This window comes from Nereida sp. MMG025, from assembly GCF_021654165.1.
Lineage (GTDB): Bacteria > Pseudomonadota > Alphaproteobacteria > Rhodobacterales > Rhodobacteraceae > Nereida.
Genome location: NZ_JAKFZN010000001.1, coordinates 855384 through 967609, shown reverse-complemented (window position 1 = coordinate 967609; position 112226 = coordinate 855384). Strand labels below are relative to the sequence as shown.

Annotated in this window: 119 protein-coding genes, 3 tRNA genes and 1 other RNA gene (2 of these 123 cut by a window edge); 64 read left to right on the top strand and 59 right to left on the bottom strand. The window is 57.3% G+C overall.

Features of this window, described 5'->3' with window-relative positions; translation table 11 throughout:
* The 3 genes in view from L1065_RS04780 to L1065_RS04770 are tightly spaced (at most 30 nt apart) and all read right to left on the bottom strand, a layout consistent with a single transcriptional unit that may run on beyond the window.
* Positions 1 to 174, bottom strand: the beginning of a protein-coding gene (locus L1065_RS04780; protein ID WP_237094289.1) for a class II histone deacetylase. The gene continues 915 nt to the left of window position 1, outside the view; only the first 174 of its 1089 coding nucleotides appear in the window; it begins with the start codon at positions 172 to 174; the stop codon falls past the left edge of the window.
* Positions 171 to 404: a hypothetical protein gene (locus L1065_RS04775; RefSeq protein ID WP_237094288.1), complete on the bottom strand. Its 234-nt coding sequence runs from the start codon at positions 402 to 404 to the stop codon at positions 171 to 173. Before L1065_RS04775 ends, L1065_RS04780 begins: the two co-directional genes overlap by 4 nt.
* A 30-nt stretch (positions 405 to 434) precedes the next feature.
* Positions 435 to 821, bottom strand: coding sequence for a thiol-disulfide oxidoreductase DCC family protein (locus tag L1065_RS04770; protein WP_237094287.1), 387 nt, complete (start codon positions 819 to 821; stop codon positions 435 to 437).
* Between the two features lie 127 nt (positions 822 to 948).
* Here L1065_RS04770 and L1065_RS04765 point away from each other — a divergent pair, with 127 nt between their 5' ends.
* Positions 949 to 1653, top strand: a complete 705-nt coding sequence (locus L1065_RS04765) for a M48 family metalloprotease (protein WP_237094286.1) — start codon at positions 949 to 951, stop codon at positions 1651 to 1653.
* 93 nt (positions 1654 to 1746) lie between these two features.
* Entirely contained in the window at positions 1747 to 2028 is a 282-nt protein-coding gene (locus tag L1065_RS04760) for a DUF6455 family protein (RefSeq protein ID WP_237094285.1), read from the top strand.
* On the opposite strand, the gene L1065_RS04755 is transcribed toward L1065_RS04760, so the two are convergent.
* A complete protein-coding gene (locus tag L1065_RS04755; RefSeq protein WP_237094284.1) occupies positions 2023 to 2682 on the bottom strand; it encodes a hemolysin III family protein in 660 nt (219 codons plus the stop codon). The genes L1065_RS04760 and L1065_RS04755 overlap by 6 nt on opposite strands.
* 83 nt (positions 2683 to 2765) lie before the next feature.
* Here L1065_RS04755 and L1065_RS04750 point away from each other — a divergent pair, with 83 nt between their 5' ends.
* A complete protein-coding gene (locus tag L1065_RS04750) occupies positions 2766 to 3116 on the top strand; it encodes a YigZ family protein (protein WP_237094283.1) in 351 nt (116 codons plus the stop codon).
* Here L1065_RS04750 and rimO read toward each other — a convergent pair.
* Together rimO and L1065_RS04740 are read right to left on the bottom strand one after the other, a co-directional pair.
* A complete protein-coding gene (gene rimO / locus L1065_RS04745) occupies positions 3102 to 4481 on the bottom strand; it encodes a 30S ribosomal protein S12 methylthiotransferase RimO (protein ID WP_237094282.1) in 1380 nt (459 codons plus the stop codon). The genes L1065_RS04750 and rimO overlap by 15 nt on opposite strands.
* Before the next feature lie 131 nt (positions 4482 to 4612).
* Complete coding sequence (locus L1065_RS04740; RefSeq protein WP_237094281.1) at positions 4613 to 5170, bottom strand: GcrA family cell cycle regulator; 558 nt, start codon at positions 5168 to 5170, stop codon at positions 4613 to 4615.
* Positions 5171 to 5313: 143 nt separating this feature from the next.
* On the opposite strand from L1065_RS04740, the gene L1065_RS04735 reads away from it, so the two are divergent.
* A complete protein-coding gene (locus tag L1065_RS04735; protein WP_237094545.1) occupies positions 5314 to 6099 on the top strand; it encodes an ABC transporter permease in 786 nt (261 codons plus the stop codon).
* On the opposite strand, the gene L1065_RS04730 is transcribed toward L1065_RS04735, so the two are convergent.
* Complete coding sequence (locus L1065_RS04730) at positions 6096 to 7010, bottom strand: DMT family transporter (RefSeq protein ID WP_237094280.1); 915 nt, start codon at positions 7008 to 7010, stop codon at positions 6096 to 6098. The genes L1065_RS04735 and L1065_RS04730 overlap by 4 nt on opposite strands.
* Positions 7011 to 7472: 462 nt before the next feature.
* Here L1065_RS04730 and L1065_RS04725 point away from each other — a divergent pair, with 462 nt between their 5' ends.
* Genes L1065_RS04725 through L1065_RS04715 form a run of 3 tightly spaced genes read left to right on the top strand, consistent with a single transcriptional unit; the run spans position 7473 to position 10885 of the window.
* Positions 7473 to 8645 (top strand): aspartate aminotransferase family protein, encoded by a 1173-nt coding sequence (locus L1065_RS04725; RefSeq protein WP_237094279.1) that lies wholly within the window; start codon positions 7473 to 7475, stop codon positions 8643 to 8645.
* Between the two features lie 27 nt (positions 8646 to 8672).
* Positions 8673 to 9599, top strand: coding sequence for an ornithine carbamoyltransferase (argF, locus tag L1065_RS04720; RefSeq protein WP_237094278.1), 927 nt, complete (start codon positions 8673 to 8675; stop codon positions 9597 to 9599).
* Positions 9581 to 10885 carry a cytochrome-c peroxidase gene (locus tag L1065_RS04715; protein ID WP_237094277.1) on the top strand — a complete coding sequence of 435 codons (1305 nt, stop codon included), beginning with the start codon at positions 9581 to 9583 and terminating at the stop codon, positions 10883 to 10885. The genes argF and L1065_RS04715 overlap by 19 nt, the downstream gene beginning before the upstream one ends.
* Here L1065_RS04715 and L1065_RS04710 read toward each other — a convergent pair.
* Both L1065_RS04710 and L1065_RS04705 read right to left on the bottom strand, forming a co-directional pair.
* The gene (locus L1065_RS04710; protein WP_237094276.1) at positions 10868 to 12358 is read right to left on the bottom strand and encodes a CRTAC1 family protein; all 1491 of its coding nucleotides are present in this window, start codon (positions 12356 to 12358) and stop codon (positions 10868 to 10870) included. The genes L1065_RS04715 and L1065_RS04710 overlap by 18 nt on opposite strands.
* Positions 12358 to 13623, bottom strand: coding sequence for an ROK family transcriptional regulator (locus L1065_RS04705; protein WP_237094275.1), 1266 nt, complete (start codon positions 13621 to 13623; stop codon positions 12358 to 12360). The genes L1065_RS04710 and L1065_RS04705 overlap by 1 nt, the downstream gene beginning before the upstream one ends.
* 248 nt (positions 13624 to 13871) lie before the next feature.
* Here L1065_RS04705 and xylF point away from each other — a divergent pair, with 248 nt between their 5' ends.
* The 5 genes from xylF to xylA all read left to right on the top strand — a co-directional run bounded on the left by xylF (position 13872) and on the right by xylA (position 19759).
* Positions 13872 to 14903, top strand: coding sequence for a D-xylose ABC transporter substrate-binding protein (xylF, locus tag L1065_RS04700; RefSeq protein ID WP_237094274.1), 1032 nt, complete (start codon positions 13872 to 13874; stop codon positions 14901 to 14903).
* Positions 14904 to 14988: 85 nt separating this feature from the next.
* Positions 14989 to 16281 (top strand): sugar ABC transporter permease, encoded by a 1293-nt coding sequence (locus L1065_RS04695; RefSeq protein ID WP_237094273.1) that lies wholly within the window; start codon positions 14989 to 14991, stop codon positions 16279 to 16281.
* Positions 16281 to 17027: an ATP-binding cassette domain-containing protein gene (locus L1065_RS04690; protein ID WP_237094272.1), complete on the top strand. Its 747-nt coding sequence runs from the start codon at positions 16281 to 16283 to the stop codon at positions 17025 to 17027. Before L1065_RS04695 ends, L1065_RS04690 begins: the two co-directional genes overlap by 1 nt.
* A gap of 3 nt (positions 17028 to 17030) precedes the next feature.
* Positions 17031 to 18470: a xylulokinase gene (gene xylB / locus L1065_RS04685; RefSeq protein WP_237094271.1), complete on the top strand. Its 1440-nt coding sequence runs from the start codon at positions 17031 to 17033 to the stop codon at positions 18468 to 18470.
* Positions 18467 to 19759, top strand: a complete 1293-nt coding sequence (gene xylA, locus L1065_RS04680; RefSeq protein WP_237094270.1) for a xylose isomerase — start codon at positions 18467 to 18469, stop codon at positions 19757 to 19759. The genes xylB and xylA overlap by 4 nt, the downstream gene beginning before the upstream one ends.
* Here xylA and hrpB read toward each other — a convergent pair.
* Complete coding sequence (gene hrpB / locus L1065_RS04675; RefSeq protein WP_237094269.1) at positions 19756 to 22170, bottom strand: ATP-dependent helicase HrpB; 2415 nt, start codon at positions 22168 to 22170, stop codon at positions 19756 to 19758. The genes xylA and hrpB overlap by 4 nt on opposite strands.
* 104 nt (positions 22171 to 22274) lie before the next feature.
* On the opposite strand from hrpB, the gene meaB reads away from it, so the two are divergent.
* The 4 genes from meaB to L1065_RS04655 all read left to right on the top strand — a co-directional run bounded on the left by meaB (position 22275) and on the right by L1065_RS04655 (position 24637).
* Positions 22275 to 23246 (top strand): methylmalonyl Co-A mutase-associated GTPase MeaB, encoded by a 972-nt coding sequence (meaB, locus tag L1065_RS04670; RefSeq protein WP_237094268.1) that lies wholly within the window; start codon positions 22275 to 22277, stop codon positions 23244 to 23246.
* A 132-nt stretch (positions 23247 to 23378) separates the two neighbouring features.
* Positions 23379 to 23663 carry a 50S ribosomal protein L28 gene (gene rpmB / locus L1065_RS04665; RefSeq protein WP_237094267.1) on the top strand — a complete coding sequence of 95 codons (285 nt, stop codon included), beginning with the start codon at positions 23379 to 23381 and terminating at the stop codon, positions 23661 to 23663.
* A gap of 104 nt (positions 23664 to 23767) precedes the next feature.
* The gene (locus L1065_RS04660; protein ID WP_237094266.1) at positions 23768 to 24115 is read left to right on the top strand and encodes a hypothetical protein; all 348 of its coding nucleotides are present in this window, start codon (positions 23768 to 23770) and stop codon (positions 24113 to 24115) included.
* Positions 24116 to 24154: 39 nt separating this feature from the next.
* Positions 24155 to 24637, top strand: coding sequence for a copper chaperone PCu(A)C (locus tag L1065_RS04655; protein WP_237094265.1), 483 nt, complete (start codon positions 24155 to 24157; stop codon positions 24635 to 24637).
* Between the two features lie 49 nt (positions 24638 to 24686).
* Here L1065_RS04655 and L1065_RS04650 read toward each other — a convergent pair whose 3' ends face one another.
* Positions 24687 to 24998, bottom strand: a complete 312-nt coding sequence (locus tag L1065_RS04650) for a hypothetical protein (RefSeq protein WP_237094264.1) — start codon at positions 24996 to 24998, stop codon at positions 24687 to 24689.
* Positions 24999 to 25200: 202 nt separating this feature from the next.
* Here L1065_RS04650 and lepA point away from each other — a divergent pair, with 202 nt between their 5' ends.
* A complete protein-coding gene (gene lepA / locus L1065_RS04645) occupies positions 25201 to 27000 on the top strand; it encodes a translation elongation factor 4 (RefSeq protein WP_237094263.1) in 1800 nt (599 codons plus the stop codon).
* Positions 27001 to 27099: 99 nt separating this feature from the next.
* Here lepA and L1065_RS04640 read toward each other — a convergent pair whose 3' ends face one another.
* Positions 27100 to 27582, bottom strand: coding sequence for a hypothetical protein (locus L1065_RS04640; RefSeq protein ID WP_237094262.1), 483 nt, complete (start codon positions 27580 to 27582; stop codon positions 27100 to 27102).
* Between the two features lie 326 nt (positions 27583 to 27908).
* On the opposite strand from L1065_RS04640, the gene L1065_RS04635 reads away from it, so the two are divergent.
* The gene (locus tag L1065_RS04635) at positions 27909 to 28163 is read left to right on the top strand and encodes a hypothetical protein (RefSeq protein WP_237094261.1); all 255 of its coding nucleotides are present in this window, start codon (positions 27909 to 27911) and stop codon (positions 28161 to 28163) included.
* 68 nt (positions 28164 to 28231) lie between these two features.
* The gene (locus L1065_RS04630; protein WP_237094260.1) at positions 28232 to 28414 is read left to right on the top strand and encodes a hypothetical protein; all 183 of its coding nucleotides are present in this window, start codon (positions 28232 to 28234) and stop codon (positions 28412 to 28414) included.
* Here the strand turns inward: L1065_RS04630 and L1065_RS04625 are convergent.
* Positions 28411 to 29151 (bottom strand): alpha/beta fold hydrolase, encoded by a 741-nt coding sequence (locus L1065_RS04625; RefSeq protein WP_237094259.1) that lies wholly within the window; start codon positions 29149 to 29151, stop codon positions 28411 to 28413. The two genes, L1065_RS04630 and L1065_RS04625, sit on opposite strands and share 4 nt — an antisense overlap.
* Before the next feature lie 17 nt (positions 29152 to 29168).
* On the opposite strand from L1065_RS04625, the gene L1065_RS04620 reads away from it, so the two are divergent.
* Positions 29169 to 29540 (top strand): hypothetical protein, encoded by a 372-nt coding sequence (locus L1065_RS04620; RefSeq protein WP_237094258.1) that lies wholly within the window; start codon positions 29169 to 29171, stop codon positions 29538 to 29540.
* Between the two features lie 30 nt (positions 29541 to 29570).
* Here L1065_RS04620 and glyA read toward each other — a convergent pair whose 3' ends face one another.
* Positions 29571 to 30866: a serine hydroxymethyltransferase gene (glyA, locus tag L1065_RS04615; protein ID WP_255766052.1), complete on the bottom strand. Its 1296-nt coding sequence runs from the start codon at positions 30864 to 30866 to the stop codon at positions 29571 to 29573.
* A gap of 177 nt (positions 30867 to 31043) precedes the next feature.
* Between glyA and L1065_RS04610 the strand changes: the two genes are divergently transcribed.
* Both L1065_RS04610 and L1065_RS04605 read left to right on the top strand, forming a co-directional pair.
* Entirely contained in the window at positions 31044 to 31811 is a 768-nt protein-coding gene (locus L1065_RS04610) for an NAD kinase (RefSeq protein ID WP_237094257.1), read from the top strand.
* Entirely contained in the window at positions 31808 to 32344 is a 537-nt protein-coding gene (locus L1065_RS04605; RefSeq protein ID WP_237094256.1) for a hypothetical protein, read from the top strand. The genes L1065_RS04610 and L1065_RS04605 overlap by 4 nt, the downstream gene beginning before the upstream one ends.
* On the opposite strand, the gene L1065_RS04600 is transcribed toward L1065_RS04605, so the two are convergent.
* The 3 genes from L1065_RS04600 to L1065_RS04590 form a co-directional block, all read right to left on the bottom strand.
* Entirely contained in the window at positions 32341 to 32865 is a 525-nt protein-coding gene (locus L1065_RS04600) for a CIA30 family protein (protein ID WP_237094255.1), read from the bottom strand. The genes L1065_RS04605 and L1065_RS04600 overlap by 4 nt on opposite strands.
* Before the next feature lie 37 nt (positions 32866 to 32902).
* Positions 32903 to 34792, bottom strand: a complete 1890-nt coding sequence (locus tag L1065_RS04595; RefSeq protein WP_237094254.1) for a propionyl-CoA synthetase — start codon at positions 34790 to 34792, stop codon at positions 32903 to 32905.
* A gap of 317 nt (positions 34793 to 35109) precedes the next feature.
* On the bottom strand, positions 35110 to 37395 hold the full coding sequence (locus tag L1065_RS04590) for an NADP-dependent malic enzyme (protein WP_237094253.1): 2286 nt from the start codon (positions 37393 to 37395) through the stop codon (positions 35110 to 35112).
* Between the two features lie 204 nt (positions 37396 to 37599).
* Between L1065_RS04590 and L1065_RS04585 the strand changes: the two genes are divergently transcribed.
* The 6 genes from L1065_RS04585 to L1065_RS04560 all read left to right on the top strand — a co-directional run bounded on the left by L1065_RS04585 (position 37600) and on the right by L1065_RS04560 (position 43589).
* Positions 37600 to 37986 (top strand): cytidine deaminase, encoded by a 387-nt coding sequence (locus tag L1065_RS04585; protein WP_237094252.1) that lies wholly within the window; start codon positions 37600 to 37602, stop codon positions 37984 to 37986.
* A gap of 6 nt (positions 37987 to 37992) precedes the next feature.
* Positions 37993 to 39303 (top strand): thymidine phosphorylase, encoded by a 1311-nt coding sequence (locus L1065_RS04580; protein WP_237094251.1) that lies wholly within the window; start codon positions 37993 to 37995, stop codon positions 39301 to 39303.
* Positions 39303 to 40490, top strand: coding sequence for a phosphopentomutase (locus L1065_RS04575; RefSeq protein WP_237094250.1), 1188 nt, complete (start codon positions 39303 to 39305; stop codon positions 40488 to 40490). The genes L1065_RS04580 and L1065_RS04575 overlap by 1 nt, the downstream gene beginning before the upstream one ends.
* The gene (locus L1065_RS04570) at positions 40487 to 41464 is read left to right on the top strand and encodes an adenosine deaminase (protein WP_237094249.1); all 978 of its coding nucleotides are present in this window, start codon (positions 40487 to 40489) and stop codon (positions 41462 to 41464) included. Before L1065_RS04575 ends, L1065_RS04570 begins: the two co-directional genes overlap by 4 nt.
* A 3-nt stretch (positions 41465 to 41467) precedes the next feature.
* Positions 41468 to 42091: a uracil phosphoribosyltransferase gene (gene upp / locus L1065_RS04565; protein ID WP_237094248.1), complete on the top strand. Its 624-nt coding sequence runs from the start codon at positions 41468 to 41470 to the stop codon at positions 42089 to 42091.
* Positions 42092 to 42158: 67 nt separating this feature from the next.
* Positions 42159 to 43589: an SPOR domain-containing protein gene (locus tag L1065_RS04560; RefSeq protein WP_237094247.1), complete on the top strand. Its 1431-nt coding sequence runs from the start codon at positions 42159 to 42161 to the stop codon at positions 43587 to 43589.
* A 65-nt stretch (positions 43590 to 43654) separates the two neighbouring features.
* Here the strand turns inward: L1065_RS04560 and L1065_RS04555 are convergent, their stop codons facing one another.
* Entirely contained in the window at positions 43655 to 44656 is a 1002-nt protein-coding gene (locus L1065_RS04555; protein ID WP_237094246.1) for a hypothetical protein, read from the bottom strand.
* Between the two features lie 78 nt (positions 44657 to 44734).
* Positions 44735 to 46360, bottom strand: coding sequence for an AMP-binding protein (locus L1065_RS04550; protein ID WP_237094245.1), 1626 nt, complete (start codon positions 46358 to 46360; stop codon positions 44735 to 44737).
* A gap of 79 nt (positions 46361 to 46439) precedes the next feature.
* On the opposite strand from L1065_RS04550, the gene L1065_RS04545 reads away from it, so the two are divergent.
* From L1065_RS04545 to L1065_RS04535, 3 genes are all read left to right on the top strand, one after another.
* On the top strand, positions 46440 to 47333 hold the full coding sequence (locus L1065_RS04545) for a DMT family transporter (protein ID WP_237094244.1): 894 nt from the start codon (positions 46440 to 46442) through the stop codon (positions 47331 to 47333).
* The gene (locus tag L1065_RS04540; protein ID WP_237094243.1) at positions 47330 to 47974 is read left to right on the top strand and encodes a sulfotransferase domain-containing protein; all 645 of its coding nucleotides are present in this window, start codon (positions 47330 to 47332) and stop codon (positions 47972 to 47974) included. The genes L1065_RS04545 and L1065_RS04540 overlap by 4 nt, the downstream gene beginning before the upstream one ends.
* Positions 47975 to 48163: 189 nt before the next feature.
* A complete protein-coding gene (locus L1065_RS04535; protein ID WP_237094242.1) occupies positions 48164 to 48838 on the top strand; it encodes a Hint domain-containing protein in 675 nt (224 codons plus the stop codon).
* A 397-nt stretch (positions 48839 to 49235) separates the two neighbouring features.
* Here the strand turns inward: L1065_RS04535 and L1065_RS04530 are convergent, their stop codons facing one another.
* The 7 genes from L1065_RS04530 to L1065_RS04500 all read right to left on the bottom strand — a co-directional run bounded on the left by L1065_RS04530 (position 49236) and on the right by L1065_RS04500 (position 56330).
* Positions 49236 to 51437, bottom strand: coding sequence for a 3-hydroxyacyl-CoA dehydrogenase NAD-binding domain-containing protein (locus L1065_RS04530; protein WP_237094241.1), 2202 nt, complete (start codon positions 51435 to 51437; stop codon positions 49236 to 49238).
* A gap of 12 nt (positions 51438 to 51449) precedes the next feature.
* Positions 51450 to 52661, bottom strand: a complete 1212-nt coding sequence (locus L1065_RS04525; protein WP_237094240.1) for an acetyl-CoA C-acetyltransferase — start codon at positions 52659 to 52661, stop codon at positions 51450 to 51452.
* Positions 52662 to 52671: 10 nt separating this feature from the next.
* Positions 52672 to 53301 (bottom strand): glutathione binding-like protein, encoded by a 630-nt coding sequence (locus tag L1065_RS04520; protein WP_237094239.1) that lies wholly within the window; start codon positions 53299 to 53301, stop codon positions 52672 to 52674.
* A gap of 22 nt (positions 53302 to 53323) precedes the next feature.
* Positions 53324 to 53536 (bottom strand): hypothetical protein, encoded by a 213-nt coding sequence (locus L1065_RS04515; RefSeq protein WP_237094238.1) that lies wholly within the window; start codon positions 53534 to 53536, stop codon positions 53324 to 53326.
* Entirely contained in the window at positions 53536 to 55314 is a 1779-nt protein-coding gene (locus L1065_RS04510; RefSeq protein WP_237094237.1) for an acyl-CoA dehydrogenase C-terminal domain-containing protein, read from the bottom strand. The genes L1065_RS04515 and L1065_RS04510 overlap by 1 nt, the downstream gene beginning before the upstream one ends.
* Positions 55315 to 55347: 33 nt before the next feature.
* Positions 55348 to 55749, bottom strand: a complete 402-nt coding sequence (locus L1065_RS04505) for a MerR family DNA-binding transcriptional regulator (protein ID WP_237094236.1) — start codon at positions 55747 to 55749, stop codon at positions 55348 to 55350.
* Between the two features lie 209 nt (positions 55750 to 55958).
* On the bottom strand, positions 55959 to 56330 hold the full coding sequence (locus tag L1065_RS04500; protein WP_237094235.1) for a MerR family DNA-binding transcriptional regulator: 372 nt from the start codon (positions 56328 to 56330) through the stop codon (positions 55959 to 55961).
* A 119-nt stretch (positions 56331 to 56449) separates the two neighbouring features.
* On the opposite strand from L1065_RS04500, the gene L1065_RS04495 reads away from it, so the two are divergent.
* The 3 genes from L1065_RS04495 to L1065_RS04485 are packed head-to-tail and all read left to right on the top strand — an operon-like array spanning position 56450 to position 58711.
* Complete coding sequence (locus L1065_RS04495; protein WP_237094234.1) at positions 56450 to 56884, top strand: PaaI family thioesterase; 435 nt, start codon at positions 56450 to 56452, stop codon at positions 56882 to 56884.
* A complete protein-coding gene (locus L1065_RS04490) occupies positions 56881 to 57399 on the top strand; it encodes a PaaI family thioesterase (RefSeq protein ID WP_237094233.1) in 519 nt (172 codons plus the stop codon). Before L1065_RS04495 ends, L1065_RS04490 begins: the two co-directional genes overlap by 4 nt.
* Positions 57392 to 58711, top strand: coding sequence for an MATE family efflux transporter (locus tag L1065_RS04485; RefSeq protein WP_237094232.1), 1320 nt, complete (start codon positions 57392 to 57394; stop codon positions 58709 to 58711). The genes L1065_RS04490 and L1065_RS04485 overlap by 8 nt, the downstream gene beginning before the upstream one ends.
* Here the strand turns inward: L1065_RS04485 and L1065_RS04480 are convergent.
* Both L1065_RS04480 and L1065_RS04475 read right to left on the bottom strand, forming a co-directional pair.
* Positions 58708 to 59763, bottom strand: a complete 1056-nt coding sequence (locus L1065_RS04480; protein WP_237094231.1) for a quinone-dependent dihydroorotate dehydrogenase — start codon at positions 59761 to 59763, stop codon at positions 58708 to 58710. The two genes, L1065_RS04485 and L1065_RS04480, sit on opposite strands and share 4 nt — an antisense overlap.
* Positions 59760 to 60098: a DUF952 domain-containing protein gene (locus tag L1065_RS04475; protein WP_237094230.1), complete on the bottom strand. Its 339-nt coding sequence runs from the start codon at positions 60096 to 60098 to the stop codon at positions 59760 to 59762. Before L1065_RS04475 ends, L1065_RS04480 begins: the two co-directional genes overlap by 4 nt.
* Before the next feature lie 121 nt (positions 60099 to 60219).
* On the opposite strand from L1065_RS04475, the gene L1065_RS04470 reads away from it, so the two are divergent.
* The 3 genes from L1065_RS04470 to L1065_RS04460 all read left to right on the top strand — a co-directional run bounded on the left by L1065_RS04470 (position 60220) and on the right by L1065_RS04460 (position 63694).
* Entirely contained in the window at positions 60220 to 61809 is a 1590-nt protein-coding gene (locus L1065_RS04470) for a bifunctional UDP-sugar hydrolase/5'-nucleotidase (protein ID WP_237094229.1), read from the top strand.
* Positions 61810 to 61877: 68 nt separating this feature from the next.
* Positions 61878 to 63032 carry an MFS transporter gene (locus L1065_RS04465; protein WP_237094228.1) on the top strand — a complete coding sequence of 385 codons (1155 nt, stop codon included), beginning with the start codon at positions 61878 to 61880 and terminating at the stop codon, positions 63030 to 63032.
* Complete coding sequence (locus tag L1065_RS04460) at positions 63032 to 63694, top strand: SOS response-associated peptidase (protein WP_237094227.1); 663 nt, start codon at positions 63032 to 63034, stop codon at positions 63692 to 63694. The genes L1065_RS04465 and L1065_RS04460 overlap by 1 nt, the downstream gene beginning before the upstream one ends.
* On the opposite strand, the gene L1065_RS04455 is transcribed toward L1065_RS04460, so the two are convergent.
* The 4 genes from L1065_RS04455 to L1065_RS04440 are packed head-to-tail and all read right to left on the bottom strand — an operon-like array spanning position 63691 to position 67153.
* Positions 63691 to 64521: a metal ABC transporter permease gene (locus L1065_RS04455; protein ID WP_237094226.1), complete on the bottom strand. Its 831-nt coding sequence runs from the start codon at positions 64519 to 64521 to the stop codon at positions 63691 to 63693. The two genes, L1065_RS04460 and L1065_RS04455, sit on opposite strands and share 4 nt — an antisense overlap.
* Positions 64518 to 65378, bottom strand: a complete 861-nt coding sequence (locus L1065_RS04450; RefSeq protein WP_237094543.1) for a metal ABC transporter permease — start codon at positions 65376 to 65378, stop codon at positions 64518 to 64520. The genes L1065_RS04455 and L1065_RS04450 overlap by 4 nt, the downstream gene beginning before the upstream one ends.
* Positions 65378 to 66241 (bottom strand): manganese/iron ABC transporter ATP-binding protein, encoded by an 864-nt coding sequence (locus L1065_RS04445; protein ID WP_237094225.1) that lies wholly within the window; start codon positions 66239 to 66241, stop codon positions 65378 to 65380. The genes L1065_RS04450 and L1065_RS04445 overlap by 1 nt, the downstream gene beginning before the upstream one ends.
* A 9-nt stretch (positions 66242 to 66250) precedes the next feature.
* The gene (locus L1065_RS04440) at positions 66251 to 67153 is read right to left on the bottom strand and encodes a metal ABC transporter substrate-binding protein (RefSeq protein ID WP_237094224.1); all 903 of its coding nucleotides are present in this window, start codon (positions 67151 to 67153) and stop codon (positions 66251 to 66253) included.
* Between the two features lie 130 nt (positions 67154 to 67283).
* On the opposite strand from L1065_RS04440, the gene L1065_RS04435 reads away from it, so the two are divergent.
* The 4 genes from L1065_RS04435 (at position 67284) to L1065_RS04420 (ending at position 72956) form a co-directional block, all read left to right on the top strand.
* Positions 67284 to 67357: transfer RNA gene (locus tag L1065_RS04435), tRNA-Gly, on the top strand.
* Between the two features lie 94 nt (positions 67358 to 67451).
* Positions 67452 to 69245, top strand: a complete 1794-nt coding sequence (locus L1065_RS04430) for an ABC transporter transmembrane domain-containing protein (protein WP_237094223.1) — start codon at positions 67452 to 67454, stop codon at positions 69243 to 69245.
* 135 nt (positions 69246 to 69380) lie between these two features.
* Complete coding sequence (locus tag L1065_RS04425) at positions 69381 to 71264, top strand: acyl-CoA synthetase (RefSeq protein WP_237094222.1); 1884 nt, start codon at positions 69381 to 69383, stop codon at positions 71262 to 71264.
* A 78-nt stretch (positions 71265 to 71342) separates the two neighbouring features.
* Positions 71343 to 72956, top strand: a complete 1614-nt coding sequence (locus L1065_RS04420) for a sulfatase-like hydrolase/transferase (protein WP_237094221.1) — start codon at positions 71343 to 71345, stop codon at positions 72954 to 72956.
* A 59-nt stretch (positions 72957 to 73015) separates the two neighbouring features.
* Here the strand turns inward: L1065_RS04420 and L1065_RS04415 are convergent.
* From L1065_RS04415 to L1065_RS04360, 12 genes are all read right to left on the bottom strand, one after another.
* Positions 73016 to 73090 (bottom strand) — tRNA-Phe (locus L1065_RS04415).
* Positions 73091 to 73185: 95 nt separating this feature from the next.
* Positions 73186 to 73392, bottom strand: coding sequence for a DNA gyrase inhibitor YacG (locus L1065_RS04410; RefSeq protein ID WP_237094220.1), 207 nt, complete (start codon positions 73390 to 73392; stop codon positions 73186 to 73188).
* A 2-nt stretch (positions 73393 to 73394) separates the two neighbouring features.
* Positions 73395 to 74411 (bottom strand): ribonuclease E/G, encoded by a 1017-nt coding sequence (locus L1065_RS04405; protein ID WP_237094219.1) that lies wholly within the window; start codon positions 74409 to 74411, stop codon positions 73395 to 73397.
* Entirely contained in the window at positions 74408 to 74986 is a 579-nt protein-coding gene (locus L1065_RS04400) for a nucleoside triphosphate pyrophosphatase (RefSeq protein ID WP_237094218.1), read from the bottom strand. The genes L1065_RS04405 and L1065_RS04400 overlap by 4 nt, the downstream gene beginning before the upstream one ends.
* The gene (infA, locus tag L1065_RS04395) at positions 74986 to 75204 is read right to left on the bottom strand and encodes a translation initiation factor IF-1 (protein WP_007205486.1); all 219 of its coding nucleotides are present in this window, start codon (positions 75202 to 75204) and stop codon (positions 74986 to 74988) included. The genes L1065_RS04400 and infA overlap by 1 nt, the downstream gene beginning before the upstream one ends.
* 125 nt (positions 75205 to 75329) lie before the next feature.
* Positions 75330 to 75782 (bottom strand): low molecular weight phosphatase family protein, encoded by a 453-nt coding sequence (locus L1065_RS04390; protein WP_237094217.1) that lies wholly within the window; start codon positions 75780 to 75782, stop codon positions 75330 to 75332.
* Positions 75783 to 75785: 3 nt separating this feature from the next.
* Positions 75786 to 76265 carry a UPF0262 family protein gene (locus tag L1065_RS04385; RefSeq protein ID WP_237094216.1) on the bottom strand — a complete coding sequence of 160 codons (480 nt, stop codon included), beginning with the start codon at positions 76263 to 76265 and terminating at the stop codon, positions 75786 to 75788.
* Positions 76266 to 76355: 90 nt separating this feature from the next.
* Entirely contained in the window at positions 76356 to 77261 is a 906-nt protein-coding gene (locus L1065_RS04380) for a GIY-YIG nuclease family protein (protein WP_237094215.1), read from the bottom strand.
* A gap of 3 nt (positions 77262 to 77264) precedes the next feature.
* Positions 77265 to 78569 carry a histidinol dehydrogenase gene (gene hisD / locus L1065_RS04375; protein WP_237094214.1) on the bottom strand — a complete coding sequence of 435 codons (1305 nt, stop codon included), beginning with the start codon at positions 78567 to 78569 and terminating at the stop codon, positions 77265 to 77267.
* Positions 78570 to 78572: 3 nt separating this feature from the next.
* The gene (locus L1065_RS04370) at positions 78573 to 79061 is read right to left on the bottom strand and encodes a DUF2948 family protein (RefSeq protein ID WP_237094213.1); all 489 of its coding nucleotides are present in this window, start codon (positions 79059 to 79061) and stop codon (positions 78573 to 78575) included.
* Positions 79058 to 80329: a UDP-N-acetylglucosamine 1-carboxyvinyltransferase gene (gene murA, locus L1065_RS04365; RefSeq protein WP_237094212.1), complete on the bottom strand. Its 1272-nt coding sequence runs from the start codon at positions 80327 to 80329 to the stop codon at positions 79058 to 79060. The genes L1065_RS04370 and murA overlap by 4 nt, the downstream gene beginning before the upstream one ends.
* 12 nt (positions 80330 to 80341) lie before the next feature.
* Positions 80342 to 80479 (bottom strand): hypothetical protein, encoded by a 138-nt coding sequence (locus tag L1065_RS04360; protein WP_237094211.1) that lies wholly within the window; start codon positions 80477 to 80479, stop codon positions 80342 to 80344.
* Between the two features lie 90 nt (positions 80480 to 80569).
* Here L1065_RS04360 and L1065_RS04355 point away from each other — a divergent pair.
* Positions 80570 to 80644, top strand: a tRNA-Thr gene (locus L1065_RS04355).
* 61 nt (positions 80645 to 80705) lie between these two features.
* Positions 80706 to 83900: a reductive dehalogenase gene (locus L1065_RS04350; protein ID WP_237094210.1), complete on the top strand. Its 3195-nt coding sequence runs from the start codon at positions 80706 to 80708 to the stop codon at positions 83898 to 83900.
* Here L1065_RS04350 and L1065_RS04345 read toward each other — a convergent pair.
* The 11 genes from L1065_RS04345 to L1065_RS04295 form a co-directional block, all read right to left on the bottom strand.
* Positions 83897 to 84301, bottom strand: coding sequence for a thiol-disulfide oxidoreductase DCC family protein (locus L1065_RS04345; protein ID WP_237094209.1), 405 nt, complete (start codon positions 84299 to 84301; stop codon positions 83897 to 83899). The genes L1065_RS04350 and L1065_RS04345 overlap by 4 nt on opposite strands.
* A gap of 27 nt (positions 84302 to 84328) precedes the next feature.
* The gene (gene dtd / locus L1065_RS04340) at positions 84329 to 84775 is read right to left on the bottom strand and encodes a D-aminoacyl-tRNA deacylase (protein ID WP_237094208.1); all 447 of its coding nucleotides are present in this window, start codon (positions 84773 to 84775) and stop codon (positions 84329 to 84331) included.
* On the bottom strand, positions 84772 to 85878 hold the full coding sequence (locus L1065_RS04335; RefSeq protein ID WP_237094207.1) for a TFIIB-type zinc finger domain-containing protein: 1107 nt from the start codon (positions 85876 to 85878) through the stop codon (positions 84772 to 84774). The genes dtd and L1065_RS04335 overlap by 4 nt, the downstream gene beginning before the upstream one ends.
* A 6-nt stretch (positions 85879 to 85884) precedes the next feature.
* A complete protein-coding gene (locus tag L1065_RS04330) occupies positions 85885 to 86304 on the bottom strand; it encodes a hypothetical protein (protein ID WP_237094206.1) in 420 nt (139 codons plus the stop codon).
* 4 nt (positions 86305 to 86308) lie between these two features.
* Positions 86309 to 87412 carry an SPFH domain-containing protein gene (locus L1065_RS04325; protein ID WP_237094205.1) on the bottom strand — a complete coding sequence of 368 codons (1104 nt, stop codon included), beginning with the start codon at positions 87410 to 87412 and terminating at the stop codon, positions 86309 to 86311.
* A gap of 4 nt (positions 87413 to 87416) precedes the next feature.
* Positions 87417 to 88712 carry an NADH:flavin oxidoreductase/NADH oxidase family protein gene (locus tag L1065_RS04320; RefSeq protein WP_237094204.1) on the bottom strand — a complete coding sequence of 432 codons (1296 nt, stop codon included), beginning with the start codon at positions 88710 to 88712 and terminating at the stop codon, positions 87417 to 87419.
* Positions 88713 to 88721: 9 nt separating this feature from the next.
* On the bottom strand, positions 88722 to 89687 hold the full coding sequence (locus L1065_RS04315) for a DUF2927 domain-containing protein (protein ID WP_237094203.1): 966 nt from the start codon (positions 89685 to 89687) through the stop codon (positions 88722 to 88724).
* A 1-nt stretch (position 89688) separates the two neighbouring features.
* The gene (locus L1065_RS04310) at positions 89689 to 90876 is read right to left on the bottom strand and encodes a toxic anion resistance protein (RefSeq protein ID WP_237094202.1); all 1188 of its coding nucleotides are present in this window, start codon (positions 90874 to 90876) and stop codon (positions 89689 to 89691) included.
* A 12-nt stretch (positions 90877 to 90888) separates the two neighbouring features.
* The gene (locus L1065_RS04305) at positions 90889 to 91779 is read right to left on the bottom strand and encodes a 5-bromo-4-chloroindolyl phosphate hydrolysis family protein (RefSeq protein ID WP_237094201.1); all 891 of its coding nucleotides are present in this window, start codon (positions 91777 to 91779) and stop codon (positions 90889 to 90891) included.
* Positions 91780 to 91923: 144 nt separating this feature from the next.
* A complete protein-coding gene (locus L1065_RS04300) occupies positions 91924 to 92751 on the bottom strand; it encodes a TerC family protein (RefSeq protein ID WP_237094200.1) in 828 nt (275 codons plus the stop codon).
* Positions 92752 to 92859: 108 nt separating this feature from the next.
* Positions 92860 to 93636, bottom strand: a complete 777-nt coding sequence (locus L1065_RS04295) for a pseudouridine synthase (RefSeq protein WP_237094199.1) — start codon at positions 93634 to 93636, stop codon at positions 92860 to 92862.
* Between the two features lie 22 nt (positions 93637 to 93658).
* Here L1065_RS04295 and L1065_RS04290 point away from each other — a divergent pair, with 22 nt between their 5' ends.
* The 10 genes from L1065_RS04290 (at position 93659) to L1065_RS04245 (ending at position 99863) form a co-directional block, all read left to right on the top strand.
* The gene (locus tag L1065_RS04290; protein WP_237094198.1) at positions 93659 to 94105 is read left to right on the top strand and encodes a nucleoside deaminase; all 447 of its coding nucleotides are present in this window, start codon (positions 93659 to 93661) and stop codon (positions 94103 to 94105) included.
* A 153-nt stretch (positions 94106 to 94258) separates the two neighbouring features.
* Positions 94259 to 94921 carry a ceramidase domain-containing protein gene (locus L1065_RS04285; protein WP_237094197.1) on the top strand — a complete coding sequence of 221 codons (663 nt, stop codon included), beginning with the start codon at positions 94259 to 94261 and terminating at the stop codon, positions 94919 to 94921.
* A gap of 29 nt (positions 94922 to 94950) precedes the next feature.
* The gene (gene gatC, locus L1065_RS04280; RefSeq protein ID WP_237094196.1) at positions 94951 to 95238 is read left to right on the top strand and encodes an Asp-tRNA(Asn)/Glu-tRNA(Gln) amidotransferase subunit GatC; all 288 of its coding nucleotides are present in this window, start codon (positions 94951 to 94953) and stop codon (positions 95236 to 95238) included.
* The gene (gatA, locus tag L1065_RS04275) at positions 95238 to 96710 is read left to right on the top strand and encodes an Asp-tRNA(Asn)/Glu-tRNA(Gln) amidotransferase subunit GatA (RefSeq protein ID WP_237094195.1); all 1473 of its coding nucleotides are present in this window, start codon (positions 95238 to 95240) and stop codon (positions 96708 to 96710) included. The genes gatC and gatA overlap by 1 nt, the downstream gene beginning before the upstream one ends.
* Before the next feature lie 31 nt (positions 96711 to 96741).
* Complete coding sequence (locus tag L1065_RS04270) at positions 96742 to 97533, top strand: hypothetical protein (RefSeq protein WP_237094194.1); 792 nt, start codon at positions 96742 to 96744, stop codon at positions 97531 to 97533.
* A gap of 5 nt (positions 97534 to 97538) precedes the next feature.
* Positions 97539 to 98207, top strand: coding sequence for an N-acetylmuramoyl-L-alanine amidase (locus L1065_RS04265; protein ID WP_237094193.1), 669 nt, complete (start codon positions 97539 to 97541; stop codon positions 98205 to 98207).
* Positions 98208 to 98219: 12 nt separating this feature from the next.
* Positions 98220 to 98615: RNase P RNA component class A (gene rnpB / locus L1065_RS04260), an RNA gene on the top strand.
* Between the two features lie 174 nt (positions 98616 to 98789).
* The gene (gene rpmG, locus L1065_RS04255; protein ID WP_007814563.1) at positions 98790 to 98957 is read left to right on the top strand and encodes a 50S ribosomal protein L33; all 168 of its coding nucleotides are present in this window, start codon (positions 98790 to 98792) and stop codon (positions 98955 to 98957) included.
* 42 nt (positions 98958 to 98999) lie between these two features.
* On the top strand, positions 99000 to 99527 hold the full coding sequence (locus L1065_RS04250; RefSeq protein ID WP_237094192.1) for a GNAT family N-acetyltransferase: 528 nt from the start codon (positions 99000 to 99002) through the stop codon (positions 99525 to 99527).
* 57 nt (positions 99528 to 99584) lie between these two features.
* Positions 99585 to 99863 (top strand): hypothetical protein, encoded by a 279-nt coding sequence (locus L1065_RS04245; protein WP_237094191.1) that lies wholly within the window; start codon positions 99585 to 99587, stop codon positions 99861 to 99863.
* 71 nt (positions 99864 to 99934) lie between these two features.
* On the opposite strand, the gene L1065_RS04240 is transcribed toward L1065_RS04245, so the two are convergent.
* Complete coding sequence (locus L1065_RS04240; protein WP_237094190.1) at positions 99935 to 100672, bottom strand: Bax inhibitor-1/YccA family protein; 738 nt, start codon at positions 100670 to 100672, stop codon at positions 99935 to 99937.
* Positions 100673 to 100823: 151 nt separating this feature from the next.
* Entirely contained in the window at positions 100824 to 101033 is a 210-nt protein-coding gene (locus L1065_RS04235) for a DUF1127 domain-containing protein (RefSeq protein ID WP_237094189.1), read from the bottom strand.
* Between the two features lie 125 nt (positions 101034 to 101158).
* On the opposite strand from L1065_RS04235, the gene L1065_RS04230 reads away from it, so the two are divergent.
* Complete coding sequence (locus L1065_RS04230; RefSeq protein ID WP_237094188.1) at positions 101159 to 102031, top strand: LysR family transcriptional regulator; 873 nt, start codon at positions 101159 to 101161, stop codon at positions 102029 to 102031.
* Here the strand turns inward: L1065_RS04230 and L1065_RS04225 are convergent.
* On the bottom strand, positions 102028 to 102987 hold the full coding sequence (locus L1065_RS04225) for an NADPH:quinone oxidoreductase family protein (RefSeq protein WP_237094542.1): 960 nt from the start codon (positions 102985 to 102987) through the stop codon (positions 102028 to 102030). The genes L1065_RS04230 and L1065_RS04225 overlap by 4 nt on opposite strands.
* Before the next feature lie 352 nt (positions 102988 to 103339).
* Here L1065_RS04225 and L1065_RS04220 point away from each other — a divergent pair, with 352 nt between their 5' ends.
* The 5 genes from L1065_RS04220 (at position 103340) to L1065_RS04200 (ending at position 107098) form a co-directional block, all read left to right on the top strand.
* Positions 103340 to 103699 (top strand): helix-turn-helix domain-containing protein, encoded by a 360-nt coding sequence (locus L1065_RS04220; RefSeq protein ID WP_237094187.1) that lies wholly within the window; start codon positions 103340 to 103342, stop codon positions 103697 to 103699.
* Positions 103700 to 103801: 102 nt separating this feature from the next.
* Positions 103802 to 104602: a histidinol-phosphatase gene (hisN, locus tag L1065_RS04215; RefSeq protein WP_237094186.1), complete on the top strand. Its 801-nt coding sequence runs from the start codon at positions 103802 to 103804 to the stop codon at positions 104600 to 104602.
* Positions 104599 to 105942, top strand: a complete 1344-nt coding sequence (locus tag L1065_RS04210) for an 8-oxoguanine deaminase (RefSeq protein ID WP_237094185.1) — start codon at positions 104599 to 104601, stop codon at positions 105940 to 105942. The genes hisN and L1065_RS04210 overlap by 4 nt, the downstream gene beginning before the upstream one ends.
* Before the next feature lie 79 nt (positions 105943 to 106021).
* Positions 106022 to 106510, top strand: a complete 489-nt coding sequence (locus tag L1065_RS04205; RefSeq protein WP_237094184.1) for a CAP domain-containing protein — start codon at positions 106022 to 106024, stop codon at positions 106508 to 106510.
* 72 nt (positions 106511 to 106582) lie between these two features.
* Complete coding sequence (locus L1065_RS04200; protein WP_237094183.1) at positions 106583 to 107098, top strand: CAP domain-containing protein; 516 nt, start codon at positions 106583 to 106585, stop codon at positions 107096 to 107098.
* Positions 107099 to 107104: 6 nt separating this feature from the next.
* Here the strand turns inward: L1065_RS04200 and guaD are convergent, their stop codons facing one another.
* Positions 107105 to 108394, bottom strand: coding sequence for a guanine deaminase (gene guaD / locus L1065_RS04195; protein WP_237094182.1), 1290 nt, complete (start codon positions 108392 to 108394; stop codon positions 107105 to 107107).
* A gap of 97 nt (positions 108395 to 108491) precedes the next feature.
* On the opposite strand from guaD, the gene mgtE reads away from it, so the two are divergent.
* The 5 genes from mgtE to L1065_RS04170 all read left to right on the top strand — a co-directional run.
* On the top strand, positions 108492 to 109874 hold the full coding sequence (gene mgtE, locus L1065_RS04190) for a magnesium transporter (protein WP_370641135.1): 1383 nt from the start codon (positions 108492 to 108494) through the stop codon (positions 109872 to 109874).
* Complete coding sequence (locus L1065_RS04185; protein WP_237094181.1) at positions 109871 to 110431, top strand: 5-formyltetrahydrofolate cyclo-ligase; 561 nt, start codon at positions 109871 to 109873, stop codon at positions 110429 to 110431. Before mgtE ends, L1065_RS04185 begins: the two co-directional genes overlap by 4 nt.
* Positions 110428 to 111243: a TIGR00282 family metallophosphoesterase gene (locus L1065_RS04180; RefSeq protein ID WP_237094180.1), complete on the top strand. Its 816-nt coding sequence runs from the start codon at positions 110428 to 110430 to the stop codon at positions 111241 to 111243. The genes L1065_RS04185 and L1065_RS04180 overlap by 4 nt, the downstream gene beginning before the upstream one ends.
* A 67-nt stretch (positions 111244 to 111310) precedes the next feature.
* Positions 111311 to 112201, top strand: a complete 891-nt coding sequence (locus L1065_RS04175; RefSeq protein WP_237094179.1) for a DMT family transporter — start codon at positions 111311 to 111313, stop codon at positions 112199 to 112201.
* On the top strand, positions 112198 to 112226 hold the 5' portion of the coding sequence (locus tag L1065_RS04170; RefSeq protein ID WP_237094178.1) for an SLC13 family permease. 1753 nt of this gene lie beyond the right edge of the window; 29 of the gene's 1782 nt are visible here — the first part of the coding sequence; the start codon lies at positions 112198 to 112200; its stop codon lies off the right edge, out of view. Before L1065_RS04175 ends, L1065_RS04170 begins: the two co-directional genes overlap by 4 nt.

The following is a 112226-nucleotide window of genomic DNA, read 5'->3' as shown; positions in this document are numbered from 1 at the left end:
CGACAGACCCGTTGCATCCATAAGATTTTTAAGCCTGCGCTTCGTTTCAGGGCTTTCGGGCAGTCCACCAGCCGCAAGCGGTTGCACCAGATCACCGACAGGCAAAGTAAAAGCGTAGTTCCCGCCTGAATGCCAAAAGCACCGTTCGTCCCAGAAAAAAGCGGTCTGGGTCATGTTCGTTTGATCGCATACATGCCTTCGGGCAGATCCAGCGCCGCGCCCATGTCGCGCACCTGCGTCATAGACAGGCGGATGGTGACAACCTGATCGGTGCGCGGATCATATTGCTCTAGTGTGACGCAATCTTCGAATGCGTTGACGGTGACGTCCTCGCTCAGGGGGGCTTCGCCATCGTCAATCAAGGTGACAACGGTCGCGTCAAACTCGTGCTCAATCGTAAACATGAGACCAGCTTAGACGGGCAAGGCAGGGGTTCAAGCGTTTTTACGCCGCTCACGGCGTTTGTGCATGGCAAACAGGGCAGGCGCCAAAACACGGTCATAGACCACACGCGCAATGGGTTTGATCACGGGCAGGCTTACAAACCGCGCAAGAAAGCGAAACCGCGGCATGCGGGACCACAACAGAATGAACGCATCAACCCCACCGACAATTTTGTGCCCGTCATCAACGTGAAACTGCTTGGCGGCTGTGTCGCGGTCCAGTCCATAGGCGTTTAGGTCAACATCGTTCAAATCTTCGAATTTCAAATCCAGATCATTGTTTGCGGCATATTTTGCATAGCCGTTCACCTCGCGCGAACAAATCGGGCAAGATCCGTTATAGATGACTTTCAGCGGTTGGTCGGTTTGCTCATTCATAGACGAGTAACTAGGCGAAACCCCGCAATTTCCAAGGCCGCACCGTGCACAGCTTTGTGAGCAGGGCTGGCCCTTCGCCGCCGACCTGCTATCTTCCAAGAAATAACGCTGGTTTATGAGGGTGCAGATGCGCTGGATTGCTGTTTTGTCTTTGCTGGTCGCTGTGGCCTGTCAACCTGTTCCGCAGGGCCAGACGCCACCACCTACACAAAAAACCGCGCCGGCCCCGCAACGTCTGTCGGAGAGCCAGCAAATTCGCAACTTTCAGGAAATCATCCGGCGGGTTGAGCCTGTGGCAGAGGATGTGTGCCGCCGTGAAACACGCGGTTTGGATTGTGATTTCAAGATCGTTTTGGATGACAATCGCCGCGCCCCGCCAAACGCGTTCCAGACGCTTGATAAGAATAACCGCCCCATCATTGTGTTCACGCTGGCGTTGGTGAAAGCGGCGCGAAACCAAGATGAACTTGCCTTTGTTCTGGGCCATGAAACGGCGCATCACATCGAAAACCACCTTGGTCGCCAACGTCAAAGCGCCATCGCAGGTGCGTTGATTTTCGGCAACCTTGCGTCCATCACAGGCGCGAATGCGGGCACGGTGCAATCAGCCCAAGAGCTTGGGGCGCTTGTCGGCTCGCGCACGTATTCCAAGGAATTTGAGCTGGAAGCAGACCGCCTTGGTACCGTGATTACAGCGCGTGCGGGCTACGATCCTGTGCGCGGTGCAGAGTTCTTTAACCGTATTCCTGATCCCGGCGACCGCTTTTTGGGCACCCATCCGCCCAACGCACAACGCATTGAAGCTGTTCGGCAGACGGTCAGAGGCCTGTAGCCAATTCAGCGCGTGGTTTTGACGTAGATCAACGCACCAAACGCAAAACTGTGCGAAACAGGGTTGGCTTTCTCTGTTCAGGGGCCCTGAAAAATGACCGATGCACGATCTTCACAAATCCGAAAACTGGGTGATCCACGCAAACATTTCTGGTTGGCGCAGCGCATGGCAAAAGCCATAGGCGTCGATCTTGCTGGCAAATCACGTGGCGGTGAAATTGATCAGGCAGAATGGGCGGGCATGATCACCAAATGCCGCGGTTGCCAATGGGCCGAAGGCTGTAGCACATGGCTTCAAGACCAAGACGGTTCGGCCACTGCCCCCAATACTTGCGAAAATGCCGAACGCTTCAATGGCCTCAAAGTGCAATCATAACGGGGCTGCAACGCCCGCTTTTGCGCCGTAGATCCCAAAAAAGAAACACCCCGAAGCAACCAGAACAAATGCGTGCCAAATGGCGTTTGAAAAGCGCAACGACTCCCATTTGTAGAAAATGACGCCAAGGGAATACAAAAGCCCCCCTGCCGCCACCCAGATCACAGTTGTTATCGGGACCGTGTCGATCAGGGGTTTGGCAAGTGCCAGGCTGAGCCAGCCCATGCCCAAATAGAGCCAAACGGATGACGCTTTTGGCGTCCGCCAGAAAAAGAGTTTCCGTACGACACCGTATCCCGCAATCCCCCAGACAAGGGCCAGAATGGCATAGGCAAATGGCGTGTTGATCAAAACCACCAGCGGCGTATAGGTCCCTGCGATTTTAAGAAAGATCAGCGCATGGTCGAGGCGTCTTAGGGTGGCGCGCCACGTCTCTACAGGTGTCATGTGGTATGCAGCCGATGCGCCAAGTGCCAGTGTCGCACACAGGCCATAAACCCATGCAGCGCCAATGCCCAAAGGCGTTTTTGTGATCCACAAAAGGGCAATCGTCCCGACAATGCCTGCGATGATACCCACGATATGCACAGTGCCATCAGCAAGTTTTTCGGGAAAACTATATGCGGGATAATCTGATGATGCGTGTTGGGCCATGCCCCAGATTTGACCGCCTCTCGCAAAAGGACGCAAGCCCTTCCTCTTGCACAGGGGCGGTGACGTAGGGTCTAAGGGAAAACATGCGCCAGATTGAAAATGTGATCAGCGACCGCGGCTCAAAATACGCGGTATCGGGTGGCCCTGTCACATCCAAGGCCGAAGCTGATCTGTTTCTGAAAAACCTCAAACGGGCCAAGAAATACGCCAAAGCGACCCATAATACATGGGCTGTCATCTTGCCTGATGGCACGCCTTTAAAGACCGATGATGGCGAAGCAGGCGCAGGCATGGTGATTTTGCGGATGCTTGAGCGCGCCCAATGCAAGGCGCAGATCGTTGTTGTCACCCGTTGGTATGGCGGCAAGCATCTGGGCGGTGACAGGTTTCGGCACGTGCAGGAATGTGTGCGCGTGTGGTTAGCGGCGGGTTAGAACACCCCAAAGATCATATTCGCTGGCTTCATCTACATCCACGCGGACAATGTCGCCGACATGCAGGGCATCTGTGCCTTCATCGATAAACAGATTGCCATCAATTTCTGGGGCGTCCGATTTGGTGCGGCAGGTTGCAATGCCGTCTTCATCAATATCGTCGATGATAACATCCATCTGGGTGCCGACCTTTGCGGCAAGCTTTGCAGCTGAAATGGCCTGTGCCTTTTGCATGAAGCGTTCCCAACGGTCCTGTTTAACCTCTGACGGCACATGATCTGCAAGCGCATTGCTGCGCGCGCCAGCGACATTTTCATACTGAAAGCAGCCGACACGATCCAATTGGGCTTCATCCAGCCAATCCAACAGGGTCTGAAATTCTGCTTCTGTCTCGCCCGGGTATCCCACAATGAAGGTCGAACGCAGTGTGATATCAGGGCAATCACCGCGCCAAGCCGCGATTTCGTCGAGCGTTTTGGCCGCAGCTGCAGGACGGGCCATGCGCCGCAAGACATCGGGATGGGCGTGTTGAAATGGAATGTCCAGATAGGGCAGGATCAAACCCTCAGCCATCAGCGGGATCAGCTGGCGCACATGCGGGTAGGGATACACGTAGTGCAGCCTGACCCAAGCCCCCAAAGCTCCCAAGTCACGGGCCAGATCGGTGATATGGGCGCGATGGCCGCGGTCTTCGTGGTGTTTTATATCCAACCCGTAGGCGCTGGTGTCTTGGCTGATCACAAGCAATTCATTCACACCTGCGTCCACCAGTTTTTCGGCCTCGCGGATCACGGCATGGGCTGGACGGCTTGCCAGCTTGCCGCGCATGTCGGGAATGATGCAGAACTTGCATTTATGGTTACAGCCCTCGGAAATCTTGAGATAGCTGTAATGGCGCGGGGTCAGACGCACCCCCGTTGCGGGCAGCAGATCGACGAATGGATCAGGGGATGGCGGCACGACCGCATGGACAGCGTCAAGCACCTGCTCATATTGATGCGGCCCGGTGACCGCCAAAATATTAGGATGATGCTCGCGAATGTAGTCAGGCTCGGCACCCAGACACCCTGTGACAATCACTTTGCCGTTTTCGACCAAAGCCTCTCCGATGGCATCCAGGCTTTCGGCCTTCGCACTGTCCAAAAACCCGCAGGTATTGACGATCACCGCATCCGCGCCCGCATACTCCGCGCTGATCGCATAGCCCTCGGCGCGCAACCGCGTCAGGATCCGCTCACTGTCCACCAAAGCCTTCGGGCACCCAAGCGACACCATCCCAAGCGTGGGTTGGCCCGCGCGACGTGTTTCATTGACTGTGATGCGCGGCGCAAGGTCGGGGCGCAGATCTGGCGGGTTTTGCGACATCTAGAAAACCTCAGTAAAACCGCGGCGCATTAACCTTAACGCGCCACTCCAAAACTTCTTTTGTTCGAAAATATCCAATCCGACATTTGCAAAACGCGGGTGCAACGGGCCAGATGCACAACAGCTGGCAATTAACGGCGTCGGTCCCGGCGCGATGACATTGGCTGGAACGCCACACCCACATGCGCCTCGCAGTAGGGTTTGCCCGCTTTGACAGGCAGGCCGCAGAACCAGAAATCTTCTGTCGCGGGGTCGCCCACAGGCCATTTGCAGGTCCGCTCTGTCAACTCCATCAGGCTGATCTTCTTGGATTTCTTTTCGACCTCATTCACCTTAGCCAAAGCTTCCGGGCTAATCTCATTTGCCGATGGCTGTGGCGGCAGGGGCTGGCCAGCTGGAATAATTGCGCGGCGGCCGCCCACAGGTTTTGGTTGCGGGGGTGGTGCCGCACTTTCGGTCTTGGGCTGCGGTCTGGCGGGGGCTGCCTTTTTGGCCTCAGCCTTTGGCGCTTTGTCCTTGGCCGCGGCTTTGGTGCCACCGCCCGCGCGGTTGGACAGGCCCAGACGGTGGACCTTGCCGATCACCGCATTGCGGGTCACGCCGCCCAATTCCTTTGCGATCTGGCTGGCGGATTGTCCTTCGCCCCACATCTTTTTCAAAATTTCGACGCGTTCATCGGTCCAGGACATACATGCTTCCTACGAATGTGCCCGCGCATCTGGCGCGCAGGGCTTGAGTTCTCTGCCAGCCTCCTATTCTAAGCAGGGCCAAGGGCAGTTACAAGCAACTGCTGGTATTTTTGGAGGCAGCGATCGTGGCAGATTTAGGCGAGATGGGCAGGCGCAGGTTTGGGCGCATCAACTGGATCGGGACTTTGACCCTCGCGGAACGTGAAATCAGGCGTTTTGTGAACGTTTGGTCACAAACCCTCATGGCGCCCCTGATCACGGCTGGCTTGTTTCTTTTGGTGTTTGATCTGGCGATCGGTCCGCGCCGTGGCGATGTTATGGGCGTGCCGTTTATCACCTTCATCGCGCCTGGCATTTTGATGATGACAGTCATTCAAAACAGCTTTGCCAATACGTCCAGTTCGATCCTTGTCAGCAAAGTTCAGGGCAATATCGTCGATACGCTCATGCCGCCGCTCTCTGCTCTTGAGATGGTGGTTGGTTACATAGCGGGTGGCATCGCGCGTGGGCTGTTGGTGGCGATTTGCATCGGTCTTGGCGCATTGGTGTTTTTGGGCATTGGCGTCGCCCACCCCCTTTGGGCGCTGGTGTTTGTTGTCTTGGGCGCCGCTTTGATGGGTGGTTTGGGGATTATAGCGGCCACATTTGCCAATAAATTTGATCAGATGGCTGCGATCACAAACTTCATCGTGACGCCTTTGGCCTTTTTGTCGGGGACATTTTATTCGGTCGCAAGCCTGCCACCTTTCATGCAGACGCTAAGCCATTTGAACCCGATCTTTTACCTCATTGATGGTGCGCGATATGGGATTTTGGGGGTGTCTGATAGCGATCCGTGGCTTGGGCTATTGATTTGTTCTGTCACGACCGCCGCCGTTTTGACTTTGTGCTGGTCTTGGTTTCGTTCAGGATACCGCCTGAAACCTTAGGACTGGCGCGCGCGCGCAGCGGCTTCGCGCCATGCCAGCAATACCGCGCCAGCCAAAATGATGCACGAGCCCAATATGCTGATGGCATCGGGGCGTTGATTGAAAAACGCGAAGTCATAGAGCGTCGCGAAAATCAGTGTGGCGTAGCTGAACACCACAACATAGCTGGCATCGGCCCGTCGCATGGCGCTGACAAAACAAAATTGTGCGCAGGCCATCAAGGCACCAAGCGTGGCCAAAGCCATCCATTGTGACATTGTGGGCGTTACGAACACAAAAAGCACAGCGCAGGTTGCAATGATGCACCCCAAAGCATTGTTGACCAAAAGGATTTGAAGCGGGTTTTCCCGCGCTGACAATTTCTTGATGAAGATAAGTTCCAACCCCAAAAACAACGCCGCCCCCAACGCAAAAAGCGCAGCGGGCTGAAAGCTGTCAGGTGTCGGGCGCAATAAAATAGCGGCGCCACCCATTGCAACGATAGCCGCGATCCACCGCCATGGCCCGACGTTTTCCCGAAGGAACACGAATGCAAATATCATACCGAAAACCGGGTTAAGAAAACTGATCGCCGTTGCATCCGCCAGGGGGATAAATGCGGCCGCGGCGAACATCAGCGTGACCCCCGCCCATCCCAATACGGTCCTTCCGATATGAAGCCCTATGGCGGGCCGCCGATCGATTTGGGCGCGGCCAAAGCAGCCCACATAGGTGCCCAATACAATCAGGGCAAAGACAAAACGACCATGGCTGATCTGAAGTGGGTGCAAAGGGGGGCCCAAAGTGTCGGTCCCGAGCGTTTTGGCCATCAGAGTCGTGCCTGCGATAAAAGCTGTTGCCAGAACCATCAACACAACTGCGCGTAAATCGCTTGGCGTACTATCGACTGAGAGAGGGCGGATCTGGGTCATCCCAAGGGGCGTGCCGTATTTGCCTAGGAATGTGCAAGCGATATTTGCTTGGTGCCGTGCCGCGGCCCTTCGATGTCCGGTGTCCACCAACAGGCTTCAGCCCGTATCGTGCCCCTTCTACGGGTCTGGTTTCATAAGTGATGTCCAGTAGCCGGGCGCGAAGGCGCATACGCCTGCGCACCCATACGCAAAAAAGAATACCGATCAGAATCGCAGTTGTCGTTGTCATGCCCACAGATTGCCAAAAAAGGTTTAATGGAAAATGAACTGGACAGACGCGACTTCTCATTTTATGCGCAGGCTATGAACACCGCGCTCCGTCTCCGACGCCGATAAGGCCTTTGATACGCTTCTGGCTGATATGGATCCATATCAGCAGCGGTTCTTTTCCCACATTTACTTGACAGCTTGGTGGCACGACGACACCACTGTTGGCTCAAGACCCATAAGGACACCTCTGACATGATCCCGAGCATTTTGCCCACCTACAACCGTGCGCCTTTGACATTTGTCAAAGGGGAAGGCAGCTGGCTGACAGAGGCAGATGGGCGACGTTTTTTGGACATGGGGGCTGGCATCGCGGTAAATTCCCTAGGTCATGCACATCCTGATCTGACCAAGGCGCTTGTCGATCAGGCGCACAGTCTTTGGCACACGTCCAACCTCTACAATATCCCCAAACAGACAGAGCTGGCGGATGCGCTGGTGTCACAGACCTTCGCGGATACGGTTTTCATGTGCAACTCTGGCACCGAAGCCTGCGAGTTGGCGGTCAAGATGGCGCGCAAGCATTTCTATGACGCAGGACAGCCTGAACGGACCGAGATCATCGCGTTTGAGGGGTCGTTTCACGGGCGGTCCGCCGCTGGCATCGCTGCCGCAGGATCGGAAAAAATGACCAAGGGTTTTGGCCCGCTTTTGCCGGGTTTCACCCATTTGCCGTTTGGCGATCATGAGGCGCTGAACGCGGCAATCACGGACAAAACCTGCGCTGTTATTCTAGAGCCCGTGCTTGGTGAGGGCGGCATTATCCCGGTTCCCGATCAATGCCTGAAGGGGCTGCGCGATCTCTGTGATGCCACTGGCACGCTGCTGATCTTGGACGAGGTCCAATGTGGGGTCGGGCGCACGGGCAAGCTTTTTGCACATGAATGGTCGGGTATTGCGCCCGATATCATGATGGTCGCCAAAGGCATCGGCGGGGGGTTCCCGATCGGCTGTGTGCTTGCCACGGAACATGCCGCAAGCGGGATGACCGCAGGCACGCATGGAAGCACCTATGGCGGCAATCCTTTGGGGTGCGCTGTGGGCGTTGCGGTTCTGCAGCACATAGCAGACACTGATTTTCTGGAAGACGTAAGCCGCAAGGCAGGGATGCTGCGTCAAAAGCTTGAGGGGGTGATTGCTTCATATCCCGATGTGTTTGAGTGTGTCCGCGGTGTTGGCCTGATGCTTGGCATTAAATGTAAGATGCCAAACACGGATGTGATCGCCGCCTGCTATGACGCGGAAATCCTGACGGTGCCCGCTGCGGACAACGTGGTGCGCCTGTTGCCAGCCTTAAACATTCCTGACAGCGATATCGCCGAGGCTGTCGCACGGCTTGACCGCGCGGCCCAAAGCCTTGTTGCATAACGCAAAATTCATACGAGACATACTGACATGACCCATTTTCTTGACCTTCACAAAACGGATGCCGCCGACCTGCGCGCCATTCTGAATCAAGCCCAAGCGATGAAAGATGCGCGCGGGGATCGCCCCAAAGGAACACCCGATGACAGCCTGCCGCTTGCAGGTCATGTGGTTGCTCTGATCTTTGAGAAACCATCGACCCGTACCCGCATCAGCTTTGATGTCGGTGTGCGGCAAATGGGGGGCACGTCGATGGTGTTGTCGGGCGCAGATATGCAGCTTGGCCACGGTGAAACCATTGCGGATACGGCACGTGTCCTGTCGCGGTATGTTGATCTGATTATGATCCGCACCTTTGGCGAAGATATTTTGCTGGAAATGGCAGAACATGCGACCGTTCCTGTGATCAACGGGCTGACCGACACATCGCATCCTTGCCAACTGATGGCCGATGTCATGACATTCGAAGAACATCGTGGTCCGATCAAAGGCAAGCGCGTTGTCTGGATGGGCGACGGGAACAATGTTGCGCAAAGTTTCTTGCATGCTGCGGCCAGCTTTGGCTTTGATTTTACTTTTGCGGGTCCACAGCAGCTTGATCCAAGTTCCGGTTTGCTGGACCTCGCGCGCAGCGCCGGCTGCGACGTGCGCATAGAGCGTGATCCGTCCAAAGCCGTTGCCGATGCAGATCTGGTGGTGACCGACACATGGGTCTCGATGGGGGACGCCGAAAGTTCGCGCCAGCGGCGCCACAATTTGTTGCGGCCCTATCAGGTGAATGAGGCGTTGATGAAATCCGCCCCCAAAGATGCTTTGGTGATGCATTGCTTGCCCGCGCACCGCGGCGAGGAAATTACGGACGCTGTGCTGGATGGCCCGCAGTCGGTGGTATTCGATGAAGCCGAAAACCGACTGCATGCGCAAAAGGCCATCATGCGATGGTGTCTGGGAAAGTGATCCGCAAGGCGGCCATCATCGCGGCATTCGTTGCAGGGCCAGCCTGGGCTGACGGTGCGCTGACAGACGCTGATTTTGCGCCTGTTAACATGGATGCAGCGCGCTTGGGCCAATTGTTATTTTATGACCCGATCCTGTCTGGCAACCGCAACATCAGTTGTGCGACCTGCCACCACCCCAAACACGCGACCAGCGATGGGCTGTCATTGGGGATTGGTGAAGGGGGGATCGGGCTTGGACCAGATCGCATCATTGATCCGACAAATCCGCCAGAGCAACGTATTCCGCGCCATTCACCCGCTCTTTTCAACCTTGGTGCACGTGAGTTCACGGTCATGTTCCATGACGGGCGCATCGAAGCGGATCCGACGCGAGACAGCGGACTGCGCACCCCCATGGGGGCCGAGATGGAGGCAGGGTTTGACAGCTTGCTGTCTGCGCAAACCATGTTTCCCGTTTTATCAGCCGATGAAATGGCAGGGCACTACAGCGAGAATGATGTGTCCAAAGCCGTGCGCACAGGGCGGATTACAGGCGACGGCGGCGCGTGGGATATTTTGTCAGACCGTGTCGCGGCGATCCCGCGTTATCGGCAGATGTTTGCGGTCGCATATCCTGACCGCGCCGATATTCATTTCACCGACATCTCCAATGCTATTGCTGAATTCATCGCGTTCGAATGGCGGTCTGATAGCAGTCTTTATGATGCGTATTTGCGGTCAGAAACCAAGTTGCCCGACCGCGCACAGCAGGGTCTTGAGGTATTTGACGCAAAATGTGCCAGTTGCCACGCAGGGCCGTTTCAAACGGATCACGGATTTCACGCTGTTGGCCAACCCCAATTTGGTCCGGGCAAGGCAGCGCGTTTTGAACGCCATGCCCGCGATGACGGGCGGATGCGCGTAACAGGAAAATTGCGCGATGCCTATGCGTTTCGCACGCCATCGTTGCGCAATGTGATGGCCACGGCACCCTATGGGCATACAGGCGCTTATCCAGATATTATTTCGTTCCTCAAAGCGCACCAAGGCGCGCGCCCTGCGATCAGCGCCTATGACCGATCACTCGCAACACTGCCAGCGATGGATGCGCAGGATTGGCGTGTTCTGGATGATCCTGATCAGATTGCAGGTATCGCCGCTTCGGCAGTGACCTTGCCTGAACTAGATGCGAAAGAGATTGAACGTCTGGTCGCTTTTTTACAAACGCTGACAGACCAAACCGCATTGGACGGGCGGCTTGGTATTCCTGCATCGGTGCCCAGTGGACTACCGATTGACCGTTAGGGTTTGATTGCTGTCCACGATCCCCAGATCCGTTACAAACCCGTCTGGCCAGACGACCTGCACTTTGACCCGCGCTTGTTGCCCCAACCCAAAATGAAGCGGCACCATCTGACCACCCGCATGGCCGCCACCGATGGTGCGCTGTTGCGCTTGCCGTCCCACTTTTACCTGAGCGCCAATGCCAAAGCGGTTGCCTTGCGGTTGCCGCAAATCGATCTTGAGCCAATTGCCCGACGGCGCGGTTGCATTGCGGTAAAGTTCGAGCGGGGCACGCCTGTTGACGACCACCAGATCAAGGCGCCCATCATTATCCAAATCCGCAAGGGCGGCACCGCGCGAGCGGTCTGTGGTTGCAACACCGACCATCGCGCTGATCTCTTCAAACGAGCCATCGCTTGTCTGTCTAAGTAGGTTATTGGGGTCTTGCATCGCCATGCCAGGCATCTGGTCCACATTGCCTTTTGCGATGAACAGGTCGTTCAATCCATCATTATCAATATCACCAAACTGGGCATGCCATCCCGTGGACGGGCGTCCATCATCGCCAACGTGAGGGCGCTGCGCATAGGTGCCAATCTCGTAGGGGGCCGCGGTAAAGCTACCGTCAGCTGCGCCCAACTGCAAAAGCTGATCACCCATCGACGTCAACATGACGTCCGCATGGCCATCCCCCGTCACATCGCGTTGCGCGATGCCCATACCCCACAGCGACACCTTGGGAAATCCATCCTCCGCTCCTAAAAAGCGGCGGGCGCTGAGGTCATAAAGCTGCTCATAGCCGTCGCGCACGTAATAGTGCCGATCATTCGAAAGGCGCAGCAATGGCGTGCCATCAGCGTTGAAATAGGCAAGGGCAGAAAGCGGACAGAAACCCGGGGTTAATGCGTTGGCCTGCCATGCACCGTCATCAGAGGGCCGTAAAATCACGTTGTCGTCGCAGGCTTCAAACGGACCATCGGGGTTGCTGCGGTCGACATAATTCCCGACAATCAATGTAGGGTGGTCGTCGCCCGGCATCCAAATTGCGCTGAATGCGGTGCTCCATCCATCGGGCCAGTCTATGCCCATATCCAATGTGGTGAAGCCGCACGCGCCATCGCCTTTTAACGCTATATTCTGGCCGACACGTAAAACAAACAGGTCGAGTATCGCATCGCCATCCATGTCGATCGGATAAAGCCCGGTTGCGCCTGTGATGGGTGGCAACGGCGCAGGCTGAAACGCCATCTCGCCGCGGTTTTGGAATAGCTGCACCTTATCTGTGCCGCCCGCGATGGCGATCTCGGGCAAGTCATCACTGTTACAATCAAAAACAGCCACGCCGCCGCCGACAAAATGCTCCCACCCGCCGACATAGCTGTGATGTGGCAAGGTGTTTGAAAGGTGATCAAATGCCACGCCAGTTCGCAGCGGCTCGCCTGCATGTAAGGCTGAGGCGGCCAAAACCAGCAATGCGCCAAGGCGAAAGACCATCACGCGTCTGCCTTGGCAAAAAGTGTTTGCGTGACGTGATCGAGCGCTAACGCCATCGCACCTTGTGCCCAGACCAGATCGCCCCAGGCATGGGCCTCGATCGGGGTGGGGGGGCGGTTGTTGTTAAGGGTGAGCTTTTGCATTTCGCTCATAATAGCTTCGGGAAAGAAGTAATCATACAGCACGCGGTCGCCGCTTAGGATAATCCGTTGGGGGTCAAAAAGCTGAACGATATTGGCCAGACCAAGCGCCAAGAACCGTCCCGCCCTAAGGAAAATCATATGGGCGGCTTCGTTCCCGCCCTTGGCTTGGGCATAAAGTTGTTCGAGCATGTCTCGTTCAGATTGAAGCGCACAATGGGATTGTTGCAACGCTGTGGCCGCTTCTCTGGCCAGCGCGTAGTCGGCCAAATAGGCTTCCAGACAGCCACGTTGGCCACACCGGCACAAGGCACCATCCAACTGCACTTTGGTATGTCCAAGCTCCAGCCCCAGACCCATCGCGCCGCGAAACAGCGAGTTGTGCAAAACAACCCCCATGCCAACCCCGTTTTCGATGGAGACCACTGCAAAATCCGACATGGTGCGCCCCGCACCGAACCAAAGTTCGGCAAGAGTAAGAACATTGGCATCATTGTCGACAATCGTTGGAAGGCCCAAGGCATCTGTGGCTTGCGTGCGCAGATCAACATTTGTGTCTTCGACGATCGGGGACCATGCCATCACACCCATTTCGAAATCAACCACACCAGGAATGCCCACACCGACGGCACGGCAATCCGCGTGGGTGACGCCCGCATCGGTAAGGACCATGTCCAACACTTGTCGTGCTTGGCCCAAAAGCGTTGTGAGGTTCTGTTTCTTGTTCGGGCTGGCAAGGGTCGCGGTGCCATATCGCCGACCGGCAAGGTCCGTTAGCACCGCTGTGTGTGCATTGTCACCGAGCTTGATCCCAACGACAAATCTGTTGCCGCGGGCAACATGCAGGTCCACTTTGGGGCGACCACGTCCCGATTGGTTCTGCGTATGTCTTGCGCCTGTGCTTTCGGCAAGCAGTCCTTTCGCGATTAGATCCGAGGTGAGCGTTGTGACAGAGGCAGGGCTGACAGATAGCAGATCGGCCAGATCCTTGCGCGAGATATGTCCCGCACTGCGCACAGCCTCGAAGGCTTGTTGCAAAAGGGGCTTTGGCGTCGCGCCCACGTTTTGAGAGATCGGACCGCATCCCGATTCTGCTTCTGGGTTCTCATTATCGACATCGTACATTGCGGGACCTAGGCGAACCTTCGTGTTTTTATTTTTGCGATTGTAGTAATATCTTTCATCAGCACTGATTTTTCAGGAACAATCCAGAGAAAAACGTCAAAACACTGATATTTTGCACTGCAGAACGAATTTCCGCCGCAGCGCGGCGTCTTTTTATTTTGACAAATAAAATAAATTCGACTTCCCTGATCGCAGGACACACGTCCGCGCCGTGGGCAAACCACGGACGCACAATGGGAGGAAACCTTATGCGTAAAGTATTCGCAGTGGCCGCAGTTGCAACGGCCGCATTAACAACCACAGCATTGGCTGATGGTCACAGTGTCACCGTTGGTGTGAGCTGGTCAAATTTTCAGGAAGAACGCTGGAAAACCGATGAAGCGGCTATCAAGGGCGCGTTGGAAGCGGCAGGTGCCACATATGTTTCGGCAGACGCTCAATCATCTTCTGCAAAGCAGCTTTCCGATGTTGAAAGCCTGATCGCGCAGGGCGTTGATGCCCTGATTATTCTGGCCCAAGACGCCGCGGCCATCGGGCCAGCGGTCCAAGCGGCTGCTGACGAAGGCATCCCTGTTGTGGGCTATGACCGCCTGATCGAGGACCCACGCGCATTTTACCTGACATTCGACAACGTCGAGGTTGGGCGGATGCAGGCGCGCGCCGTTCTCGAAGCGCAGCCAACAGGCAATTACGTGATGATCAAAGGCTCGCCCACTGATCCAAACGCAGATTTCCTGCGCGGCGGCCAGCAGGAGGTTCTGCAAGCGGCGATTGATGCAGGCGATATTACGATTGTTGCCGAGGCCTATACCGATGGTTGGCTGCCAGCGAACGCACAGCGCAATATGGAACAAATCCTTACCGCACAGGACAACCAGGTTGATGCTGTTGTGGCGTCAAATGACGGCACCGCCGGTGGCGCTGTTGCCGCGCTCACCGCGCAAGGCATGGAAGGTATTCCAGTGTCTGGCCAAGACGGTGACCACGCTGCGTTGAATCGCGTCGCAAAAGGCACACAGACTGTTTCTGTTTGGAAAGACGCCCGCGAGTTGGGCAAATCCGCAGGCGAGATTGCTGTGGCGCTGGCCAAAGATGGCATGATGAAAAATGTCGACGGCGCAATCGAGTGGACCAGCCCGGGTGGCACAACCATGACGGCCAAGTTTTTGGCGCCTGTTCCTGTGACGGCTGCAAATCTGACGGCTGTTGTAGATGCTGGCTGGATTGACCAAGACAAGCTTTGCCAAGGTGTGACCAACGGACCTGCGCCTTGTAACTAACGCTCCCTGTTCCGCCCTGACCGCATGTTTGGTTGGGGCGGATCCCTTCTTCTTTTCTCATTTTTTATCTGTGGGACGACCGTCTATGTCTGACGTGACCAATACAGCTACACCCAAGCGCAAGTCGTTTATCCAAACACTCGAGCTGGACACACGTTTGCTTGGAATGATCGGCGCTTTTGTCCTGATCTGTCTGGTGTTCAACCTGCTTACCGATGGGCGGTTTCTGACCCCGCGCAACATTTTCAACCTGACCATCCAGACCGTGAGTGTGGCAATCATGGCCACTGGCATGGTGTTCATCATCGTCACGCGCCACATTGATCTTGCCTGCGGTGCGTTGCTTGCGACCTGTTCGGCGGCGATGGCCATGACACAAACCGCATGGCTGCCCGAAATTCTTGGTATCGGTCTGGGCCATCCCTTGACCCCGTGGATTGCCATTGCCGTTGGGGTGGTGATCGGCACGGTGATTGGCGCCTTTCAGGGCTGGCTTGTGGGCTATATGGCGATCCCTGCCTTCATCGTAACGCTTGGCGGGTTGCTGGTATGGCGCAATGTCGGCTGGTATCAGACCAGCGGCCAGACGATTGGTCCACTTGATCCGACCTTTATGAAGTTCGGCGGTATTAACGGGACCTTGGGCGAAACGTGGTCTTGGATTTTTGGCGCAGTTGCTGTTCTGGCTGCCTTGTATGGCTTGTGGTCGTCGCGGCGCACAAAGCTGAGCCACGGCTTTGCAGTCAAACCCCTTTGGGCCGAATTCACGATGGCCGCCCTGATTTCCGGTGGGATTGTCGGCTTCATTGCGACCCTCAATAGCTACCAAATTCCGGAACGTCGTTTGGCGCGTATGTTTGCGGCTCGTGGTGAGGACATGCCCGAAGGGTTTACGGCCTCTTACGGTCTGCCAATTTCGGTCTTGCTGCTCATTGCGATTGCCATTGGTATGACCGTTATCGCCAAGCGCACGCGCCTTGGCCGCTATATCTTTGCGACGGGGGGAAACCCTGATGCGGCAGAGCTTTCTGGGATCAATACCCGTATGCTCACGGTCAAGGTGTTTGCCCTGATGGGAGCACTTTGCGCGATATCGGCGGTTGTTGCCTCTGCGCGTTTGACCAACCACTCCAATGACATCGGCACATTGGATGAACTTCGGGTCATTGCGGCGGCCGTCATTGGCGGCACAGCTTTGGCAGGCGGCATTGGCACCATCCATGGCGCGATCCTTGGCGCGCTGATCATGCAGTCGCTGCAGTCTGGCATGGCGATGGTCGGCGTGGATGCGCCGCTTCAAAACATCGTTGTTGGCGCTGTTCTGGTGGCAGCCGTGTTCATTGACATCGTTTATCGCAAACGCACAGGAGCGAAATAATGGCCACGCCTCTAGTTGAGTTGAAAGACATTTCGATCTCCTTTGGTGGGGTCAAAGCGGTAGATCACGTAAGCCTTGATTTGCACGCAGGCGAGGTGGTGGGCCTGTTGGGGCACAACGGGGCTGGCAAATCGACGTTGATCAAAATCCTGTCTGGTGCCTATCAAAAAGACAGCGGCGAGATCCTGATTGAAGGCAAGCCTGCAGACATCCGCAGCCCGCGCGATGCGCGTCGCTTTAACATCGAGACGATCTATCAAACGCTGGCGCTTGCAGACAATCTTGATGCCGCGTCCAATCTGTTTTTGGGCCGCGAATTAACGAACGCCCTTGGCTTTGTTGACGACGGGCGGATGGAGGCTGAAACGGCCAAGATCATGGCACGGCTGAACCCCAATTTCAAAAAGCTCAAAGAGCCTGTGAGCGCCTTGTCTGGTGGGCAGCGCCAATCGGTGGCCATTGCGCGGGCTGTCTATTTCAATGCCAAAATCCTGATTATGGATGAACCCACCGCCGCACTGGGTGTGCATGAAACGGCGATGGTTGCGGATCTGATCCAGGAACTCAAAAAGCAAGGGCTTGGGATTTTCCTGATCAGCCACGACACCCGCGAGATGTTGGAGCTATGCGACCGTGTCAGCGTCATGAAAAACGGCCAGCTGATTGGTACGGAACGTGTGGAAGATGTGACCGAGGATGACATCTTGTCCATGATCATCATGGGTAAAAAGCCAGAGGCTGCTTGAGCCATGTATCTCGGGCTTGATCTGGGCACCTCGGGGTTGAAGGGCATCATAATCGATGCGGATCAGACAATCCTAGCCGAAGCAACGGCGCCCTTGGCGGTATCACGCCCCCATTCAGGCTGGTCCGAGCAAGACCCCGCAGACTGGCTTGCGGCGCTGAACGGTGTGATGGCCAAACTGAGCGCGCAGGCGCGTCTCAAAGATGTCAAAGCGATTGGATTGTCTGGTCAGATGCATGGTGCAACCTGTCTGGACAGGCAAGGCAAGCCCTTGCGCCCTTGTATTTTGTGGAATGACACCCGCAGTGCGGCTGAGGCTTCGGGCATGGATGCGGACCCGGATTGGCGCGGCATCAGTGGCAATATCGTGTTTCCAGGCTTTACCGCTCCCAAGATGGCTTGGCTAAAGGCGCACGAGCCGGAGATTTTCCAAAAGACAGCCCATGTGCTGCTACCCAAAGACTATCTGCGTTTCATTCTGACGGGCGAGATGGTCAGCGATATGTCAGACGCGTCCGGCACCTCATGGCTGGATGTGGCCAAGCGCGACTGGTCGGACGTGTTGTTGGCCAAATCAAACATGACGCGCGCCCAGATGCCAAAATTGTCAGAAGGGTCAGGCATCGCGGCCAAGCTTTTGCCAGAACGTGCAGAGTGCTTGGGCTTGCCTTCTAATATTCCCGTTGCAGGCGGGGGCGGGGACAACGCAGCCACAGCCGTCGGTATGGGTGTGGTGACTGCGGGGCAGGCGTTTATCTCGCTTGGCACCTCTGGGGTTTTGTTCGCGGCATCCGACAGCTATGACCCTGCGCCGGAAACGGCGGTTCACAGTTTTTGCCATGCGCTTCCAGACACGTGGCATCAGATGGGAGTCATTCTTGCGTGCACTGATGCGTTGAATTGGCTTGCAGGTTTGTTCAGCACAAACGCAGCGGCGTTATCGGCCGATCTTGGTGTGCTTCAGGCTCCCGGTCGGGCGCTGTTTTTGCCCTATCTAGGCGGTGAACGGACACCCACCAATGACGCCGAAACCCGTGGTGCATTTGTTGGGCTTGAACATGCCACAGATCAGGCGGCGATGACCCGCGCGGTTCTGGAAGGTGTTAGCTTTGCCTTCCGCGATTGTCTTGAGGCGTTACGCGCCACAGGAACGCAAATCGATACTCTTGTGGCTGTGGGTGGCGGTGCAAATTCGCCCTATTGGCTTGAGGCGATTGCAACGGCGTTGAACCTGGCGATCGATGTGCCCCAAGACGGAGACTTTGGCGGTGCCTTTGGCGCCGCGCGCCTTGCGCTGATGGCGCAAACGGGCGCTGGTGTTGAGGTCTGCACACCCCCGCCAATCAGCCAAACCATTGAACCCAATACCGCGCTTCTGTCCGCATTCGAGGCCAGCTACCGCCGGTACAAAGCGACATATACCGCACTGAAAGGTATCTCATGACCGACTTTTTCGCCGACATCCCCCAAGTGACATTCGAAGGGCCAGACAGCACAAACGAATTTGCCTATCGTCACTATGACGCCAACGAAATGGTCATGGGAAAGCGGATGGAAGATCATCTGCGTTTTGCCGTTGCATGGTGGCACAGCTTTGCGTGGGAGGGGGGCGATCCGTTCGGAGGACGCACATTCGAGCGCGTTTGGTTTGGCGACACAATGGATCTGGCGCGGATGAAAGCCGATGTCGCGTTCGAAATGTTCGCAATTCTGGGGCAGCCGTTCTTTTGTTGGCATGACGCTGATATCCGGCCAGAAGGCGCGACCTTCGCGCAAAGCAAGCGCAATTTTGAAGAGATTATAGACTACATTGGTCAAAAGATGGCTGATGGCGGTCCGCGGCTTTTATGGGGCACGGCCAATCTGTTTAGTCACAGACGCTTTATGTCGGGGGCTGCGACCAATCCCGACCCTGATGTCTATGCGTGGTCCGCAGCGACGGTAAAGAATTGTCTGGATGCGACGCATAAACTGGGTGGCGAAAACTATGTCCTTTGGGGCGGGCGTGAAGGCTATGAAACCTTGTTGAACACTGATCTGGGCCGCGAACGGGCGCAGGCAGGCGCATTTCTTCAGCAGGTCGTCGATTACAAACACAAGATTGGGTTCAAAGGCGCAATTTTGATTGAGCCGAAACCACAAGAACCCACCAAACATCAATATGACTACGACGTCGCAACGGTCTACGGGTTCCTTAAAGACTTCGGACTTGAGGGCGAGGTGCAACTCAACATCGAACAAGGCCATGCGATTCTGGCGGGCCATTCCTTTGAGCATGAATTGGCGATGGCCTCTACTTTGGGTGTGTTCGGTTCTATCGACATGAACCGCAATGATTACCAATCGGGGTGGGACACCGATCAATTTCCAAACAATGTTCCCGAGGTGGCCCTGGCTTACTATGAAGTCCTCAAAGCGGGGGGCTTCACCACAGGTGGTACCAATTTTGACGCAAAGCTGCGACGCCAATCGCTTGATCCCCAAGACCTCATTTTGGCACATGTGGGGGCAATGGATATCTGTGCCCGCGGGTTGAAAGCGGCTGCTGCCATGCTGGAAGACGGCGGTCTGGAAGCGGCCCGCGCCGCGCGCTATGCGGGGTGGCAAAACAGCTCTTTGATGGGCCAATCTCTCGATGTGATCGAGGCCCAGGTTGCATCTGGGGGCATTGATCCGCAGCCGCGATCAGGCCGTCAGGAGCGTCTTGAAAACTACGTGGGTCGCTTCGTCTAGCGTTTGCGCGGTTTGGCGCGCAGCGTCGGGTCAGCTTGTGTGGGGTCTTCTGGCCACGGGTGCTTGGGATACCGCGCGCGCATGTCTTTGCGAACGTCCGCATAAGACCCCGCCCAGAACCCCGGGATATCCGCCGTTGTTTGCAAAGGCTTTTGCGCCGGCGAAAGCAGCGTAATCAAAAGCGGCGCCCCCCCGACGGTTGGATGGCGCGTGGTCCCAAACATCTCTTGCAACCTCAGCGAAATCGCAGGTTGCGCCGTGCTGTAGTCAATCGGCACGCGGTTTCCCAAGGGGCTCGTAAAATGTGATGGCACCTGAGCGTCCAATTCTTGTGTCTGCTCCCATGTCAGCCGCGCCTTGAGTGCAGGAAGCGGATCAAACGCCTTCCACTGCTCGGTGGTGGTGATGCCTTTCAAATACGGCAAAAGCCAGTCTTCAAGTGTCTCTTGTAGCCTTTCATCTGAGAGATCAGGCAGGTCGGTCCCCCCCGCGCGCGCCAAAGCCACGCGTGCCTGCAAGCGTTGCGCCTTGGGCGGTAGGCGAAGCCCGATCTGGCGTATCCCGTCGCACATGGCCCGCGAAATGGCCTCATCAGAGGCGTCCGACCAGCGACGTTCTTGCAAAACTGCAGCGCCGATTTTTTCGCGCGACACCGCCAAAACCCGTCCTTCGCGCTTGGACCAAGTGCAGTCGTGGTGCCAACCGATACGGGCACCAAAAACCTCGCGCAAACCAGCCTCACTCAGCACGGCGGCTTTTCGGATGCGGGCTTCCTTGGGGTTTCCGTCCAGATCACAGGCAACAACGATAGGATGTGTGCCCAAATCATCGCCTGCGTCAAAAAGAGCACCCTTGCCACCAGACAACAGATAGCGGGGGCTGTCACCTTTGCGCCGAATGCCGATGCGGTCAGGATAGGCCAGCGCCAGAAGCTGCCCTAAATCATATTCACGATCTTTCCCGCTCAAGCGGCGCAGGCGTTGTGTTTCGCTTTTGACGCGTTTGAGGGCTGCAGTATTGATGCGACCTGTCTTGTCACCTCGCAGCGCCCTCAGACGCAACGCCATGTCAGAGCCCGCATGGTCCAGCACATCGCGCTCTGACAAAAGGGCGGCAACCTCGGCCGCATCACCACCGCCACGCAGCACCATATGGCCCAAACGGGGATGAAGCGGTAACCGTGCAAGCTCTTTGCCGTGCTCGGTCAAGCGGCCGTTTTCAAGCGCACCCAAAAATGTCAGCAAATCGGTGGCGCCTTGCATCGCACCCTCTGGCGGCGGTGTCAGAAACGGCAAATCATGCGGCGCAGCACCCCATTGGGCCAACTCCAGCGCAAAGTTCGCCAAATCCGCCGCCTCGATTTCGGCGGGCGGGAAGGCTTGCATCGCGCCTTCCTCTCCTTTGGTCCAAAGCTTGTAACATACGCCTTGCGCAACCCGTCCTGCGCGGCCTGCACGCTGCGTGGCTTCGGCGCGCGTCACCCGTTCGGTCACCAGACGCGACATCCCCGAGCCTGCATCAAATCGGGCGCGCCTTGCTTTTCCGCAATCCACGACGACGCGGATGTCCTCGATCGTCAGAGACGTCTCGGCGATGGACGTGGCCAGCACAACCTTGCGTCCGCTTGACGGTGGCATGATCGCGGCACGTTGTGCGTCGAACGGCATCGCGCCAAAAAGTGGCCGTATCGCACAGTCTTTTGGCAAACGGTCATCCAGCAAACGCTGCACGCGCCTGATCTCGCCCTCGCCGGGAAGAAACACCAAGACGCCACCGCGTGTTTGCTCCACAGCCTTCGCAACCAAATCGGCGCTGGCCGCCTCAAACCGTCTATCTTTACCAAGCGGGCGATCCAGCCAGACTGTTTCAACTGGAAAGGCCCGTCCCTCGCTGGTCAGCACCTTTGCCCCCAAAAGCTCTGCAACGGGGCCCGCGTCCAAAGTTGCAGACATGACAACAATTTGCAGATCGTCGCGCAAGGCTGCGCGCACTTCGCTTATCAGGGCAAGACCCAAGTCAGCGTGCAATGACCGTTCATGAAACTCGTCAAAAATGACGGTCTTGTATCCCGCCATCTCGGGATCATTTTGCAAAATCCGCGTCAGAATGCCTTCAGTCACGACTTCAATGACAGTATCGGGGCCCACCTCGGTCGCGCCGCGCATTCTGTAGCCCACGGTTTGGCCAACCCGTTCCCCCAACTGCGCGGCCAGCCGCTCTGCCGCGGCTTTAGCGGCAAGCCGACGTGGTTCCAGCATGATCATTCTGGCCGATGGGGCATGGCCACCGCGCAGGGCCAAAGGCACGCGCGTTGTCTTGCCCGCACCGGGGGGTGCTTGCAAAACCACAACGCCGTCGCGGGTGAGCATCTGGCCCAACTGGGGCAAAATCGGATCAATGGGTAAAGCCATGGCTCTGCGTAAAAACCAAGGCGCCGCACTACAACCTTCTTTTGTTCAAAAATATCCAAATCCATCGGCTGGACAGCCCGCGCAGGCTCGGCCATGAAAGCACTATGGATATTGATGGTATCATCTGTGGCAACCGGCGGGCTTTGGCGCGGGCCATTACTTTGGTCGAAAGCGCGCGCACCGATCACCGTAAAGATGCCCAAAGCCTTATGGCGGCGCTACCCAAAGACCGCCAAGCGCTGCGCATCGGGTTGTCTGGCACACCTGGTGTCGGCAAGTCGACATTCATCGAAAGTTTCGGATTGCATCTGACAGGTGCGGGGCTGCGTGTCGCTGTGCTGGCCGTTGACCCAAGTTCGGCCCGTTCGGGTGGCTCGATCCTTGGTGATAAAACCCGCATGGAACAGCTGAGCCGCGATCCAAACGCCTTTATCCGCCCTTCGCCTTCGCAATCCCAACTTGGTGGGGTCGCGCGTCGCACCCGTGAGGTGGTGCAACTGTGCGAGGCGGCGGGGTTTGACGTGGTGTTGATCGAAACGGTCGGTGTGGGCCAGTCCGAAACGATGGTCGCTGAAATCAGTGATATCTTTGCCCTTCTCATGGCCCCTGCGGGCGGTGACGAGCTTCAGGGCGTCAAGCGCGGTATCATGGAAATTGCGGATCTGATTGTGGTCAACAAGGCCGACGGCGATCTTAAGGCCGCCGCGACACGGACATGTGCCGATTATGCAGGCGCGTTGCGATTGCTGCGCAAACGCGCTGGCGACGGCCCGCAATTTCCCAAAGCCATGATGGTGTCGGCCTTGACGGGCACAGGCCTTGAACACGTTTGGACCGATATTCAGACCCTTGCGCAATATCGCAAAGACACAGGGTTTTGGGCAACACGACGGGCGGATCAGCTGCAAAACTGGTTTGATGAAGAGCTGCATTTCGGGCTGTTGTCCATCTTGCAAAAGGATCCTCAAATGGTTGCGCGAGTCGCTCAGGCCCGTGCCGATATTGCTGCAAATCGTGCGACTCCGCCTCAGGCCGCGGCGTCAATCCTCGCCAACCTGCTTGGAAACGCGGATTAAACGGGCATAGCACGGCTTTTGAGCCGATTCATGGCTTGACCGCTTCGGCGCATCCCCCTATTCAACGCCAACATGTATTTCGGGCCCGCAGCCTTGCGCGGGTCTTATCCGTTTGAAAGAAGGGGATGACCCATGTCGCGCGTTTGCGAATTTACCGGTAAAGGCCCGATGACTGGCAACAATGTCAGCCACGCCAAAAACCGCACCCGTCGTCGGTTCCTGCCAAACCTGCAGGACGTGACGCTGAAGTCCGAAGCACTGGACCGCACATTCAAGTTCCGCTTGTCGACAGCTGCTCTGCGCACCGTCGATCACCGCGGTGGCCTTGACGGTTTCATGGCAAAAGCAAAAGACACAGAGCTGTCGACTGGCGCTTTGAAAGTCAAAAAAGACATCTTGAAAGCCGTAAGCGCATAAGCGCAAAACTGGTTTTAGGAATTGACAGCCCCACGTCAGATTGACGTGGGGCTGTTTCCTTTTGTCGCTTTCGTCTCCGGGTTTCACTGACTATATCCTAACCCATGAAAGCCATACGCCCCGTTCTTGCGGCTTTGTTGACCGCTTTGATCATCGTGACCTCGCAGGGCATGGCCTTTGCACGTGGGCAAACCATGGTGGCAAGCCAGATCGTGCTGTGTACAGGGCATGGATTTCAGGTTGTCTCGCTTAATAAAGATGGCGCGCCGATCGAGACCACCCACCTATGCCCTGATTGCGCATTGTCATCCGTCGTGGACATCCCCGCCCAGGCTGGTGGACCTATCTGGCCCGCGCAGACGTCTGACGCTGTATTTTGGATTGCCAAAGGTCCAACTTGGTCCGAGGTTGCGATTGCCCCATCTGCCAGAGGGCCGCCCGTTTTTCTTTGAAGCTCATCTAACCAAATCAAACTTCAAAGGAAAAAAGCAATGAAACAGTTACTTCTGGCGGCCGCTTTGGCCTGCGTTACCGCGACGATGGCGCAAGCTGATATCAATATCAAAGACGCCTATGCACGTGCCTCCACGCCAACCGCCAAATCGGGGGCGGCGTTTATGATGATCACCAACACCTCTGACCAGGCCGACCGTTTGATCGGCGCGTCATCAGATGTGGCCAAACGCGTCGAACTGCACACCCACATCGAAAAAGATGGCGTGATGAACATGGTCCATATCGAAGAGGGTTTTGCCCTTGAAGCGGGGGAAACCATCGCGTTGGAACGCGGCGGCAAACACGTCATGTTTATGGGGCTTACGCAGTCTTTTGACGACGGCGCCCAGGTGCCTGTCACACTGACGTTCGAAAAAGCGGGGAATGTTGAGGTGATGGTGCCTGTTGATCTCAAGCGTCAGCCAAAACACGGTATGGCGCACGGTGCAAACCATGGTGAGGGCGATCACACCAACTAGCACCCATATGGACCCAACAAAAAAGGCGGGGATCACCCCGCCTTTTTCCTTATGAGCAGTAGGCCTGCGCTGTTTGTCCGAAATTCTTATATTTGCGCCAGAAGGTTTCATGGCTGCGATTGTCCGATTGCCGCACTTCTTGGGCACGGTGCGGATCCTTGAAGAACTTGGATGCCAGCCGTTGATCGGACCGGCTCAGCGTTGCATCGGCGGCCTGTTGAATGCAGCCGCACAACGAACGGTTCGCCGCCTTGCGATCCGATTGCATACAGGCCCGTTTGATAATTTTCGCCTCAGCCGATGGTGCAGTCACCACAGGTGCGGCCACGGCCAAAGCCGCAATGATAAGTAGGTGTTTCATTTCTCTGCCTCGATCCGTTCTGGACCCCTCAATTATTGAGGATCGGCTTTTACCATTAAAGCCCAGAAGTTAACCATTCCTCACCATTGGCATATTTTTGCGCATTTTTCAACTGAAGTTTCAGAATGGACCAATCGGCGCAGGTGGTTTCCAAGGTGCAATCCCCATTGACCAAACCCGCGTTCCACCTCATATCCTGCATATGAGCACAGACCTTTCACATATCCGCAATTTCTCGATCGTGGCGCATATCGACCACGGGAAATCCACCTTGGCCGACCGTCTGATCCAAGAGACAGGCACGGTTCAAGACCGTGATATGAAGGCGCAACTGCTGGACAGTATGGATATCGAGCGCGAGCGCGGGATCACCATCAAGGCCAACACGGTGCGCATCGATTACACCGCCAACAATGGCCAAGACTATGTGCTCAATCTGATTGATACGCCCGGCCACGTCGACTTCGCCTATGAGGTCAGCCGCTCGATGCGTGCGGTCGAAGGGTCGCTACTGGTCGTCGACAGCACCCAAGGGGTCGAAGCGCAGACGCTGGCCAACGTGTATCAGGCGATTGACGCCGATCACGAGCTGGTGCCGATCCTGAATAAGATCGACTTGCCCGCTTCTGATCTGGACCGCGTGGCCGAACAAATTGAAGATGTCATCGGCATTGATGCCTCGGGCGCAATCCCTGTGTCGGCCAAAACGGGCCAAGGCATCCGTGAAACGCTTGAGGCGATCGTGGAGCATTTGCCCGCGCCTACAGGTGACGCTGATGCCCCACTCAAGGCGATGCTGGTCGACAGTTGGTATGACGCCTATCTGGGCGTGATCGTTCTGGTGCGTATCATCGACGGAAAGCTGAAAAAGGGCGACAAGATCAAGTTCCTGTCCAACGGCACCGTGCATCCCGTGGACCGTATCGGCGTGTTTCGTCCTGAAATGGCGGTGATTGATGAGTTGGGCCCGGGCGAGATCGGCTTTCTGACCGCCTCCATCAAACAGGTGCGCGACACACGTGTGGGCGACACCATCACCCATGACAAAAAAGAGGTCGAGGCGCTGCCCGGCTTCAAACCTGCGCAGCCTGTGGTGTTCTGTGGCCTGTTCCCCGTCGACAATGCCGAATTCGAAGATCTGCGCGACGCCATCGAAAAGCTGGCCCTGAATGACGCATCCTTCAGCTACGAGATGGAAACTTCTGCGGCCCTCGGCTTTGGCTTCCGCTGTGGGTTCCTTGGTCTGCTGCACCTTGAAGTTATCCGCGACCGGATCGAGCGTGAATACAACATCGAGCTGATCACCACCGCGCCGTCGGTGATTTATCATATCTACATGCGCGACGGCGAGATGCTTGAGCTGCATAACCCCGCCGATATGCCCGACCTGACGCTGGTCGACCATTTGGAAGAGCCGCGCATCAAAGCGACGATCCTTGTGCCTGATGAATATCTTGGCGATGTGCTAAAGCTGTGCCAAGACCGCCGCGGTATCCAGGAAGACCTGACCTATGCGGGCAGCCGCGCGATGGTGGTGTATGATCTGCCGCTCAACGAAGTGGTGTTTGATTTTTACGACCGCCTGAAATCGGTAACCAAGGGCTATGCCTCGTTCGACTATCAGATGATCGGCTACCGCGAGGACCGTTTGGTTAAAATGTCGATCCTTGTGAACGAAGAGCCCGTCGATGCCCTGTCAACCATGGTGCACTTTGACCGCGCCGAACAACGTGGCCGCGCGATGGTCGAAAAGCTCAAAGACCTGATCCCGCGCCACATGTTCAAAATCCCGATCCAAGCCGCCATCGGTGGCCGCGTGATCGCCCGCGAAACCCTGTCCGCCATGCGCAAGGACGTGACCGCCAAATGCTACGGCGGCGACGCGACCCGCAAGAAGAAACTGCTGGAAAAGCAGAAAGCGGGTAAGAAGAAAATGCGCCAGTTCGGTAAGGTGGACATCCCGCAGGAGGCTTTCATCAGCGCTCTGAAAATGGACGGCTAAGCCGTTCATTTCAGCGCGGATGAAAGTCAGTGGGCGAAAGAGATTGGGCTTTGACCAATCGCGTGCCGCACTCGGTTGAAGCTGTTGGTATTCGCTTGATCAAAGCGTAGCATGCGCCAGAGCCATAACCTGACCCAGTGCAGTTATAAAAGTCGAGCCTAGCACGACCTGCATACCTTGCCGAAACAAGTTCCCGTTTTGAGCAAGAATAGCATCGTTTGCGTCCATGCGCATTTCATTGGTCTCGGCATGGTCTATCAGAACGTTCAAAAGGTCTTCATTTTCCTTCAAGCTGTCTTTCCAATTAGAAAAGCCATTCCCTGCGATATAGAAGCTTCTGGGTTGGCATGATGTGGCTACTATCACTGCACCAACAATCACGACTATGGCTCCAAGAAAGTTCAAAGCCGGCAGCGGAACAATTTGGTTGCTCGAAATTAATACAGAGGCGATTACTGCCGCAAAGCCTGTGAAGGACATTCCTCGTTGATCTGCTGAGGTAGCAATTTCATTTTGCGCTTGAAAGTAAAGAACTGTTTGCTCAAACCCTTTTCTGGCGATTTCTAGTTTGTTACTATCCATTAAGCGAATTCTCGGAAGTTGTGATAATGGCAAAAAAACCTGATCGGCCTCCTCCCACAAGAGGTATTATTGGTAATGTGGAAAAAGGGGCGCCCAAACCACCTCAAAAGCCGCCAACGCCAAAGCCCTCGAAAAACAAATAACAAAACCATAGGTTTTGCTGCGCCCGAACCTCCCCCATGGGGAGGGCGCTTCTCGCCCACCCCTTGGTATCGTGCGCGGCGATCCCAACGGCCACTCCTTTCCCCCATGCACGTTACAGCATCAAACCCATCAGCAACCTTTTTAGTCCTTCATGCGTTGTATTCCTGAAAAGGAGACATCTCATGGACCGTTTATCACTCATTTTGTCGCTCGCCGTAGGTGCTGTCATTACAGGCGGGTTTACGATTATCGTGCTCTCGCTTGGGTATTATAACTGGTATGCCATCGGGGGCGCTGCGATCTTGGGCTTTGCGCTGTCTTGGCCCAGTGCCTATCTGATCTCGCGTCGTATCAAACGACAGGACCCCGAGTTTGATCATACGCGTGTGCGCGATGTAGATGTGGTTATTCCCGAACGAAATGCGCGCGAGGTCTGACCCAGATCAAAGCGCGGCCCTCTGCGATGTGCTAAAGTCTTCGTGACAACACACGAAAGGACACGCAGATGCTACGCCTCTATTCCACACTTTTCGCGCTAACCGGCACGTCGCTTGCAGGGGCAGGGGTTATTGCCGCTTTGGCCTCGGGGTTTGACGATTTGAATGGTGTCCTGATGGGCGCTGTGATCGGCGCCGTTTTGGCGGTGCCCGTTAACTATTGGGTCACCAAGCAAGTCATGGCGAACTAAGCCATAAAATACCTGACAGCAGCCTCAAATTCGCGCGGCTTTTCCGCGTGCAACCAGTGGCCAGCATCAGGGATTTTTGCGAATTTGGCGGCGGGGAAAAGGGTTTTTGCTGTCTCGCGGTGTTCTGGCAATACATAGTCAGACGCGCCGCCCGACAGGAAAAGCGTAGGGCCGCCGAATGTCTGGTTCAAGGACGGGAAGCCAAGGATGGCGTCCATGTCCTTGGCCAGCACATCCAGATTCAGCTTCCACCGTTTTTCTTTCATATCAACGCTTTGCGCCAGAAACGCGGCAACGCCCGCGTCGTCCACAGGTATCTTTAACGCACTGCGGTTTTCGACATTCAGGTCTGTGGCGCGTGCGGCCTTGAGCACATCCATCTGGCTGTGCCCATATGCAACGGGTGCGATATCCGCCACCAACAGACGGTTCACAAGACCGGGTTGCGTCAGCGCCAGAACCATGGCCGCCTTGCCCCCCATCGAATGGCCCACCAGATCAACAGGCCCGCCAATCGCCGAGATAACCTGCGCCAGATCACCTGCCATATCGGCGTAGCTGTGGGTATCATACCACGGGCTGTCCCCGTGATTGCGTTGATCGACGGTCACCACCTGCCTGCTGTCCGACAGCCGCTTGGCGATGACATTCCAGTTGCGCGCTGATCCAAACAGACCATGCACAATGAAAAGCGTTGGAAGGTCCGTGGGTTGGCCGTATATCACATGGTTAAGCATAGGTGACGGTATCCCCCATGAGCCCTGAAGAAATCCAGCAAAAAGAAGCAGAGATCACGGATTTGGTCCGCGCGAAACTGTCGCTGCGGGGCAATTCACTGGCGGTTCAAATGAGCCGCGCGCGGCGGCGGTTGTCAAAATCGTTGATCGCTGACGGGGTGTATTTGGCGCAAGCTGCGGCCCTTGCCAAGAACCCGAAACTGGCCCGCCAGATTGATGCAAAGCGTGTCAGTCGCGCGCATCTGCGCCTGCGCGACCACCTTGAAACAGTAAACCCGAGGGATCGCCGCATTGGCAAGCTTCTCGGGTTTCTAGGCCAAATGGCCTTTATCGCGATCACCGTGTTTGTACTGGTGGTGGTCGTTCTGATCTGGCGCGGATTTCTGTGAGGTAAGGTGGATTGAAATCCACCTTACGTTTCACAGGTTGGGATAGATCGGGAACTGCGCGCAGAGCGTCAGGACTTTTTCAGCCACCGCTTTCTCAACAGCTGCGTTGCCTTCTTCCCCATTGGCTGCCAAGCCGTCGACCACTTCAACAATCAGATCGGCAACCTGGCGGAACTCTGGTTCGCCGAACCCGCGGGTTGTGCCTGCTGGCGTGCCCAGACGGATGCCCGAAGTGACCATCGGCTTTTCAGGATCAAACGGGATGCCGTTTTTGTTGCAGGTGATATGGGCGCGTTCCAGCGCCTTTTCAGTGGCGTTGCCCTTTACCCCTTTGGGGCGCAGATCCACCAGCATCACATGGCTGTCTGTGCCGCCTGTGACGATGTCCAGACCACCTGACATCAATTGATCGGCCAAGGCTTGTGCGTTTTTGATCACTTGGGCCTGATAGGTTTTGAACTCGGGGCGCAGCGCTTCGCCAAAGGCCACGGCCTTACCTGCGATCACATGCATCAACGGCCCTCCCTGGATACCGGGGAAGATGGCGCTGTTGAACTTCTTGGCCATTGCTTCGTCGTTGGTCAGGATCATGCCGCCGCGTGGGCCGCGCAGGGTTTTGTGCGTTGTGGTCGTGGCCACATGCGCATGCGGGAACGGGGAAGGGTAAAGCCCTGCAGCCACCAGACCTGCAAAATGCGCCATGTCGACCAGAAGATAGGCCCCGACGCTGTCCGCAATTTCGCGGAACTTTGCAAAGTCTAGCTGGCGCGGGATGGCCGAACCACCTGCGATAATCATTTGGGGTTTATGCTCGTTGGCGAGGCGCTGCACCTCGTCATAATCCACAAGGTTATCATCCTTGCGCACGCCGTATTGCACCGCGTTGAACCATTTGCCCGATTGGTTGGGCTTGGCGCCGTGTGTCAGGTGGCCACCTGCGTCCAGCGACATGCCCAAAATGGTGTCGCCGGGTTGCAGCAGGGCTTGGAACACACCTTGGTTGGCCTGAGAGCCCGAGTTGGGCTGCACATTTGCAAAGCCGCAATCAAACAGCTGACAGGCGCGTTCAATGGCAAGGTTTTCGGCAACATCTACATGCTGGCACCCCCCATAGTAGCGGCGCCCTGAATAGCCTTCGGCGTATTTGTTGGTCATGACACCGCCTTGGGCTTCCATAACGGCAGCCGATACGATGTTTTCGGATGCGATCAATTCGATCTCGTCGCGCTGGCGGCCAAGCTCGGCTTGCATGGCGGCGTAAAGCGCGGGGTCACGTGTTTCCAAGGTCTCGGTGAAAAAGCCGTCGTCGCGGTGTGGGGCGTTCATGGCAGCGTCCTTTGATAAAAATATGATGACTTGAGCGAGGGTTTAACCCATGTTTCCTATCGGAAAAAGACCCGAAAACGCCATGTTCTTTATGAAAACCGCATGTCCTTGCGCGCATCTGCGTCTTGCGTTTCGCATCCGCACAGGCGATGTCTTTGGGAAACAAGGATAAAACCCATGGCCCAAGCGCCCAAAATAGCCTTTGCCGCCAGCGAAACCGAGGTGGCACAATCCGCCTTAAAAGTGCTGAGCGCGCGCTATGGCAACGTCGATTTGGACGCCGCAGAGGTGATTGTGGCCTTGGGGGGGGACGGGTTCATGCTGCAAACGATGCACAACACCCAAAGCCTTGATACCCCCGTCTACGGGATGAATCGCGGCACCGTGGGGTTCTTGATGAACGAATACCATGAGGGTGATCTGCTCTATCGTCTGGCCGCAGCCGAAGAAGAGGTGGTCAATCCACTATCCATGACAGCCCGCACCGTCGATGGCGCAGAAAAACATGCGTTGGCCATCAACGAGGTTTCGCTTTTGCGCGCAGGCCCGCAAGCGGCCAAACTGCGCATCTATGTGGACGACACGTTGCGCATGAAAGAACTGGTCTGCGATGGTGCGCTTGTGGCCACGCCAGCGGGATCAACAGCTTATAACTATTCGGCCCACGGGCCCATCCTGCCCATCGGTTCCGATGTTTTGACGCTAACCGCGATGGCGGCGTTTCGGCCACGGCGCTGGCGCGGCGCCTTGCTGCCCAAGACAGCGAAGGTGCGCTTTGATGTGGTGGATCCCGACAAACGCCCCGTGATGGCCGATGCCGACAGCCGCAGTGTGCTGAATGTGGCCAGCGTGGAAATCCGGTCCGAACCGTCCATCGCGCACCGTATCTTGTTTGATCCCGGCCACGGGCTGGAAGAACGCCTTATTCAGGAGCAATTTGCATGAAACAGCTTGGCCTTTCATTTGTTGCACTTGCCGCACTTGCGGCCTGTGCGCCGTCTTTTTCGCCAGACACGGCCGTGTCTTACAAAGAGATTTTACGCATGTCCGAAAAGCAGCCCTATGAATGTGCGCAATATGATGCCGCCAGCGATACCTGCGAAGTCGTCTCGACCATCAAGGAAAACCGCGATGGCACCGTGGCCGTGCGCTCGCAGTTTCAGGCCAACATATTTGCGCCCGCAACCATCACTATTGATGCAAACCTGACGCCCGATGGCGCACGCCTGTGTGGCGACTATAAAAACGTGGGCATCACCGTCGACAGCAACCTGACGGCAGGTGAAAACCGTGATCTGGCCGAAATCTTGCGACAAACCTTGCAAGCCTACGGCACCGTCTGTGGCGCATATTACCGCCGCGGGGCGGGCATTGTTGCGGTCAGCGAATACCCCGACGGGCGCTTGGTCGAGGATCAGCCAGTTCTTGGCGTCCAGTTCTTCCCAGAGGCGAAACCTTTGCGTGATCTACAGCCCTAGCGGACTGATATTTCGGCGATTTTCAGATCTGCCGTGTGATCGCGCCCATACGCCATAAGGCCGATGCTGCGCGTTTTGGTGATGTCCAACGGTGTGTCGAACCCGCGGCCCGAGGGGGCGAGATCGGCCAGCGCGATCACAACCTCCTGCCACTCTCCCGTCGTCTCAAAGGATGTGCGGTAGCTGTGCCACGGGCGGCGCGTCTGTGTGGTGCGCAGGTTCATGTAATAGGTCTGACCATCCCCTTTGACGCGCAAAACAATGGCCGTGCTGCCTTGTGGTAACGGGTCCAGATCGCGGCGCACTTGGATGAAACCGCCATTATTGTCGGTGCTGACCTCACCTGTCAGATGGATAAATCCATCGGCGTTCAGCGCGGCTTGCCCTTCCGACACGCCGCCCATGACTTGATCGCTGACATACGACCAGCGGCTTCCAGCGCCGCCCGAAAAGTCATCAATCAATGTATCTGCGTGGCTCATGGTGGGGACCATCACTGCGAAAAGAAAAGCGCGTAACATGCGATTTGAGATGATGCGCGCCTTTGATTTGTCCAGTTTACTTTGCGTAGCCGAGCGTTTGCAGCGCGGTTTTCACCTCGTCCAGAATGGCGGGGTCGTCAATGGTGGCAGGCATTTTGAAGTCCTGGCCATCGGCAATCTTGACCATCACGCCGCGCAGGATTTTGCCCGAACGCGTCTTGGGCAAGCGGTCTACCACGACAGCCAGCTTGAAGGCCGCCACCGGGCCGATCTGGTCGCGCACACGGGTCACAACCTCTTTGATGATCTCGCTATGATCACGCGTGACACCTGCGTTCAGGCACAAAAATCCGAGGGGCATCTGGCCTTTCAAAGCATCGCTGACACCGATCACGGCACATTCCGCAACGTCCTTGTGGCCTGCCAGAACCTCTTCCATCGCGCCTGTGCTTAGACGGTGGCCCGCGACGTTAATAACGTCATCGGTGCGCGCCATGATATACAGGTATCCGTCCTCGTCGATCATGCCCGCGTCCCCTGTCTCGTAATACCCGGGAAAGGCGTTGAGGTAACTGTTCAGGTATCTTTCTTCGGCATTCCAAAGGGTCGGAAGCGTGCCCGGGGGAAGCGGCAGTTTCACAGCAATCGCCCCAAGCGTCCCTGCGGGGACAGGGTGGCCGCCATCATCAAGGATTTGCACGTCATAACCGGGCATCGGCACAGTGGGCGAGCCCAGTTTGACAGGCAACAATTCAAGGCCAACAGGGTTTGCCGCAATGGCATAGCCCGTTTCCGTTTGCCACCAGTGATCAATGATCGGCAGCTTTGTCATATCCTGCAACCATTCGATTGTATCAGGATCGGCGCGTTCACCAGCCAGGTAGATCGCTTGCAAATGCGACAAATCATATTGCTTGGCCAGTTCGCCTTGGGGGTCTTGTTGTTTAACCGCACGGAACGCCGTTGGCGCGGTGAAAAAACTTTTGACTTTATGTTCTGACATCACCCGCCAGAAGGTGCCCGCGTCGGGGGTGCCAACGGGCTTGCCCTCAAACACAATCGTGGTGTTCCCGTGGATCAAGGGGGCATAGCAAATGTAGCTGTGGCCGACGACCCACCCCACATCAGACGCTGCCCAGAACACATCGCCAGGATCAACGTTATAGATGTTTTTCATCGTCCAGTTCAGCGCAACCAGATGCCCACCAGTGGGCCGCACAACGCCCTTGGGGGCGCCTGTGGTGCCTGAGGTATACAAGATATATGCGGGATGGTTGCCTTCGACCGCAAGACATGGGGCAGGGGCGACGCCTTTTTGGAAGGCGTGCCAATCCACATCACGGCCTTCGGTCAGCTGTGCAATCTCTTGGTCGCGCTGGAAGATGACACAAAAATCAACGCTATGTTTAGCCTCGGCCAAGGCGCCATCCAGCAAAGGTTTGTAGTGGACCACGCGGTTCGGCTCGATCCCGCAAGAGGCGGCGATGATGCATTTGGGCTGGGCGTCATCAATGCGCACGGCCAGTTCATGGCTGGCAAAGCCACCAAAGACAACCGAGTGGACCGCGCCGATGCGCGCACAGGCCAACATGGCGTCAAGCGCCTCTGGCACCATGGGCATATAGATCAAAACGCGGTCGCCTTTACCGACGCCTTTGGCCGCCAAAGCGCCTGCCAGACTGGCCACGCGGGTTTGCAGCTCTGCGTAAGTAATCGTTTGTTTTGTGTCAGTGACGGGGCTGTCATAGATGATCGCTGCCTGATCGCCGCGCCCGTTTTCAACGTGACGGTCCACCGCATTGTAGCAGGTGTTGACCATGCCGTCGTTGTACCATTCATACAGCGGCGCATTGTCGTCAAACAAGGCTTTTGAGGGCTTTTGGTCCCAATCAATCGCGTCTGCGGCTTGCATCCAGAACCCTTCGGGGTCGTTTTTCCAAGCGGCGTAAGTATCAGCATATGTCATTGGGGCGTCCTCCATCCTTGGGCGTATTAACCGCGTGCAGGGGGCAGGGCGCAAGAGGCGTTGGTGCGTCTGATTGCGCTAACTTCGCAATTTGTTTTATGTGAATTTGCAAACTTGCGAAGAGTTTGCAAAATCCCGTCGCCCGCCTAGCAACTTTGCAAATTTTTTACCGTTTTCACCCTGCCAACCCATGTATGGCCTAGCGTATGCGGGGCGTCTGCTGCGCGTATGACAACAAAAAGAGTCAGGTATTGCCGGTGACAAGCGCTTTCAAAAGCGCTTGGACATGGATTTTCGAAAATCCATGTCCTTTGGTATCACCCGTAGTGCGCCACTGGCGTGCCTGCCAAAGCACTGATGTTGAGCAACCCGCGCGCCGTGATCGACGGCGTCACGATATGGGCGCGGTTGCCCATGCCCATCAGGATCGGCCCCACTTCCAGACCGCCGGCCTTGGCCTTGAGGATGTTGCGCGTCGCACCCGCGGCGTCCGAATTGGCGTAGATCAGCACATTGGCGGCGCCTTGCAGTCGCGAGCAGGGCAAGTACCGTTCGCGCAATTCAGGATCAAGGGCGCTGTCGGTGTGCATCTCGCCCTCGTATTCAAAGTCCAGCCCCATCGCATCCAGAAGCGCCATCGCATCACGCATCGTTTCACCTGACGCGCTGTTGAGGTTGCCAAACTGAGAGCTGGAACACAGCGCCACCTTCGGCTCAATCCCGAAGCGGCGCACGTGGCGGGCCGCCCCAAGCACGGTCTGCGCAATCTGATCAGGCGTTGGCATGGCGTGAATATGCGTATCGGCAATAAACAGCGGCCCGTCTTCCAGGATCATCAGCGACAGCGCCCCTGCGGGGTGCAGATCAGATGTGCCAAGGACCTGTTCGATGTAATTGAGGTGCCACAGATACTGCCCGAATGTGCCGCAAATCAGGCTGTCGGCTTCTTCGCGGTGGACCATGACGGCCCCGATCGCGGTGGTGTTGGTGCGCATGATCGCGCGGGCCAGATCGGGGGCCACACCACGCCGTGCCATCAGGCTGTGATAGGTGCCCCAATAGTCGCGGTATCGCGGGTCATTTTCAGGGTTAACGATCTGCAGGATTTTGGGGTTTATGGTTAATCCCGCGCGCTCACATCGACGCGCAATCACATCGGGGCGACCGATGAGGATGGGGGTTTCGGTGGTTTCCTCGATCAGGGCCTGTGCCGTGCGCAACACGCGCTCATCCTCGCCTTCCGCAAAGACAATCCGCCGCGCGGCGGTGCTGGCGGCTTGGAACACAGGCCGCATGATCAGCGCGGATTTGAACACAGAGGTGTCCAGATCGGCGCGGTATTGGTCCACATCGGGCAGGGGCCGCGTGGCCACGCCGCTTTCCATGGCCGCACGTGCCACGCTGCTGGCCACAACGCCCATCAGGCGCGGATCAAAGGGCTTGGGGATCAGGTAATCGGCACCAAATGTCAGCTGCTCGCCGCGGTAGGCTTCGGCGGCTTCGGCGCTGGTGGTGGCGCGCGCCAGTTCGGCAATCCCGTCCACGCAAGCGATTTTCATCGCGTCATTGATCTCGGTCGCGCCCACATCCAGCGCACCGCGGAAGATGAAGGGAAAACACAGCACGTTATTGACTTGATTGGGAAAATCAGAGCGCCCCGTGGCGATAATTGCATCGGGTGCAACGCTGCGGGCGACATCGGGCTGGATTTCGGGGTTGGGATTGGCCAGCGCAAAGATGATCGGCTGCTTGGCCATCTTGGCCACCATTTCGGGTGTCAGAACATCCTTGCCCGACAACCCAAGGAACATATCCGCCCCTGCGATCACATCATCCAGCGTGCGCAAATCACTGTCTTGGGCGTAGTCTTGTTTTTGCGGTGTCATCTCGGTGGTGCGCCCCTGATAGACCAGCCCGTCGATGTCGCACAGCCAGACATTTTCGCGCTTCACCCCCAGTTTGAGCAGCATGTTCAGACACGCGATGCCCGCCGCACCGCCGCCTGTGCTGACGATCTTGATATCCTCAAACCGTTTGCCCGCCACATGCAGTGCGTTCTTCGCAGCGGCACCCACAACAATGGCGGTGCCGTGCTGGTCGTCGTGGAATACGGGGATGTTCATCCGCTCGCGACACAGCTTTTCAACGATAAAACAGTCGGGCGCCTTGATATCTTCAAGGTTAATGGCCCCGAAGGTGGGTTCCAGTGCACAGACGATATCGGCCAGTTTTTCGGGGTCGGGTTCATTTAGTTCAATGTCAAAACAATCGATGTTGGCGAACTTTTTGAACAAGACCGCCTTGCCCTCCATCACGGGCTTGGAGGCCAGCGCACCAATATTGCCAAGGCCAAGCACCGCTGATCCGTTGGTCACAACAGCAACAAGGTTGCCGCGCGAGGTGTAATCCCTTGCGGTATCGGCGTTTTCCTTGATCTCGATGCAGGCCTCGGCCACGCCGGGAGAATAGGCGCGCGCCAGATCACGGCCGTTGGCCAGCGGCTTGGTGGCGCGGATTTCAAGTTTTCCGGGCTTGGGGAATTTGTGGTATTGCAGGGCCGCATCGCGCAGGGTTGTCCCCGTCGTTTTTGTATTTTCCGGCATATACCTGCGCCTCCCAACGCCCGCGTTTCTACATTTTGTTTAACGTTAAACTATTTTTCACGCGCTAGCGAAAGCGCATTTTGTCACAAACAGTTTCGCGTTTTGCGCGATAATGCAAATCACCCTTCGGGCCGTAGTTCAACAAGGCTTTCACCTGCCTGCATGCTGGCCTAAGCTGGCCGTGAAACTGTGAAAGGATGCGCGATGTCTTTGATGGATGCGGCGCGGGCGGTGCGCGACAACGCCCATGCGCCCTACTCGAATTTCAAGGTCGGTGCGGCTGTGCGCACGCAGGCAGGCGATGTCTTTGTGGGCTGTAACGTCGAAAATGTGGCCTACCCCGAAGGCACCTGCGCCGAGGCCGGTGCATTGGCTGCGATGGTGGCGGCAGGGCAGGGACAGATTACAGAAGTGGCCGTTATCGCCGACAGCCCGAGCCCTGTGCCCCCCTGTGGCGGATGCCGCCAGAAATTGCGCGAGTTTGGCGCAGCAGATGTGGTTGTGACCATGGGAACAACCGACGGTAAGACGCTGGAAATGACGCTTGAGCAACTCTTGCCTGGTGCGTTTGACGCCAGCCATATGGAGTGATCCTGCGTGAGTGCCTTTGGCCCCATCCTTGACAGATACCGCCACGGCCACGTGCCGACAGGCAAAGAATTGATAAGTATTGTTAATGGTTTAACCGATGGCAACCTGACCGATGCGCAGGCAGGGGCTTTTGCGATGGCGGTGTGCATCTACGGTTTGGACGCGCCTGCAGCCCTGACCCTGACCACGGCGATGCGCGACAGCGGGAAAGTGCTGGACTGGCAACTGGATGCGCCTGTTGTCGATAAACACTCCACGGGGGGCGTGGGCGATTGCACCTCCTTTTTGATTGCGCCCGCTCTGGCGGCGTGTGGGGCCTATGTGCCGATGATTTCGGGCCGCGGTTTGGGCCATACGGGCGGCACACTTGATAAGCTTGAGGCAATCCCCGGCGTTTGCACACAGATGCCCGAAGCCAAGTTCCGCCGTATTGTAGGCGAGGTTGGCTGCGCCATTGTCAGCGCCACTGATGAAATCGCGCCCGCCGACAAACGTCTTTACGGGGTGCGCGATGTGACCGGGACGGTGACCTCAAACGCGCTGATCACGGCGTCGATCCTGTCCAAAAAACTGGCTGCGGGGTTGGACGGTCTGGTGCTGGACATCAAACTGGGCAACGGTGCCTTCATGAAAACGATGGAACAGGCCGAGGCACTGGCCGCGTCCTTGGTGGACACCGCAAATGGCGCAGGCTGCAAAACCACGGCGCTGATCACCGATATGAACCAACCGCTGGCCAAATCCATTGGCAATGCGCTGGAAATATCCGAGGCCATGCACGCGCTGACAGGCGATGGGGTGGACCATGACCTGCCCGATCTGGCAGGTGCTTTGGGGGGCGAGGTCTTGGCGGGCGCAGGTCTGGCCGATGACCCCGACAGCGCCGCCGATCAAATCACCGACACATTTTACAACGGCGATGCGGCGGAAGTCTTTGGGCGCATGATTGCCGCGATGGGCGGGCCACGTGATTTTGTCGACAGGTGGGAGGACCGTCTGCCAAGCGCGCCTGTGATGCGTGAAATACGCCCGAAACATGCAGGCTATGTCACGCAAATCGCGGCAGACACCTTGGGCCAGCTGGTTGTTGAATTGGGCGGTGGCCGCAAGCAGGCACGCGACCGAATTGATCCGTCTGTGGGGCTGTCCGATATCGCGGCGCTTGGGGATTTCGTTGATGCAGACGTGCCGCTTTTGATGTTGCACGCCCGAAGCGAGGCCGATGCCGACGCGGCCCAAGCGGTCATCCAGCAGGCCTTTGGTCTGGGCGAGGAGCCTCCCCAACTGCCCCCAACCGTTTACAAAAGGGTCACCTGATGGCGCGTGCTTTTTTGGTCGTGATGGATTCTGTGGGCTGCGGTGGTGCGCCTGATGCCGCGGATTTCGGGGATGAAGGGGCCAACACATTGGCCCATATTGCGCAGGCCTGTGCGGCGGGGCAGGCCGATCAGGGGCGGCGCGGTCCGCTGAATGTACCGCATATGGATGCGATGGGCCTTGGCGCTGCGATCCGCCTTGCATCGGGCGATGAAACACCCGGCCTTGCGGCGCACCCCACGGGGCTTTGGGGTGCGGCCACTGAAACCTCGATCGGCAAGGATACACCATCGGGCCATTGGGATTTGGCGGGTCTGCCCGTGCCATTTGACTGGACCTATTTTCCCAACACCGTCCCCGCCTTTGACGACGCGCTGACCAGAACGGTCTGCGAAATCGCAGGCGTAGACGGCATTCTGGGCAACTGCCACGCCAGCGGCACCACGATCATCGAAGAGTTGGGGGCCGAGCATCTGCGCACGGGCTGGCCCATTTGTTATACCTCGGTCGACAGCGTGTTTCAGATTGCGGCCCATCAGGACCATTTTGGCCTGACACGTTTGATGGATCTATGCGCGGCGCTGGCCCCCATCTTGCATGCGCGCAAAGTGGGGCGCGTGATCGCACGGCCCTTTGTGGGCCAGGAGGGCTCTTTCACACGCACGGGCAACCGCAAGGATTTCGCGCTTTTGCCGCCCAAACCTGTGTTGCCCGATTGGGCCAAAGCGCAGGGGCGTGCGGTGCAAGCCATTGGAAAGACTGGCGATATCTTCGGGATGCGCGGTTTTGACGGCTGTCACAAGGGCAATGATGCGGAGCTGTTTGATCATTTGGAAACGGCTGTTGCGGATATTCCTGACGGCAGCTTGACATTCGCCAATTTCGTGCAGTTCGATACCGATTTTGGCCACCGCCGCGATGTGGCAGGCTATGCGCGGCATCTGGAATGGTTCGACGCGCAACTGCCGCGTGTAACGTCCAAGCTGCGCGACGACGATCTGTTCATTTTAACGGCTGATCACGGCAATGACCCCACATGGCGCGGCACCGATCACACCCGTGAACGTGTGCCCGTGATTGGCCCCATCGGAGACAGCATCGGCGTGGTGCGCTTTGCCGATGTCGGCGCAACCATCGCAGCACATCTGGGGTTGGATGACCGCGGCGCAGGAAAGGATTTTAGATGAGTGATACACCTAAACTGGAATTGCACCTTCACATCGAAGGCGCCGCACCGCCCGCATTCATTCGCGGGCTTGCACAAGAAAAGGGGCTGCGCCTTGACGGGGTGTTTGATGAAAACGGTCATTACGCCTACAAGGATTTCGCCGAGTTTCTGAGCGTGTATGAAGCCGCGACAGAAGCCTTGAAAACGCCGCAGGATTTCGCGCGGCTAACCACCGCCGTTTTGGAAGAATGCGCGGCACATGGGGTTGTCTATGCCGAAACATTCCTGTCGCCCGATTTTTGCGGCGGGCGTGATCTGGGGGCGTGGCGTGACTATCTTGCCGCGATCACAGAGGCCGCAGAGGCGATGGAGCCGCAGATCACCCTGCGCGGGATTGTGACCTGCATCCGCCACTTTGGTCCTGAAAAAGCACGCGAAACCGCGATCTGCGCGGCGGAAACAGCGGGCGATTGGGTCACGGGATTTGGCATGGGCGGGGCGGAAACCGTTGGCACGCCTGCCGATTTCAAATGGGCCTTTGATTGCGCGCGAGAGGCGGGGCTTGGCATCACCAGCCATGCAGGCGAATGGGGCGGCGCGGCAGAGGTGCGGGCCACCTTGGACGCCCTGCGCCCGTCGCGTATTGGCCACGGCGTGCAATCCATTGAGGATCCCGCGCTGTGTGATCGGCTGGCCGAAGATGGCATCGTGCTGGAGGTCTGCCCTGGATCCAATGTGGCTCTGGGCGTGGTGAACAGTTGGTCAGAACATCCAATTCAGAAGCTGCGCGAGCGCGGTGTCGCCGTCACGGTCAGCACCGATGATCCGCCGTTTTTTCACACCACGATGTCCCGAGAATACCAGATGTTGGCAAACACATTCGGCTGGCAGGACGACGATTTCGCCCAGATCAATCAAACCGCTTTGAGGGCTGCGTTTTGCGATGACACGACCCGCGCGATGATTGCCCAACGCCTCAAGACAGGAGCCTAGACCATGTTAACCATTGTCGATCATGCTTTGGTGCAACATAAATTGTCGATCATGCGCGATAAGGCGACGCCCACTGCGCAATTTCGTCAACTGCTGCGCGAAATCAGCCAGCTTCTGGCTTATGAGGTGACGCGCGATCTGCCGTTAGAGGCGGTGGCGATTGAAACCCCGATGGGGCCAATGGATGCGCCCATGGTTGCCGGCAAAAAACTGGCGCTTGTGTCGATCTTGCGGGCGGGCAACGGTCTGCTGGATGGTATGCTTGAGGTGATCCCGCCAGCGCGTGTTGGTTTTGTCGGACTCTACCGTGATGAAAAGACGTTGGAACCTGTGGAATATTACCTCAACCTGCCCGATGCGCTGGACGAACGGCTGGTGATTGCCGTTGATCCGATGTTGGCGACGGGCAATTCGTCGGTGGCCGCGATTGACAAACTTAAACAGGCTGGCGCGAAAAACATTCGTTTTCTGTGTCTGCTGGCCGCGCCCGAAGGCATCGAGCGGATGAAATCCGCCCATCCGGACGTGCCCGTTTACACTGCATCTGTAGATAAACAGTTGAATGACAATGGATATATTGTGCCAGGTCTAGGGGATGCGGGCGACAGGATGTTTGGCACAAAATAAGGGGTAAAATCTCTTTACTTAATTGTGTCATTGTTGCATGTTTGCCCCATATTTTGTGGGGGCACATATGTTTGTTTCGAAACTGACAACGCTGACAGCTGTTCTGGCACTCGCTGCGACAACGGCCGTATCCGCGCAGACCTTGCGCAATACCAATGCGACCGTGCCAGCCGAGTTTCCGCCCAGTTCTTTTTCCGGCAACCAATATGTCGATAGCAACGGCTGCGTTTTCATTCGCGCGGGGATCAGCGGCAACACCACTTGGGTGCCGCGCGTCAACCGTCAACGCAAGATCATCTGCGGCTTTCAACCAAGCGTCGCCAAGGCCGCACCCGCACCAAAGGCGGCACCTGCGCCCAAGCCTGCGCCGCGCGTTGCTGCTGCACCGAAGCCCAAAGCACAGCCTGCCGCACGCCCCGCGCCAAAACCGCGTGTTGCCGCAGCCCCCAAGCCGCGTCGCGTAATTAGCAGCGCGCCCAAAGCCAACCAGCCGCTACGCACAACTGCGGCCCTGCCAGCCAAGCCCGCGCCGAAAGTCGTGCGCAAACAAGCGGCCCCCATTAAAAAAGCACCTGTGCAAAAAGCCCCCGTAAGAACCGCACGCGTGGCGACACCACAAGCACCTGCGACACCTGTTTGCCAAGGCCTTTCGGCCGTCAGCGCCAAATATGTGAACCGCGGCACGAAAAACCTGCCAGTGCGGTGCGGACCGCAAGCCAACCACCCTTCAACCATTGTGGGCAAAGCCAACACCCGCAGCGTTGCCACCGCAGCGCCTGCGCCACAGCAGCGTGTTGTGCGCCAAGTACGTCAGCCGGGCGCCAATGGCACGGTGCGCATCACGCCAAATTCGCCAGAGCGCCGCGCCCAAATTGCGCCGCCCCCTGGTTACAAGCCTGTTTGGGATGATGATCGGCTGAACCCGCTGCGCGGTGCTGAAACGCTGGCAGGCCGTGCGCAGACAAATCTGGTCTGGACACAAGAAGTGCCGCGCCGCTTGATCGAGCGTAGCTCGGGGCGTGATGTAACGGCGGCCAATCCAAATCTGGTCTATCCCTACACGGATCTGACCACGCAAATTCGCGCAGGCGTGCAGCCCACCGAACGGCCCGCGAAAATTACCCAACGTGTGCGGGCCTCCAAGCAAAAGGTCGTGCAACCACGGGTATCGACCAAAGCCGTGGCCCCGCGCAAAGTGACCAAGACACCCAAAGTGCAGCGCAAAGTCGTTGCCCCCTCCGCACCCAAACGCCCAACGGCGCAAGGGGCAAGCCACCGCTTTGTGCAGGTTGGCACCTTCGGGGTTCCTGCCAATGCCCAGAAAGCCGCGCGTCGTTTGCAATCGGCAGGGCTGCCCGCGCGCATTGGTCAATACACCAAAGGCGGCAAGACCTATCAGATCGTTCTGGCAGGCCCGTTTGCCAAGCAATCCAACCTGAACAACGCGTTGAAAGCCGCGCGTCGGGCAGGGTTCTCGGATGCGTTTTTCCGCAAATAGATCAACCCGTTAGTGCAGGTGGCGGCCGTGATCCCAAAAGGGACGCGGCCGTTTCTGTTGGCGGGCTATGCGCCACAGATCCCTTGTAGGGCAATCCATTGACCATCGCTCAGAAGGGTGCGGCGGGTGCCTTGGTCTGCCTCGATAAGCGGCAATGTCGTTTCGCCGCTTGGATCTAGCGCGTAGCCCAAGGGCGCACTGCCCACACCCGCCTGTGCCAGCGCGGTTTGTAGCCTGTCCATCGGCAAGGGCGCGGGCGTGGTTTTCACCAAGGCCTCGGCGTAGCGGCGCAAGACATCGTCGGGCATGCTGGCTGTGGTCAACAGGCGAAAGGTCTGGCGCAAGCCCGCAAAGCGCAACAGCGGCTCCAGCGGGTCGGCACCATCACTGCGCAGCGTTTCGGCCACCAGATACCCTGCCGTTACCTCCACATCGTCAAAATCTTCGATGACGGGGGCGTTGATCAGGATTTGCCCGCCAGGAAGCTGCAGAGTGTCGGGCAGCCCGCTTTTGTGGACAATCGGCACCGCCGACAGCTCCAGACGCTGGCTGAGTTGCGCAAGGGCGCGGCGGCCTTCGGGCAGCGCGCAGGGCGGTCCGGCCAATCGCCCGATGTGATCTTCCAGTTGCGCCCCGATTTGGGCGCGTTTGACCTCTGGCACCACTGAAAGCGTATGGTGTGTCAGCGCATCGGGAAGCCAGAACAGACCGACCCACCCCACAACCGCGACAGAGCCTGCCAGCAAAGCCCACCGCAAACGGCCCGGGTGGGGGCGCGATTTTTCGATGGCCTTTTGCACCTTTTCAATGGCGTTGATCATCGTCTCGTCGGTGAGTTCAAGCTGCTCGTCGCCGGCATCATCGGGGGTGAAAATCGCAGGGTCCGTGCCGACATTCAGCCGCGTGATGGCGGCCAGCGACCAATGCGAAAGGATGCGATCTGCGGTGTCGCTGATGACCAAAGAGGCATCGCCGAAAGACACAATCACCTCGCGGCGCTGCGCCTCTTTCGTGGCGCGCCACAGACCCGTGCTTTCCAGCAGGGCGTATTCTTTAAGGGCGGTCATCTGATTTGGCTGCTCTGCCTTTTTTATCAGACTACCTTATTTTGCGCCCTGCGAAAATACGAATTTTCATGCGCGGTGTCACAGCGTTTTGGCCAAGGTCCGCAATTCAAACTTCTGGATTTTGCCCGTCGATGTTTTGGGCAATTCCTGAAACACCACACGCTTGGGCGTTTTGAACCCTGCAAGGCGTTCGCGGGTAAAGGCGATGATCTCGGCCTCATCGGCGTGGGCACCGTCTTTCAGCTCGATAAAGGCGCATGGCACCTCGCCCCATTTGTCATCGGGTTTGGCGACCACGGCGCACAGATTCACGGCAGGGTGGTGCATCAATGCGCCTTCCACTTCGACCGAACTGATGTTTTCGCCCCCCGAAATGATGATATCCTTGGCGCGGTCAGCGATCTGCACATAGCCGTTGGGATGTTGCACGGCGATATCGCCCGAATTGAAAAAGCCGCCCTTGAAGGCTTCTTCGGTCGCTTTGGGATTTTTCAGATACCCTTTCATTACCGTATTGCCGCGCATGACAATCTCGCCTTGTGCGGTGCCGTCGCGGGTGATGGGGTGGCCGTGTTCGTCCCAGACCTCAAGCCCTTCAAGCATGGGAAAGCCCACGCCTTGTTGTGCTTTGATTGCGGCTTGTTCGGCATCGGGCAGCGTCCCCCAGTTGGGGTCCCACAGACATTCGGTGACGTGGCCATAGGTTTCGGTCAGCCCGTAAACCTGGGTGACGTTGAACCCCATCTCGCCAATCGCGGCCAAAGTTGCGGCGGCGGGCGGCGCACCTGCGGTGAACACCTGCACCGTGTGATCAAAAGGTTTGCGTTCGGCGTCCGTGGCATTGACGATCATGTTCAGCACAATCGGCGCACCGCCGAAATGCGTGACCCCTTCGTCGGCAATCGCGTCATAGATCGCCTTGGCCGAAATATCGCGGCAGCAATGCACGGTGCCACCAAGCAAGGGCATCATCCATGTGTGGTTCCAGCCGTTGCAGTGAAACAGCGGAACGATCTGCATGAACTGCGGGCGCAGGGTCATCTGCCATGTGATCGGCGTGCCCATCGTCATCAGATAGGCGCCGCGGTGGTGATAGACCACGCCCTTGGGCCGCCCCGTGGTGCCTGACGTATAATTCAGCGACAGGCTCTCCCATTCATCTTGGGGCATGATCCATTCAAAATCGGGGTCGCCTGTTTCAAGGAATGCCTCGTAGGCGATTTGTTCGCCAATTTCGTGCACGCCTGCGTGGTCATCTGGCACTTCAATGATCTGGGGGGCAGGGCCTTCCATGCGGGCGATGGCTTCCATCACCATTGGCAGGAACTGGCTGTCGACCAGCGCGGCTTTTGCCTCGCCGTGGTCAAAGATATAGGCAACCGTATCAATATCGAGACGCGTGTTGATGGTGTTCAAAACGGCGCCGCAGGCTGGCACGCCAAAGCTGGCCTCAACCTGCGCGGGGATGTTGGGCAGCACGGTGGCCACCACATCACCGGGTTTGATGCCGATTTTGACGAGGGCCGAGGCAAGACGCGTGCAGCGTTCGTAATACGCGGCATAGGTTTTGCGGTGCGGGCCATAGACCACGGCCGTGGTGTCCGGAAAAACCGCAGCCGCGCGCCGCAAATGCGACAGCGGTGTCAGTGGCACATGGTTGGCAGGTGATTTCTCAAGACCCGTTTCATCGCGCATCCAGCCCATTTGCAAACCTCCCCTTCAAATGTCTGACTTTTGACTATGGCGCTTGCGTCGCACAATGCAAGAGGCCAAGGATAGCGCCATGAACCAAAATTTACCCGCAATCGGATTCATGATCACCGGAATGGCGATCCTTGGCGTGATCGACAATTTCATCGTCTATATCTCGGACGAGATCAGCCTGTGGCAATTCCACACGGTGCGCAGCACCATCGCGGTGGGGTTTGTCTGGGCCGTCGCCCTGTGGCGCGGCTGGATCATGTGGCCCAAGCGCATTGGATGGGTCGTGGCGCGCAATGTGTTTTTTACCGCAGCAATGATCCTTTATTTCGGCTCGCTTGGGTTTTTCCCCTTGCCTGTGGTGGCGGCAGGGCTGTTCACCGCGCCTGTCTTGATGGTGTTCATCAATGCCATCTGGTCGCGTGAAAAGATCGGACATGTGCGCCTGATCGCGGCGCTTTGCGGGTTTGCGGGCTGCTTGCTTGTGCTGAAACCCGACGTGGGTGCCTTTGGTTGGGAAAACCTGATCCCGATGAGCGCGGGGGTCTGTTACGCCATCGGCAATCTGGCCACACGCAAATGGTGCGAAGGCGAAAGCGCCTTGTCGTTGCTGTGGACCTATATGACGATGATCGGCGTGGTGGCGGCACTGGTCTCGGTCTATTTCCAGATGAATGCAGGCGATACCTACCTGAGCCGCGCTTGGGTGTGGCCATCGGCGCAGACATGGTGGATTTTGATCGCGCAGGCCTTGGTGTCTTTGGTGGGGATCGGGCTTATCATGCAGGCCTATCTGATCGGAGAAGCGACATATGTATCGGTCTTTGAATACACCTTGCTGATCTTTGCCAGTATCACGACCTATGTGATGTTCGGCACAATTTTGGGGCCACTGGGGTTGCTTGGCATCGCCCTTATCATTGTGACGGGCGCGGTGATTGCGCTGCGCAGTCGGGCGGCACAGGTGCCCGCATGATCTATTCCAAGGGGCGCAAATACCTGTTTGTCCACGCGCCCAAAACGGGCGGCACGGCGCTGACACTTGCGCTTGAGGACCGTGCGATGGCCGATGATGTCATCGTGGGCGACACCCCCAAGGCCAAGGCGCGGCATAAACGGCAAAAGAGCCTGCAGGTGGCAGGGCGGCTTTGGAAGCACAGCACCCTGCGCGATATTGATGGGCTGATCACGCCGGAAGATCTGGCGCAGACATTTATCGTGACGCTGGTGCGCAACCCGTGGGACCGCGCTGTCAGTTATTACCATTGGCTGCGCGAACAGGATTTTGCCCACCCCGCCGTGTGGCAGGCCAAGGCGACCACGTTTGAACGCTTTATCACGTCGGACGAGACGTTAACCAGTTTTCGCAGCCATCCATTCGGGGCATATGTGACGGATACAAACGGGGCAGAGCGGTGCAATGCATTTGTGCGTCTCGAACATCTTGCCCAGGACCTTGCCCCGTTTGAGGCCCATCTGGGGTTTGGCTTGGATGTTCCAAGGGCCAATGCCTCGAAACGCGGCGGGGACTACCAACCCTATTTTACCCGCGACTCACAAAATGCCATCGCGCAAGCCTGTGCCGAAGATATCGCGCGGTTTGGCTATTCCTTCTGAAAACACCTAAAATTGTCGCCAAATTGGCTTCAATCTTTTCGTTAACCCCCTGTTTACCAGCTTTGGGCGCATCAATGACCTATTTGCGCCTTTTTTCGGACCAAGGAGCGCCCTTGGAATCACCCCATATGGTTTCAACGCAAACGAAACACCGCCCAAGACAATCTGGGCCGACACCGGGGACATAAGATGTTCAACTTTCGCGCCGATAAGACTGCCACAATGGATATGAGCGACCGTTCGGGCGCATGGAACGGGTCCGAGATGATCTCGACCACCGGTTTGGTTGGCGGCACGAAAGTGGCAACCCCAACGGGGTGGCGCGTTGTGGAAGGCGTGGTTGCCGGCGATAAGGTTCTGACCTTTGACGGTGGCATGCAGACGGTGATCGAAGTGCGCCGCCGCGTTTTGTGGTCAGGTGCGCGTCCTTGCCCCGATCACATGTGGCCCATGCTTGTGCCAGCTGGCGCATTGGGCAACCGCGAAGATATGTGGATGGCACCCGAGCAGCATGTTTTGCTGGAAAGCGACACGGCCGAGCAAGTCTTTGGGGATCCTTTTGCGTTGATCCCTGCGGCGGCCTTGGAAGGCTTCCGCGGCATTCAACGGTCGTTCCCACATGAAAAAATTGACGTGATCGAGCTGGTCTTTGCGCAAGACGAGGTGGTGTTTGCCAATTCCGGCGCGTTGTTTTTCTGCCCCCGCGGCACCGATTTTGTGAGCGACCTTTTTGGTGGCGCAGAAGAGCCACTTTACACGCCGCTGAGCGTTGAGCAGGCAGATGATCTGATTGAATGCCTGTTGATCGAAGATCAATCGCGCCGCCCTGCCGCCGCCCAACACGGCTTTCGCGCCGCCGCCTAATTCAGGTCCGTCTGGGGATCTTCGCGTCACACTTGGATACCCGACAGACGGGAGCGCCCTGCGATTTCATCGCGGGGCGTTTTCTTTTTGGACAGCCTGTTGCGCGCAAAGCCTGCTGGCATTTGCGATATCGGGTGGAACGGGGTTTGTATGAATGTGATCGGCAGGCCTGCCAAAGGGAGTGTGCGGTCAAGATCAAGGATGCCAAACCTTGGTTCACTGGAACGACGCTTGCGCGCCTGTGGGACCATTTGGATAAGAACGTTCTTGGGTAACACTATGCCGCACAATGGTTAACGGCAGGTAGCACCTGCGCACGGTGGTGTTGCGCCGGTCTGCATGAAATACGGCACAGCCCCACCGATTGCGGCGGGGCTGCACCCTGGAGCTTCAGGTTTTAGGCCGCTTTCTTTTCGCCGCCAAAGCGTCCGTAGAAGCTTTGGTTTTTGTCGGCCATGTCGCGCAGCAGATCAGGGCAGCTGAACCGATCGCCAAATTCTGCGGTCAGTTGATCACAGACCTCAGCCGCATAGGGGGCGCCGATCATATCAAGCCACGACAGCGGCCCGCCCGACCAAGGTGCAAAGCCCCATCCCAGGATCGCGCCCACATCGCCTTCGCGGATGTCCATCAGAACACCGTCTTCGAGGGCGCGCACGGCTTCGAGCGTTTGGGCGAACAACAAGCGGTGTTGCACCGTTTGCAAATCGGGCTGATCGTCGGCGACGGGGTATTTCGCGCTCAGACCCTCCCAAAGCAGACCGCGTTTGCCTTTCGCGTCATAGGTGTAAAAGCCGCTGTTGGATTTGCGGCCCAAACGGCCTTCGTCGGCCATCCAGAACAGCACGTCATCCACGGCACCATCGGGATAGGCATCCCCCATCGCGGCGCGGGTGGCCTTGGCGATTTTGACGCCCAGATCAATGCTGGTTTCATCGACCAGTTGCAGCGGCCCCAATGGCATGCCCACCAGTTTGGCCGCATTTTCGATGAGTGCGGGTTCAACCCCTTCGGCGACCATGCGGATGCCTTCGTTGATGTAGGGGATGATGCAGCGGTTGGCATAGAAGAACCGCGCGTCGTTAACCACGATCGGCGTCTTTTTGATCTGGCGCACAAAGTCCAGCGCCTTGGCAACTGCGCGGTCACCTGTTTCTTTGCCTTTGATGATTTCGACCAGCATCATCTTTTCAACGGGGCTGAAGAAGTGGATGCCGATGAACTGTTCAGGGCGTTTGCTGGCCTTGGCCAAATCAGTGATCGGCAAGGTCGATGTGTTGGTGGCAAAGATGCAATCCTCGCCCACAACGGCCTCTACGTTTTTGGTAACCTCCGCCTTGATCGCAGGATCTTCGAACACGGCTTCGACGATCAGATCAGCGCCTTTGAGCGCGTCATAATCGGTGGTCGCCGTGATCAAACCAAGCACCTGATCTTTCTTTTCAGGCGTTGTTTTCTTGCGTGAAATGCCCTTGTCCAGATAGCTTTCGACATATGCTTTACCCTTGTCTGCGGCGTCTTGCTTTTGGTCGATCAGCACCACTTCGATGCCAGCCATAGCCGACACCAGCGCGATGCCAGCCCCCATCATGCCCGCGCCCATGACGCCGACTTTGGTGACCTTTTGATCGTCCACATCAGCGGGGCGGACAGCGCCTTTTTCCAGCGCTTCTTTGTTGATGAACAGGCTGCGGATCATGTTCGAACTGCTTGGGTTCATCAGCACATTAGTGAACCAACGCGCCTCGATCTTGATGGCGGTGTCAAAGTCGACCATCGCGCCTTCATAGACCGATGACAGCAGCGCCTTGGCGGCGGGGTAGACGCCTTTGGTGTTGCCGTTAACCATTGCCGATGCCCCAACGAAGGTCATGAAGCCAGCAGGGTGATAGGGCGCGCCACCGGGCATTTTGTAGCCCTTTTCGTCCCATGGTTTGACGATCTTGGGTTCTGACAAGACCCATTCTTTGGCCTTGGCCAGCAATTCATCTGCAGGCACAACTTCGTGGATCAGGCCTGCAGATTTGGCCTTTTGCGGATTGCTCAGCTTGCCTTCCAGCAGGAAAGGTGAGGCCCCCATGGCGCCGAGCAGACGTGTGACCCGCGTTGTGCCGCCCATGCCCGGAAAGATGCCGACCATGATTTCTGGAAGGCCGATTTTCGCCTTTGGGTTGTCTGCCGCAAAGATGCGGTGGCAGGCCAGAGGGATCTCGAACCCGATACCAAGTGCTGTGCCAGGCAGGGCTGCAGCAATCGGTTTGCCGCCCTTGTTGGTTTTGGGCTCCATGCCAGCACGTTCGATTTTGCGCAGCATGGCGTGGGTGTTCATCAGCCCCTCAAACAGGCCCTTGGCAGGATCATCGCCGGCCATTTCCTTCATCTTGGAGATGATGTTCAGGTCCATCCCGCCTGCAAAGGAGCCGTCTTTGCCAGATGTGATCACAGCGCCTTTGATGGCGTCATTTGACAGCACTTCGTCGATCAATTTGTCCAGATCGTCGAACCCTTGTTGGTTCATCACGTTCATGGATTTGCCAACGGTATCCCATGTGATCACAGCTACGCCGTCAGCGTCGATATTCATTGAAAAGTCAGACATCTGAATGGCTCCTTACACGCGTTCGATGATTGTTGCCGCACCCATGCCCGATGCGATGCACAGGGTGGCGAGGCCGACTTCTTTGTCCGAGCGTTCCAACTCGTCCAGCAAAGTGCCGATGATGATGGCGCCTGTCGCACCAAGCGGGTGGCCCATGGCGATCGAGCCGCCGTTGACGTTGACCACACTGTCGTCGACATCAAAGGCTTGCATGAAGCGCAAAACCACCGAGGCAAAGGCTTCGTTCACCTCGAACAGGTTGATGTCTTTGATATTCATGCCAGAATCCGCGAGGATCTTGTGGGTCACAGGCACGGGGCCTGTCAGCATGATCGTCGGATCAGTGCCGATTTTGGCGGTCTGGCGGATACGCGCGCGCGGCTTGAGGCCATTACGCTCACCGAACTCTTTGGAGCCGATCAGGACACCCGCAGCACCGTCGACGATGCCCGATGAATTGCCTGCGTGGTGGATGTGGTTGATCTTCTCAAGGTGCGGGTATTTCATCAGTGCGATTTTGTCGAAGCCGGGCATAACTTCGCCCATGGCTTGGAATGCAGGGTTCAGGCCGCCGAGGGATTGCATATCGGTCTGGGGGCGCATGTATTCGTCGTGGCTGAGGATTTCGAGACCGTTTTGGTCGCGCACTGTGATCACAGATTTGTCGAAACGCTTGTCATCCCAAGCGGCTTTGGCACGCTGTTGGGATTTCATCGCCAGTTGGTCGGCGTCATCGCGCGAAAACCCGTATTCGGTGGCGATGATGTCGGCGGAAATCCCTTGGGGGACGAAATAGGTTTCCATCGCGACGCTTGGGTCCACGGCAATCGCAGCACCGTCGCTGCCCATGGCGACGCGGCCCATCATTTCGACGCCGCCTGCGATATAGGCGTCGCCTGCGCCGCCTTTGACTTGGTTTGCAGCAAGGTTAACGGCTTCCATGCCAGACGCGCAGAACCGGTTAATGGCAAGGCCCGGGATGCGTTCATCGAGGTCTGAGGCCAGAACGGCCGTGCGGGCCAGACAGCCGCCTTGTTCCATCACTTGGGTGACGTTGCCCCAGATGACATCTTCGACGGCGTGGCCTTCAAGGTTGTTGCGTTCCTTGACGGCATTGAGAACTTGCGCGGACAGGCGCACGGATGTCACTTCATGCAGGCTGCCGTCTTTGCGGCCTTTGCCGCGCGGGGTGCGCACGGCGTCATAGATATAGGCTTCGGACATTGTAGTCTCCTTATTCAGGTGAGGCAGGCAAGGCGCGCTGCATCAGATCGTAGGGGTGTTTCCAGCGGGGCTGATCGCTGATGCGGGTCAGCCATGCGTCAATGGCGGGATAATCGGAACGGTCGAACCCGTAGGGTTCGGGGTAATAAAGATACGCGCAGTTGGCGATGTCTGCGATGCTCAGCGCATCGCCCACCATCCAGTCGCGGTCCGTCAGATGTGTGTCCAACACCGACAGCGCGGCTTTGAAACGGCCTGTCAAAAAGGCGTTTACATCGGCGTTGCGTTTCTCGGGCGGCAGGAAGTTGGTCATGAAGCGCAGCACGCCTGCTTGCGAGGACATCTTGTGATTGTCCCACAGCAGCCAGCGTTGCAGCTCATACCGGTCATCGCTGCCCAGTTTGCCCGTTTGATCGACGACATATTGCTGGATCACGCCCGATTGGGTGAGGGTCAGATCGCCGTTTACCATGACGGGCACTTCGCCCATCGGGTTGAGCTTTTTGAAATCGTCAGAGCGCGCGGCGCCTTTGAAGAAATCGACAAAAACGGGCTGCCAATCCATGCCTGCCATCTCCAGGCTCAGCGCGGCTTTGTAGGCGTTGCCGCTTTCGCCGAAGCAGTAGAGTTTGATTGTCACGTGGCACCCCTCCCAAGGTTATTTACTTCTTGCGGTCTTCCAATTCGGCGTTGAACAGACGCAAGCGGTGCGGCAATTTTTCGTCGTCCATAACGCTGTCGAAGTTCTCGAAGAGGAACGACAGTGCCTCGCCTTCGTCCAACCCCGCATCGGCGGCAAACCGTTTGAGACGGCGGTAGCCATCCTCGGTCATGGCGACAGGAAAGCGGCGGGTCAGGCGAAGGCGTTTGGGCATCAGAAGTTGGCCGCGTCCAGTTCCATCACCGTGTCTGCGCCTGTTTCGATACGGGCCAGATGGGTGCGGGTGACGGGCAGGTGGCGGGCCATGTAGTATTTACCAGTTGCGATTTTCGTCTGATAGAATTCGGTGTCCGAGGCCCCATTTTCCAGCGCATCGTAGCTGGCTTTGGCCATCATCGACCAGACCAGACCCATGCAGACCTGACCGAACAGATGCATGAAATCATACGATCCCGACAGGGCGTTGTTGGGGTTCTTCATGCCGTTTTGCATGAAATACATGCCAGCGGCCTGCAGGTCTTTGGATGCGGCTTTCAAGGGCTCAAGGAAGTGTTCCTTCAGCTCGGCGTGATCCCCGTTGTCTTTGATGTAATTTTTGACCAGCTCGAAAAAGCCCATGACGGTTTTGCCGCCGTTCAGGCCCAGTTTGCGGCCTACAAGGTCGAGCGATTGCACGCCGTTGGTGCCTTCATAGATCATGGTGATACGGGCATCGCGCACGAATTGTTCCATGCCCCATTCGCGGGTGAAACCGCTGCCGCCAAGGGTTTGTTGCGCCAGAACGGTCGTCTCAAAGCCTTTGTCGGTCAGGAAGCCTTTGATGATCGGCGTGAGCAGCGAGATCAGATCATCGGCGTCTTTGTCGCCAGCGCGGTGGGCGCGGTCGATCATGGTAGAGCCCCAGAAGGTAAAGGCGCGTGCGCCCTCGATAAAGGCTTTCTGGTCCATCAGGTTGCGGCGCACGTCGGGGTGCACGATGATGGGATCAGCGGGTTTGTCGGGTGCTGCGGCACCTGTCACATCGCGGCCCTGCAGACGGTCCTGGGCAAAGCCAAGCGCGTTTTGATAGGCGACAACACCTTGGGCATAGCCTTGCAGGCCAACGCCGATGCGGGCTTCGTTCATCATGGTGAACATCGCGCGCATGCCTTTGTTTTTCTCGCCGATCAGGTAGCCCGTTGCGCCATCATAGTTCATCACGCAGGTGGCGTTGCCGTGGATGCCCATTTTCTTTTCGAGACCACCACACGACAGCGCATTGCGTTCGCCAAGGCTGCCGTCTGCGTTCACCAGGAATTTTGGCACGATAAACAGCGACACACCTTTGATGTCATCAGGTTCGCCGGGGATTTTGGCCAGAACAAGGTGGACGATGTTGTCGACCATGTCGTGTTCGCCCGCCGAGATCCAGATCTTTTGGCCCGAGACTTTGTAGGTGCCGTCGTCTTGTGGTTCGGCCTTGGTGCGCATCAGGCCCAGATCCGTGCCGCAGTGCGGTTCGGTCAGGTTCATGGTACCGCCCCATTTGCCCGCAATCATATTGGGCAGATAGGTTTCTTTTTGATCGTCTGTGCCGTGGGCCACAATCGCCGACATCGCGCCGTGGGCCAGACCTTGATACATGTTGAAGGCCATGTTGGCCGACGACAGCATTTCGCCCACTGCTGTTTGGATGATGTAGGGCATGTTCTGGCCGCCGTATTCTTCGGGCATGTCCAGACCCATCCAGCCGCCTTCGGCGACGGTGTCAAAGGCTTCTTTGAACCCTTTGGGCGTGCGCACAACGCCGTTTTCCAAAACACAGCCCTCTTCGTCGCCGACCACATTCAGCGGTGCGGTGACGTCCATGGCAATTTTACCTGCTTCTTCGAGGATCGCAGATGTGAAATCGGCGTCCAGATCGCCGTATCCTGTGATCTGTTGTTCCGAGACCTTCAGCATCTCGTGCAGGACAAATTGCATGTCTTTGGTGGGGGCGGTGTAATGCGGCATCTGTGTCTCTCCCTTGGTCGTCGTAATCGCGGCCTATTCGGCAGCGTGGTGCTTGTCTTTGGATGCGGCGATCATTTTGGCGCCCCATTCCAGTTGTTCTTTAAGCTCTTCGATCGCTTCGTTGAGTTCGTCGCGCTGCGAAATCATGGAAGCTAAACGGTCCTCGGCCACTTCATAAGTCTTGACCAATTGCGTGTGCTGCTGGTCGCCCATGTCATACAGGTCGAGCAGTTGGCGGATTTCTTCGAGGCTGAAGCCAAAACGCTTGCCGCGCAGGATCAGTTTAAGACGTGCGCGGTCACGTTTGGTAAAAAGGCGCTTTTGGCCTTCACGCACAGGAAACAGAAGTTCCTTGGCTTCGTAAAAGCGCAAAGTGCGGGGCGTTACATCGAATGCGTCGCACATTTCGCGTATGTTCATCATTTCATCGGCCATTTGACTGGTCCTCATGCCGTTGCGGATGAGGGTGATTTGCGTATCTCTCGGCGACATTACAACAAAAGCTTACGTTAACGTAAATGTAACGCCGCGTCATTTGGGGGTATGCGAAATGATTGTGAAGTTACCAAAGGGCAGGGCGCAATTTTCTTCAATCCAAAGCGTTTTGGTAAGGGAAAATTTGGGTATGGAATACCTTACCCGAATTACGATTTTTTGAGTGCTGTTCGGGTTTCGTCGCGCACGCGGCGCAATTCTGCGATGGTTTCGGCAAGCTGTTTTTGCTGTTCCTCCAGGTCAAGCAGCTGGCGGTCGGCCAGTTCAACCCATGCCTGCATCTGGGATTCGGTGCCTTCGTTTTCATAGATCAAAAGCCACTGTCGGATATCCTCCAGCGGGAAGCCCCACCGCCGCCCCCTTAAGATAAGCGTCATGCGCGCACATTCCTTTGGGCCATAAAACCGCGAGCGCCCCTCCTTTTCAGGGTGAAGCAGCTCTATATATTCATAGTAGCGCAACGTCCGTGGTGTGACGTCGAATTTTGCGCACATCTCTTTGAATGTAAGCCGTTCAGTCATGTCGTATCTCTCCCTTCGGGCAAGCTAAGGGGTGGCAGACGCAGGGGCAAGGGGCCAGATTGTGCTTGAAGGGCGCGTGCGCTGGCGAAATAAAAGACCCTGAAAGACGAGGTGACCCCATGTGTGCGGAGACTGTCGACAAGACCAAGCTGGCCCGCCAGTTCATTGAAGCCATCCCGCATAGCCAAGCCTTGGGGATGACGCTGACCACGATTGATGACGGTGTGGCCGAAATCACTATGGCCTATGATGAAAAGCTGGTGGGGGACCCCGTCACAAAAGTTATTCACGGTGGCGCGGTGTCGGCGCTGATGGACACCTGTGGCGGGGCTGCGGTGATGTCACATCCCGCGGCCCCCATTGGCACCGCGACGATTGATTTGCGCATTGATTATATGCGCGCGGCCACGCCAGGGCAGACCATTACCGCACGGGCAGAGTGCTATCACGTGACCCGTTCTGTCGCATTTGTGCGCGCCACCGCGATGGATGAGGATGCAGACAACCCCGTAGCCACCGCCACAGGCGCCTTTACCCTGGAGCGGGGCGCATGAGTGGTGCAAAGCGGCGCACGCCCGAACCGATGCAAGTGATCAAACAGCGCCGCGACGCGGCCTTGCAGGCCCTTGTGAGCGGTGTGCCTTACATCAATTTTCTGGGCATTGATTTTGACCGGCGCGGGGATGAACTGACCGCGACCTTACATTTCAAACCCAAGCTGATCGGCAATCCGTTGTTGCCTGCCATCCACGGCGGGGTGACGGCGGCGTTTTTGGAAACCACTGCGATTATCGAATTGTCGTGGGCTATGCTGTGGGACGAGATTGAAAGCGGACGACTGGATGCCGAAACGCTTTCGCCGCAAGCCTTGCCGCGGCTGCCCAAGACCATCGATTTCACCGTGGACTATCTGCGCAGCGGTCTGCCGCGCGATGCGTATGCGCGCGCGCGGATCAACCGGTCGGGCCGCCGCTATGCAAGCGTGTATGTTGAGGCATGGCAGGACAACCGTGACAAGATGTTTGCCCAAGGCACGGGGCATTTCCTGATGCCATCACGGGATGGCTGAGCCGGCACAGCCCATCACCCACAAGCGCGTCTGGGCGGTGGCTTTGCCCATCGTTCTGTCCAATGCAACCGTGCCCATTTTGGGGGCTGTTGATACGGGCGTGGTCGGGCAGTTGGGCGATCCTGTGCCTATTGGCGCGGTTGGCATCGGTGCGATTATCCTGACGGCGTTCTATTGGTTTTTCGGCTTTTTGCGGATGGGAACCGCAGGGTTGACAGCGCAGGCCGAGGGGGCAGACGACACAGGCGAGGTGGCGGCACTTCTTAGTCGTGTGCTGATGATCGGCTTTGGCGCAGGTGCGCTGATCATCGTCTTCCAAAGTGCGCTTTTCTGGGCGGCGTTTCAGCTGTCGCCTGCCAGCGATGCGGTTGAGGCGATGGCACGTGATTATATGGCCATTCGCGTTTGGTCTGCCCCTGCGATGATTGCGATCTATGGCATCACGGGCTGGCTTATTGGCCAGGAACGCACCCGCGCTGTGCTGGTGATTCAGCTTTTTATGAACCTTTTGAACATCGTTTTATCCGTAACCTTTGTTCTGGGATTCGACTGGGGTGTGCAGGGGGTGGCTTGGGCGACCTTCGTGTCGGAATGGGCGGGGTTGCTGATGGGCCTGTGGCTGTGCCGCGCGGCCTTTAACACGCCTGCATGGAAAGATTGGGCGCGCATTGCCGACCGTGCCGCTCTGATCAATATGACGGCGGTGAACACCGATATCATGATCCGGTCTGTGCTGTTGCAGGCGATTTTCATGAGTTTTCTGTTCTTCGCCAGTGATCTGGGGGACGTGGAATTGGCGGCCAATCAGGTGCTGCTTCAGTTTCTGTATATCACCGCCTATGCGATGGACGGCTTTGCCTTTGCGGCCGAGGCGTTTGTGGGCAAGGCCAAGGGCGCACGCGATCCTGTGCGGCTCCGGCGCGGCGCATTGATTACGGGGCTTTGGGGCGCGGTCACCTGCGCTGTGTTGGGGCTGAGTTTTGCAGTCTTTGGCGCGGTGGTGATTGACGTGATGACCACGGCCCCCGACGTTCGGGGCGCTGCGCGCGACTACCTGCCCTATATGGTTGCGGCCCCCTTTGTGGGGGTGGCGGCCTGGATGCTGGACGGGATTTTTATTGGTGCGACCCAAACCCGCGATATGCGCAATATGATGATTGTGTCTGCGATTGTGTATTTCGGCAGCGCGATGGTTTTGCTGCCGTGGTTGGGCAATCACGGGCTGTGGCTGTGCCTTTTGATCAGCTTTATTGCCCGCGGGATCACCTTGGGGGCGCGTTATCCCGCGCTTGAGCGTGCAGCGGCCGCCTAAAGAAACGCGCTGCGGTCGGTGCCAATGGCATCTGCCACGCTGGCAAAACCGTCGCGGGCCAGCAGATCATCGAGGCCACGGGCAATATCGGCGGCCAGTGACAAACCGCCATAGACCAGCCCCGAATAAAGCTGCACGGCGGACGCACCAGCTTTGATCTTGGCATAGGCTTGCTCTGCGCTGGCCACGCCGCCCACCCCGATGATGGGTTTGTCTGTCAGGCCCGACAGCTGCGCCAGAACGCGTGTGGACATTTCAAACAGTGGTTGGCCGGACAGACCGCCTGTTTCACCGCGCTGCGCACTTTTCAGCCCATCGCGCATAAGGGTCGTGTTGGTGGCGATGATGCCATCGAGGCCGGGCAGGGCGGCTGCAACCTCGGCCACGTCGGCAAGTTCGGACGCGGATAAATCAGGTGCGATCTTGACGAAGATGGGCAGGCGCAACCCCGCCTCGTCGCGGGCGTCCAGCACACCTGCCAAAAGCGACTGCAGCGCGTCTTTGCCCTGCAGGTCGCGCAGTTTTTCGGTGTTGGGCGACGAGACGTTGACGGTGGCGAAATCCACATGCGCCCCTGCATGGCGCAGCACGGTGCGGTAGTCTTCGGCGCGGTCGGCGCTGTCTTTGTTGGCCCCGAGGTTCAGCCCGATGGGAATGTCGCGGCGCGTGGCTGCAAGGCGTGTGGTGATCGCCTCCATCCCTTCGTTGTTAAAGCCGAACCGGTTGATGACCGCGTGATCTTCGTGCAGGCGAAACAGGCGTGGTTTGGGGTTGCCAGCCTGCGGACGGGGCGTTGCGGCCCCGACCTCAAGAAAGCCAAAGCCTGCGCGTTGCAACGGCCCCACGACTTGCGCGTTTTTGTCAAAACCTGCGGCCAGACCTACGGGGTTGGGCATTTCAAGCCCTGCCACCGTGGTGCGCAAACGTTCGGAGGTGACAACACCCGACAAAGGGCTGAGGCCCGCATTCAGCGCCTTGATCGCAAGCCCGTGGGCGCGTTCGCTGTCAAAACTGCGCAGCACGCGCATGGCGACTTTTTCATAAAGGCTCATGTCATGTCCTGTGGAAAACGGTGGGCTTTTCCATCCCACGGCAACGGAACGGCCCATTTGACCTCCGCCATCTGCAAGGCGCGGTAGAGGTGCGGGAAAAGCTGGCCGCCGCGCGACGGCTCCCATTTCAGCGCAGCACCCATTGCATCCGCGTCAAAGGCCACCAGCCACAGCCCGTCCACGCCTGCAAACCATTTGTCGGCGGTTTCACCAGCTTGGTCGGCTGTTGAGAAATGGATGTAGCCATCGGCCAAATCAATCGGCGCGCCAAGGGTTTCGCCATTTGCCTGCATATCGTCCCATTCGGGACCGCGGAATATTTTGTAAATCAGCATGCACCCCGAAGTGCCGCCCAAATAGGCGATCGTCAAGCGGCTGTTACGTCACATTGCTAAATTGCTGGACAGTCGCGCCTGCGACGTTTTGACTATCCGTAATATCAACAAGGAGGATTCTATGTTTGCTCGCTTAATGACGACCGCCGCTGCCGCTGCTGTGGCCACGGGGGTGGGCGCGGGGGCTGCCGCTGCCGACTACGCGCTGACAATTTTGCACACCAATGACTTCCATGACCGTTTTGAACCGATCAGCCGTTTTGACGGCCCCTGTTCGGTTGAGGACAATGACGAGGGCAAGTGCTTTGGCGGCGCGGCCCGTCTTGTCACAGCCATTGAGGATGCGCGCAGCCGCACCAACAATTACGTGCTGGTGGACGCGGGCGATATGTTTCAGGGGTCGCTGTTTTATACCTACTACAAGGGCGATGTGGCAGCCGAGATGATGAACAAGATCGGCTATGATCTGTTCGCCATCGGCAATCACGAGTTCAACCACGGGCCCGAAACCATTGGCGCTTTTGTCGATAAGGTGGATTTCCCCGTCTTGATGGCCAATGCCGATATTTCAGCCGAGCCTGCCTTGGCAGGCAAGGTGCTGAAATCGACGGTGTTGGAACGTGGTGGCGAACAAATCGGCTTTATCGGCCTGACACCGCAGGACAATGACGAGCTGTCATCACCCGGGCCCAATATCACCTTTACAGATCCCATTCCCGCCGTTCAGGCAGAGGTGGATCGCCTGACAGCCGAGGGGATCAACAAGATCATCGTGCTGTCGCATTCGGGTTTTGAAGCGGACAAACGTATCGCCGCCGCGACCACCGGTATCGATATCATCGTGGGTGGCCATTCGAACACGCTTTTGTCGAACACATCTGATCGCGCGGCCGGACCATACCCGATGAAAGTGGGCGAGGCGCAGATCGTGCAAGCCTATGCCTATGGGAAATATCTGGGGGAACTGAACGTGACCTTTGATGACAACGGCGTTGTCACCGAGGCTGTGGGCGAACCTGTTTTGATCGATGCCTCCGTTGCGGAAGACGAGACCATGAAGGCGCGGATTGCCGAGCTTGCGCAGCCGCTTGAAGAAATCCGCCAGCAGGTTGTTGCGGATGCGGCAGACAAGATCGAGGGCGATCGTTCCGTCTGTCGTGTGATGGAATGCCCGATGGGCAATCTTGTGGCCGATGCGATGTTGGACCGTGTGGCCGATCAGGGCGTGACGATTGCGATTGCCAACTCGGGCGGTCTGCGTTCCAGCATTGATGCAGGCGAGGTCACGATGGGCGAGGTGATGACGGTGCTGCCCTTCCAAAACACGCTGTCGACATTCGAGATTTCGGGCCAGACGCTGATTGATGCGCTGGAAAACGGTGTGAGCCAGATCGAAGATATCGCAGGGCGCTTCCCGCAGGTGGCGGGAATGAAATTCACGTTTGACCCCACGGTTGCCCCCAATGAGGGACGTGTCCAAGAAGTGATGGTTGCACAAGGTGACAGCTTTGTTCCGATTGATCCGGCGGCGAGTTATAAGGTTGTGACAAACAACTATGTGCGCAACGGTGGGGACGGCTATGGCATGTTCGCGGGCGACGACAAAAACGCCTATGATTACGGCCCTGATCTGGCGGATGTGACGGCTGAATACATGGCCGAAAACGCGCCCTATGCGCCTTATACAGACGGTCGCATCGCGGCCAAGTAAAGGCTGACAGGCTTGGGAAAGGCGCGTAAGGATCCCCCTTACGCGCCTTTTTATTTGCTAGGATCAATATGTCCCAGACTGCCCCGAAATCATTGGTGTCTTTGCTGTCGGCGGCCAATTTTGTCATTGGCATGGGTGCATTTGTGGTGATTGGCCTGCTTGAGCCTTTGGCCGCTGACTTGTCTGTCACGCCTGCCCGCGCAGGGGTGTTGATGACAGTCTATGCGCTGTCTTATGCCGTGTTGTCGCCAGTGCTTGTGTCGATCACAGGGCAAATCGGGCGCAGGCGCGTGTTGGCGGCGGCCTTCGGCCTGTTTTTGGTGGCAAATGCCCTGTCCGCGCTGGCCACAAGCGAAGCCCTTTTGTGGGCGTCACGCCTGTTGGCGGCGGCAGGGGCGGGGATGTTCACGCCCGTGGCCGCGGCCGTTGTGGCAGGGCTGACCGCGCCCGAAGCAAGAGGGCGGGTTCTGGCCGCTGTTTTCTTTGGTCTGACGCTTGCGCAGGTGATCGGCGTGCCACTGGGCAGTTACGTCGGCTATACCTATGGATGGCGACCCGCACTTTGGATCGTGGTCCTGCTTGGGATGCCGATGCTGGCGCTGATCTGGATGCGGGTGCCCGCGGGGTTGCGGTTTCAACCTGTGGCCCTGGGCGATCTGGGTGCAGTGCTGGTGACACCGCATCTGATGTTGGCGGTTGGGTTTACGAGCGTCTTTTTGGGTGGGGTCTACGTGCTTTACACATATCTTGCCCCGCTTTTGGGTGATGTTATGGGGTTTGACGGGGGGATGATTTCATTGGCCTTGCTGGTCTTTGGCATTGGTGCGGTGATCGGCAATATCCTTGGCGGGCGCATGGCCGATGGATTGGGGGCTGCGCGCACGCTTGCGATCCTGTCTGTGGCCCAAGCTGCGATCATGCCGTTGTTTTTCTTTTTGCCATTTGCCATGCCCGCGGCCTTTGCGCTGATCCTAATCTGGTCCATCAGCGGATGGTCGTTTATGGCCGCACAGCAATCGCGGCTTATTGCCCTTTCGCCAGTGCAAGCGCCCGTATTGTTGGCATTGAACGCCGCCGCCATTTATGTGGGCGCGGCACTGGGCTCGGCGCTTGGTGGCGTGGTTCTGGAGGCAGGCGGCTACGGTCCACTTGGCGTTGTCGGTGGGGGTGTCGCGCTTTTTGCGTTTGCGATGGTCTTTGCGCCGCGCAAGGTTGCCGCCTGATGTGCGGGCGGATGGCGACGCTGCTGCCGCCACAGGCGATGGTGCAGCTTTTTGATGCTATGCCGGCCAATGATTTGCCTGTCACACCGAATTTCAATGTCTGCCCGACCACCCAAATCCATGTGGTGACTGCCACGGATCAGCGGCGGCTTGTGTCCATGAGGTGGGGCTTTTTACCCCATTGGTACAAGGCACCCAACGACGGGCCGTTGTTGATCAATGCGCGTGCCGAAACCATTGCCCAGAAGCCTGCTTTTCGGGCGGCCTGCCGCGAACGTCGCTGCCTGATCCCGACAACGGGATTTTATGAGTGGACCAAAGACGCCGATGGCGCGCGTTTGCCGTGGTATGTGACGCCAGCCGATGATGCACCGATGGTTATGGCTGGTATCTGGCAAACGTGGGGTCACGGGGAGGACGCGGTGAACACCTGCGCGGTTGTGACCACGCAAGCCTCTGGACCAATGGCCGATATTCACCACCGTGTTCCAGTGATGATCATGCCCGATCAGTTTGGCCTGTGGCTTGGTGAGCAGGGAAAGGGTGCGGCACGTCTGATGCACGCGCCAGATGACGACTATCTGAAAATGCACCGTGTCTCGCGGGATGTGAATTCGAACCGCGCCGAAGGGCCAGACCTGATTGAACCATTTGAGGGCTAGGCAAGTGACGCGCGGCGCGTCAGAATTTGGCGGCGCACGAAGGCCACGATGAAGATCAGCGTTTGGATCAGGATGATCGTTGGGGCAGGGGCACTGTCGATGAAAAAGCTCAGGTAGGTGCCTGCGAGCATCGATATCATGCAGACCGCCACAGCCATCGCGAGCATCGCTTTGAATGTGCGGACCCATAAAAAGGCAATGGCCCCTGGCGCGATCAACAGGCCGATGGCAAGGATCAGCCCGACCGCAGACAGGGTTGCCACAATCGTGAGCGATAGGGCTGTCAGAAGTCCGTAATGCAGCCAGACCACTGGAAGGCCAAGCGCTTGGGCTTGTGCCGGATCAAAGGCATGCAAAAGCAGGTCTTTCCATTTCAAAACAAGCCCGGCTGCCACGATCGCTGATATAATGCCAGCGGTCCAAAGCTCGGTTCGGTCAACGCCAAGCATGTTGCCGAACAAGATATGATCAAGGTGTGCGCCACTATCGACGGCAACGAAAAGAACCAGCCCGATGCCGAACATGCCCGAAAACACCACGCCCATCACCGTGTCTTGTTTCACGCGCGAATTGTTGGCCACAAACCCTGTGCTGACGGCACAAAACATGCCTGCTGCGAAGGCACCAATCAAAAGCGGCAGACCAAGAATATAGGCCAGCACAATGCCCGGCAGCACCGCATGGCTGACCGCATCGCCCATCAGCGCCCATCCTTTCATCACCAAAAAGCACGACAGGATCGCAGTGGGGACCGACACGAGGACCGAGATCACAAACGCCTTTTGCATGAAGGCAAATTGCAGCGGCAAAAGCAGGTCTTCGATCATGAGGGGGCCCCTGTCAGGGCGGCGCGGGCGCGGCGTTTGGCGGCCAGCAGCCCGTGTTTTGGTGCAAGTAGAAAGACGATCAGGAAGATAAGTGTTTGTAAGGTTACGATCACGCCACCTGTTGCACCATCAAGAAAATAGCTGATGTAGGCCCCTGCAAAGCTGGTGATGGACCCGATGGCCACGGATGTCATCAGCAGGCGCGGGAACCGATCACACAGCAGATAGGCCGTAGCACCCGGTGTGACGACCATCGCGATGACCAAAAACGCGCCCACAGTTTGCATTGCCGCGACCACGGATGCCGAAAGCAAAACAAAGAAGAGCGCCTTGAGCCGTGCAGGATGCAAACCGATAGAGCGCGCGTGGTATTCATCAAAAAACGCCACCATCAGATCTTTCCATTTGGCCAGCAGGATGGCCAGCGACACGCAGCCGATGATCGCCAGTTGCAGCGTATCGGACGGGGTGATGGCAAGGATATTGCCCATCGTGATGGTTTGCAGCGATACCGAAACGGGCGAAAGCGAAGCGATGAACAGGCCAAGTCCAAAAAAGGAGGTGAAGATCAGCCCGATGATCACATCTGTTTTCAGGCCCGAGCGTTCGGACAAAAACAACATGGCGCCCGCCGCCAAACCGCCCGCCACGAAAGCCCCGAGGGCAAAGGGCAAGCCCAGAAAATACGCCCCTGCGACCCCTGGAACAACGGAATGGGACAAGGCATCGCCGATCAGCGACCAGCCCTTGAGCGTCAGATAGGCAGACAGAAACGCACAAACCCCGCCGACCAGTGCCGACACCCACATCGCATTGGTCATATAGCCGTAGCTGAAGGGCTCAAGCAGCAGATCCATCATGATTTGCGATCCGTGCGTTGGGTTTTTTCGCCATATTGAACAAAAGGGCGTTCGTCGTCCGTGAAAATCGTAATCTCGCGCGCGTCTTCGTCATCATGCAGGTCTGCGCCACCAAGGGTGAAGTGCCGCAAGACACCGCCAAAGGCCATCTCAAGGTTTGCGCGTGTGAAGGTCGTCTCGGTCGGGCCATATCCAAGAACGGTGCCTTTGACCAAAATGGTTCGGTCGCAAAACTCGGGCACCGATCCAAGGTTGTGGGTGGAGACCAGCATAACGCGGCCTTCATCGCGCAATTCGCGCAACAGCTGGACGATTTGTTCTTCGGTTTTGACGTCAACACCTGTGAAGGGTTCATCAAGCAAAATGACCTTGCCGTCCTGGGCCAATGCACGCGCCAGAAAAACGCGTTTGCGCTGGCCGCCTGACAGTTCACCGATTTGGCGGTGCCGAAAATCTTGCATGTTCACGCGGTTAAGGGCCTGTTCCACGGCTGCATGGTCGGCGGCGGAGGGGCGTCTGAAAAATCCCATATGGCCGTAACGTCCCATCATCACCACGTCTTCGACCAAAACGGGGAAGGACCAGTCGACCTCTTCGGCCTGTGGAACATAGGCCACAAGGTTTTGGGCCAGCGCGTCCTTGACGCTCATTCCAAGGATATTGATGGTGCCTTTTGCGGTTGGCACAAAGCCCATGATCGCTTTGAACAAGGTTGATTTGCCTGCACCATTCACCCCTACCAGCGCCGTGACGGTCCCGCGTGGAATTTCGAAACTTGCATCATGCAAGGCCGTATGCCCGTTGCGGTAGGTGACGGTGACATCATCGGCGCGCAGGCCAATGGGGGTGGTTTCAGGCATGATTAATCCTCATTGCGTCGCTTGTGTTAACCCATCGACCACGGTTGTGGCTGTGACAGTCAAAAGATCAAGATAGGTGGGGACGGGGCCATCTTGTGTGCTGAGACTGTCGACATAAAGAACGCCGCCGTAGCTGGCCCCTGTCTCGCGGGCGACCTGTTCGGCGGGGGCCGTATTGACGGTGCTTTCACAAAACACCACCGGGATATTGTTGTCGCGCACCCCGTCGATCACCGCGCGGACTTGCTGTGGCGTGCCGTTTTGGTCGGCGTTCATGGGCCACAAGTAAAGCTCTTTCATGCCGAAGTCGCGGGCAAGATAGCTGAACGCCCCTTCGCATGTGACCAGCCAGCGTTGATCTTCGGGAATGTCGGTCAACGCATCGCGCAAGGGTTCAACCGTGTCGCGCAGGGTTTGCATGTAGCTGCTGGCATTTTCGGCATACAGCCCTGCATTTTCGGGATCGGCCTGTGCCAGGGCGTTCCGGATATTTTCGATGTAGATCAATGCATTGTCCAAGCCCATCCACGCGTGGGGATTCGGTTTGCCTTCGTAACTTCCTGACCCGATGGCGATGGGGGTGATGCCGTCTGATAGCGTGGCAGAGGGCACGTCGCCCAAATTGCCAAGGAATTGTTCAAACCAGAGTTCGAGGTTGAGGCCGTTCCAAAGGATCAAATCCGCATCTGACGCGCGCACGATGTCTTGGGGGGTAGGGGAATATCCGTGTATTTCTGCGCCCGGTTTGGTAACCGAGACAACCTCTGCTGCGTCGCCCGCAACGTTTTGGGCCATATCGGCCAAAACGGTAAAGGTTGTTACCACCTTCAGTTTATCTTGCGCTTGGGCGGACAGCGCGAAGCTGGCCAAGACGGTGGTCAGCAAGGCGGTCGAGAGGCGAAGGCGGGTCATTCGGATCTCCATGTTACTAAGGGTCTCTATTGTAAATGCAAATCAGTCGCAACTAATCAAGGGTTGCAGACGTCTTTTTTGCAGTGGCGGCTTGACCCTTGGGCGGCGCTGAATTACCCAGTCACGCAGCGCGGGCGTTGTGTAGTGGTAAGACCTTAGCCTTCCAAGCTAATGACGCGGGTTCGATTCCCGCCGCCCGCTCCAACAACATTCCAAAATTGAAATACATGTGACGAGAAGGCCGCTTGCCGCTGGCTTTGGCGCTGGATATACGAATGCGCAAGACAAGGAAACGCGCATGGCAAAGCCACCTATCACGTCCGATGAAGAACGGGCGAAATCAAAAGATTTCAGCGCCTTGCGCGGTTTGGTCCCCTTTTTGTGGCCTTATAAGTCGTTGATGTTTGCAGCCGGGGCTGCATTGGTCCTGACGGCGATGGTGTCGCTGGTGTTGCCGCTGGCGGTGCGCCGTGTGGTCGATAATTTCAACACCAAATCCGCCGAACTATTGAACCAGTATTTTCTGGCGGCGTTGGCCATCGCGGCGCTTTTGGCGCTTGGCACTGGGCTGCGGTATTATTTGGTGACCCGCCTGGGTGAGCGTGTGGTCACGGATATTCGCAAGGCTGTGTTTGATCGGGTCATTGGACTGTCACCGGCCTTTTTCGAAAAAATTATGACAGGCGAGGTTTTGTCGAGGATCACCACCGATACAACCTTGATCCAGTCGGTCATCGGTTCGTCAATCTCGATCGCGCTGCGCAATCTGCTCATCCTTGTGGGCGGGCTTGCGTTGATGCTATTCACATCGCTTAAACTGACGTCACTGGTTTTGTTGATTGTGCCTGCGGTCATTGTCCCGATCATTGTTCTGGGCCGTCGTATGCGCGTGCTGAGCCGTGAGAACCAGGACTGGATTGCCGCCTCGTCTGGCACGGCGTCGGAAACACTGACATCTGTGCAAACGGTTCAGGCCTTCACCAACGAAAGCTATACCCGTCAGCAATTTGCGGATGTCACGGAAAAAAGTTTTGTTGCGGCAAAGAAGCGTGTCAGCACGCGGGCCTTGATGACTGTGATTGTGATCTTTTTGGTCTTTACGGGCATTGTCGGCGTGCTTTGGATTGGGGCCAATGATGTGCGCGGCGATATGATGAGCGCCGGGCAATTGGTGCAATTCGTAATCTATTCGGTCATGGTCGCAGGCGCTGTGGCGGCACTGTCCGAGATATGGTCAGAACTTCAACGCGCGGCAGGTGCGACAGAGCGTCTGGTCGAGCTTTTGAACGCGCAAGATACGGTTTTGGATCCCGCCGATCCCCAAGCGCTGCCAGATGCGACCCACGGCGAGGTTGTGTTCAAAGATGTCCGTTTCTCCTATCCCTCGCGGCCCGACATTGCCGCACTTGATGGGGTATCCCTGCATGTCAAACCCGGCGAAACAGTGGCTCTTGTCGGACCGTCGGGCGCGGGTAAGTCGACGATCATTCAACTTCTTCAGCGCTTTTACGATCCCCAAGAGGGTCAAATTATGCTCAACGGGGTCGATCTGCGGGATATGGCCCGTCATGACTTCCGCCGGTCCATTGCTTTGGTGCCACAAGAACCTGTGATCTTTGCAGCGTCGGCGGCTGATAATATCCGCTTTGGCCTGCCTGATGCGACAGATGAGCAGGTGATCGCCGCTGCCAAGGCGGCTGCGGCCGATACGTTTTTGCGTGCGTTGCCTCAAGGCTATGACACCTATGTCGGCGAACGCGGTGTGATGTTGTCGGGCGGCCAAAAGCAGCGCATCGCCATTGCGCGCGCAATTCTGCGTGACGCTCCTGTTTTGCTGCTTGATGAGGCGACAAGCGCATTGGACGCTGAAAGCGAACGCGCTGTGCAGCAAGCTGTTGAGGCGCTGTCAGCGGACCGCACCACACTGATCGTGGCGCACCGTTTGGCGACGGTAAAACAAGCTGATCGCATCGTGGTCTTTGATGCAGGCCGCATCGTGGCCACAGGCACACATGACGAGCTTGTGGGGCAGGGCGGCCTTTATGCACGGTTGGCGCGCCTGCAGTTTACCGATGGGATCGCCGCCGAGTAACGTGACGTTCCAGCTGTATGCGACGGTATTTTTTCGCGGCGTCACGCTTGCGCGATACATCTTTTGCCCACATCCTGACCTGAGGAATTTGAGGGTCACGCAGGTGCGGTCCCACATTTAGGGGAGGAGACCGTCATGGCGTTTGCAACCAAGGCAGATATCGAGGCTATCAACGCAGAGATGCCATTTGAAGATCGCGGGTTGCCCGAGACGATGTATCAGTTTTTGACATCCGTCAAAGACCGCTTTGGTCAGCGCCCTGCGATTTCGTATCAGATTTTTTCGGGTCCAAATGATCATGCGGAAACGCTGACATGGTCGGAATTTCATGCGCAATCCGTCCAAGCGGCTAACCTGTTCCGCAGTCTTGGTGTGGGTGAAACCGATACCGTGGCCTATGTGCTGCCCAACTGTAACGAGACGGCTCTTACCTTGATGGGCGGGATGATTGCGGGGATTGTGAACCCGATCAACCCGCTTTTGGATGCAACGCAGATCGGCGCGATCTTGCGTGAAACCAACGCCAAGGTCGTTGTCACGCTTAAGGCGTTTCCCAAAACGGATGTCGCCCAAAAGACCGCCGAGGCGGTGTCGCTTGCGCCGAATGTCACCCATGTGGTTGAGGTGGACTTGCTGCGCTATGTGACAGGTCTGAAGAAATTCATTATCCCGTTTATTCGTCCCAAAAACCGGGTGACGCACAACGCCAAGGTGGTTGATTTTACCGCAGCCGTTGCGGCCCAAAAAACCGAACCGGGCTTTGCGGACAGCCAAGGAGACCGCGTTGCCGCCTATTTCCACACGGGCGGCACGACAGGGATGCCGAAAGTTGCGCAGCACAAGTATTCTGGCATGATCTACAATGGCTGGATCGGCGATACGCTGCTGTTCTCGGAAGATGATGTCATCATCTGTCCCTTGCCTTTGTTCCATGTATTCGCGGTTCATGTGATTTTGATGGCGATGATTTCGAGCGGTGCCCATGTGGTATTCCCCACGCCGCAAGGCTATCGCGGTGACGGTGTGTTTGATAACTTCTGGAAGCTGGTTGAACGCTGGAAAGTCACTTTTGTCATCATTGTGCCCACAGCGATTTCTGCGCTGATGCAACGGCCTGTCGATGCCGATGTATCATCCATCAAGACTGCGTTTTCAGGCTCTAGCCCCCTGCCGCAAGAACTGTTCAAACGGTTTGAGGCTGCGACGGGCGTGAACATCGTGGAAGGCTACGGGCTGACCGAAGCCACCTGTCTGGTCAGTTGCAATCCGTTGGACGGCGAAAAGAAAATCGGGTCGGTGGGCCTGCCTTTGCCCTATTGCGATGTCAAAATCCTCAAACACAGCCCCGATGGCGTGATCGAAATGCCCACCGATGAGGTCGGCGAGATTTGCGTGGACAATTATGGTGTCTTTGCTGGATCCACATACACCGAGGCCGACAAGAACCACGATTTGTTTCATCACGATGTCTATTTGCGCACTGGCGATCTGGGCCGAATGGATGAAGACGGCTATTTGTGGATCACGGGCCGTGCCAAAGACCTGATCATTCGCGGTGGGCACAACATTGATCCCGCCGAGATCGAAGAGGCGCTGGCAGGTCACGAGGCGGTTGCGATGGTCGGCGCCATTGGTCAGCCCGATGCGCACGCCGGTGAGCTGCCGTGCGCCTTTGTCGAGCTGGTACAGGGTGCCGATGTTTCCGTAGACGAGTTGATGGCTTACGCTGAAAAACATGTCCATGAACGTGCCGCGCACCCCAAACATATCGAAATTCTGGACGAATTGCCCAAGACCGCGGTTGGCAAGGTCTTTAAGCCCGATCTGCGCAAATCAGCGATCACGCGGGTCTATAATGCCGCGTTGGACAAAGCAGGCGTTGCGGCCCAGGTGACCAGCGTGGTCGAAAGCAAAAGACGTGGGCTTGTCGCGCATGTCACAAAAACTGGCGAAGTTGATGACGCTGCGGTCACGGCTGTCTTGGGCAGCTTCACGCGCCCGTGGGAATGGGCGCAATAACCCGGCAATGAACGGCTGGAAATTCCGGTAAGGCCGCGCCACACTGGGGTAAACCCTGTTGATGGCGTGGCCTTTTTTATGACCCAGAAGAACATCTTATTCATTATGTGCGACCAGCTGCGCTTTGATTACCTTGGTTGCGCAGGTCATCCGACGATCAAAACACCCCATATTGATGCCTTGGCCGCGCGCGGGGTCCAGTTTAGCCGCGCCTATGTGCAATCGCCCATTTGCGGCCCATCGCGTATGTCCTTTTATACAGGCCGCTATGTGCGCAGCCACGGGGCCACCTGGAATAATTTCCCGCTGCCTGTGGGAGAGATGACAATGGGCGATCATCTTGAGCCGCTTGGCATGCGCACCGCCCTGTGCGGCAAAACCCATATGAGCGCGGATATTGAAGGATTGCGCCGCCTTGGTCTGGACCCCAAAACGGGCAAAGGCCAACGCATCGCAGAATGTGGGTTTGAAGTTTGGGACCGTCTGGACGGTCTGCATCCCGAAGGCAGTCTTGCCCCCTCACACTACAACGACCATCTGCGCAGTCTGGGATTTGGCGGCGATAACCCTTGGCACGATTGGGCAAATGCAGCCGAAGGACCCGACGGTGATATCCTATCGGGCTGGCTGATGGAAAATGCTGACAAGCCCGCCCGCATTGAGGAGCATTTATCAGAGACACCCTACACGACCACCCGCGCGATCGAATTTATCGAAGATTCAGGCGATCAACCGTGGTGTCTGCATCTGAGCTATATCAAGCCCCATTGGCCGTATATCGTGCCTGCGCCTTATCACGACATGTATGGCGCGGATGATGTGCTACCTGTGAACCGCGATGAGGCGGAATTGGACAGCCCGCACCCCGTGTTGGCGGCCTATCATCAGCATCGGTTCTCGCAGGTCTTTCAGCGCGATGAAGTGCGCAGGCGGGTCATCCCCGCCTATATGGGGCTGATTTCTCAGATTGATGATCAGATCGGGCGGCTGATGGCCTATCTTGATGAACAGGGTCTGAGCGACGAAACCCTGATCGTTTTTACATCAGATCATGGGGATTATCTGGGGGATCATTGGCTTGGTGAAAAGGAGCTGTTTCATGATGCCTCTGCCCGCATTCCGATGATTGTGGTGGATCCATCCGCTGCCGCAGATGCAACGCGCGGACAGGTGTCACAAGCGCTTGTGGAGGCGATTGATCTGGCACCGACATTTCTGGAATGGGCAGGCGGCCAAGCCGTGCCACATATCCTTGAAGGGCGCTCTCTTTTGCCAATCATCCGGGGACAAAGCAGGAGCGAGCGCCAGTATGCAATTTCGGAATATGACTATTCGGTACGCCGCGCGCGCGGTATCTTGGAGCAACCCATTGGCGACTGTCGTTTGGTGATGGTGTTTGATGGACGTTGGAAAATGATCCACGCGGAAGGCTTCCGTCCGATGCTTTTTGATTTGCAAAGTGATCCCAAAGAGCTTGGTGATCTGGGCGCTTCGGCTGATATGAAAGACCACATCGATCGGTTAACGAACGCCATGAACACATGGGCGCGCGCGCATCATAACCGTGTCACGGTCAGTGATGAGACCATCAAAGCCCGCGCCGGCGGGGAGCTTGGCCGCGGATACATCATCGGGTTTTGGGACGAAGATGAACTGCAACAAGCCCGCAATGACGGCCAAAGCGGCAACTGATCTGGCGCGGCATACCTGGATGCAGGAAAGCTTAGCCAATTTCTCATAAAGGGTAAAAATGGTGCCCGGGGGCGGAATCGAACCACCGACACGAGGATTTTCAATCCACTGCTCTACCCCTGAGCTACCCGGGCACGGGTTTACGACAGCGATGCCATCGATGGGTTGGCGTGTTCTAGGTCAGCGACCCATAGGTGTCCAGAGGATTTTGCGCGATTTATGTGGAAATTCAGTGGGGCTTTGAAAAGGGTGGTTCGTCGTCTTTGTCTTGTGCCTTTTCAAGCGCCTCGGACAGGTCTTCGAAATCATCGGGGTCTTGGCTTGGAACCGCATAGGACCCGTTCAACCACTTGGCCAAATCAAGATCGGCGCAACGTTTGGAGCAAAACGGGCGATATTTTTCGTCCATCTCATTTTCACACATGGGGCAGGGCATGGTTACTCCTCAAGCAGAAGGGGGAGGCGTTCTCGTTTGCGCTGAAGCTCAAAATGCCCAAGCGGTGTCCAGCCGACAAGCGCTGTTTCGATACCGTCCGCTTTGAATGCGGCACGCAAGCTGCTTTCGATCTGGCGGCGATCTGCTTTGGACATGGGCGCGAAGTCGATGACGATTTGGCCGCCCAAGCCGCGCAGTCGAAGTTGGCGCGGCAATTCTTTAGCAACCCAAAGGTTGGCTCTCAGACCTGCGGCGGCAGATGTGTCGCCGCCTGTATTCACATCCACAGCCACTAACGCGCGGGTTGGTTCAATGAACATGCTGGCTTGGGCAAACCGAACCTGTGGGTCCTGCAGGCCTTCCAGCTGGTCCAGAACACCGCAGTCTTCAAAGCTGCCAGAGTGGGTGGCAATATCGGCAGGTTCTGTCCATTCGCGCCAAGCCAATGCATGTGGTGCATCGCCTTGCTGTAAAACAGCAGGCGCAGGGCTGGTATTTTCCAAGGCCGTATCGGCAGCGTTTAACATGGCAAGGATATCATCGGCGATATCATCATCATCGGCTCCAAGGCAGGCCGAGCGCATGATAATGCCGTGGGGGGCTTGGCCTGCCACGTCGTGCAGGATCGTCTTGATGCGCACGCGTTCTTCTTCGTCGCGGATGCTGCGACTAACGTTCAGGCCGGGCGCATTTGGCGTCACAATGGCGTAGCGGCTTTTGAACAGGACTTTGGCGGTCACCGGAATGGCTTTGCCGTCCTCTGCATGGCCTGTCACCTGCACCAAAACCTTCGCGCCCGGGGCCATGGGTTTGGCACCGCGCAAAAAGGCTTTGCCATCGGGAGTGTTCACAAACAGACCCCCTTGACCTTTCATGGGGCGGTCGGCTGTTGCCGCATAAATGGTGCCGACACGGGGCGCGTCGCCATCCACCAGCAAGTCATGCAAACGACCGTCGATAAGCAGGGCAGCAGCTTCGCGCCCGTTCAAATGATCCAAAGCGATCTGGCGGCCTTTCATGACGCATCTCCATAAACAGGATAACCCGCAGCCATCAAAAGCGTTGCGGTTTCGGCCACAGGCAATCCCATGACGGCTGAATAACTGCCTGAAATCCATGGGATAAACGCGCCAGCAGGGCCTTGAATGGCATAGCCACCTGCCTTGCCCCGCCAGTCATTCGTTGCAAGATAGGAATTCACTTCGATGTCCGACAAGCGTTTCATTTTAACATCCGTCACCACATCGCGCTCCCACACTGCGGATGCAGTTTTCACGGCTACGGCTGTGATCACTTTGTGACGGCGCCCCGACAATTTATGGAGAAATTCAGCCGCTTCACCAGCATCCGCTGGTTTGCCCAGAATACGCCGCCCCAAGGCGACGGTGGTATCAGCACAGATGATCACTTCGTCTGCGCCAGCCTCCAGTGCTTGGGCCTTTTCACGCGCCATGCGCGCGCAATAGGGGCGTGGCAATTCGTTTTTCACAGGCTCTTCATTGATATCGGGCGAGCGGATTTCATCAGGGCTCAACCCAATAGTGCCGAGCAGCTCGCGCCGTCGGGGGCTTCCAGAGCCGAGGATCAGCTTCATTACTTAAAGCGGTAGTTGATCCGACCCTTGGTCAGATCATATGGGGTCATTTCGACCTGCACCTTGTCGCCAGCCAGAACGCGGATGCGGTTTTTGCGCATCTTGCCTGCCGTATGTGCGATGATCTCATGGCCGTTTTCCAGCTCGACCCTGAATGTCGCATTCGGCAGGAGTTCCTTTACGACACCGGGAAATTCGAGCAGTTCTTCCTTGGCCATGTTCACTCCATCGTTGCATCCCGCCAAATCGGGACATGGCGCTAAATGAGCGCAAACGCGTGGGTTTTCAAGGTAAAAGTCTCAATGATCGGGCAGATGTGACGGATTAGGCGCGGCAGAACGTCCTAAATGCCATCGCCCCACATCTCGCGCATGTTGTTGATAATCTGATCGCGGGCCTGACGGTAGCTGTCCAATTTGGCTTCGCGGGTTTCCCCAAGCCCCGTCGGGTCCATGATAGGCCAGTAAATCACCTCAAGATGATAGCGGCGGGTCAGCTCAAGCGCCGCGCGCTGGCTTGCAGGGGACAGGGCAACCACCAGATCAAAGCTGCCAAGGTCGTCTCCCCATTCTTCCATCTCATCGAACGTGCGGGCGCGGTGGCGGCCCAATTCGACACCCATCTCCTCGCAAACGGCAATGGAAAACCCGTCCACTTCCAGATCACTTTTGACGCCTGCGGACTGAACATAAGTGTCCATGCCGTAAAACTTTTTCATCAGTCCTTCGGCCATTGGCGAGCGCACGGCGTTGTGATCGCAGCAAAACAGAACGGACGTTGGGAGATCGCGTGGCACCTATCAGCCTCCGAAGTGCAACACGCAGATGAGAGTAAACAGGCGGCGCGCGGTATCGATATCCACCTCTGCCTTTCCTTCAAGGCGGTCTTGCAAAATGCGCGCACCTTCGTTGTGAATACCGCGCCGGGCCATATCAATTGTCTCGATCTGGCTTGGGGCCATCGTTTTTACCGCTTCAAAATAAGTTTCACAGATTTGGAAGTAGTCTTTGACGACTTGGCGAAAGGGCCCAAGCGACAGGTGAAATTCGCCTGCTGGTTTGTGATCATCCGTTGTCACATCGAAAACAAGTCGTTTGTCTTTGATCGAAAGGCCGACACGGAAAGGCCCGTCTGGCACGGCACGGTCATCGCGCTTGGGCAGCGAGAACGAATTGTCTTCAAGCAGATCAAAGATTGCGACTTTGCGTTCCTGATCAATTTCGGGTGTCGGCGGGGGCAGATTGCTGTCATCCAGCTCGATATGTGCAATGCGGGTCATGGTGTTGACCTCCTGTTGATCGGTGTGCTCCCATTCGCATGTGTAGAACAGCGCGGCGCGCTTTGCCACGACCAACTTCGCATGGCGACGTTAGGTTTCGTTTTCTTTGGTCAGCTCGGCGTCTTCCCATTCCGCGAAGGTCTTGTTTCCTGCCACTGTTCGCCATTCGATGCGCCCATTGGTGCGGCGACCATTTAGAACTGCCGCGGCTGCGGAGGGAGAGTTGAAGGCATAGTCCTGCGTAAATCTTCCCTTATCTTCGAACGGTTCAATTGTACCATTGTCAATGAGCTTATTGTGCAGGGTCTTGTAGCCATGCTCAGTCGTTTCGTTTTTAGTCCATTCGCCTCGGCAAACGGATCCTTTACGAACAACCAGATCTGATCCTTCGAGGCGCGCGAAGGCTTCGACGCCATGCTTTGGTGTACGAAGAACAAATTCGTAATTGGTTTCTGCCAACTGTTCGGTTCTAGCAGCGGTGTTTTCAGGTGTGCGCGCCTTCTGTGTGAAAATGTCGACCCCCAATGCGGGCATCGCAATTTGCAAGGTTTCCAGAAACTCTTCCATATTCGCACGGCCTGCCTCATGTAGGCTGCTTTTCGTGGGCGTATTACCATTTTCAAGTTGGACCGCGCCAACAGATCGCGCGATTTCGACCAATCGGCTTTCTAGGTATTTGACGTGCGCCTTGTTGAGTGTATCTGCGGTTGTGCAGACAAGTACCGCGTGGGTCCACCAGTCCTTTTCCTTGGCATGATTTCGCAGGCGCGGGGCCAACTCTTCGCTTTCCCCGATGTATGCGGTGCCAACGCCGTCTTTTTCTCCAAGCAAAACGTAGACACCAGTATGAGTGGCATACTCTCTTTGCAGGGCGTTTTTCAAAGTCAAGCGCGGTGTGAACAGTACATGTCCTGTCCAATTGAAAACTTCTGCGGTCCGCATGCCATCAGGTTTGCCCTCAATAAAGAATAGTTCGAGAGAGCGTCCTTGAGGCATAATTTATCCTTCGTTCAACTTGTCCAGACGCGCCTGCACGGACATGCCGTGCGCGCTCAGGCTTTCGCTCGTGGCCAGGCGAACAGCCGCAGGACCAATTGCTTTTAACGCTTCGGGGGTCATTTTGGCCAAGGTTGTGCGCTTCATGAAATCCAGCACGGACAGTCCGCTGGAAAAACGCGCAGACCGTGCGGTGGGCAGGACGTGATTGGGCCCACCGATGTAATCGCCGATGGCTTCGGGGGTCCATTGGCCGAGAAAAATAGCACCTGCATGTGTAATCTTAGCCGAGAGCGCATCTGGGTCCTCGACACAAAGCTCAAGGTGTTCAGGGGCGATGCGGTTTGATAGGTGCACCGCCTCATTCAGATCGCGCACGACGACCACAGCGCCGTAGTCACGCCAGCTTGGGCCAGCGATGTCGCGGCGGGGCAGGGTGGCAAGCTGCGTGTCCACTTGTTGCGCAACGGCCCGTCCAAAGGCTGCATCATCCGTGATCAGAAGCGATTGGGCGCTTTCATCATGTTCGGCCTGCGACAAAAGATCGGTCGCAATCCATGCGGGATCATTGTGTTTATCTGCAATGACAAGGATTTCTGAAGGGCCTGCAATCATATCAATGCCGACTTTGCCAAAGACGCGCCTTTTGGCGGCGGCCACAAACGCGTTGCCGGGCCCTGTGATCTTGTCGACGGGCGCAATGGTTTCAGTGCCATAGGCAAGCGCTGCGACCGCTTGTGCACCGCCGATGCGGTAAATCTCGTCCACGCCCGCAATCTGGGCTGCCAAGAGGACCAACGGATTGCAAATCCCATCCGGGGTTGGCACCACGATCGCCAACCGCTCAACCCCCGCGACCTTTGCGGGGATCGCATTCATCAGCACAGATGACGGGTATGAGGCCAGACCGCCCGGCACATATAAACCAGCCGCCGAAACAGCTGTCCACCGCCAGCCAAGCATTGCGCCTGTTTCTTCGGTCCAGTTTTCGTCTTGCGGCAACTGGCGTTCGTGGTAGGCACGGATACGTGTTGCGGCCAATTCAAGGGCGGCGCGATCATCATCGGACACCTTCGTGATTTCTTCGGCGATTTCTGCAGCGCTAAAGCGCAAGCCGTCTGAAGGGATATCCAAACGGTCGAATTTGGCCGTCAGATCCAGCACGGCCTGATCGCCGCGCGCGCGCACATCGGCGATGATCTCGGCTACGATATCGTCGACATCGACACTGTCTTCGCGTTTGGCTGTCAGAAGGGCCGCGAATTGCGCCTCAAAATCGGCGTCGGTGGAACTTATAAAAACGGGCATGATCTACTCGGGATGCTTTGGTTGTTTTGCAGAAGGCGCGATGTAGGGCCGCGTCACATCTTTCAAGGTCATCTCGATGGCGTCCACATGCAGCGCGATTGCACCGTCACCCGCAAGGTGCAAGGTCAAGGTGCCGCCCGGTGCTTCTGTTTCGTCCCAATCAATAGAGAGTAACGACAAGATCATATCGCTTTGTTTCGGATCGATCCCCTGGCTCGCAACGCGCAGGACATCGTCAATGATGAGCAAAGCCTGCACACGCTCAAAAGCACGCCCGCGGCGTTCGGCGGCGGGGACGTCTTCCCAACGAAACCGATTGAGCAAAAGGGCAAAGCGGCGTCTGCCAGCGTCCCATTTCATTTCGGTCGCAGGGAACACGGCATCTTGCAAAAGAGCCGAAACAACCTGAACGTCATCGCCATCCCGCGCGATCAGGCGCAGCGGGCGTTCACCGCCATCCACAAAGCTGGCATCTGTGGGGGTATCGCTCATTGGCCCTTCACGCGTTCAACGTTCGCGCCAACCCCTGCGAATTTCCGCACGACTTTTTCGTATCCGCGGTCCAGATGATAGACACGGTTCACAAGTGTTTCGCCCTCAGCTGCAAGACCCGCCAGAATAAGCGAGACAGACGCGCGCAAATCCGTCGCCATCACAGGTGCGCCCTTCAGCATGTCCACGCCGCGCACTGTGGCCGTGCCGCCTTGAACATCGATGTCGGCACCCATGCGAACCAATTCAGGGGCATGCATGAAGCGGTTTTCAAAGATTTTTTCTTCCAGAACCGATGTGCCATCCGCAAAGCAAAGCATGGCCATCATCTGCGCTTGTAGGTCTGTCGGAAAGCCGGGGAAGGGTTCTGTTGTCACGTCAACGGCTTTGGGGCGGTCCCCGCGCAGGGCCACTTTCAGGCCCGCGTCTGTTTCTGTTACGCTGACGCCCGCGGCATCCAGTTTCTCGCAAAATGCGGCCAGCAGGTCGATCCGTCCCCCAAGGCAGGTCACTTCGCCACCTGCAATGACGGGGGCCAGCATATAGGTGCCAAGCTCGATCCGGTCTGTCACAACGGCGTGGGTTGCGGCGCCCAGACGGTCGACGCCTTGAATGGTAATCGTGGGCGATCCATCGCCATCAATCTGCGCACCCATAGCGCGAAGACAGGTGGCCAGATCGACAATCTCAGGTTCACGCGCGGCGTTGTTGATCACTGTGGTCCCTTTGGCCAAGGTGGCTGCCATCATGATGTTTTCTGTCGCACCTACGCTGGCAAAAGGAAAGTCGATGACAGCACCCTTCAGCTTTCCACCATCAGCCTTGGCGTGAAGATAGCCGTCGCGCAGATCAATCTGTGCGCCCATCTTGGCCAGACCGTCCGTGTGAATATCCATTGGGCGCGCGCCGATTGCACAACCGCCCGGCAGCGAGACGATCGCATGACCTTCACGTGCCAGCAGCGGGCCCAGAACAAGGTTGGAGGCCCGCATCTTGCGGACAATCTCGTAATCGGCAGTCGTGTTGATCGCGCCATGTGTGGACATCGCCAAGACTTTGCCGTCCTGCAGACTTGTGACTTCCGCGCCAAGGCTTTCCAAAAGCGTCGTCATCGTTTTGATATCCGACAACCGCGGTGTGTTGGTCAGTGTCAGCGGCTCGTCGCTGAGCAAGGTGACAGGCATCAGCGTCAACGCTGCGTTTTTGGCTCCCGCAATGGGAATATCACCTTGCAGCGTGTTCCCGCCTTTAACCAGAATACTGTCCATTTTACCGCTACCTCAGGTTTTGTCCGCACTGCTGCGCGCTTTGGCTTGCGCTTTGCGCCGCGCCATATTCGCTTTGAGCGCCGCCTTCAGCCGATCTTCTCGGCTTTGCGGGGCCTTTGCAGGTTTCTTGGATGTGTTTTTGTCCGTCATGAAAGGCGGTGTAACCCAAGCGCTAAAAAGGGTCCAGATTGCGCTTGCACGATTTCCCAATAGCGTCTAATCACGCTCCACCTTTCGGACGCTGCCGTAGCTCAGAGGTAGAGCACTCCCTTGGTAAGGGAGAGGTCGAGAGTTCAATTCTCTCCGGCAGCACCATTCGGTTCCTTGATAATGTAGTCAAGCCAACGCAAGGTGTGCCCAACTTAGGATCGCACCGATGACCACGCGCTTTTTCTCAACCAAAACCCGTCCCGTTCACATGGGGCCATATCCGCTGGAACGGTTGGCGCGGGGCCCCATGCCTGTCGTGGCAGACATACCAGATGTGCCTGCGCTTTCTTTTCGCCGCGCTGATTGTCCTGACAGCATCGTAAATGCGATGGGCGAATACCAGGCGATGATGGATGCGATCCGTGACGGTCTGGTCAACAAGGTCCAGTCGCAAGTGCCAGACGACCTGTCCGATCGCGCGAACCACATCAAAGGGTTTGGTTATTTCAGTGATGCAGCGATGGTGGGGGTCGGGCCGGTGGTGCGCTCTGCTTTGCGCGCAACGCCACGCCGCAATCCCGATATTGACCGTTTGGCGCATGATCTTCAGACCCGCCAGACCAAAACATTGGCGGCTGGCATTGATGTGATTATGGCTGATCTGAAAGAAAGCATGCAGGCGCCGCCGACCACCATTGTCGATCATGACCACGCGATTGTCTTTCTGTATGATATGCCGCGAGATCCAAAGGATCACGAAGCAGGCACGCAATGGCTCAGGGATGCGCAGGCCCACCGCGCGGCGTTGCGGGCAACCGAAACGGCGGTTGTGATCGCCAATTATCTGCGGCTTCTGGGGTGGGATGCAAAGGCCCATTCACCCACCAGCACAGATGTAAATCTCAACCAGCTTGCGGTGGCCAGCGGACTGATCACAACTGATCTGGACAATCCCTTTGTCGGACGGCGCTACGGTCTGGCCGCTGTCACCACACGCTTTGCGATGGCCCATGATGCACCGCTGGCCACAACGCAGCCGCCGCATATCCTGAATGACCTGAAATGGTGGGCAGGGGTGGGCACCGCGAAATCCAAGCGCACGCTAGATCCATTTGCGAAACGCGATTTCAAAGACGGGCCGCATCCATTTGAAACGCTCAAACGCGTTGAAACGCCAACGACCTTTATCGATGAAGCCCGCGTTGCGCGCGTGCCCAAACGTGCCGACCTTTTCGCGCGTGCGCAGTTCGGTGACATGGGCAAGGCGCTTCAGGACAAGGCGAAGGGCGGGTATTACGTGCGCAAGGCCGCGCCATCTTCTGCACAGCGGCGGATGCTTGGCGCCTTTGTTTTGCTGCAAGATGGCGTCCCTGACGCAGGCCCGCGCCCCACGGATGCGGCCCGCAACGCGGCCAATATCAAGGCGGCGGCCTATTTTCTGGGTGTGGACGCTGTTGGCATATCGCGCTGTCCTGACTGGACGTGGTATTCCCACGATGCCACGGGTGCCCCAATCACACCGCCGCATGACCAGGCCATCAGCATTATCATCGATCAGGGCTATGAAACGATGGACGGGGCATCAGGCGACGATTGGATCAGCGTCGCACAATCCATGCGCGCCTATCTTCGGTTTTCGTTGCTCGGTGGGGTGATCGCCAAACAGATACGCAACCTTGGCTATAGTGCCAAAGCCCATTCCGTTATGGACGGCGAGGTTTTGCAGCCGCCTCTTTTGCTGCTCTCTGGCTTGGGCGAGGTGAGCCGTATCGGCGAGGTGATCTTGAACCCCTTTTTGGGGCCGCGCCTTAAGTCGGGCGTCGTGACCACCGACATGCCAATGGCCCATGACAAACCCATCGATTTCGGCCTGCAGAGGTTTTGCGAGACCTGCAATAAATGTGCGCGCGAATGTCCCTCTGGTGCGATCACAGCCGGTCCGAAACTGATGTTCAATGGCTACGAGATCTGGAAATCCGATAGCCAGAAATGCGCGACCTACCGCATCAGCACCGAAGGCGGTTCAATGTGTGGACGCTGCATGAAAACCTGCCCGTGGAACCTTGAAGGCGTGTTCAAAGAAGCGCCATTCAGATGGGCTGCGATGAATGTGCCACAACTTGCACCCGCTTTGGCGAAACTGGATGACATGGCGGGCAGGGGTGGGTTGAACCCTGTTAAAAAATGGTGGTGGGATCTGGAACTGAGAGAGGACGGCGCCTATCGCCCCACCCGAAAACCTGTCAATGCCCGTGATTTGCAACGCGATCTTGACCTGCGATATGAAGATCAGACGCTTGCTGTATATCCAGCGCCTCTTGCCCCACATCCATACCCTTACCCTTACCCGATGGACCGCGAAGCGGGCATCGAAGCCTATCAGCAAATGATCACGGCCAAAGAGTATCGCAAACGCCGTGCGGCCGGCGAAACAGGGGCTTGGGATCACACCTATAGCAGCGACACCGATAGTCCCGTCTTGCCCGTGATTGTCAGCAAAGTCGAAGCGATGGCCGATGGGATCACAAAGTATGAATTTCGTGATCCCGAAGGCCGCGATTTACCTCAATGGGCGGCGGGCGCGCATCTCGATATTGTGGTGGCACCCGAATATTTGCGCCAGTATTCGATGTCGGGTAACCCTGCGGACCGTTCCGTATACCAAATCGGGGTCTTGCGCGAAGACCACGGGCGCGGTGGATCGGCCCTCTTGCACCGTATCTTCACCAAAGGCCGCCGTGTCTTTGTCTCGCGCCCCATCAATCACTTCCCGTTACACGAAAACGCACCGATGTCGTATCTGATGGGCGGCGGTATCGGGGTCACGCCCATGATTGCGATGGCCCACCGCCTGCATGCCCTTGGTCGCCCGTTTGCGTTGCATTACTGCATCCGCGATCGGGCATCTGCGGGATACTTAGCTGATTTAGCAAGTGTTGAGTGGTCAAATCAGGTTCACTTGCACATATCGAACGAAGGCACCCGGGCGGATTTGGACCGAATTCTTGGCGCATATACCCAAGGCCAGCATGTCTATGCTTGTGGGCCAGACGCATTTATGTCGGCGGTGATTCAAGCCGCCGAAAATGGCGGCACACCCCAAGAGGCACGGCACTTGGAGTATTTCAATATTCCTGACCTTCCAGAATATGAAAATCATGCCTTCACCTTGCGTCTGAAAGACGGTCGCAGCCTTTTGGTGCCGGCAGAAAAAACGGCCACTGATGTTTTGGCCGAAAACGGGATACACGTAGACGTCAAATGCAGCGATGGCATCTGCGGTGTGTGCAAATGCGGATTGCTGGATGGGCAGGTCGAACACCGCGACTTTGTTTTGTCTGCGGCACAACGCAAAACGCAGATTATCTTGTGCCAATCACGCGCAGCGCAAAAGGATGGCGTGATCGAGATTGATCTTTAGTCGATCAACCGCGCCTGCAAGGACGCGCTTGGGATCTGACACATCTCGCGCCGTCCAAACAGTCTGTATCTGTTGCGTGCCACGCGCCTATACAGCCATTGGCGCAAGGGCGCAGGCAAGATCATCACGACGCGCACCACATGCCCCAGACCACCACATCTGCGCCCGACCTGCGCCACCGCATCAAAGCCGTCCCATGCCTGACCATCGGCGATGAACAACCAGCTTTCAGGGTCCTCCGGGTCCAAACCATGGGCCGCAAGTGCCGCGCGCCCACGCTCTGATTGCACAGGGCATATCCTGATCTGGCCTGAACGGTCCAGCCAGTCAATCGCCCGTGCGCCAAAGCTGCACAGGCTGCATTGGCCATCCATATAGGCGATGGGAAACGGATCGTTCATGCACATAAGCTAAGGCGCAGGCCGCAATTAGACAGCTGCAGTATCCATCCAAATCGTCACAGGCCCGTCGTTGACCAAACCGACCTGCATATCCGCACCGAACCGGCCTGTTTGCACGTTCAGCCCCTGCGCGCGCAAAGCTGCGGCCATGGCGTCATACAGCCGCTCACCTTCGGCAGGTGGTGCGGCTTGCGAAAATCCGGGGCGGTTGCCGCGCGTGGTATCTGCGGCCAACGTGAACTGGCTGACCAGCAGAACCGCACCACCAACATCGGCCAGTGATCTGTTCATCTTGCCCGCATCGTCTTTGTAGATGCGCAGCTTAGGGATCTTCGTTGCCAGCTTTTGAACCTGGGCATCATCATCACCCTGCATTGCGCAGATCAAGACCAGCGCACCTTGCCCAATCTGCCCAATGACGGCGCCGTCAACCGTAACAGACGCCTGCGACACTCTTTGAATCAAAGCTCTCATGGCAGTTGCACCAACCCTTCGTTTACCGCGTAAAGATAGCCTGCACAGGCCGCAAAAATGGCCACCAGCAAGGCCGCAAAAAAGATTTTCCAAGCCGAATACGGCCGTTCGCCCTGCACTTGTCCGGTTCGGCCGTTCACGACAAAGCGAAACGTGCGCCCGCGGTATTTGTAGGCGGCCAACCAAACGGGTAGCAGCACGTGTTTGAAGGTTACATCGCTGACCTGGGTTTGTAGCGCCGTAATGCGCTGACGATCGCCGCCAATATCAAACTTCACATCCCGCTCGATGACGCGGTCCATCATATGACGCGCCTCATCAAACCCGTCCTCCAGCGAAACGGTGTAGCCTTCGGCGCGAAACCCTGCCAGATATTCGGGCGAATAGGGCTCAAGCCGCGACATATCCCACGGCTCAAGCGCATCGGTGAAGCGTTTGGGCAGGGACCGCGACGCCAACACCAGCACATCGTCAAACGCCCGTCCCACGCGCCCGCGCACACCGCGCCATCGCACGCGCTGCACGCGCTGCGTTTGGCGCTGGCCGTTGCGCACAACCGTGCGTGTCTCGTAATAAACCGTGCCGCGTTGGCCCTCGTACTGACTGCGCGTGTTGGCATCATAGGTCCAGTAGGGCACATAAATGCCTTGCATCTTGCGCCCCTTACGGGCGTATTTTTGCAAGGAATTGGGCGCGAACCACAAGCGACCAAGCCATGTGTTCATCGCCGCCTTGGCGTCTTTTTCCTCAAGCGCAAAGGGCAGCAGGCCTTTGGGCTTGATATGCCGGTGCGCGCCGGTGTCGGTGACCACGGGGGTGGCACAAAATGGACATTCAGCCGCGTGCACATCCGGCTCAAACTCAACCTGCGCGCCGCAATTGGTGCACGACAAAACGCGCGTTTCTTCCATTTCCCCTGCGCTCAGTTCGGCCCGCAGCGCTTTGTGAAAATCCTGTTCGGTGATCGGGGCAGGGCGATAGTGTTCAACCAAAGGTTCGCTATTGCCACAAAAGTCGCAAGACAGCTGCCCCTTTGACGGGTCAAACCGCAGATCAGCGCCGCATTGATCACAGGGAAAACGGTGTTCTTTGGCCTCGCTCATGTCAGGCTAAAGCACCCCGTGCATCGCTTTGGGCAACATCCGCCGCAAGGCACCGTCCATCAGCGTCGTATGACGCCACAGATGAAACACCGCATGAAGGCCCGCAGCCCCCGCAATGATCTTTACAAATAGCATCGGGTCCACGGGTGGCGTGGCCCCAAGCTGCGCCATGATCAGCAGACCGCTGGCCAGACCGACCAGCGCATACATCGCGCGGTGCATCCAAGGGTGGGCCACGCGGGCGATCCCTTCCAGCTTCGGGCCAGGCCCGCTCATCAGGCCAAACACAATGGCCAGCGCGACCATCACCGCGCCCGCAACCGCATAAATCCATACGATCACAGGGTTGGATGGCCCCTGCACCAACAGCACAAAGGTCAGCATAGACACCGTCCAATGGGTGATCATCGTCAAACGCCTGCGCATCGGCTTATCCTTCCGGGGGCGGGGGTGGCATAACCGTGAACAACTGGGCCAATTCCATCACTTCATCGGCATGTTTCCAGCCGTCCTGACCTTGGGTCCAGACATAGGTTTCGCGGGTCACATCGCCCTTCAGCGCCATTTGTCCGATGGCGGCTTTGGAGAACGGCCCCTTTGTTTCACCACCGTCGACGATGTGCCAGATATGCTCGACAGGTGGGGGCGGCGGTGTGGCTCCCGCCGCGCTGCGTGCACCCCAAGGGCCCATCTGCGTGGCCATCGCCATGCCCATGCCAGCGCCCATCCCCGCAGCCAGACCGCTATCGCCGCCGTTGGGATTAGCGGCGCCTGTGGTCAGCGCTTCGGCGGCAGAATACTGCATAAACCCGCCCAGATCGCCTGCCATGCCCATGGATGTGCGCTTGTCCAACGCGTCCTCAACAGCGGGGGGAAGGCTGATGTTTTCGATGTAAAGCTCTGGGATCGACAGGCCATATGCCGAAATGGCAGGCTCTATATGTTCGGCCACCAGTTTGCCCAACTCTTGCGTGTTTGCCGCCATATCAAGAACCGAGATGCCGGACCGGGCAATAATCCTGCTGAATTCCTGCACGATGATATTGCGGATTTGATAGCTGATCTCGTCCATCGTAAATTCGCCGTCGGTGCCTACGATCTCGACAAGGAATTTCGCAGGGTCACTGACCCGCACGCTATAGGTGCCAAAGGCGCGCAAACGCACAGGTCCGAATTCAGGATCGCGGCAGATGATCGGGTTTTTTGTGCCCCACTTGAGGTTGTTGAACCGCGTTGTATTGACGTAGTAAATCTCGGATTTGAAGGGGCTGCGGAACCCGTGATCCCAATGCATCAGCGTGGTCAGCACGGGCATGTTGTTGGTTTCCAGCATGTAAAGCCCGGGCGTGAACACATCCGCCAGCTGTCCTTCATGCACAAAAACGGCCGCCTGGCCTTCGCGCACCGTCAGCTTGGCGCCGTATTTGATCTCGTGGCCTTCGCGTTCAAACCGCCAGACCATCGTGTCGCGGGTGTCGTCTACCCAGTGAATAACGTCGATGAATTCGCCGCTCAGAAAATCAAAAATTCCCATGTCTCTACCTTCCTGTCAGCGCCTTGGCGGCTGCTTTTTCTGTCTTGTCATAGGCCAAAAGCGCCTTGAACGGGCTTAGGCTTTTGTCGGCCGCTTTGCCATCGGCCAGACGATAGGTCTGCTCATAATACCACCCTAATGCGCCCCAAGCGTTCAAATCACGCAAGAAACTGATGGGCGACGTGGGGCCAAGCAGGCCCTTGCCGATCACCAGATCATGATCGCGGCTGTCCATCGCGGCAATCTCGCCTGTCAGAAGTTTGTTGGCCGCGTCCGTATCCAGCAACAAAGGCCGGCCCAATCCGATCAGATCAACGCCGTCGTCTTGAACAGCACGTTCCATCGCGGCGGCGCTGCGAAACCCGCCCGTCACCATCACGGGCACCGATGTGGCCGCGCGCAGCTTAGGCACGAAATCCAGAAAATACGCTTCGCGTTTGGCAGTGCTTTCGCGCTTGGCAACGGCTTTGGGATCCTTGCGATCAAAGTCGATCATGCGCGGTTGTTCATAGTTGCCCCCCGACACCTCTATGAAATCCGCGCCTTCTGCTTCAAGCCAGGCTGCGACCTGTGCGCTGTCATCTTGGGAAAAGCCACCCTTTTGAAAATCTGCTGAGTTCAGTTTTACACCGACAATAAACGGTGCGGGGCAGGTTGCCCGAATACGCGAAACAATCTGCAAAAACGGCTTTGCCCGCGCTGCCAGATCACCACCATAGCCGTCCGTGCGCGTGTTGCTCAGTGCTGACAGAAACTGGCTCATCAAATAGCCGTGGGCAGCATGGACCTGAACGCCGTCAAACCCTGTCTCCATCGCAACCTTTGCGGCGGCGACAAAGCGATTGATCATGTCCTCGATGTCCGCGTCGCTCATGGGGGTGGGCGTGGCAAACCGTCCGTTGCCCATCTTCAACCCAACGTCAGAGGCGCCTTTCGGATGTGGGTTGATGGCCTTTTGCGTCTGCCGTCCCGCATGGTTAAGCTGCATGACCATCAAGCTGCCATGCGCCTTGCCAGCTGCGGCCATATCCGACAAAGCCGCCCGTGCGACGTTGCTCTGATCACCGTCAATGGCAAGATTGCCGCCGCGTTCAAGGTGCCAGCGGTCAACAATCACATTGCCCGTGATCAACATGCCCGCGCCGCCTTTGCCCCATTGCTCGTAAAGCGTGGTAAAGCGCGCATTGGCTTGGTTTGTGCCATCTGCCAGCCCTTCGGACAGGGCGGCTTTGGCCAACCGATTGGGCACCACAGCACCGCATGGCAAGGTAAGGGACGTGTTTAAGGCAGTTGGTGCCATGTCGGCCTCCTAATTGATCGCGCCGCCTGTCAGCTCTTGGGCGATTTGTTCAAGAATGGGGCGCGCTTCTTGCGCGCTCATACCGTTGCGAAGGCGCCGATCATACAGCATCCGTAACAGCATTTCGTCATGGGTGGTCAAAAGCGCAAACTCTTCATCGTCATTGAAAATCGAAGGTCGCGCCGCGGGGCTGTCATTGGCAAGACCAAGCCCTTGGGCAACCTCTTCATGAACGCACGACCAGCGTAACAAATCGGGGTGTTCGCCGCGAATGATGGCAACCGCCTTGGCATATCCTTTGGATGTGTCCGTTTCTGCAAAGGCCAGAACCAGACACAGGGTGGACCTTGGCATAGTCTCAACGGCGCGGACCGATGCTTTGGAAATGCCCGGCACCAATTCGCGCAGCCGCGGCCCGATGCGGCGCCGGTCATCTTCGTTCAGCACCATCACATGATAATTGGGGTCCACATTGGTCATCGTGATCGGCAAGCGGCTGACCCGCGACAGGCGTTTTGCATAATCATTGATGCGGGGCAAATCATGGGCGCGTGTGCGGGCATCGACGCTGGCGCCAAATTCGACCTGCATGCGCACAGGTTGATCCCACTTGCGCAAACGCACCGCCCGTTCACGTGCAACCATCGTGTCCCCGAGCGAGGAGTATTCATCGAAAAAGGCGATGCGCGTGAAGTTTTCAACCAGATTGCGGGCCGTGTAGGGCACGTCTGGGCCACCGCCGTCGCGGCGCAAAAGTCCGCGCACCAGCAAGTCTTCTTGCAGGCGCGCGTAATATTTTTCGACGTCAAAGCTTTCGCGTGATCGTGCCGCCCGTGCAGGCGGCGGTGGCGGTGGGGGCGGCACCAGCCCCGCGGGCCGTTCCTTAGGGAAGGGCACAGGGGTCACTGGCGCCGCACAGCCCGAAATGGCCAGCGCAGTCAGCCCTACGCCAATCAGCTTTGCCGCCGCACGCACCTTAGCTTGGAACCGAGGTGCCAGCCGTATCGCCAAGGCCCGTGCGCTTGGCACTGGCCGCAGCCAGCGTGTCTTTCAGCTCGGCTTCCATTTTCTGCAACTCGGCTTCGGCTTCTGCACGCTTGCGCTTGCCTTCATCCGCGATTTGCAGGCTTTCTTCGATGGTGCCAATCAAATCGGCATTGGCCTTCTTCACCGCTTCAATATCAAAAACACCGCGTTCCATTTCTTCGCGGATCATCTTGTTGGCGCTGCGCAGGTTTTCTGCATTGGCGGTCAACAACTCGTTGGTCAGATCGTTGGCATCACGCACGGCGTGTGCGGCTTCTGCGGATCGCTGGATGGTCACGGCTTGGGCCAGCTGCGTTTCCCAAAGCGGCACGGTGTTCACAAGCGTCGAGTTGATCTTGGTGACAAGCGACTTGTCGTTTTCCTGAACCAAACGGATCGAGGGCAGCGACTGCATCGTGACTTGCCGCGTGAGTTTAAGGTCGTGCACACGGCGCTCCAGATCATCGCGGGCGCTGCGCAAATCGCGCAATTCCTGCGCCTTCATCACGCCTTGATCTTCGGGGGCAGCCGCCACTTCAGCCTCTTTCGCGGGGATCTCGGTCTCGTCGAGAACTTTCAGCTTCTCTTCGCCCGCGGCGATATATAACGCCAGCTCGTCATAAAATTGCAGCGTCTTTTCATACAGGACATCAAGGCTTTCGATATCCTTGAGAAGCACATGTTCGTGTTGCAACAGATCCTCGGTGATCTTGTCGATCTGGCTTTGTACGTTTTCGAATTTGGCAACAAACTTGGCCATCGGTGCGGCGCGACCAAGCAGGCGTTCCCACCACGAGCGTTTGCGCCGCACATCCAATTCGCTGACCGAAAAGCCACGAATGGTGCTGACGATCCCGCGCAGACTATCGCCTGCGGGGCCCACATCCTTGTTGCGCACACCCGCCAACATGGATTGGCTGATCTCTTGCAATTCGGCCTGAGCATTTGACCCGAACGAGATGATCGATTGTGTGTCGCCCATGTCCAATTCGGCCATGCGTTTGGTGATCTCGGCACTCGCAGGGGCGTCGGCCTGTTCAAGTGTGACCAATTCGGTGCTTGGCTCGGGCAGCACCACGGCTGTCACCTTTTCTACATCTGCCAATGCGGCCTGTGCTTTTTCGCGTGTCGTTTCCATGAACGGGCTCCCCTAGTTATTCCGATCGACCCGAAGGCCCTCGCGTTGCAGACGATCCCGCAACACTTTGATTTCAATGTCCATATCCGTGCGGTCATCCAGCAGCATTTTTTCTGTGCGTGCTGCAAAATTTTGTTCAAGATCGCTTAGCAGCGCCTCGTAATCCGCGCGCACCTGTGTGTCGCGGTTGCGGGAATACAGATCCGCGAATTTCGCTGTCGCATCACTGGCCCCTTGCAAGTAAACGCCCACGAACTTTCGTGCGCCGCTCAGATCGCGGGGGTCCTCTTCAATGGTGCGAAACATCTGCCGTGCGGTGCCGGAAAACCCATCAACGCGGTCAATCAAGGCACGGTCTGACGTGCGCAAGATCGCCTCGCGCATGGTTTTCAAATGGGCCTCGCCCTTGTCTATGGCGGCGGCAACGCGGTCTTGCTGGAAGCTATCAACGCCCTCCATCCCTTTGTTTTTCAAAGGGTCAGGACCAAAAGCAAAGAAATGCAACGCCGCACCCGCCACGCCAAAAATGATGGGAGTCAGCAGGCTTTCGGCCCCTGCAAACCCTGCAATGGCAAGGCCAAGCCCCGTCAGGACGCTGGCTGCCATCTTGCGTGGGAACGCGGGCTTGCGCGCGACTTTGCGGCTGTCATAGGCCTCTTGCGCGATGATCCCTTCACGGGTCAGCCACGCAGCCAACATCAGCAGCCCGAAGGCCACCAGATTGATGGCAAGCTCTGCCGGTTCACCGCGAAACGCACGCAGGGCCAGAGGGAAGGGCGCAAAGAACAAGATGTTGACGCGCCCACCTGCGCGGGTGCGCTTTTTGCCTGCAAACCCTTGGTCTTGTTGCCCAACAGGTTTTGACCCATCGGGCGAATATTTACCACCAAAGCGTTGCGCCATCAGCTGCCCCCCGACGCCGAAACGTAGAAGATCAGAAAGACCAGCAACACAAAGGCCACCTTTTGCAAGCCTGTCTCAGACATCAGAATCCTCTTTCATCCCCGATAACATAAGCACGCTGGCCCCAAAGAACCAGATCAACGCCTAATGCGCACCAGGACGGGCGCCCGTGCGCCGCTCTGTGTTCAGTTTGCGGCTATAGCCCGACTGGATGATTTCGACAGCCACCAGAACCAGCACACTGAAGTAGAATGTTGTCTTGGACATTGGCACCACTTCATAGCCAAACAGCTTCAGCGCCAGACTATCGTCATGCATCGCATGGGCCGCGGCTTGGCCACTTTCACCAAGCAAGACCACACCGACAATCAATAGGATGAACAGGCCCAGAACCTCATACATACGGTTCTTTTCCAAAAACTCGGTCACCGTATCGGCCAGTGCCAGCATCGCCAGCCCCGACAGAATAATAGCAAAGGCAAGGATCGGGAACACATCTGTGATGGCCAAGGCCGACAGAACGGAATCAAAGCTGAAAATAAGGTTCATCAAGACGATCAGCATCACAACCTTGACCGCTGATTTGCCCGATTTTCCTTCGACGTCATGGCTCAGATCATGCACGGTCAGCATGTGACCAATCTCTTTGACCGCCGTATACATGATGAAAATACCGCCCAACAGGAACACGCAGGTGGCAAAGTTAATGCCCCCCGTCAGCACACCTTCCCAGTTCAGGATCACGAAAGGCTCGGCCATCGCGTCGATCAATTGGATCATGGTAAACAGCAACACAACACGCAAGACGACCGCAATGATGATGCCCCAAAACCGCACAGCCCGTTGGCTGGCCACAGGCGCGCGCTGGCTTTCGATTGAGATATAAAGAAGGTTGTCGAACCCCAGAACAGCTTGCAAAAAGCACAGCATCAAAAGGTTGCCCAGATTTTCGATTGTCAGCAGGTCGGCCATAATGTCCCTCGTTGTGTCCCTGTCGCGTTGTTTTGTCGCAAAGGGTTAACGGGGGGCAGGGGAAAAGCAAACACCATTCCCCATCTTTTTGACAGCCAGCCCTATTTTCTAGCGTTTACGGCGGCGTTGCGGCTTGGGCTTGGGCTTTTCGGTCGTGCCAAGCCCAAGTTGGTCTTTCACAACGCGCTGGCGCACTTCTTCGACGGCACCTGCCTTTAGATCATTCAGGCGAAACGGCCCATAGCTGATCCGCAACAGGCGGTTCACGGTGACACCCAAGGCCTCCATCGCACGTCGGATCTCGCGGTTTTTGCCTTCGCGCAGGCCCACGGTCAGCCAGGCATTGGCCCCTTGCTGGCGGTCGAATTGAACCTCCATACCCTGATAATGCACACCGTCCACGGTGATGCCTTGGCGCAACTGGTCCAGCTTGGCCTCTGAAAGGGAGCCTTTGATCCGCACACGGTATTTGCGCAGCCACCCCGTGCTTGGCAATTCAAGCCGCCGTTTCAAAGCCCCGTCATTGGTCAGCAACAACAATCCTTCCGAGGTCAGATCGAGCCGCCCCACAGACATCACCCGTGGCATGTCTTCGGGCAGATCATCGTAAATCGTCTGACGGCCCTTTTCGTCGCGGTCGGTTGTCACCAGACCCACTGGCTTGTGATAAAGCCAGATACGCGGCACATCGGCGGGGCCTACAGGTTTGCCATCAACGACAATCTTGTCGGCATCCGTCACGTTCAGCGCAGGGCTATCGATAGCCCTGCCATTCACAGACACCCGGCCTGCCTCGATCATACGCTCCGCCTCGCGGCGGCTGGCCACGCCTGCGCGGGCCATGACCTTGGCGATACGGTCGCCTTTTGGGGTTTCTTCAGTCATGCCGCGCGCATAGCATGGCACCATGAGCTTCACCACCCATATGGATGCCGCAATGGATCAGGCGCGCGCGGCTGGCGCGCGCGGCGAGGTGCCGGTGGGTGCCGTGATTGTCAAAGACGGCCAGATCATCGCGGCGGCAGGCAATGAAACGCGCGCGACCAATGATCCAACCGCCCACGCCGAAATTGTTGCGATCCGTGCGGCCTGCGTGGTTCTGGGGGCCGAGCGTTTGATGGGCTGTGATCTCTATGTCACGCTGGAACCCTGCCCGATGTGCGCCGCTGCTATCAGCAACGCACGGATTGCACGGCTTTATTACGGGGCCAGCGATCCCAAATCGGGCGGCATCGCGCAAGGGCCGCGGATCTTTGCCCATGCGCAATGCCACCACCTGCCCGAAGTCTATGACGGGATCGGCGCGCACGCCTGTGAAGCATTGCTCAAAGCGTTTTTTGCAGCGCGCCGCTGACAAGCCCTTTCGAAAGGGCTTGCGCAATGGCTTTCGAAAGCCATTAACCCTTTGTGCATAAAGCGTTTACCCAATCTTAACGATGTCCCCGCGGGGACAGCTTGTCCCCAATATGTCTTGCGCCCGTCGCAGGCTTGCGCTTTGCTTCTCACTATGGATTTGACCCAACAGATTGATGCCTATTGCGAGCGTATGGATTTCGCCTTTTGGGGCGAGCCCATCAATGCCGTCACCAATCTGGCGTTTATCATCGCCGCTTATGTGGTGCAGCGCCGTTACGCGCGGCACGGCCTGCCGTTTGTCTGGCCCCTGATCATCCTTCTTTACGCCATCGGGATCGGCAGTTTCCTGTTTCATACGCTTGCCACACGTTGGGCCGCGATTGCCGACACCACGCCCATTGCATTTTTCATTCTGACCTATCTTTTGGCGGTCAACCTGCACTTCATGCGCTGGCCTGTCTGGGTGGCCTATGTCTCAACACTTGGGTTTTTCCCGTTCGCGGCAGGCGTCATCGTCATTTTGCGCGATGTCCCTTTCTTTGCGACCTCCAGCTTTTACTGGACCGTCCCGATCCTGCTTGTTCTTTATGCACCGTTTGTGTGGCGCAGCAATGCCCGGACCGCCAAAGGCATGCTGGCGGGGGCCGCGCTTTTGTCGGCCTCGATCACCCTACGCTCGCTTGATGACACGCTGTGCCAGATGGTCCCCGTGGGGACACATTTCTGGTGGCATATCCTTAACGGTGTCATGCTTGGCTACATGATCCATGTTTACGCGCGACACCTGCTTGGCAACACCGCTCAACAGGGCTAAACCGCGCATAAATCAAACGGGAGTCTGCGATGTCGATCGACACCGAAACCGCACGCAAAGTGGCCAAACTGGCCCGTATCAAAGTGGAAGACGACGCGCTGCCAGCCTTGGCGGCCGAGTTTTCCAACATCCTTGGCTTTATCGAGCAGTTGAACGAGGTGGATGTGGACGGTGTAGAGCCGATGACATCGGTAACCCCGCAACGGCTCTATCGTCGTGATGATGTGGTGACAGATGGGGACCAGCCCGAACAGGTTTTGAAAAATGCTCCAGACGCCCGCGAGGGCTTCTTTGCCGTGCCGAAGGTGGTGGAATAATGACTGATCTGAACACCCTCACCATTGCCGACGCCCGCGACAAGCTGCGCGCTGGCGAAGTCACCTCGGTCGAGCTGACCGAAAGCTGCCTGACGGCCATCGAAAGCGCGGGCAAGCTGAACGCTTTTGTCCACAACACCCCCGAGATTGCGCTGGAACAGGCCAAAGCCGCTGACGCCCGCAACGGCGCAGATGCGCCCGCGATGAACGGTGTCCCCGTGGGGATCAAGGATTTGTTCTGCACCAAGGGTGTGGCTTCGCAGGCGGCCTCTGCCATTCTGGACGGGTTCAAGCCTGAATACGAAAGCACCGTTTCGGGCAAACTGTTCGACAATGGCGCGGTGATGCTTGGCAAGCTGAACATGGATGAATTTGCCATGGGCTCGTCGAATGAAACTTCGACCTACGGCAATGTCGTGAACCCTTGGAAAGTCGATGACCGCGACCTGACGCCGGGCGGCAGCTCGGGTGGGTCTGCCGCGGCTGTGGCCGCCGATCTGTGCCTGGCCGCCACTGGCACCGACACAGGCGGATCAATCCGCCAGCCCGCGGCCTTCACGGGCATCACAGGCATCAAGCCAACCTACGGGCGCTGTTCGCGGTGGGGCATCGTGGCCTTCGCGTCCTCGCTGGACCAAGCAGGCCCGATGACAAAAGATGTGCGCGACGCGGCCATCATGCTTGAAGCTATGTGCGGTTTTGATCCCAAAGACAGCACCAGCGCCGATCTGGCCGTGCCAAACTTTGAGGCCATGCTAACAGGCGACATTCGCGGTAAAAAGATAGGGATTCCAAAGGAATACCGGATGGATGGCATGCCCGCCGACATCGAAAAACTGTGGGCAGATGGCCAAGACATGCTCAAAGACGCAGGCGCGCAGATCGTCGATATCAGCCTGCCGCATACAAAATACGCCCTGCCTGCCTATTACGTCATCGCGCCTGCCGAAGCCTCCAGCAACCTTGCGCGCTATGACGGCGTGCGCTTTGGCCGCCGCGCCAAGCTGGACGCGGGCGATGGCATCACCGAGATGTATGAAAAGACCCGCGCCGAAGGGTTCGGCCCCGAGGTGCAACGCCGCATCATGGTGGGCACCTATGTATTGTCCGCAGGCTTTTATGACGCCTACTTCAATCGCGCGCGCAAGGTCCGCACCTTGATCAAACGCGACTTCGAAACGGTGTTCAACGATGGCATCGACGCGATCCTGACGCCTGCGACGCCGTCGGCGGCCTTTGGGTTGGGCGAAGACCTTGATCCTGTGCAAATGTATCTTAACGATGTGTTTACCGTAACCGTAAACCTTGCAGGCTTGCCCGGGATTTCAATTCCCACAGGGGCCGACGCCAAGGGCTTGCCCCTTGGTCTGCAACTGATCGGCCGTCCGTGGGAAGAAGGCGAGTTGCTGAACTCCGCCTATGCGCTTGAGCAGGCAGCGGGTTTTGTAGCCAAACCAGCCAAATGGTGGTAAGGCCTGAAAAAAGTCTTGAGGTAGCGAACCTGTGAAAAAGTTTTTGATGTTGAGCGTTGCAAGCCTTGCCCTTGCGGCCTGCGATCCGACCATTCCCGACAGCGGGGCAGGTGTAGGGTTTGACGACTATGACGCATTTGAACAACGTGCGGCGCAGCGCGAAGCCGAACTGACAGGCACCGCTGTGCCGCCGGCTGGCGTGATTTCGGGCGAAACGACAACCACTGCGGCGGCTCAGGCTCAAGGTCAGGGCGATGTTGTGATCTCGACCCCGGTTGCCACACCTGCATCAAATGATCCTGCCGATATCGCGGCTGCGGCAGAAGCGGCTATCGCAAATTCAGGTGCGGCACCTGTGCAGGCCAGCCCAAGCAACCCCGCGCCCGAAGCTGTGGCCGCATCTGGCATCAGCCGCGAAAATGATTTTGATGCGGTAAGCGAGCTGCGCGATATCGAAGCGGACGCCGCCCGCCGCACCGCACAGAAAGAGCAGTTTCAACAGGTTGCGCCAACGGCCTTGCCAACGCGGTCAGGCACGGATCGTCCGAACATCGTGCAATATGCGCTGACCACGACCAATTCCGTAGGTCAGTCGCGCTTTACGCGGCGTGGCTTTAACCTTGCCCGCAAGAACCAATCAAACTGTGCCCAATATCCTTCGGCTGATCTGGCACAAGAAGATTTCCTGAGCCTTGGAGGTCCAGACCGTGACCGTAAGGCGCTTGATCCCGATGGGGATGGTTTTGCCTGTGGTTGGGACCCTGCGCCCTTCCGCAAAGCGCGGGCTGCTGCGCAAGCGACCGCGACGTTTACCCCCCAATAACCAAGATGCGCTGGCATCCCAGTCCGAATTTTGGGCCGCGCCGTGATGGGCTGCGGCCCGTTTTGGTTGTGCTGCATTATACCGCGATGGACAGTCTGGACGCTGCGTTAGAGCGGTTGTGCGCCCCTGAATATGAGGTCAGCGCCCATTATCTGATCGGGCGTGATGGCGAGGCTGTTCAGATGGTCCATGAAGAGCACCGCGCGTGGCATGCAGGTGCAGGCGCATGGGGTGGGGCGGATGATATCAACTCGCGCTCTATCGGGATTGAGTTGGACAACGACGGCGCGCATGTCTTTCCCGATGCGCAGATGCACGCGCTGGAAAAGCTGTTGGCCGACATATTGGAGCGATGGTCCATTCCGCCGCAAAACGTGATTGGCCATTCCGATATGGCCCCGCATCGCAAGTTTGATCCCGGCCCGATGTTTGACTGGGGGCGGCTGGCGGATAAAAACCTGTCCGTCTGGCCACGATCTGACGGGGCAGTGGGGGATTTTGCACGCGATGCAGCGCGCTTTGGATATAGCCACCCCGATGGTGATGCCGTGTTCGAAGCCTTTCGCACACGCTTTCGGCCGCGCCATGTTGGGCCGCTCGATGATACGGACCGCGCCTTGATGGCCGATCTGGCAGCACGCTTCCCCGTTGACCTGCTGGACGCAGGGGCCTAAGCCAGCGGTCGCGCGGAGGGTCGGATGATCGCTGCGTTGTCACTGCCTTCGGGTGGTCGCAACGGAGAGGAAAGTCCGGACTCCATGAAGGAATGGTGCCGGGTAACGCCCGGCTGGAGCAATCCAAGGGACAGCGCCACAGAAAACAGACCGCTTTGCACGCAAAGTAAGGGTGAAACGGTGGGGTAAGAGCCCACCGCGGCCTTGGCAACAAGGACGGCACGGCAAGCCCCACCAGGAGCAATGCCAAATAGGAACCGCGCGGGGCGTATGCCCCAGGGCCCCTTCAGCCCGAGCAGGTTCGGGTTGGCAGCTAGAGCGCGTTGGCAACAGCGCGCGTAGATGAATGATCATCCAAGCCCGGTGAAACGGGCGGGACAGAATCCGGCTTACAGACCCTCCGCGCATATCATTTTTCGGGGTCTGCGGCCTGCCTGGCGCATTTCTTCCCGCGGGGGCGCGATATTCGTAAGGTGCATGGGAAATAGCGGTTGACTCAGGGGGTGATCTGTCTAGAAGGCAGGTTCAAGTTTTAGGCGCGGCCCCCTTATGCGTGGCGCGGCCCGTTTTAGGAGAGAGACCATGGCGAAGCCAACCACCATCAAGATCCGCCTGAATTCGACCGCAGGCACTGGCCACTTCTATGTGACCAAGAAGAATGCCCGCACCATGACCGAAAAAATGGTCGTGCGGAAATACGACCCTGTGGTTCGTAAGCACGTCGAATATAAAGAAGGCAAAATCAAGTAAGCCTTCGCTTCATTTGAATTGCTGAAAGCCACGCTGTTTTGCGTGGCTTTTTTGTTTTTGGGGGAATGGATGATGGATGTTCGGGTTGCGCAGGCGGATGACATCGCGCGGGTGGATGCGCTTTTGGCGCGGGCTTATCCGCGTTTGCTGAAGGCGGATTATGCGCCGTCTGTGATGGTGACTGCGTTGCCGATCATCAGTCGTGCGCGGCCAGAGTTGGTTAGCTGTGGGACGTTTTACGTGGTCGAGAAGGGCGATCAGCTGTTTGGTGCAGGTGGTTGGACGCGGCGCGGCGATCCTGCGGGGTTTGCGGGGGGTGATGCAACCGTGGGCGACATTCGCCATGTGGTGACAGACGACCGCCATGTGCGGCGCGGTGTCGGGCGGGCCTTGATGGGGCATATTCTGGCGCAGGCCCGTGCGGGTGGGGTGCGGCGCATGATGTGCTGGTCCACACTGACCGCGGTGCCGTTTTACACGGCGATGGGCTTTGACGTGCTTGGGCCGAAAGATGTGACGCTAAAGGGTGGCGTGGTATTTCCATCCGTTGAAATGCAGCAAATGTTGTGAATTCCCCGCGAACCTGTCTAAATGTAGCACAATGACCGTCATCAGGGGGAATCGGCGATGCGTACAGCAACATATGCTCTTATCGGGGTTGCGACCCTTGGGCTGGCGGCCTGTGATGACAGCGCCGTATGGGAAGGGCCAGCCGCGGCCTACCTGCCACAAGGCGTGGGGTTTTACGGAAATAACGGGGATCTGACGAACGGCGCTCCTGCTGGTCAGCCCTATATTATTCAGACCGAACGACGCACGATTTTGCGGCGCGGCACAACACCCGCAGACCAACCGATTGAATTGGTGCCTGTTGAGCCGATTGAGGATTTGGGTCTGGGCCAGTAACCCGCCGGTCGATCAAAAGAAAAGGGCCAGTCGCGTGACTGGCCCTTTTTTGTTGTGGTTTGCTGTGCAGATTACTCGCGGTTGCCAAGCAGTTGCAGCAAGAACATGAACATGTTGATGAAGTCCAAGTAAAGGTTAAGCGCGCCCATGATGGCCGCTTTGCCCAACCATTCGCTGTCAGCGGCATGGGCGTGGGCCAGATACTCGGTCTTGATCTTTTGTGTGTCGTAAGCTGTCAGGCCTGCAAAGATCAGCACACCCAGGATCGACACAGCGAACATGATTGCTGGCGATTGCAGGAAGATGTTGATGATCATGGCGACCAGAATACCGATCACACCCATGATCAGGAACGACCCCCAACCGCTGATGTCCTTCTTGGTGGTGTAGCCCCACAGCGACAGACCCGCGAATGCGATGGATGTCACAAGAAACACCTGCGCGATGCTGAGACCCGTGAAGGCCACGAAGATCCAGGCCATCGACAGGCCCATTACGGCGGCGAATGCATAGAAGAACAGTTGCGCGGCTGCAGCCGAAAAGCGGTTGATCATGGCGCCAAAGCCAAAGACCATGGCCAATGGTGCGAACATGATGATCCAGCCCAGGATATTGGGGCTGAGTGTTACCGGATCACGGAACACGCTGAGCAGTGCAGGCGATGTGCCCACGGCCCATGCGACCGCAAATGTGATCAGCATGCCTACGGACATTGTGCCGTAGACCTTGTTCATGTGGGCGCGTAGGCCCTCATCAATCTCGGCAGAGCGAATACCTGCGCCCGTCCGAACCGTATCGAATTGTGCCATCTGGCTACCTCCAAAAGGTGACGTTTCCCTGACGCCGCGGCAGCGTTTTCCATTTATACCGCCGCGATTGCGTCTGATATTGGCATCTGGGGGCAGCTTTTCAAGGCTTTTCGGTCAGACCCGGTGTGTTTCTTGACCGAAAGTATCGGGATTAGCTGCGCCAGTTTGTTGGCACGTCCCAAACCGGACGCGCGGCTTCTGTCAAAGCGTCTTGGCGTGTGAGGCCCACATCAGCAAGTTGTTCGGCGGTGAGCGCGGCCAATGCGCGGCGGCTGCGGTAGGCATCAAATGCGCGGGTGATCGAAAAACCTGCACGTGGTGCAGGGCGGGCGGGGATCATGTTGGTTGAGAACGTGGTCATCCGTATCTCCATCGGTGATATGTTTCGGAATTATCATTCTTGTTGATGATATATGTGATCCGAGATATATTTTGAAAACGAATGTTTTTTATAAATTGCATCACGATACGTGATATGGGGGCAAAATGGCGCGCAATCTGGATATTACTGCACTGCGGTCCTTCGTGGCGGTGGCCAATACAGGTGGTGTTACAAAAGCCGCCGGCTTTTTGAACCTGACGCAATCGGCCGTTTCAATGCAGTTAAAGCGTTTGGAAGAAAGTATGGATGTGCGCTTGTTTGATCGCGCGAACCGGACTGTCGCGCTGACCGCGCAGGGTGAGCAGTTGTTGGGCTATGCGCGCCGTATGATTGCCCTGAACGACGAAATTTACAGCAAGCTGACAAGTGAGGTTTATGAAGGCGAAATCCGTCTGGGTGTGCCGCACGACATTATACACCCTTATGTGCCGCAGGTATTGCGCCAATTTGCGGCGGAATTTCCACGGATGCGCCTACAGCTGATCAGCCAGCCGACACGGCGGTTGCGCGAGATGTTCAGCCGCGGTGAGGTGGATGTGATCGTCACAACCGAGAGCAAAGCAGGTGATGGTGGCGAAGTTCTGGTGGAGCTGCCATTGGTCTGGATCGGCGCACGGGACGGCAACGCATGGCGTCAAAACCCGCTTCCCGTTGCGTTTTGCACCAACTGTATTTTTCGTTCGGGCGTTTTGCGGGCTTTGGATGGTGCTGATATTGCGTGGGATATGGTGGTTGAATCCGATCTGGATAACGCGGTTGAGGCTGTGGTGAGCGCTGATCTTGCTGTCAATGCAGGCATTGTGGGCCATTATCCCAAGCAAACGATACCTTTGGACCATAAAGGCGTGTTGCCTGATCCGGGGACCACGCAGATCATTCTTTATACCTCGGACACCGAAGATGCGGTGGCGGGGGCGTTGCGCATGTTGTTGCGCCGCGCCTACCAAGGCGAGGTTTCGTTGAAAACGATCGCTTAAATCGTGATGACGACCTTGCCTGTCGATTTGCGCGATTTGAGCAGATCAAGGCCTTCTGCGGCCTGTTCAAGCGGGAGTGTGTGGCTGACGTGGGGCTTAAGGCGTCCCTGACCGTGCCAGTCCATAAGGGTTGCAAGACTGTCCGTCAGAGGCTTGGGATCAAGGGCAAGATAGCCGCCCCAGTAAAAGCCGATGAGGTCGATGTTTTTTACGAGTAGGATATTTGCAGGCACAGGCGGCACATCGCCGCTTGCAAAGCCGATCACAAGCACACGCCCGCCGCGATTGGTGGCTTTAAGGGCGGCTGTGAACAGCGCGCCGCCAACGGGGTCATAGACGACGTCCGCGCCGCCCAATGCCTTGACCTCGGCGGTAAGATCTTGGGTGTCGCTGTCTATTGTGTGATGTGCGCCTGCCGCTTTGCAGACTGCCAATTTATCGGCCCCGCGTGCGCAGGCGATCACGGTGGCCCCGAGTTGCACACCGATTTCCACAGCTGTCAGGCCCACACCACCTGCCGCGCCCAGAACCAGCAGTGTTTCGCCTTCCATCAGGCGGGCGCGGTGGGTCAGGGCCAGATGGCTGGTGCCATAGGCCACCTGAAAGGCCGCGGCGGTGATATCATCCATTGTGTCAGGCAACGCGACGCAACGATTTGCGGGCAGGGTGCAATAGTCGGCAAGACCGCCGTGTCCGCCAAACCCCACAACGCGTTGACCGATTGAAACCCCACTGACATCTTCGCCGATGGCGTCCACCGTGCCTGCGATCTCCATCCCTAAGGTAAACGGAAGCGCGGGACGTTCCTGATAGGCGCCCGTGATCATCAAAAGGTCACCGAAATTCAGCCCGCAGGTTGCAACTTTGATACGCACTTCGCCCGCGCCGCAGGCAGGTGCCGCCAGATCCAGCAATTTGGGGGGGGCATTCAGTTCGGTCACTTGGAAGGCGCGCATGCGGTTGTATCCTTTGGAGGTCAGGGCGGCAGGAATCGCCGCTGTTTGATACATAGAATGAGGGAGGGGAACGGGGCGTGCAATCGCGCGCAGGGGTTTTGCATGTCATGTCCTGCCATTTTGGACCCTACGGAAACGGGGCGTTGACGTTAAGGAAGTCGCGCAAAAATATTGCGATTGGCCAATATTCGCCTATAGGGCGAGTTATATTTTTACGATACGAAAACATAAAAAATGAGTAAAATCAGCTAATTGATGAAATATTAACGATAACATAAAATTTTTCGTGAAACTTTCGTTATTTTGAGGATAGGTTGCCTGTGTTAGGTTGAGCGCAATCAGGAGAAGAATCATGCCGCACCAAATTGATGTTCACGTTGGCAAGCGCATTCGACACCGTCGGTGGATGGTTGGCATGACCCAACAACAGCTTGCCGATCAGGTGGGTATCAAGTTCCAGCAAATTCAAAAATACGAAACAGGCGCCAATCGCGTGTCTGCGTCACGGCTTTGGGACATCTCAGAGGCGCTTGGCGTGTCGGTCAGCTTTTTCTTTGAAGGCGCGGACGCGTCGGATGACCAAGACAACAAGGCCCTCGACATTTTGGCGGACAAAGAAGCGTTGGAATTGGTGCGCACCTATTATGCCATTCCCGAAAACCAGCGGCGTAAGCTGTTTGATTTGGCCCGCGTGCTAAGCGACGCGGCCTAAGCGTTTTTTTGCAGCACTTGCCAAGTTAATGTCGGATCGTTACCGCAAAAGGGGCGCAGCTTGCGCCCTTTTTCATTTCTGTTTGATGGTAAGGTGGCTTTGATGACAACAGCTTCGAACGATGTTCTGATCGCGGTCGCGCATGAAATGGCCGATGCCGCGCGGCAGGTGATCTTGCCGTTTTTTCGCAACAAGACCCTGACCACCGATAACAAAGCGCCAGCAGATTTCGATCCTGTCACCGAAGCAGATCGCGCCGCAGAGCGCGCGATGCGCGATGTCTTGGCCGCGCGCCGCCCGGATGATGGTATTTTGGGCGAGGAATATGGCGCGGCGGCGGGCACATCGGGACTGACATGGGTGTTGGACCCCATTGATGGCACGCGTGGATTTATCAGCGGCACCCCCACATGGGGTGTATTGATCGCCGTTCAGGACGCGCATGGGCCAATTTACGGCATCATTGATCAACCTTATATTGGCGAGCGGTTCGAGGGCGGTTTGGGTATCTCCAAATTGACGGGGCCACATGGGACGATGGATTTGCAGACGCGCGACACGACGGCGCTGGATCAGGCCACCATTCTGACGACATTTCCCGAAGTGGGCCGCCCCGAGGAAGCACAGGCCTTTCACGCCTTGGCCAGACAAACACAACTAACCCGCTACGGAATGGATTGCTACGGTTATGCGCTTGTGGCGGCGGGACAGGTTGATTTGGTGGTCGAAGCGGGTTTGAACGCCTATGACATCGCCGCGCCCATTGCAGTTGTGCAAGCGGCGGGCGGAATTGTCACGAATTGGAGTGGCGGCCCCGCGCATGAAGGCGGACAGGTGCTTGCAGCCGCGACAGCCCAGTTACACGCCGCAGCCCTTGCTGTGCTTGGTGGGGATGCCACGTGACCGACATTCTTTTGCGCAATGCCGCGCATCTTTTGACGATGGATGACGCCGATACGGAACTTGCGGGCGTGGATTTGCGCATGCGCGGTGGTGTGATTGCCGAAATTGGCAATGACTTGGCGCAAGATAACGCGCAGGTGCAGGATGTTAGCGGGTGTGTGGTGACACCTGGATTGGTCAATACGCATCATCATTTGTATCAGACACTGACCAAGGCAGTCACCGGCGGGCAGGATGCGCTTTTGTTTGGCTGGTTGCAGACGCTTTATCCGATTTGGTCCCACTTCACGCCTGAGGATTTTCATCTGTCGGCGCAACTTGGGTTGTGCGAGTTGGCGTTGTCAGGCTGTTCCACCAGCTCTGACCACCTTTATCTGTATCCCAATGGCGCGCGACTGGAGGATACCATCCAGGCTGCCGCCGAAGTCGGGCTGCGCTTTCACCCAACGCGCGGATCCATGTCGATCGGCGAAAGTGACGGCGGCTTGCCCCCTGACAATTTGGTCGAGCGCGAGGCAGATATTCTGGACGACTGCATCCGTGTGATTGATGCGTTCCACGATCCAAGCGAAGGGTCCATGTGCCGTGTGGGTGTCGCGCCCTGTTCGCCGTTTTCCGTCAGTCGAGACCTGATGCGCGATGCGGCTCTTCTGGCCCGCGATAAGGGGGTCATGCTGCACACCCATTTGGCTGAAAATGACGAAGACATCGCCTATAGCCTCGAAAAATTCGGCTGCCGCCCGGGGCAATATGCGCAGGATTTGGGCTGGATCGGGGACGATGTCTGGCACGCCCATTGCGTAAAGCTGGACGGGGCCGAGATTGATTTGTTTGCCGCCACAAAAACGGGTGTGGCGCATTGCCCTTGCTCGAACTGCCGCTTGGGATCGGGCATTGCACCTGTGCGCGCGATGGTCGATGCGGGCGTGCCTGTGGGCCTTGGTGTGGACGGGTCTGCCAGCAACGATCGCGCCAATCTGATGGCCGAAACACGCCAGGCGATGTTGCTGCAACGGGTGTCGAACGGCGCCGATGCGATGTCCGCCCGCGAGGCGCTGCGTTTGGCCACACGCGGTGGCGCGCAGGTGTTGAACCGTCCTGATATCGGCCAGTTGGTGGTGGGCAAACGGGCCGACATTGCAGTGTGGGATACCCGCGGGTTCGACAGCGCGGGATCTTGGGATACGGCGGCGCTGGTGTTGGCCGGACCAGATCAGGTCAAAGACCTTTGGGTTGAGGGGCGTCAAGTGGTGCGGGATCGGCGGATTTTCTCGGTCGACGGCGAAAAATTGACGAAAACTTCCATCAAATCTGTTGAGCGGTTGCGCAAATTGCTCTGATTTGGCCATATTCCAGACACTGTTTTACGCGACCAAGTGCCTGTCTCGAATATTTCTGCCAAAAAAACGGGAGGCCAAAATGCATATCAAATTTGCCATCGGCGCGATGACACTTGCCTTGGGGATGGCCTTGGCGCCGACCGCCCAAGCCAGCACAAAGACCACAACCCTCAGCGGGGCCGAGCTGGAACAGCTGGAAAACCTAAGCGGTGATCTGGGCAGTCTTTTGAATTCGGCGCGTGCGCAAAAAGGCGCGGCACCGGTGCGTCGCGTGAGTGTTCTGAACCAAGTGGCGGCGCGCCATGCGGCTGATATGCAGCGCCGCGGGGTGTTGAGCCACCGTGGAAGCGACGGCTCTACGGTCATGCGGCGTGTGAAGCGCGCGGGGTATTGTGCGCGTCTGGTCTCTGAAAATGTTGCCCAAGGCTGGCCCAATGATGCTGCCGTTTTTCAGGGCTGGATGGCGTCAAGCGGTCACCGCAAAAACAACCTGAACAAACGCATGCAACATTATGGGTTCGCGCGCGCGGGTGATTTTCATGTGCTTGTCTTTGCGCGTCCTTGTTAAATCCAAAGGGACGGATGACGGCATAGGCTGGCTGTGCTAGCCTTTGCCACCTACCAGTTTCAGAGAGTTGTCATGTCTTTTTCTATTTCGCAATTTCGTCTACCCAAACTTGCTGCCGTGTTGGCGATCTGTGCCAGTGCAGGCTGCATTCCAATCTCGACCTCGAACATACCTGACGAGCTTGTCGCGGTGGATGGAGAGACCTTTGCGCAGGTCTCCAAGGCCACAGGGCAATTCGGATCGCGGCTGAATGCCTACCGCGCACAAAACGGGCGCAAGGCATTGGTGCGCAATGCCAAATTGGACAAAGCGGCCGAGTTGCATGCCAAAGATATGTTTGAAAACAGCTATCTGTCGCACACAGATCGGCGCGGGCGCACTATGCGTGACCGTATCAAAAGGCAAGGCTACAAGGCATGTTCGACGGGCGAAAACATCGCCGAAAAGTTTCCATCAGAAGCGGCTGTGTTTGAAGCGTGGCTGACCTCTTCGGCCCACCGCAAAGTGTTCTTGAACACGCGCGTGACGGAATACGGCATCGCGTCTGTGGGTGACAAATGGGTCTATCTGGCGGCCAAACCCTGCTAGGATTGCCTAAAGGACGGCACGTCCCGCGATATAAACCTGACGCACCGCGCGGTCATCGCCCATCATCAACGTGGGAAACACCGCGTCCCAAAAGCCCTGTGCGCGGTGTGCCCTTTGGCTGATGGCGGGCGTGCTCCTCAGATCAAGCACGCAGATATCCGCGGCCGATCCTTCGGCCAGCGTGCCCACATCGTGGTGCATATGAAGCGCGCGCGCAGATCCTTCGGTCGCCAGATAAAGCAGCTGTGCTGCATGCAGGGGCGTGCCGCACAACTGTCCGATCTCATAAGCGGCGGCCATCGTGCGCAGCATCGAAAAACTGGAACCACCCCCTGTGTCCGTGGCCAATCCGACAGAGATATGACGCGCCTTCAGTTTGGCCATCTCAAACAACCCCGAGCCGATAAAGGTGTTTGAAGTGGGGCAATGCACAAGGGCCGCGCCAACCTCTGACAGTCTGTCAATTTCACGTGGTGCCAGATGAATGGCGTGCCCATAGAGCCCCCGCTGCCCCAAAAGCCCTGCGTGTTCATAGGTATCAAGGTAGTCGTGGGCCTGCGGGAAAAGGGTGCGGACCCAAGCGACCTCATCCACTTGTTCAGACAGGTGGGTCTGCATCAGACATTCAGGCCGTTCGGCCCAAAGCGCGCCCAACGCCTCCAGTTGCTCGCGGCTTGAGGTGGGGGAGAATCGCGGCGTAATCGCATAGCGTGCGCGCCCCGCCCCATGCCAGCGGTCCAGCAGCGTTTTGCTTTCATCGTAGGCGCGTTGCGGCGTATCGGTTAGCGCATCGGGGGCGTTTCGGTCCATACAGGTTTTGCCCGCCACAACCGCCATGTTGCGGCTGGCGGCGGCTTCGAAAAACGCGGTGACGGATGTGGGCGCACTGGTGCAAAAGCTGCACACCGTGGTCGTGCCGTGGGCGAGTGCAAGGTCCAGATAATCGCTGGCAATCGCGCGGGCATAGGCGGGGTCAGCCAGCCTGATTTCTTCGGGAAACGTGTAGCTGTTAAGCCAATCGATCAGACGCTTGCCCCAAGAGGCAATGATGCGCGTCTGCGGATAATGCACATGGGCGTCCACAAATCCCGCCAATAAAAGATCGTCACCATGATTGATCACAGTGGCATTTGGGTACTGCGCCTGCATGTCCGCGGCAGGGCCTGTTTGCACGATTTTGCCATGGTCAATGACGACGGCACCTGCGCTTTCGATGCGGGTTGCATCAACTGGGTCACCCTTAAATGGATCGCCGGTAAAGCGTAGAATTTGGCCAAGAAGCACAGTTTCGGTCATGTCGGCAGGTTAGGCGGGAAAACTGCGCTCTACAATGCGTGTTTGCTCTGTTGTCTGCCGCGCGGCAGGGCTACATTGCCCATCAAACGGGGGCATGATGAGCGACAGACCGGAACAGGAAAAAGGCGGCGACGCCAGCGGCTACACACTTGATCCGCGTATGGCCTTTGCCATCCGTTCGGCAGTGGAAGCCGGCAATCCCGAAGCCGTCGATGCGCTGCTTGATCCGCTGCACCCCGCCGATGTGGCCGACTATCTTGAGCAGATCGGCGAAGGCGAACGCAGTCGCCTGTTGGCGATCTGGAAGGGCGGTGTTGACGGCGATATTCTGTCAGAGCTTGAAGAAAGCCTGCGCGAAGAGGTTATCGACGCGCTTGACCCACAAGAGCTGGCCGATGCGGTCCGTGATCTGGAAAGTGATGATGTCGTTGATCTGATTGAAGATCTGGACGACGCACAGCAAGACGCGGTTCTGGATGCGCTGGATGATGCGGACCGCGTGGCCGTTGAACAATCGCTGAGCTACCCCGAGGAATCTGCAGGGCGCTTGATGCAGCGCGAAGTTGTCATGGCGCCAGAGCATTGGACAGTAGGGGCCGCGATTGATTTCCTGCGCTCTGAAGAGACGCTGCCAGAACAGTTTTACCATATGGTGCTGGTGGATCCGCGTCTGAAGCCTGTGGGGTATATCACCCTTGGCAAACTGCTTGGCGCGCGGCGCAATGTGCCCCTGACCGATTTGACCGAAGACAGTTTTCGCACCTTCCGCGTGGATCAGGACGAAGAAGATGTGGCTTATGCCTTTAATCAATATCACCTGATTTCTGCACCCGTTGTGGATGCGGATGACCGTCTGGTCGGCGTCATCACGATCGACGACGCGATGGCCGTATTGGATGATGAGCATGAAGAAGACATCCTGCGTCTTGCGGGTGTGGGCGAAGGATCGTTGACCGATAAGGTGATCGAGACAACAAAGCGCCGTTTCCCGTGGCTGGCCGTTAATTTGGTGACAGCGATTTTGGCCTCTTTGGTGATTGCGCAGTTTGAAGAGATCATTGCGCAATTTGTGGCCTTGGCCGTGCTGATGCCGATTGTGGCCAGTATGGGCGGAAACGCGGGGACGCAATCATTGACGGTTGCGGTACGTGCCATTGCCACCAAAGACCTGACGGGCAGCAACGTCTGGCGTGTGATCCGACGCGAGGTGCTTGTGGGGCTGGTCAATGGTCTGATCTTTGCCGTTGTGATGGGGATTGTCGGCGTGATCTGGTTTGGCACGCCGATATTGGGCGTGGTGATCGGTGTTGCCATGGTGGTCAACCTGGTGGTGGCGGGACTGGCTGGCACGGTGGTGCCTGTTATCTTGGAAAAAATGGGCGTGGACCCTGCGCTGGCCTCTGGGGCGTTTGTTACCACGGTCACAGATGTTGTCGGTTTTTTTGCCTTCCTTGGTTTGGCAGGGGTGATGTTGTTGTGAGCCTGCAAAATGTGAAGTCCGACGCGCGGGCCAAGGCCTTTGCGGCGCGCAAGGCGGCGCATGCCGCCGATCATGGCGCGGGCGCGGGGCTGCTGAGTTCGGTTCTTGCGGGATATCGCGGTGTGCCGCTTGCGGGATATTGGCCCATCAACACAGAGATTGACCCGCGCCCTGCTTTGGAAGAGGCCGCAGCGCATGGTCCTGTCTGCCTTCCGGTTATTGAGGGCAAGGACCAGCCGCTCGGCTTTCGCGCATGGACACCAGATGCGGAAATGGTGGAAGGCCCGTTCAAAGCGCTGGTGCCTGCAAAAGGTGACACGATTGTGCCAGAAGTTGTCATCGTTCCGCTGGTGGCATTTGATCGCCGTGGCGGGCGGTTGGGCTATGGTGGCGGGTTTTATGACCGCACGTTAGAAATGCTGCGTGCGCGCAAAGCAACATTGGCCATCGGCTTTGCTTATGGTGCACAGTGCCTTGATGCGGTGCCGCTTGAACCTACGGACCAACCGCTTGATCTGATCGTGACAGACGCAGACATAATTGAGGTGGCGCGATGAAAATTTTGTTTCTGGGCGATGTTGTTGGGCGCGCAGGTCGCGACGCAATCGTATCGCGTTTGCCAAAACTGCGTGAGGACTGGGCGCTTGATTTTGTGGTCGTCAATGGCGAGAACGCGACCAATGGCGCAGGGCTGTCTGCAGATCATGCCAGGCTATTGCTTGGCGCAGGTGTGGATTGCCTGACCCTTGGTGATCATGCCTTTGACCAGCGCGATATGCTCCAGTTTGCGGAAAGCGAAACGCGGATCATTCGTCCGCTGAACTTTGCCAAACAAGCGCCTGGTCGGGGTGTGCGGGTCTTTGAAACGGCCCGCGGCAAGCGCATTATGGTGATGCAGGTATTGGGGCAGGTGTTTATGAAACGCGCCTTTGACGATCCGTTTTCCGCCGTGGATGCTGTGTTGACGCGCCACCCGCTTGGGGGGCAGGTTCATGCAATTTTGGTGGATGTGCACTGCGAGGCGACCTCGGAAAAAATGGGTATGGGCCATTTTTGCGATGGCCGTGCAAGCATGGTTGTCGGCACGCACACCCATATCCCGACAGCTGATGCGCAGATTTTGCCCAAAGGCACCGCGTTTCAAGCGGATGCGGGCATGTGCGGCGATTATAACTCGGTTATCGGGATGGAAACTGCAGAGCCGATGCGTCGCTTTGTGACAGGCATGGGCAAAGGACGTTTCGTGCCAGCCAAGGGCGATGCCACCTTGTCCGGGCTGTTTGTGGAAACCGATGATGCAACCGGCAAGGCTGTGCGTGTCGAAATGGTGCGGCAAGGCGGGCGGCTGGCACAATGCGGACCGATGTGATGCTGGCACAGGCAGGAGCCTGCGGCGCGGATATTTGGAAACAAAAGAAGATGTGGACCTTGGCCCGATGAGGCAGCGATGGGTCTTGCTGGCCGCGCTGATTGCGATTGGCGCCGCATGGGGCATGACGCAGCCTATGGCAAAGGTTGCTGTGTCAGAGGGGTATCAGCATTTCGGGCTGATCTTTTGGCAGATGGTGATCGGCGCTGTGCTTTTGGGCACTGTAACCTGGATGCGCGGCGCGTGGTTCAAGCTGACGCGATCACGGTTGGCATTTTTGACGATGATTGCATTGATCGGCACGGTTTTGCCGAATTCGGCCAGTTATCAGGCCGCGGCGCATTTGCCGTCAGGTGTTATGTCGATTGTCCTGTCATTGGTTCCGATGCTGGCCTTTCCGATTGCTTTGGTTTTGGGGCTAGAGCGGTTTTCGGGGGTGCGGTTGATCGGCTTGTCGCTTGGTTTGGTGGGCGTGGCTTTGATCGCCTTGCCCAAGGCCAGTTTGCCAGATCCTGCGATGGTGGGGTGGGTCATGGTGGCATTGGTCGCCCCGATCTTTTACGCCAGCGAAGGCAACATCGTTTCCAAGTGGGGAACGCACGGGTTGGATGCAGTTCAGGTGCTGTTCGGGGCATCGTCCATCGGTGCGGTTCTTGCGCTTTTTCTGACTTTAGCAACAGGGCAGTGGATTGATCCGCGTCCGCCCTATGGTGCACCGGACGGTGGATTGGTCGCCAGTGCCGTGCTGCACGCCTTTGCCTACACGGGCTATGTCTGGTTGGTGGGACGTGCGGGGGCGGTCTTTGCGGTGCAGGTCAGCTATCTGGTCACGGGCTTTGGAATAGTTTGGGCGATATTGCTGTTGTCGGAGGCATATAGCCCTTACATCTGGGCGGCCTTGGGCCTAATGTTCACTGGGTTGTTTTTGGTGCAGCCACGCAAATACGAGCGCTCATGACCTATCTTTTCGACTTTTCGCAAAC

Coding starts and splice junctions, on each gene's coding strand:
- L1065_RS04775 (WP_237094288.1), bottom strand. CDS start 404: ATGTTTACGATTGAGCACGAGTTTGACGCGACCGTTGTCACCTTGATT.
- L1065_RS04770 (WP_237094287.1), bottom strand. CDS start 821: ATGAATGAGCAAACCGACCAACCGCTGAAAGTCATCTATAACGGATCT.
- L1065_RS04765 (WP_237094286.1), top strand. CDS start 949: ATGCGCTGGATTGCTGTTTTGTCTTTGCTGGTCGCTGTGGCCTGTCAA.
- L1065_RS04760 (WP_237094285.1), top strand. CDS start 1,747: ATGACCGATGCACGATCTTCACAAATCCGAAAACTGGGTGATCCACGC.
- L1065_RS04755 (WP_237094284.1), bottom strand. CDS start 2,682: ATGGCCCAACACGCATCATCAGATTATCCCGCATATAGTTTTCCCGAA.
- L1065_RS04750 (WP_237094283.1), top strand. CDS start 2,766: ATGCGCCAGATTGAAAATGTGATCAGCGACCGCGGCTCAAAATACGCG.
- rimO (WP_237094282.1), bottom strand. CDS start 4,481: ATGTCGCAAAACCCGCCAGATCTGCGCCCCGACCTTGCGCCGCGCATC.
- L1065_RS04740 (WP_237094281.1), bottom strand. CDS start 5,170: ATGTCCTGGACCGATGAACGCGTCGAAATTTTGAAAAAGATGTGGGGC.
- L1065_RS04735 (WP_237094545.1), top strand. CDS start 5,314: ATGGGCAGGCGCAGGTTTGGGCGCATCAACTGGATCGGGACTTTGACC.
- L1065_RS04730 (WP_237094280.1), bottom strand. CDS start 7,010: ATGACCCAGATCCGCCCTCTCTCAGTCGATAGTACGCCAAGCGATTTA.
- L1065_RS04725 (WP_237094279.1), top strand. CDS start 7,473: ATGATCCCGAGCATTTTGCCCACCTACAACCGTGCGCCTTTGACATTT.
- argF (WP_237094278.1), top strand. CDS start 8,673: ATGACCCATTTTCTTGACCTTCACAAAACGGATGCCGCCGACCTGCGC.
- L1065_RS04715 (WP_237094277.1), top strand. CDS start 9,581: ATGGTGTCTGGGAAAGTGATCCGCAAGGCGGCCATCATCGCGGCATTC.
- L1065_RS04710 (WP_237094276.1), bottom strand. CDS start 12,358: ATGGTCTTTCGCCTTGGCGCATTGCTGGTTTTGGCCGCCTCAGCCTTA.
- L1065_RS04705 (WP_237094275.1), bottom strand. CDS start 13,623: ATGTACGATGTCGATAATGAGAACCCAGAAGCAGAATCGGGATGCGGT.
- xylF (WP_237094274.1), top strand. CDS start 13,872: ATGCGTAAAGTATTCGCAGTGGCCGCAGTTGCAACGGCCGCATTAACA.
- L1065_RS04695 (WP_237094273.1), top strand. CDS start 14,989: ATGTCTGACGTGACCAATACAGCTACACCCAAGCGCAAGTCGTTTATC.
- L1065_RS04690 (WP_237094272.1), top strand. CDS start 16,281: ATGGCCACGCCTCTAGTTGAGTTGAAAGACATTTCGATCTCCTTTGGT.
- xylB (WP_237094271.1), top strand. CDS start 17,031: ATGTATCTCGGGCTTGATCTGGGCACCTCGGGGTTGAAGGGCATCATA.
- xylA (WP_237094270.1), top strand. CDS start 18,467: ATGACCGACTTTTTCGCCGACATCCCCCAAGTGACATTCGAAGGGCCA.
- hrpB (WP_237094269.1), bottom strand. CDS start 22,170: ATGGCTTTACCCATTGATCCGATTTTGCCCCAGTTGGGCCAGATGCTC.
- meaB (WP_237094268.1), top strand. CDS start 22,275: ATGGATATTGATGGTATCATCTGTGGCAACCGGCGGGCTTTGGCGCGG.
- rpmB (WP_237094267.1), top strand. CDS start 23,379: ATGTCGCGCGTTTGCGAATTTACCGGTAAAGGCCCGATGACTGGCAAC.
- L1065_RS04660 (WP_237094266.1), top strand. CDS start 23,768: ATGAAAGCCATACGCCCCGTTCTTGCGGCTTTGTTGACCGCTTTGATC.
- L1065_RS04655 (WP_237094265.1), top strand. CDS start 24,155: ATGAAACAGTTACTTCTGGCGGCCGCTTTGGCCTGCGTTACCGCGACG.
- L1065_RS04650 (WP_237094264.1), bottom strand. CDS start 24,998: ATGAAACACCTACTTATCATTGCGGCTTTGGCCGTGGCCGCACCTGTG.
- lepA (WP_237094263.1), top strand. CDS start 25,201: ATGAGCACAGACCTTTCACATATCCGCAATTTCTCGATCGTGGCGCAT.
- L1065_RS04640 (WP_237094262.1), bottom strand. CDS start 27,582: ATGGATAGTAACAAACTAGAAATCGCCAGAAAAGGGTTTGAGCAAACA.
- L1065_RS04635 (WP_237094261.1), top strand. CDS start 27,909: ATGGACCGTTTATCACTCATTTTGTCGCTCGCCGTAGGTGCTGTCATT.
- L1065_RS04630 (WP_237094260.1), top strand. CDS start 28,232: ATGCTACGCCTCTATTCCACACTTTTCGCGCTAACCGGCACGTCGCTT.
- L1065_RS04625 (WP_237094259.1), bottom strand. CDS start 29,151: ATGCTTAACCATGTGATATACGGCCAACCCACGGACCTTCCAACGCTT.
- L1065_RS04620 (WP_237094258.1), top strand. CDS start 29,169: ATGAGCCCTGAAGAAATCCAGCAAAAAGAAGCAGAGATCACGGATTTG.
- glyA (WP_255766052.1), bottom strand. CDS start 30,866: ATGAACGCCCCACACCGCGACGACGGCTTTTTCACCGAGACCTTGGAA.
- L1065_RS04610 (WP_237094257.1), top strand. CDS start 31,044: ATGGCCCAAGCGCCCAAAATAGCCTTTGCCGCCAGCGAAACCGAGGTG.
- L1065_RS04605 (WP_237094256.1), top strand. CDS start 31,808: ATGAAACAGCTTGGCCTTTCATTTGTTGCACTTGCCGCACTTGCGGCC.
- L1065_RS04600 (WP_237094255.1), bottom strand. CDS start 32,865: ATGTTACGCGCTTTTCTTTTCGCAGTGATGGTCCCCACCATGAGCCAC.
- L1065_RS04595 (WP_237094254.1), bottom strand. CDS start 34,792: ATGACATATGCTGATACTTACGCCGCTTGGAAAAACGACCCCGAAGGG.
- L1065_RS04590 (WP_237094253.1), bottom strand. CDS start 37,395: ATGCCGGAAAATACAAAAACGACGGGGACAACCCTGCGCGATGCGGCC.
- L1065_RS04585 (WP_237094252.1), top strand. CDS start 37,600: ATGTCTTTGATGGATGCGGCGCGGGCGGTGCGCGACAACGCCCATGCG.
- L1065_RS04575 (WP_237094250.1), top strand. CDS start 39,303: ATGGCGCGTGCTTTTTTGGTCGTGATGGATTCTGTGGGCTGCGGTGGT.
- L1065_RS04570 (WP_237094249.1), top strand. CDS start 40,487: ATGAGTGATACACCTAAACTGGAATTGCACCTTCACATCGAAGGCGCC.
- upp (WP_237094248.1), top strand. CDS start 41,468: ATGTTAACCATTGTCGATCATGCTTTGGTGCAACATAAATTGTCGATC.
- L1065_RS04560 (WP_237094247.1), top strand. CDS start 42,159: ATGTTTGTTTCGAAACTGACAACGCTGACAGCTGTTCTGGCACTCGCT.
- L1065_RS04555 (WP_237094246.1), bottom strand. CDS start 44,656: ATGACCGCCCTTAAAGAATACGCCCTGCTGGAAAGCACGGGTCTGTGG.
- L1065_RS04550 (WP_237094245.1), bottom strand. CDS start 46,360: ATGGGCTGGATGCGCGATGAAACGGGTCTTGAGAAATCACCTGCCAAC.
- L1065_RS04545 (WP_237094244.1), top strand. CDS start 46,440: ATGAACCAAAATTTACCCGCAATCGGATTCATGATCACCGGAATGGCG.
- L1065_RS04540 (WP_237094243.1), top strand. CDS start 47,330: ATGATCTATTCCAAGGGGCGCAAATACCTGTTTGTCCACGCGCCCAAA.
- L1065_RS04535 (WP_237094242.1), top strand. CDS start 48,164: ATGTTCAACTTTCGCGCCGATAAGACTGCCACAATGGATATGAGCGAC.
- L1065_RS04530 (WP_237094241.1), bottom strand. CDS start 51,437: ATGTCTGACTTTTCAATGAATATCGACGCTGACGGCGTAGCTGTGATC.
- L1065_RS04525 (WP_237094240.1), bottom strand. CDS start 52,661: ATGTCCGAAGCCTATATCTATGACGCCGTGCGCACCCCGCGCGGCAAA.
- L1065_RS04515 (WP_237094238.1), bottom strand. CDS start 53,536: ATGCCCAAACGCCTTCGCCTGACCCGCCGCTTTCCTGTCGCCATGACC.
- L1065_RS04510 (WP_237094237.1), bottom strand. CDS start 55,314: ATGCCGCATTACACCGCCCCCACCAAAGACATGCAATTTGTCCTGCAC.
- L1065_RS04505 (WP_237094236.1), bottom strand. CDS start 55,749: ATGGCCGATGAAATGATGAACATACGCGAAATGTGCGACGCATTCGAT.
- L1065_RS04500 (WP_237094235.1), bottom strand. CDS start 56,330: ATGACTGAACGGCTTACATTCAAAGAGATGTGCGCAAAATTCGACGTC.
- L1065_RS04495 (WP_237094234.1), top strand. CDS start 56,450: ATGTGTGCGGAGACTGTCGACAAGACCAAGCTGGCCCGCCAGTTCATT.
- L1065_RS04490 (WP_237094233.1), top strand. CDS start 56,881: ATGAGTGGTGCAAAGCGGCGCACGCCCGAACCGATGCAAGTGATCAAA.
- L1065_RS04485 (WP_237094232.1), top strand. CDS start 57,392: ATGGCTGAGCCGGCACAGCCCATCACCCACAAGCGCGTCTGGGCGGTG.
- L1065_RS04480 (WP_237094231.1), bottom strand. CDS start 59,763: ATGAGCCTTTATGAAAAAGTCGCCATGCGCGTGCTGCGCAGTTTTGAC.
- L1065_RS04475 (WP_237094230.1), bottom strand. CDS start 60,098: ATGCTGATTTACAAAATATTCCGCGGTCCCGAATGGGACGATATGCAG.
- L1065_RS04470 (WP_237094229.1), top strand. CDS start 60,220: ATGTTTGCTCGCTTAATGACGACCGCCGCTGCCGCTGCTGTGGCCACG.
- L1065_RS04465 (WP_237094228.1), top strand. CDS start 61,878: ATGTCCCAGACTGCCCCGAAATCATTGGTGTCTTTGCTGTCGGCGGCC.
- L1065_RS04460 (WP_237094227.1), top strand. CDS start 63,032: ATGTGCGGGCGGATGGCGACGCTGCTGCCGCCACAGGCGATGGTGCAG.
- L1065_RS04455 (WP_237094226.1), bottom strand. CDS start 64,521: ATGATCGAAGACCTGCTTTTGCCGCTGCAATTTGCCTTCATGCAAAAG.
- L1065_RS04450 (WP_237094543.1), bottom strand. CDS start 65,378: ATGGATCTGCTGCTTGAGCCCTTCAGCTACGGCTATATGACCAATGCG.
- L1065_RS04445 (WP_237094225.1), bottom strand. CDS start 66,241: ATGCCTGAAACCACCCCCATTGGCCTGCGCGCCGATGATGTCACCGTC.
- L1065_RS04440 (WP_237094224.1), bottom strand. CDS start 67,153: ATGACCCGCCTTCGCCTCTCGACCGCCTTGCTGACCACCGTCTTGGCC.
- L1065_RS04430 (WP_237094223.1), top strand. CDS start 67,452: ATGGCAAAGCCACCTATCACGTCCGATGAAGAACGGGCGAAATCAAAA.
- L1065_RS04425 (WP_237094222.1), top strand. CDS start 69,381: ATGGCGTTTGCAACCAAGGCAGATATCGAGGCTATCAACGCAGAGATG.
- L1065_RS04420 (WP_237094221.1), top strand. CDS start 71,343: ATGACCCAGAAGAACATCTTATTCATTATGTGCGACCAGCTGCGCTTT.
- L1065_RS04410 (WP_237094220.1), bottom strand. CDS start 73,392: ATGCCCTGCCCCATGTGTGAAAATGAGATGGACGAAAAATATCGCCCG.
- L1065_RS04405 (WP_237094219.1), bottom strand. CDS start 74,411: ATGAAAGGCCGCCAGATCGCTTTGGATCATTTGAACGGGCGCGAAGCT.
- L1065_RS04400 (WP_237094218.1), bottom strand. CDS start 74,986: ATGAAGCTGATCCTCGGCTCTGGAAGCCCCCGACGGCGCGAGCTGCTC.
- infA (WP_007205486.1), bottom strand. CDS start 75,204: ATGGCCAAGGAAGAACTGCTCGAATTTCCCGGTGTCGTAAAGGAACTC.
- L1065_RS04385 (WP_237094216.1), bottom strand. CDS start 76,265: ATGACCCGCATTGCACATATCGAGCTGGATGACAGCAATCTGCCCCCG.
- L1065_RS04380 (WP_237094215.1), bottom strand. CDS start 77,261: ATGCCTCAAGGACGCTCTCTCGAACTATTCTTTATTGAGGGCAAACCT.
- hisD (WP_237094214.1), bottom strand. CDS start 78,569: ATGCCCGTTTTTATAAGTTCCACCGACGCCGATTTTGAGGCGCAATTC.
- L1065_RS04370 (WP_237094213.1), bottom strand. CDS start 79,061: ATGAGCGATACCCCCACAGATGCCAGCTTTGTGGATGGCGGTGAACGC.
- murA (WP_237094212.1), bottom strand. CDS start 80,329: ATGGACAGTATTCTGGTTAAAGGCGGGAACACGCTGCAAGGTGATATT.
- L1065_RS04360 (WP_237094211.1), bottom strand. CDS start 80,479: ATGACGGACAAAAACACATCCAAGAAACCTGCAAAGGCCCCGCAAAGC.
- L1065_RS04350 (WP_237094210.1), top strand. CDS start 80,706: ATGACCACGCGCTTTTTCTCAACCAAAACCCGTCCCGTTCACATGGGG.
- L1065_RS04345 (WP_237094209.1), bottom strand. CDS start 84,301: ATGAACGATCCGTTTCCCATCGCCTATATGGATGGCCAATGCAGCCTG.
- dtd (WP_237094208.1), bottom strand. CDS start 84,775: ATGAGAGCTTTGATTCAAAGAGTGTCGCAGGCGTCTGTTACGGTTGAC.
- L1065_RS04335 (WP_237094207.1), bottom strand. CDS start 85,878: ATGAGCGAGGCCAAAGAACACCGTTTTCCCTGTGATCAATGCGGCGCT.
- L1065_RS04330 (WP_237094206.1), bottom strand. CDS start 86,304: ATGCGCAGGCGTTTGACGATGATCACCCATTGGACGGTGTCTATGCTG.
- L1065_RS04325 (WP_237094205.1), bottom strand. CDS start 87,412: ATGGGAATTTTTGATTTTCTGAGCGGCGAATTCATCGACGTTATTCAC.
- L1065_RS04320 (WP_237094204.1), bottom strand. CDS start 88,712: ATGGCACCAACTGCCTTAAACACGTCCCTTACCTTGCCATGCGGTGCT.
- L1065_RS04310 (WP_237094202.1), bottom strand. CDS start 90,876: ATGGAAACGACACGCGAAAAAGCACAGGCCGCATTGGCAGATGTAGAA.
- L1065_RS04305 (WP_237094201.1), bottom strand. CDS start 91,779: ATGGCGCAACGCTTTGGTGGTAAATATTCGCCCGATGGGTCAAAACCT.
- L1065_RS04300 (WP_237094200.1), bottom strand. CDS start 92,751: ATGGCCGACCTGCTGACAATCGAAAATCTGGGCAACCTTTTGATGCTG.
- L1065_RS04295 (WP_237094199.1), bottom strand. CDS start 93,636: ATGACTGAAGAAACCCCAAAAGGCGACCGTATCGCCAAGGTCATGGCC.
- L1065_RS04290 (WP_237094198.1), top strand. CDS start 93,659: ATGAGCTTCACCACCCATATGGATGCCGCAATGGATCAGGCGCGCGCG.
- L1065_RS04285 (WP_237094197.1), top strand. CDS start 94,259: ATGGATTTGACCCAACAGATTGATGCCTATTGCGAGCGTATGGATTTC.
- gatC (WP_237094196.1), top strand. CDS start 94,951: ATGTCGATCGACACCGAAACCGCACGCAAAGTGGCCAAACTGGCCCGT.
- gatA (WP_237094195.1), top strand. CDS start 95,238: ATGACTGATCTGAACACCCTCACCATTGCCGACGCCCGCGACAAGCTG.
- L1065_RS04265 (WP_237094193.1), top strand. CDS start 97,539: ATGCGCTGGCATCCCAGTCCGAATTTTGGGCCGCGCCGTGATGGGCTG.
- rpmG (WP_007814563.1), top strand. CDS start 98,790: ATGGCGAAGCCAACCACCATCAAGATCCGCCTGAATTCGACCGCAGGC.
- L1065_RS04245 (WP_237094191.1), top strand. CDS start 99,585: ATGCGTACAGCAACATATGCTCTTATCGGGGTTGCGACCCTTGGGCTG.
- L1065_RS04240 (WP_237094190.1), bottom strand. CDS start 100,672: ATGGCACAATTCGATACGGTTCGGACGGGCGCAGGTATTCGCTCTGCC.
- L1065_RS04235 (WP_237094189.1), bottom strand. CDS start 101,033: ATGACCACGTTCTCAACCAACATGATCCCCGCCCGCCCTGCACCACGT.
- L1065_RS04230 (WP_237094188.1), top strand. CDS start 101,159: ATGGCGCGCAATCTGGATATTACTGCACTGCGGTCCTTCGTGGCGGTG.
- L1065_RS04225 (WP_237094542.1), bottom strand. CDS start 102,987: ATGCGCGCCTTCCAAGTGACCGAACTGAATGCCCCCCCCAAATTGCTG.
- L1065_RS04220 (WP_237094187.1), top strand. CDS start 103,340: ATGCCGCACCAAATTGATGTTCACGTTGGCAAGCGCATTCGACACCGT.
- hisN (WP_237094186.1), top strand. CDS start 103,802: ATGACAACAGCTTCGAACGATGTTCTGATCGCGGTCGCGCATGAAATG.
- L1065_RS04205 (WP_237094184.1), top strand. CDS start 106,022: ATGCATATCAAATTTGCCATCGGCGCGATGACACTTGCCTTGGGGATG.
- L1065_RS04200 (WP_237094183.1), top strand. CDS start 106,583: ATGTCTTTTTCTATTTCGCAATTTCGTCTACCCAAACTTGCTGCCGTG.
- guaD (WP_237094182.1), bottom strand. CDS start 108,394: ATGACCGAAACTGTGCTTCTTGGCCAAATTCTACGCTTTACCGGCGAT.
- mgtE (WP_370641135.1), top strand. CDS start 108,492: ATGAGCGACAGACCGGAACAGGAAAAAGGCGGCGACGCCAGCGGCTAC.
- L1065_RS04180 (WP_237094180.1), top strand. CDS start 110,428: ATGAAAATTTTGTTTCTGGGCGATGTTGTTGGGCGCGCAGGTCGCGAC.
- L1065_RS04175 (WP_237094179.1), top strand. CDS start 111,311: ATGAGGCAGCGATGGGTCTTGCTGGCCGCGCTGATTGCGATTGGCGCC.